The following is a 115,343-nucleotide window of genomic DNA, read 5'->3' on the forward strand; positions in this document are numbered from 1 at the left end:
GCTTGTTCCCTTTTTTAAGAAAACATGCGTGGATGGTTGTCATGACAATGTCGCAGCCTAAAAAATAACTAATTCATAACAAGGGTTATCTTAATTCATAAAAATGGCAGCTTAGGGACGAGTTGTTGTTCGTCGTATCTAAGCTGCCTATTTGACTTATTTACAAGCTCCCGAGCCTACACCGTCAAATGCTCACGGATGAGCTCGTCGCTCAGCTCATCGGCGCCGCCCTCGGCGACACATGCGCCTTTTTCCATTACATAATAGTGGTCGGCGATGCGGCCGACAAACTCGAGGCTCTGCTCAACCAGCAGCACGCCCATTTCCCGCTTATGCTTGATGCCCTCGATTACCGACTCAATCAAGTCGACGACGGACGGCTGGATGCCTTCCATCGGTTCATCGAGCAGCAGAAGCTTCGGCCGGGACACCAGTGCCCGCGCAATCGCGAGCTGCTGCTGTTGTCCGCCGCTGAGGTCGCCGCCTTTGCGCTTTAGAAAGTCCTTGAGGATGGGGAAGAGGTCCAGCACATCCTCAGGGATATCCTTCGATTTGCTCTTGGCCGCCTCAAGGCCGAGCAGCAAGTTTTCCTCGACGGTCATTTGGCCGAACACATCCCGTCCCTGCGGCACATAGCCGATGCCGAGCTGCGCCCGCCGATCCGAGGACAGCCCGGAAATGTCCTGTTCGTTCCACATGATTTTGCCGCCGCGCGTTTTGACAATCCCCATGATCGTACGCATGAGCGTCGTTTTCCCGACTCCGTTGCGGCCCATCAAACAGACAACCTGACCGGGCATGACGGATAAATTCATGCCCTTCAATATCAAACTTTCGCCGTAACCGGCTTCCACTTTTTCTATGGATAGCATCGTGCCGCCCCCTTTCGTCCCCAATTTACGATTCGCTTCGATCGCCGCTGCGGCCCAGATACACCTCGCGCACGCGCTTGTCGCTGCGCACCTCATCCATCGTGCCTTCCTTCAAAATTTTGCCCTCGTGCATAACCGTAACGGTCTGCGCAAAATTCCGCACGAACTCCATATCGTGCTCCACGACAATGATGGTGCGTTCACCGCTCAGCTCCTGCAAAAACCGTCCCATTTTATCCGTCTCATCGTCCGTCATGCCCGCCGCCGGCTCATCGAGCAGCAGCAAATCGGGCTCCTGCATGAGCAGCATGCCGATCTCCAGCCACTGCTTTTCCCCGTGGGAGAGTGAGCCGGCCTTGGTGCCTGCCTGCCCGGCAAGCCCAACACGCTCTAAACCCTCGAAAATTTTCCGGCGATCCGCTTCCGATTTGCGGGCAAGCAATGCATGGAACAAGCCGCGATCCTGCTTCATGGAAAGCTCAAGATTTTCATAAGTCGTTAAGTCGCTGAAAATGGAAGGGGCTTGGAATTTTCGGCCGATGCCCAAACGGGAAATCTCATGCTCCTGCATACGGTTCAGCACCTTGGACTGCTTGAACAGCACCTGGCCTTTGGAAGGCTTGACTTTCCCGCACAAGGTGTCGAGAAGGGTCGTTTTGCCTGCACCGTTCGGGCCGATCAGGAAGCGAAGTTCACCCTGCCGAACGGCAAAATCAACACCGGAAACGGCTTTAAAGCCATCAAAATCAATTTCGAGCCCTTTCGTCTCGATAACCGTCTCAGCTCCGTGTGCTGCTGCCGGCTGCGATGGTGCCTGCCGCTGGTGATTCGCTGTAGCTGTGCTCATTCGATGCCCTCCTTTTTGCCATAGCTTTGTTCCAAACGTCCATAATGGAGCCGACGATGCCCTTCGGCAGGAACAGTACCGTCACGACGAACAGCCCGCCTAAGAAGAATAGCCAGCCGTCCGGGAACATTTCGCTGAAGCCCGACTTGGCTGCGTTCGTTACGACCGCTCCGATGATTGCGCCGATCAATGTTGCGCGTCCGCCGATGGCGACCCACAGCACCATTTCAATGGAAGGAACGATCGACATTTGTGCCGGAGAAATGATGCCTTCCTGCAAAATAAACATCGTTCCGGCAAGTCCGGCCAACGCGGCGGAGAGACAATATACAAAAAGCTTGTAGACGACGGGATTGAAGCCAAGGAAGCGCACGCGGTTTTCGCCGTCGCGGATCGCTGTCAGCACTTTTCCGAGACGCCCTTTTACCAAGGCCCGACTTAAGAAAAATACGATCACGAGAAGCACTGCCGTTGCATAGTACAAAATGATTTTCGATTCAGCCGTGCCAAGCGGCATGCCGAGGAAGGAATCGAAGTTCGTCAGTCCGTTCGTACCCCCGGTGTAGCCCTGCTGGCCGACGAACAAGGTATACATTACGATCACTAAAGCCTGCGATAAGATCGCGAAAAACGTGCCTTTGATCCGGTTGCGGAACGTAAAGTAGCCAAGGATTGCGGCCACAATGACGGGGACGACCATCGACATGAGAATGGCGAAGCCAGCGGATTCGAACGGCTTCCAGAACCACGGCAGGCTTTCCACGCCGCTCCAGGACATAAAGTCCGGCAGACCGCCGCCCGAGGCCACCAGCTTAAGGTGCATTGCCGTGCAATACGCTCCGAGGCCAAAGAAGACGCCGTGCCCAAGGCTCATAATGCCGGTGTAGCCCCAAATTAAGTCGATGCCGATGGCTAAGATGGCATAGGATAAATATTTTCCGAGCAGAGAGAGACGGAATTCCGATAAAAACAGCGGTGCGACCATCATAAGGATGATGAGTCCCGCAGTCAGCAATAGTTTTGTTTTGGTGGAAAAAGCATTTCGCTGCAGCATCTTTTCACACTCCCTTCCTTAATCCAGCGCTCTTGAGCGAATCGTAAAGAGTCCAGCGGGCTTCCATTGTAAAAAGGCGATGATCAGCGCAAACACGATGACCTTGCCAAGTGTTGCCGTCGTTAAAAACTCAAAGGTGGTATTCAGTACACCGATGCCGAGTGCGCCTGCGAGCGATCCAGCGAGCTTTCCGACTCCGCCGAGAACGACAACCATAAAAGCATCGACGATGTAATTCGTGCCGATCGATGGGCCGATCGGACCGATCAGTGTCAGTGCGCAGCCTGCGATTCCAGCGATGCCCGAGCCGAAGGCGAATGCCTGGCCGTCAAGTCTGCGCGTCGAGATGCCAAGACAGGACGCCATTTGACGGTTTTGCATGGCAGCGCGCATTTGACGGCCGCCGCGGCTGCGGTACAGGTACAAGTAAATGACGATCAAGCAAATCGCGACGAGAGCAATAATGAAAAGGCGCTTGTAAGGCAGCGAAAGGTCAGCGGATAAGGCAAGACCGCCTTCGAGCCAGCTCGGCGCTTTCACGGCCACGTTCTGCGCACCGAAAATTTCCCGTGCAAGCTGCTGCAGCATAAGTGACACGCCCCAGGTGGCCAGCAAGCTGTCAAGCGGCCGTCCATATAAGAAACGGATGAGCGAAAGCTCCAACAGCCAGCCGATTGCGAAGGCGATCGCGAAGGCAACCGGAAGCGAGACGATGAAGTAGAGGTCAAAATATTGCTCCGGCACCCATTTGGTGAACGCCTGCTGGCAGACGAAGGCCATGTAGGCGCCGATCATAATAAATTCGCCGTGCGCCATATTGATAATGTTCATGAGACCAAAGGTGATGGCCAGCCCGAGAGCGATCAGAAGTAAGATGGAGCTTACGCTGATCCCGTTAAAAAGCTGCATAAACAGGATGCTCATTCGTCAAATCCCTCCTTTCGGAGACGGGTCAAGCCCCTGCTCCGATTTAAAAATCGGACTGCCCGAACGGGCAGCCCGGCATTGCTGGTGCTGATGGTAGTCTTCGATTGAATGTGTTCGATCCGGTTTTCTAACCTTTTTCTAATGGTCTTATTTGGCGTTGGTTACGTTCGCGCCCCAAGGGTACGTCTTCAGGAATGGATCCGGCTTCACCGGCTTGCCAGTGCTCCATACTTCCTTGATCTGGCCGTCTGCTTGGATTTGGCCGATACGAACCGTTTTGTACACGTGCTGGTTGTCACCGTCGATGGTAACTTTACCGTTCGGTGCGTTGAACTCGATGCCTTTTGCCGCTGCTTTTACCTTTTCTACATCCGTAGATCCGGCTTTTTTCACAGCTTCCGCCCAGAGGTAGACGCCGAAGTAGCCGGCTTCGATCGGGTCATCCGTAACGCGGTCTTTGCCATACTTCGTTTTGAAGGCTTCGACGAACTTTTTGTTTTCAGGCGTTTCTGTCGTTTGATAGTAGTTCCAGGAAGTATAGTGGCCTTCAAGAATGGAAGCGCCGATGCTCTTGATTTCCTCTTCCGCGATACTTACGGATACGACTGGCATATCGCTCGGCGTAATTCCTGCGTCCTTCAGCTGCTTGAAGAAGGCTACGTTGCTGTCGCCGTTCAGGGTGTTGAAGATGGCATCCGGCTTGTTTTGTTTAATCTTATTAATGATTGTGGAGTAGTCCGTGTGGCCAAGCGGTGTGTATTCTTCGGCTACGAGCTCGCCGCCGTCTGCTTTCAGCTGTTCTTTAATGATTTTGTTGGCTGTTCTCGGGAACACGTAGTCGGAGCCAAGGAGGAACAGCTTCTTTTTGTTTTCCTCCAGGAGCCAGGTTACAGCCGGAATGATTTGCTGGTTCGTCGTAGCGCCGGTGTAGAAAATGTTCGGCGAGGACTCCAGGCCTTCGTATTGTACCGGGTAGAAGAGTAGTCCTTTCTCTTTCTCTACAACAGGCAGCATCGCTTTACGACTGGAAGAAGTCCATCCGCCGAAAATGACGGCTGCTTTATCTTTTTGCAGAAGCTTCTTTACTTTCTCGGCGAAGGTCGGCCAATCGGATGCGCCGTCTTCGACAATGGGCTTCAGCTGCTTGCCCAGTACGCCGCCCGCTGCGTTGATTTCTTCAATCGCAAGAAGTGTCGCGTCGCGAACGGAAACTTCACTGATGGACATCGTGCCTGTCAGGGAGTGTACGATCCCGACCGGAATGGTATTGCTGTCTGCTGAAGCTGCTGCGCCGGAGTTTTCTCCGGATGCTTCAGAGCCGCTTGCAGCCGGCTTGGTCGCCGAACCGGCACATGCCGAGAGTACGGCCGATAAAGCCATGAGCAGTGCGAGAATGAGAAGACCGTAATGTTTTCTTGCTTTCATAAAGCTACAACTCCCTTTTACCATTTTTTGTGGGCTCCATAGTGGGTTCCATTGAGAGTATAGTATGTTATTGAACATCATATGTCAATAAATCTAACATAGATTTTTCGGATATTTTTATGAAAACGTGGCCAAAAGGTGGAAAATAGGGGGCTGACACGGGTGGATTGTTCGGTTTTAGGGCAGTTGTAATAGGGGGTTGTGGTCAATTTTTTAAATTCGGTACGGAATGTTTACATTTTGAAGGGTGAATGATTGAGTGATTGTGTAATGAGTTGGACGATATCTGACATTAATATTACACTGGTTAATGGTTGGATTTATGGATTCATTTGAGGGGGCAAGGATAGGCAGATGCATTTACGTTTTTTTAAATTGACAGAATATTTTTGACTGCATATAATAAACTACAATTACCAGCCAATTTAAAATGCAAACGCAAAGAACGGGAATAGTACGAATGCGATTCGGTCAGAGAGCTGCGGGTTGGTGCAACGCAGTGCGAAGCAATTTCGGAAGCTCGCCCGGGAGCGGCCTGATGGAACGGCGTGCAGAAGCAGCGGCCCTACATGAGGACGGAAGCCTCCGTGACAAGGCGCATATTGCAGCCGGCAGCGTACGAGCCGGACAATATGACAAAGTGGATGTGCCGTTAGGTGCATCAACGAGAGTGGTACCGCGTGAGCTAAGCCTTGCGTCTCTTATTGAGATGCAGGGCTTTTATTATTTTTTGAAGAGGAACGCTGATCACGTTTCTTTTCGGGCGGCTGGCTGGTGCAGCTGAGAAACACAGAAAACATCACCTGAGATGACATAGAGGGTATGCTTCTATAAAACACGGATTTAGCTCGTGAATTCAACGAAATTAGTAGTTGTATAAGGAAACGCTGGGAACGGGAGCAGTAGAGCTAGCTTTTTCGCTCAGAGAGCCGCGGGATGGTGCGACGCGGTCGGAAAAAGGCTCGAACTCGCCCGGGAGCGGTTTGCTGGAATCGGAATAGCGGCGGAAAGTTTGTTATAGCTGCTGGTCTCCGACTATAGCAAAACGGCAGCCCCCGTGATCGGGCTTAAAGAGGATGCGTGCTGCCTTATGTTACATGGCGGGCGCATCAAGCGGAGTGGTACCGCGGTAGGTGAAAGCCTGTCGTCTCCTGACAAATGTTCAGGGGTTCGGCAGGCTTTTTTCATTGGTGCTTACCACCCTTTGAATCACGTTCGTTCATCATGGAAGGGACACGATAGAGGTTTTTTCGTTTGCGGGGTTTGCGGGGTATCTGGATCGAATAAATCACTTGAAAAGAGGCTGATTTGCAATGGAAAAGGCGAAAAACATGAGCATGATTCACATTTTTGATACGACTTTGCGAGATGGTGAGCAGTCGCCCGGCGCATCCATTACACCGGAGGATAAAGTCCGCATTGCGCTGCAGCTGGAGAAGCTTGGGGTAGATATTATTGAGCCGGGCTTTCCGGCTTCCAGTCCCGGTGATTTCCGGGCTGTTCAAGAAATTTCGCGGCGTGTACGTGCTGCGGAAATATGCGGCTTTGCCCGTGCCGTCCGATCTGACATTGACGCGGCGGTAAAGGCGACGGAGGAAGCGGCTCGCAGAAGGCTGCACCTGTTTATTTCCTCGTCGCAAATCCACATGGATTTCCAGCTGCGCAAGACGCGCGAAGAGGTGCTGCGCATCGCAAGGGAAATGGTGGCGTACGGCAAGCAGTTTGTCCATGAAATTGAATTTTCTCCGATGGATGCGTCGCGCAGCGGCGAAGACTTTCTGTATGAGATGGTAGAAGCGGTGATTGCCGAAGGAGCGACCGTGATTAATTTGCCGGATACGGTCGGTTACGCGCTGCCGGAGGAATACGGAGCCATGTTTACGCGGGTTCGCTCGAATGTTCGCGGCGGTGATTCGGTACGCTGGAGCGCACATTGTCATAACGACTTGGGCTTGGCGGTAGCGAACAGTCTTGCTGCGATTCAAGCAGGGGCGACACAGGTTGAAGTGACGGTAAACGGCATCGGCGAGCGCGCCGGCAACTGCTCGTTGGAGGAGCTGGTGATGGCGGTCGAAACACGCAAGAACACCCTTCTGGCGGAAACGGCGATTGAAAAATCGGAAATTTACCGGACCAGCCAAATGGTGTCGCGGACGATGCATCTGCCGGTTGCCTACAACAAGCCGGTAGTTGGCCGCAATGCGTTTCAGCATGAGGCGGGCATTCATCAGGATGGCCTGCTGAAAAATCGCAGCACGTATGAAATTATGGACCCGGAGCAGCTGGGTGTGCCGCGGGACATGATTGTGCTTGGCAAGCATTCCGGGCGTCATGCGATAAAGCATCGGGTCAGCCAATTTGGCGTGGAATTGACGGAAGAGCAGCTTGATGATGTATTTAAGCGGTTTAAGCAATTTGCCGATGATCGGAAAATAGTGACAGATGACGAGCTTGCGGTATTGGTGGGCAAAGCTGTAGATCAGGCGATCGTGCCGTTTGAGTTTGTGGATATGCAGATGATGACGGCAGCCGCATCAGGCAGCCGGGTGGCGGCCGTAACCTTGCGAAATACGGCGGATGGCGCAGTGCAGACGTTCACGGCTGCGGGCCAAGGGCCGATTGAGGCGGCGATTATCGCGATGAAGCAGGCGATGCCGGTTCCGGTTGAATTTGAGCATTTGGAGCTGCATTCGATGGCCTCCGGAGAGGCGGCCTATTGCGAAGCGGCAGTACATGTAAGAGCGCGGGGGTGTGGATATCGAGGCAGCGCTATTGACGACGATGTGATTGTAGCTGCGGCAAAGGCTTACTTGGCAGCGGCTAATGAAGCGGTTCGTTCGGGAGCTTCCCGTGCAGCGGCCGTAAGCGCCTCTAGTGCTGTGTCGGAACCTAAGAGGGACGCTTAATACGGCGGTGTATACATGGAAGCTTGTGAAGTGCGGCTGTGGAAGGCGAGTTGATGCAGACTGGTTTTCCACATAGTTATACACAGGTTTTGTGGATGATGTGAATAAAACCTGGGGAAAGCTTACGCCACGCGGGATTGCGACATTTTGTGCACGGTGTATAACTGAAGATCAGGGGTTGTGGATGGCGTGGAAGTTGGGGATAACTTCTGCGCCTTCTTTTTATCGTAATAAGGTTATACACATTATCCACAAGGGGAACGCCTGTTTTCTGAGGATAACCGGGCTTTTACTAACAAGTCATAAAGCCTGGAGTGATACGGGAAAAAAAGAAGAACCGTCCCGATTGTGGGCGGTTCTCCTTATTTATAATCATTTTATCCACAGAAAAATGTGTACAATTTACTCCGCTAATTGTCCCCACTCGTCATAACAAGCTTCGAGTGCCGCTTTCTTTTGATCAAGCAGGGCTTGAATTTCTTGTACGCGCTGAAAATCACCATATACCTCGGGCTTCGTCAGCTCCTGCTCCTGCTCGGAAATTTCCTCTTCCAGCTTGCTGATTTCTTCTTCAAGCTGTGCGAGACGGCGCTGTTTGGCCCGTTCTTCACGCTTGTTCTGCTTATCTGCTTCGTAATTCGACTTTTTGGGCTCGAGGTCTGTCGGTTGAGCTTCATTTTTTGAGGTGCTTAATTGTGCTTCTTCCGACAATTCTGCAAGCTCTTCTTTTTTCTCCAAATAGTCGTCATAATTTCCCAGGAAATGTCGAATGCCATCTGTCGACAGCTCCAGCACTCGATCCGCCAGCTTATTCAGGAAATATCGGTCGTGGGAAATGAAAAGAACGGTTCCCTCGTAATCCATCAGCGCGGATTCCAGCACCTCTTTACTGAACAAGTCAAGGTGGTTGGTCGGCTCGTCCAAAATGAGCACATTGGCCCGCTGCAGCATGAGCTTCGCCAAGGAGACACGTGCCTTTTCGCCGCCGCTTAAGTCGCTGATTCGTTTGGCAACATCGTCGCCGCTGAATAAAAAATTGCCGAGGACTGTACGGATCGCCTTTTCCTCAAGATGACGAAATTCGTTCCACACCTCGTCCAGAACCGTGTTGTGGGGAGTGAGGCCCGTTTGCTCCTGATCGTAATAAGCCACGCGGACGCCCGAGCCCCAACGGATCGAACCGGCCTGCGGCTGGAGCTGACCGACCAGCGTCTTGAGCAAAGTGGATTTGCCGGTACCATTGGGACCGATCAAAGCGGCCATATCACCGCGCTTCAGGCCGAAGTGCACGCCGCGGAGCAGCGGCTTTTCCGGAGAATAGCCAACGCCAAGCTGATCCACGGTCAGCACATCCTGCCCTGTGACGCGGTCGATCTCAAAGCGAAACGACGCCCGCTTTAGCTCGCCGAGCGGACGATCCATGCGGTCCAGTTTGTCGAGTGCTTTGCGTCGGCTTTGGGCTCGCTTGGTTGTGGACGCTCTCGAAATGTTGCGGCGGATAAAATCCTCCATACGCGCGATTTCTTCCTGCTGCTTTTCAAAATGCTTCAATTCGATTTCGTATTCCGCCGCTTTGCGCTCAATATATTGACTGTAGTTGCCAGTGTAGCGCTTGGCTGCGTTGCGTTCGATTTCGTAAATGGAGGTCACCAGCGCATCGAGAAAATAACGGTCGTGGGAAACGACGAGGATGGCACCGGGGTAGTTGCGCAAATAGCCTTCGAGCCAGGTTAAGGTAGGAATATCCAAGTAGTTGGTCGGCTCGTCAAGCATCAACAGATCCGGTTCCATCAGCAGCAGCCTCGCGAGAGCAAGCCGCGTCTTTTGCCCGCCGCTTAAACGGGAAATCGGCGTATCCGGGGCAAATTCGGCAAAGCCCATTCCGTGAAGCACGCTGCGTATTTTACTTTCCGTCTCGTAGCCACCTTTAAGGCGAAACTCATCCGAGAGCGCCGAATAACGGTTCGCCGTCTGCGCAAACAGCTTTTCGTCCTCAATCACTTGCGGCTCGGACATCTGCTTTTCTAGCCGCCGCAGCTGCTGCTCCATTTCATATAAATGGGCGAATACGCTGAGCATTTCGCCGTAAAGCGTCCCTTCCTGATCGAAGGCGCTCGCTTGGGCAAGGTATCCGAGCGTCGATTCCTTGGCAAAAATGACGCCGCCTTCATCCGGCGTCAGCTCGCCTGCGATCAGCTTGAGCAGGGTAGACTTGCCGGCGCCGTTCACGCCGACGAGGCCGACGCGCTCGCGGGCTTCGATTTGAAGCGTTATATTTTGTAAAACGGGGGTAACCCCGTAGCTTTTACTTACGTGGGAAACCTGCAGAAGCATAGAAATGATCCGACTCCTTTCGCCATTTAGTGTACCACCCGAACAGAGATTCGTCCATTTTGGAACGGTATGCTATAATATAGGAAGCATGATTTGCAGCGGAAAGGAAATGAAAGGAATGTCTCACCCGTTTCAAAAATCAAAACAGGATATTCGAAGCGAAGTGGAGCGTCATCGGGATGGCGTTTCAGTGGAAGAGAGGGCGGTGAAATCCGCGGCGATCTGTGAATCTCTCATCGAGCGCTTTCTAGCCCCTCAAACCAATGATTCCTCTCGAATTGTATTTACTTATGTACCGTTTCGATCGGAAGTCGATATTTACGGGCTGCTGGAATGGTGCTGGAGTCATAAGCGCCCCGTTGCAGTGCCAAGGGTAAATCGGGTCACAAGGGAGATGTCGATCCATGTGGTAACGGGACCCGACCAGCTGGTTACCGGTGCCTATGGCATTCGGGAACCGGATGCGTGCGTACCGGAGCTTACCGATTGGCAAAGGCTCGGCTGGATTATTATGCCTGGCGTAGCATTCGACCGAAGGGGAGGAAGGCTCGGTTACGGGGGCGGTTATTACGACCGGTTCGTTGCCAAGCTGGAAGCGGAAGCGGCTCGCACGCCGGCGGCCGCAGCTCCATTGCGGATTGCTCCGGCTTATGAGCTCCAGCTTCTCGCCGAGGTCCCGATGGAGGAGCATGATTTCCGAGTCGATTATCTCGTTACGGAGCTGGCGACCTACTCGCTTTGCTGTACAACAAATCACGATTGAGAGGGGAAGTCGATAATGATGGAGCAGACACAATCTCAATTTACGCATATGAATGAACAAGGACGGGCCAAAATGGTCGATGTGTCCGACAAGTCGGAAACAAAACGTACGGCGGTTGCCCGTACGACCGTGACGATGCAGCCCTCCACGCTTGAAGCGATATTGGCGGGGCGCGTAGCGAAAGGGGATGTGCTTGCGGTAGCGCAGGTGGCCGGCATTATGGGAGCAAAGCAAACCTCGTCGGTGATCCCGATGTGCCATCCGCTGGCGCTGACTGGAGTAGACATTCGTTTTGAGGATGATGGAGATACACACTTATATATAGAAGCAACGGTAAAAACTACAGGTAAAACCGGCGTTGAAATGGAGGCTTTGACCGCAGTTTCGTTAACGGCATTAACGGTTTACGATATGTGTAAGGCGCTGGACAAAGATATGGTGATCGGACCGACGATGCTGCTCGAGAAAACAGGCGGGAAAAGCGGAGTGTACACCCGGGAAGCGGAATAACGTAGAACTATACTGGGAAAAGAGAGATTGGCGGGAGGGTTTCGGATGGTGCGTTGGAAAGTAGGCGTATTGACTGTCAGTGACAAAGGATCGCGTGGAGATCGGGAAGACACAAGTGGACAGGTTATCCGGGAACTCGTGGAAGAGGAGCTCGGCGGCGAGGTTGTGGATTACCGTATTGTGCCGGATGAGCGGGATGAAATTATGGCGGCCTTGATCGAAATGGCGGATTATTATCATGCCGATCTTGTGCTGACGACCGGAGGGACCGGGCTTGCCCCTCGCGATATTACACCGGAAGCAACGCTAGAGGTCATCAACCGCCAGGTGCCGGGCATTCCGGAGGCGATGCGCGCCGCATCGATGGAGAAAACAAGAAGAGCAATGCTGTCGCGGGGCATTGCCGGAATTCGCGGGAGAACGTTAATTATTAACCTCCCCGGCAGCCCGAAAGGGGTCAGCGAAAATTTGCTGTCTATCATTAACCAGCTTCCGCATGCTTTAGCCATTCTCACCATGCGGGAAGGAGATCACGACGTATGAGCGATTCTCCTATGCTGCGTGAGGTGCGTGTGCAGGAAGCGATCGGCATGATGCTGGCGCATGATTTGACGCAAATTATTCCGGGTCAATTTAAGGGCCGCAAATTTAAAAAGGGCCATATCATCCGCGAGGAGGATATTCCCGGATTGCTCGATATCGGCAAAGAGCATATTTATGTGATGGACCTTCAGCAGGGCTGGCTTCACGAGGAGGAAGCGGCGCTTCGCATGGCGAAGGCGGCTGCGGGACAAGGCGTGCTGCTGAGCGAGCCGCATGAAGGGAAGGTATCGCTGAAGGCGTCCGGCTTCGGCTTGGCAAAAATTTCGCGGCCTTTCGTTGAGGCGGCGAATGCGATAGATGGGATCGTGTTTTCCACGATCAAGAATGATACCATCGTTCAAGCGGGGCAGCAGCTGGCTGGAACTAGGGTGGTTCCGCTCGTTATTGAAGCGGAGCGCATTGAAGCGGTGGAGAAGCTGGCCCTCGAGGAAATTGAGCGGCAGGGCGGCGTGGCGCTGGTTGAGGTGAAGCCTTTCCGGAAGCTGCGGGTTGGCCTGATCACCACGGGCAGTGAAGTGTTCAAGGGCCGGATTCAGGATAAATTCGGCCCCGCCGTTCGCAGCAAGGTGGAAGCGCTCGGGTCCGAGGTGGTTGAGCAGCGTTTCGCCCCTGACGAAAGCGATGAGATCGTGAAGCATATCCATGCGTTTCAGCAGGAGGGAGTTGATCTCATCTTGCTTACCGGCGGGATGTCGGTAGACCCGGATGACCGCACGCCGGGGGCAATCCGGAAATCCGGTGCGGAGGTGGTCTCGTACGGCACTCCGATGCTGCCGGGCTCGATGCTGATGATGGCTTATTTAGACGGAATTCCGGTGATGGGGCTTCCGGGGTGTGTGATGCATGATCCGTTTACCTCCTTCGATGTGCTGCTGCCGCGGATTTGCGCGGGGGAAACGATTGTTCGCGAGGACATCACGGCGATGGGGTACGGCGGACTGCTGGGCTGTTAAAGCTTTCAGTGGAAATGACTCGGAATGCACTTTCCCCCAGCATACGATGCTTGATGGACGCCGGCCGCCTTGGTGGTTTTCTAAATGCGGTGAGAACATTCACACATCGTTTTGGCGGCTTGTGCTACAATAACCGTAACACGTTAGGAAGTAGGGAGACGAATATGCAAAATATCGGAATCGGCGGGATCATTATCATCGCCATTGTGGCGCTGCTTGTGTTTGGGCCGAACAAGCTTCCGGAGCTTGGACGTGCGTTTGGACGTACGTTACGAGAATTTAAAAATGCTTCGCAATCCATCTTGGAAGATGAACCGAAGCCGGAGCCTCAGCCTCAGCGCAAAGAGGTTGGACCCGTTGAAGAAGTGAAAAAGCCGGAAACCGTCACTTCAACCGCTTCAAAGGATGACCGCAGGCTGCCCGATTAAGGATCAGATATATTTAGCGATGTAAAGCATCTCCGAGCCGGAGGTGCTTTTTTTATTAACTTGGGGAGCTAGTAAAGCTAGTCTATTCTTGGATTGTATTTCATATATTGAAGCGTCAGTACTTGAAAGAGCGGTTTATTGAATTGAAATGCGGATTGGCTCGGATTGATAATATACGAACTAAATGATTAACGCGGACAAGCTTTTTATGCTATTTTTTGAGGGAATCCTGATCATCGAGCTTCAAAACATTCAGACAGAGACTTGCTAGATTCCTCCGAAAGAAGCCTCAATAATATACAGTTCGCAAGTATGAAAAGGGGGCGTTTAAGCCGAGAATGGGTGTTGTGAGATTTTAACATGGGAGCACTTGAAAAGTAGTTTAGAAAAATGTATGATAATAACTGGATGTTAGCACTACAGGGTATTGAGTGCTAACAAAATCTTTACAACAACTCTAAAGGAGGCAATTTTTCATGATCAGACCGTTGGGAGATCGCGTAGTCATCGAAGCTGTAGCGAAGGAGGAAACGACTGCAAGCGGCATCGTACTGCCGGACACAGCGAAGGAAAAGCCGCAAGAAGGCAAAGTTGTCGCAGTGGGCAGCGGAGCTCTGAAAGACGGAGAGCGTATTCCTCTTGAAGTAAAAGAAGGCGACCGCGTCATTTTCTCCAAGTATGCGGGCACTGAAGTGAAATTCGAAGGCCGCGAGCTGCTTATTATGCGTGAAAGCGACATCCTTGCCGTTCTTCCGTAAGTGCAAAGCAAATAACGAATTGGTGCTTCCTAGTATAACCATTATATAGAGATCTTACTCTACACATACCACCCGGAGGCAGTCCGGGATCGAATACAATTCCTAAATCGGAGGTTGATATCCATGGCAAAAGAAATTAAGTTCAGTGAAGAAGCTCGCCGCGCAATGCTTCGCGGTGTGGACGCACTTGCGAATGCGGTTAAAGTAACCCTTGGACCTAAAGGCCGTAACGTGGTACTGGAGAAGAAGTTCGGTTCCCCGCTCATCACGAACGACGGTGTAACGATTGCGAAAGAAATCGAGCTGGAAGATGCGTTTGAAAACATGGGCGCGCAGCTCGTTAAAGAAGTAGCAACAAAAACAAACGATGTTGCCGGTGACGGTACAACAACTGCAACGGTTCTTGCGCAAGCGATGATCCGTGAAGGTCTGAAGAACGTAACTGCGGGTGCAAACCCAATGGTTATCCGTAAGGGTATCGAAAAAGCGGTTCGTGCGGCAATCGAAGAGCTTCAGCGTATCTCCAAGCCAATCGAAGGCAAGCAGTCGATCGCACAGGTTGCGGCAATTTCTGCAGCGGACGACGAAGTTGGCCAGCTGATCGCAGAAGCGATGGAGAAGGTTGGCAACGACGGCGTTATCACGGTAGAAGAATCCAAAGGCTTCGTAACAGAGCTTGAAGTCGTTGAAGGTATGCAGTTCGACCGTGGATACATCTCGCCTTACATGATTACAGACACAGACAAGATGGAAGCTGTTCTTGAGAACCCGCACATCTTGATTACAGACAAGAAGATCACTAACATCCAAGAGATCCTTCCTGTTCTTGAAAAGGTAGTTCAATCCGGTAAGCCGCTTGTAATCATCGCAGAAGACGTAGAAGGCGAAGCGCTGGCAACTCTGGTTGTGAACAAACTGCGCGGCACATTCACTTGCGTAGCGGTTAAAGCTCCTGGCTTCGGCGACCGCCGCAAAGCAATGCTGCAGGACATCGCTGCCCTTACTGGCGGCCAAGTGATCACAGAAGAGCTCGGCCTTGAGCTGAAATCGACTACTCCGGACCAGCTTGGTTCCGCTCGTCAAATCCGTGTTTCCAAAGAAAACACGATCATCGTTGACGGCGCAGGAAACCCGTCCGACATCTCTGCTCGCGTATCGCAAATCCGTACGCAGCTTGAAGAAACGACTTCCGAGTTCGACAAAGAAAAGCTGCAAGAGCGTCTTGCTAAGCTTTCCGGCGGCGTAGCGGTAATTAAGGTTGGCGCAGCAACAGAAACCGAATTGAAAGAGCGCAAGCTCCGCATCGAAGACGCCCTGAACTCCACTCGCGCAGCAGTGGAAGAAGGTATCGTTTCCGGTGGTGGTACTGCACTCGTGAACGTATACAATGCAGTTGCAGCGGTTGTAGCAGAAGGCGACGAGAAGACAGGCGTAAACATCGTTCTGCGCTCCCTCGAAGAGCCGGTTCGCACGATCGCAGCCAACGCGGGTCTGGAAGGCTCCGTTGTGGTTGACCGCCTGAAGAAAGAAGAAGTTGGCGTAGGCTTCAACGCAGCATCCGGCGAGTGGGTGAACATGTTCCAAGCAGGTATCGTTGACCCTGCGAAGGTAACTCGTTCCGCACTGCAAAACGCAGCATCCGTTGCGGCAATGTTCCTGACTACTGAAGCGGTAATCGCCGACAAGCCTGAGAAGGACAAAGGCGGCGCTGCAGGTATGGGCGGCATGGGTGGAATGGGCGGCATGGACGGCATGGGCATGATGTAATCCGCTAATGCGGATTGCGTTGAGGCCATACGGACGACTCGTCCAGCAAGCCTAGCAATACAATAAGGAAGACGGAAGAACCGTCGATGCGTATGCATCGGCGGTTTTTTTTCGTCGAAATAGAGGGTTTCATTTTGCTGCGGAGCGGAAGCTTTTTAGATCTCAAGGTAACTCATTTTTAAGTGCGGTTGCTGATTATTGAAAGGTTTCGGTAGAAGTGCTACAAACTATTGAAACAAATAGGAAACCGATTCGACAAGAAGTATAAAAAATATTATGAATTATGGAAAAATTATGTTGATTTATGTCAAATGGCTCATTATAATAGGAATCACAACTTAGATAAAAAGTAGCATAAATAACTAAAATTTTGATAGAAAGGAGGTAATTAGTCATAGAACCAAACGCCTCATTTGCGAGGCAGATCGACATAGCGTTCCAAGCATTGGCGGAAGAGCTGTCAGTACTTACATCCGGAATTATATACTTGCGGATTTGCAAAAATGGAGTCAACACGTTCGGCATCCGGCATAATCCATATAGCGCGGACAAGTCTCAAGACGACAACAACCTCGGACTATGCGAGCTGCATCAGTATGTGCTTCGAAGGCAAGCAGTGCAGGCAGTAAAGAAACGTGCTAGTTATGCGTTTGGAGAAATTCAGTTTTCGTTTCGGCTTCAGCAAAGTATTTTGTATTCGGATGTCAGCTTTCCTAACTAAGCAGTTAGGATAAGCCATAACGCTGGTTCGTCGATCAAGGGAATGTAGAAGGGAGGCTAATTTATGTTGTTAGAAGGGGTTTCATTAGCACGGCAATTAGAAAGCGCATTTAAGCAATTGGATGAAGAACTGTCCGGTTTGGAATCAGGTATTATATTCTTTTATATTCGTAATAATGTCATTGGAAAATACGGAATCAAGCATGACCCGATTGAATGCAAATCAGGGGTACTCCGCGGTAAAACGACGGAAGTCATGGAACCAAAGGTGAGATTGGCGTTTCGCAAGCTAGCGATCGATTCGCTTCGTTACAAGAAGGGCTGGACCCACGGAGAAATTCAGTTTGAATTCGCCGTGTCGGACAAAGGGCTGAATATTAGCGTTCAGTTTGAGTCGAATTATAATATGTCAAATTATACGTTTGAGTAAGCAGGAGGAGCGGTACCCTTGGTGGTATCGCTTCTTTTTATTTTCTTAAAAAAGATAAGTTATTGTAAATCCATAGCAAGATACAACAATACTTAAATATAATAATCTTAGAACGAAAGCAATGGGAGTTAACGAGAAAGAGCTACGAAACCCAGGGCATAAATCATTTTGGCAAAGGATGGTTTTGTAATGAGAATAGCTGTTGCTGGGATTGGTTATGTGGGATTATCCAATGCGATACTCTTAGCTCAACATAATGAGGTTATTGCCTTTGACATTACGAAAGATAAGGTGGAACAGGTTAACCGAAAACGATCTCCGATTATAGACAGTGAAATTGAAGATTACTTCAAGAGTAAAAACCTCAATTTATCTGCCACAACAGATCCTAACTTGGCATTTCAAGATGCCGATTTTATCATCATTTCTACTCCTACCAATTATGATCCCGAAACGAATTACTTTAATACAAGTACGGTTGAATCGGTCATTTCAAGTGCCTTATCGATTAATCCAAACGCGGTTATGGTCATCAAATCAACCGTACCCGTGGGATTTACGGAAAGCATGAAACAGAAATTTGAAACTGATAATATTATGTTTTCACCGGAATTTTTGAGGGAAGGAAGAGCGCTGTACGATAATCTATATCCATCCAGAATTATTGTTGGTGAAAAATCACAACGTGCAGAGAGGTTTGCGAAATTGCTATCGGAAGGGGCAGTAAAAGAGGATATAAACATTTTATTGACCCATTCCAATGAGGCGGAAGCAATCAAATTGTTTGCTAATACATATTTGGCCATGAGAGTAGCTTTTTTTAATGAACTTGATTCCTTTGCAGAAATGAAGGGATTAAATACAGAACAATTGATTAAAGGCGTAAGCATGGACCCAAGAATAGGTTCTCACTACAACAATCCATCCTTTGGCTATGGTGGATATTGTTTGCCTAAGGACACGAAGCAACTGTTAGCCAACTTTGGAGATATTCCAAACAAAATGATGTCAGCCATTGTGGAAGCCAATCATATTCGGAAGGATCACATCGCACAGAGGATCCATGATAGAAACCCTCAAGTTGTGGGGATCTATAGACTAACGATGAAGATGGATTCAGATAATTTCAGAGATTCCGCAATACTGGGCGTTATAGAGCGCCTTAAAGCAAAAGGAATGGAAGTCGTAGTGTACGAACCCTCGATTTCAGATGAAACTTTTCTTGAGTCAAGGGTCATTCGCGATTTGAGGCAATTTAAACACAATAGTGATGTGATTGTGGCGAATCGAATAACGGAAGAAATTAAAGACATGAAAGAAAAGGTATATTCAAGAGATTTGTTTAGCAGAGACTAGGGCTTGCGGAAAACCTGATTGAAACATGGAGAATGATACTTTATACGTAGTGAATTTAAGAAAAGGGCTTCATGCAGTTTATGCATAAGCCCTTTTCCATTTCATTGAGTTGTTATCGGTATTTCTGCCGACTGTATTAGTTCATAAGCTTCGTTTTCACCAGCAGGCGCTCCAGCATTGTAGCTGCCTGTGCCCGGGTGGCCAGTTCTGTTGGCGCCAGGGTTTGTGGTGTCATCCCTTCAACGATATCTGCCGTTATTGCTGCAGCAAATTCGTTGTGAGCCCAGACGATCTGCTGATTGTCCGTATAACGGTTCAGAAGTGCGATCTGCTGGGAGGAAGAAACCGTTGGCTTTTTCCCGATATAATCAAGCGCACGAACCGTCATCGCAGCCAGCTCTTCCCGTGTAATATAAGCATCGGGACGGAAGGTGCCATCCGAATAACCGTTAATAATACCTGCTTCCGCTGCGATCGCGACTTCCTGCTGGAACCAATCCCGAGAGTTTACGTCTTTGAAGTCTTCCGAAGCGGATTTCCCGCTAAGTCCAATGGCGCGAACCATCAATGCGGCAAATTGAGCGCGAGTGACCTTTCCTTCCGGCTGGAACGATCTTTCCGTCATCCCTTGAAGCAGCAGCTTGCTGGACAAGCGATTAACCGGATGCTTCGCCCAATGACTCTGTACATCTTGGAACGATTTCTCGTAGGCTAGGATCGCGTAGATGCTGCGACCAGGACGATGGATTTTCGCTATTGGCGTATCCCTATCTTGTGTCAGGAACATGGGTACGAACAAGAAGGATTTCGTGGCCTTATCGTAAATAACTCCCGTTGCAATACGGCCGTTTGCATCCTCTGTAAGCTTAACGGTACGCTCGATATAAATGGAGCCGAGATCAAGGTCAAGAATTTTGTCGCCGGATACAGCTGTCAGCTCAATATCGACGTATGGCGACAGAAGATCTGCCCCGCTAAGCTTTTGGACGGCTTGATCCATCTCTGCCTTAAGCTCGTCAGAAGGCTGCTTGATCGTTATTTGGATGTAGTAGTCCATATTCGAAAGGGAAAGCTTATCAGCGTATTCTTCCAGGTCTAGGTGATCCAGTGGAAGTGTGTAGCTGCCTAACTTGTTGTAAACCTTGATGGAAGAACCGTCCTTCGCTGCGGCTTCAACGAGTGCTGATGCCGGAAGAAGTATTTTATCGCCATCGAACTCAATTTCCAGCGTGGAATCTTCCCGAAGAGCTTTCTCCAGATCGGAGGCTGGAACGGTTCCATCAGGGTTTGCCTCTAGTTGATCATCCGGCGAATACCCGCCTCCGCCGCCACTGCTTCCGCCGCTTCCGCTTCCACCACTGCTGTCATCGTCGTCATCATCATCGTCATTGTAAACCGCGTATGTAACCTGGTACACGGAATGGGATACACTTTCAGTTAATCGTAAATTACCGTATAAACCGGGGAGCGCGGAGAAATCGAAATATTTCTTCGTTAAATCCTCCGAGTAGGTAGCGTAAGTAGCTGACGTTGTTGTAATCAGCGTATTCCCCGGGCCATAAACGCTGATCGTAATGCTGCCGTCCGGATCGTTAAAGACGCTGTCCCCTTGCTCAGCATACACACGCCCGGTAACGGTTTGTCCGTTGTAATGGACGCTTTCAAAGCCTGCTCCTAGTGCCAAGGCCGGCATGGCTGTCGTGGATACTAAGGTGAAGAGCAGAAGTCCGGCTGTTTTGGTTTTCCATTCGTTTTGCTTCAAGCTATTTCTCTCCTCCTTGATCGGTTATGTTGCACGCCTTCAACCAACTGGGGTTGGTTCACCGCCTTTCTTTCCTTGTAGCGCATAAAAGTGGATCATTCTGGAAGGCTTGCACGTGATATTTATTCGGGGGAGGAGGTTGGTTTGAGGGGGTTGGGCGGGGAAATGAGGCTATTTTCCCAGTTAGCGGGACTGGGGAATTATGGTTTGGAAGGAGGTCGTCCTAGTAAAATAAAGTTACCTCTGATAGAATCTTGATATAAACAATTGTCGAAGGAGAACGAACTGTGAGACTTCGTCTAGAGCTTTTTAGTCTCACTTGAAGGAAAAATGAGAATGAGTGTCTAAATGTAATTCGGAAAGCTTCATGCCAAAAAGGCTTGAAGCTTTCGTTATATATAAATGCTCATGCTATAATAATCAAATACAATTACCTGGAGGATATATGCGTTACGCAATTGGGATTGACATTGGTGGAACCAAAATCGCAATGGGTGTTGTGGATGAGCTTGGCAATGTATTAGCCTCCCAAGAATTTAAAAATGAGGTTTCGAAAGATCCGAGGGATGCTGTGAAACAAACATCGGAATCTATATCGTGCATGATCGATAAATCTCGAATAGAGGGAGACTTTCTTGGAATTGGTATCGGAGCTCCCGGACCTCTCAACCCTAATGAAGGAAGTCTAATATGCCCCCCAAATTTGCCTAAATGGTGGGACTTTAACATCGTCGAAGAGTTTAGATGTTATTTCTCTAACCCGATTCGAATGGAAAATGACGCAAGTGTAGCTGCCCTAGCTGAAAAGTGGGTTGGAGCCGGTAAGGACTACGAGCAATTGATTTATTTAACAATAAGTACAGGCATTGGTGCAGGAATCATAATTAATGGAAGACTCTACACGGGATCGACAGGAAACGCCGGGGATGTAGGGCATATGGTCATCGATGCGAGTGCAGGGATTTGCAGTTGTGGTCAAGCAGGCTGCTTCGAATGGGTTGCATCAGGTACAGCTCTAGCACGTCAAGGGACAGAATTATTGGGTAGCCCGGTGACCCCAGAGGAAGTATTACAGTTGGCGAAGAATGGAGACCGACAACTCCAATTATTAATTGATCGTTTATTTCTTTATATCGGATCTGGTTGTGTAAGTCTCATTAATACTTTTGATCCCCAGTTGGTAATAATAGGGGGAGGCATATCACAAATCGGCACACCTTTATTTAAGGCAGTCAATGGCTATGTACAGAAATATGCGTTGAACCCATCAGGAAGAACTATTCAAGTCAAGCCTGCCCAACTTAAACGCAATAGTGGTATTGTGGGTGCAGCAGCTCTATTTCTTCAAAACAACTAACAAGAAGGGACAGATATATATGAAGGTAGAACCTTTATTTCTCGATCCTGTTTTTAAGGAGAGGATTTGGGGAGGAACGAAATTAAGGGATAGCTTCGGTTTTGATATTCCATCGAATACAACGGGAGAAGCGTGGACTGTATCAGCGCATGAGAATGGACAAAGCATTGTCCGAAATGGTCAGTACAAGGGTCAAAAGCTTGGAGACCTTTGGAACAAGCATCCAGAGATTTTTGGAGAGCAGGGGAGTGAATTCCCTTTACTTATCAAGATATTGGATGCATCTAAAGACTTATCTATACAAGTACACCCAAGTGATGATTATGCACGTGTTTATGAAAATGGAGGTCTTGGTAAAACGGAGTGTTGGTATATCTTGGAATGTGATCCAGATGCAGAAATTGTTTTTGGGCATCATGCGGAAACAAAAGAGCAATTAAAGAAACTTATTCAATCGGGTGATTGGGAGAGCTTACTTACTAGGGTTAAAGTGAGTAAAGGTGATTTTTTTTATGTCCCCAGTGGAACTTTACACGCACTAGGTAAAGGAATTGTAGTGTTAGAAACGCAACAAAGCTCAGATATTACTTACCGTGTGTACGATTACGATCGGCGGGATGACCAAGGGAATCTTAGGGAACTACATTTGAGTAAAGCTATTGATGTATTAAATGTGCCAAATAAAATTCAAACGAACAGTTTTACTTTTGAAACGATGGAATTTATAAAAAAAACTACGTTTATATCTAATTCGTATTTCACGGTGCAGAAGTTAGATATTAGCGGGACAGCCGAGTTTGAGCATTCCATATCATTTATAATATATAGCGTTATTGAAGGTAATGGTGTTTTGGAATTTGATAAGTCTCAGTATCCATTGGTGAAAGGGGACACGTTTATCATTCCAGTAAATCAGTGTGGGTACAAAATATCAGGAGATATAGAGCTTATTTTATCTAAATTATAGGGGAAAACTAATCCCCCCGGTTCACCCAGGGGGATTAAAGAAGTTATTAATTAAGGCTGCTATTTAATAAGCTTTCAAGTTTATATTTTTCTGTCGAGTCATTGCTCATAAGCTTTGATGCAAGTTGTTCATCATATTTATTTTGTTTCTTCAAGCTTGCCAAATAAAAACGTGCTATTGCTTTGCTTTGTTCATCAGGAAACTGTTCATTTAAGCCTTGTTTCAAAGTAAGTTCTGCATTTTCGTATTTCCCTTGATAATAGTAAACTTGACCAATAGTTAATGCGATTGTAGGCGTCACTTCAAAAATACGTCCTTGTTGCTGACCTTTAGGAAGTTCTTCAAGCTTTTTTAAACGTGCTGTAAACTCTCCTTCATACAATTCAAGAGCCTTATTCCACTCTTCATTTCGTTTCGTTTCATCAGTTGTATTGCCAAGCTGCAAGTAGATTTTCATAAGGCTCTCATACACATTAATATCCCATGGGAATTTAGCTTGTGCCTCTTTAATAATGGTTGCAGCTTTTTCATGATCTTGTTTGAGTAAGGCTAAATTTAATTCGTTTTGGGATGTAATAGAATTGTATGATTCATTTTTCTTAAGGATTGCAACGAGTGTTTCAAACTCTTCAAGAAATTTCACATTATTCGTTTGATTGTACACAGTTTGCAGTAATTGCAGCTTAAAATGCACATATTCTGGATTTGGATATTTGTTAATTGCTTTATCTAAGGGAATTATGGTTTCATTATAGTTTTTGCTCTGCTCAAGAACTTTTTGTGCTTCTTGGTACTGCTTGTTAGCGTTCAACAATCGATACGATTCAAAGAAGAAGAAAACTGCAAGAAGGCTCAAAAGAATAGGATATACGTTTTTCTGCCAACCGGATGCTAATCTCACCTGGAAAGCGAAAGGAGTAAGCTTTGTACCAGCAGTCATGCCTCCTAAGCATAAAAAGACGATAGAACCAATGTAAACATAAGACATATTAAAATCGATGATGCTGTGAACAAGGATGGCCACTGCAATAATAAAATAAGGGAAATAGTTATCCCTTTCTTCCACAGACTGTTTTCTAAAGCTTTGTATATAGAAAACAAAAATTGTGGCAAGAAATAAAACAAGGAAAACAAACCCAACAGAACCGACTTCAATTATATTCTGGATAAAATAGTTGTGTGCTTCTCGGCTTATATAAGGGTTACTTTGATATTTTTCATAAACGGCTGCCCATCCACCGCCACCAGCCCCTAAGACAGGGAAATCTTTAATTACATTAATCGAGTCTGCATAAAAAGCGCCACGTTCCAGTACGGAATGCTGCTGAAAATTAATGTTTTCTAAACGGGCACGAATTTCTTCGGGCAGCATTTTTGTAGCACCAGTCCCGAATAATACCATGAATCCTAGCAACCCGACTACGATCCCGATGGTAGGGATAATAATATTAGAAAAACGCCGCTGCTGAAAGATGGAGAGCTTTGAAGAAACTATTGGTATTATATAACGCTGAATAATTAAAGCAATTAATGCATACGCTAAGGAGCTTCCAAGTATAATAAGCCAGCCTTTAAGGGCTTCAGCTGGTACAAACAAGTTTTGTAGAGAAATCCCTAGGCTTGTAACTGGCTGGAGAATAGCAATCGTGATACCGACGGCAATAAAAAGATAGATCAAGCTAAACAACTGACGAACAACAGACAGGAAAGGGAGGGTCATAAGCAATAATACAGGGAAAACTACAAGAGCTCCCCGAGATAACGTCAATAGCAGCGATAGTACTGCTGGAATCAAGAATAAAGAATTAATGAACACACTGTACCACTTTTTGGAAGAGGTCATTTGAAAGAGAGAATAAAGGATGTATGCCATTATAAAGGCAGCATACGTATTAGGATATTGAAATACAGAAGTAAGTCGGACACCATCTACGGTTGTTAGGACGGCATCTTTGTATATGTTGGTATTCCCTTGACTGTTTAGTCCGTACAAATAAGACCAATCGAATAGCCCCCAGAAGGAAGCATCTCCAAACCAATTCATGAATCCGAAAAGAATAATGAACACAAATGAAATATTAAGACCGCTGAAAAGCACTTTGTTTCCAATTGCTGTTCTACCTATGTAGGCACCAACTAGGTAGATTGTAACGAACAATAAGTGTATGAATATTCCGTTTCGTGCCATATAGACTGAGGCAGATGAAAAGTATGATAAAGTGTAGGATATAGGGATTAGCCAAACCAATATATGGAAAATGTCACTTCGTTCCGTCCATTTTAATGCTTTAAAAAGATAAATAGATAGTAGGACCATCACGAGCGCAAACCATAAAAGACTAGTATAGATCGGTTCATCAAATGTGTAAGACCGACCATTAAATAATGCTCTGTGGAATGGCGCAATCAACAAATATCCTAGAGTAATTAACAAGATCGGCCAAAGCAGCCAGCTTTGATTTGAAGAGGGCAGGGTATTTTTGGGATTTCGGTATGACATTTTTAAACTCCTTCACTGTTAATGGGTACGGTGACGGATAAAATCCATCATTTGTGATTTGAATCGCTCTTCACTAAATAATTCGGCGTGATTACGAATTTGTTGGCGATCAAAGGTTTTGGTCTCGAAATCTAGTATTGCTTTCTTAACATGATCAGCAGACTGTTCATCAAAAAACAATCCGGTCTCACCCTCTACAATGGTTTCTAAGGAGCCTCCCTTCCTAAAGGCAATGACAGGTCGGCCGCAAGCTTGCGCTTCAAGCGGGGTAATACCGAAATCTTCTTCTCCTGGCATAATGAATGCTTGGCATTTGGCGAAATATTCATTCACTTGTTCATCGGGTAGCTCACCGAGCAACTGTACGGTGGGTCCGGCTAGAGCTTGTAAACGGGGGCGGTCATAACCGTCTCCAATAATAATAAGAGGTTTTTTGAGAGCGTTGAAAGCTTCGATTACGATATCCACACGCTTATAAGGTATTAATCGGGAAACGATAAGATAGTACGGTTCAGTTTCTGCGACTACTTTGAAGCGCCGTATATTTACGGGAGGATGAATGACTTCTGATTCTCTACCGTAATACTTTTTAATACGCTTCGCAACGTTATGAGCGTCGGCAATGAAGTAATCTACTCTTTGGGCGGTTAACTGATCCCACATTCGAATTCGGTGAAGAACAAAGGGGAGGACAGCCCGGAAAATTGGATTTGTAATATCCTCTTTCATGTATTGGTGATAAAGATCCCATACGTACCTCATTGGTGTGTAACAATAGCAAATATGGGTTTGATGGGTATTGGTAATGACGCCTTTCGCAAAAGCACTAGAACTGCTAAGAATAAGATCGTACTTCCGAAGGTCAAATTGCTCAACAGCCAAAGGGAATAGTCCAATCATTTTTTTATAGTGTTTTTTAGCAAGAGGAATATTATGAATAAACGATGTCCGGATGTCCGCTTCGCGAAACCTAGGGCTTACTTTCGAAAGATCGGTAAGAAGAGTATAGATCGGTGCATCTGGAAAAAGGTCCATAAAGAGCTCGAGTACTCTTTCTGCTCCGCCATATTGGTTTAAATAATCATGAACTATAGCAACCTTCATAGAATGAAATGCTCCTTATAATAGCTTTTCATAAACACGCCTTGTTTCGCTTGCCGTTTTTGCCCAGTTAAAATGCCCGGCTCTTTCTAAGGATAGGGTTGAAAGGGAATGTAACAAGGTTGAGCTAGAAAGCACCCTCTCCAATTGATTGGCCCATTCCTGCTGATCATATGGATCTATGAGGACCCCATAATTTTTTATTAACTCTGGTATGGATGAAACATTCGATCCCATGACAGGAATTCCACACCCCATAGCTTCAAGGATAGGAAGGCCGAATCCTTCGTAGATCGAAGGCATAACAAAAAGCGAAGCACCATTATAGACTGCTGGAAGATCATTATCATCAATATAACCGGTGAAAATGATGTCATTACTCAGTTTCTGTTCTCGTGTCCATTCATAAATTGGAGATGACTTCCAGCCCTTAGCCCCTACAATGACTAGCTTATGTGGTAACCCAGATTTCTTTCTAAACATTTTATAAGCTTCCATAAAGCCAAGTAAGTTCTTCCTGGGTTCGACTGTTCCTACGAACAAAATATACTTATCAGGTAGATTATACCTTAACATTACATCCGATATTACATGGCTTTGTAAAGGCTGGAACCGGTCGTCAGCGGCAAGATAAATTACTTCGATTTTCTTGTCAGGAATATTTAATAATTCAACAATATCTTGTTTTGTTTGTATAGAATCAGCGATGATGAAATCACACTGGGCTGCACTGTAAGGCGTCCATTTACTGTGATGCTTGTAAATGATGTCGGACGTTGATTCAGGGTATCTCATATAGGCCAAATCATGAATAGTAATAACAGATTTACCCTTAAGTGTTTTTTGGTACGTATAATTTGTTCCATGATAAAGATCAGATTTTGTTTGTGCAAAAAGGTCATAAGGCAAGCTATATAACATATTTGGCTGAAGGAGCCGCCGTATGACTTTATATGGGTAGGGATTGTTGTAGACTTGTGAATGTTTTACGTCATGGTAAATGGATCTAGGAACAGGCTTGAAAATCCGGTTAAAGGAAAGGACAATCTCGTTATCCTCGGCCAAATGATTTGCTAATTGCTTAACATACCGTGCAATTCCGGACGGCGGACCGAGCAGCGGTTGTGCGTCTAAAAAAACTCTCACCGAAAACTCTCCTTTGGTTTAATAAGCTCCCTCGCCTTTTAATACAACAGGTATGGTCTTAAACAAGATTTTCAGGTCCAATCCAAGAGACCAATTTTCAATATAATACACATCTAAATTAACCCATTGTTGAAAAGAAAGATCACTTCTACCGCTAACTTGCCAAAGGCCAGTAATTCCGGGTAATACCTCGAGTCTTCGCCATTCCCAATCGTCGTACAATTCTACCTCATGGGGAAGAGGGGGACGCGGACCGACGAGGCTCATTTCACCTTTTAGCACATTAAAAAGCTGTGGAAGCTCATCAATAGAAAACTTGCGTATAAATTTACCGATTTTTGTAACGCGAGGATCGCTTTTCATTTTAAAGACAATTCCACCGTCTGCATCGTTTTTTTCGAGAAGACTTTGTAATTGGGTTTCAGCATTCAGCACCATCGAACGGAATTTCAGCATTTGTAATGGCTTTCCGTTCTTTCCAATACGTTTTTGCTTATAGAAAATTGGACCTTTACTGTCTAATTTTATAGCTATTGCAGTAAATAAGAAAACAGGAGAGGAAATTATAATAAATAATGAAGCTAGAATAATGTCAAAAAGACGCTTCAATATTAGACCTGCCCCCTGCATAGGTGTTTTGATTAATGAAACGACTGGCAGAGAATTTATGTTACCGATCTGCACGGTACTCATCATTAGGTTATATAGATCGGGAACGATTTTGATTTGGATGTCGATTTTTCTAAGGTCTGTAATTAATTGGTTTACCAGCTTTCGTTCTGATGGAATCGTTATAATTAACTCGTCAATTAGATGTGATTTTAAAATGCCGTTGATTTCACTTGTTTTTCCGAGATAAGAGAAGGTATGGCCCTCTGAATTTGTAGCCTCACTTTTAAAGTCATCAACGTAACCAATTACACGGTAACCAAGCCAACGATGTCGGTCAAGCTCTTCCATTAAAGAGGTACCCACTTTTCCCGCCCCGACAATCATAACGTTTTTGGAAAGAAGCCCTTGATTTGCCATGTAAAAATAAGCTTGTCTTTTTATAACGCGGACAAAGGCAGACATAAGCATGGCACCCAACCAATACCCTACAATAACTAGTCGAGAGAAGTCTCCATACTTCATAAAAAAACTAATGCCTATTGTAATTAGTACGGCAAAAGTATGGGCCTTGGCCATTTTATACAATTCATCAATAAGCCCGAGGGAAGAGCGGAACTTATGAAGTTGGTAACTATATATGAAGATCAAGTAAAAACATGAGGCAAAGAAAAAGAATAAAATATATCTGCCGAGTCGTTCTCCATCCCAATTGGATAAGTCGACCGGTTGATTAAACTCATAAGCTATACGAACTTGATAAAACAACCAGAAAAGCAAACTGACACAAAGACCTTCAATAATCATGAATAAGGCAGCTGTTACTGTTGAGAGTCGCTTCTTGCGTTCAAGTTTATGGTTTATTTCAATCGTTGGAACAATATCTCTGGCTGTTTTAGTGACGATATTCATTGGAATCGAGCCTCCTCCTTCCAAAAAAAGCAAATAATGATTCAACCAGTTGAGGGAAGATTATCATCTGGAAATGAAGTTGAATATTCTGAGATAATATAAGCAATTGTTTATAATTATAATATAAATTATTCGACAATGTCCGATGCAATATTTGTGAGCGAGACCGAAACTATTATATCATAGGACAGATAGCCCTTCCATTTTCTGTTTGCTTACAAGAATCGTAGAAAGGTATAATAAGACGGTGTTGTTTTTCGTCGAAAAATATGATTTATAACCGGAGGTCAACTATGAATATTACAGCGGTTATTATGGCGGGAGGAAAAGGAGAACGCTTTTGGCCAAAGAGCAGGACTAATTTGCCAAAGCAGTTTTTAAATATTTCAGGGAATAAGTCAATGCTCCAGCAAACGATCACTCGACTTGAGCGTTTAATCGATATTGCCCGTATATTTATCGTCACAAATGAACTGTACGCAGAATTAATTCATGCGCAGATTCCTCATCTTCCATTAGACAATATTATTATCGAACCTATTGGCCGAAATACGGCACCGTGTGTAGGGTTGGCTTCGATATTAATTGAAGAGCGTTTTCCGGATTCTACGATGGTTGTCTTACCATCTGATCATATTATTAAAAACGATAGTGAATTTATTCAAATTTTAAAAACTGCTGTACAAGTAAGCACCCAAGGGGATAATCTTGTGACATTGGGGATCTCCCCGAATTATCCAGAGACGGGATACGGTTATATTGAGAGCACTGGAGAAGTCCAGGAAATTAACTCCATGGAAGTGCATCGTGTAAGCCGATTTGTAGAAAAGCCTGATCTTGCTACAGCCAAGAGATACCTAGACTCTGGAAATTTTTATTGGAACAGCGGCATATTTGTTTGGAGAACGAGCGTAATTCGCCAGTATATTCAACAGCTAATGCCGGAAATGCATGATGTATTGGAAACGATGAAAGCTGCGCTGAATTTTCAAGAGCAGCATGAGGTTATCGCCAATGAGTTTCCGAAGATGCCGGATCAGTCCATCGACTATGGGATTATGGAAAAGGTCGATCAGATTTATGTGATTCCGTGTGTTTTCGGCTGGGATGATGTTGGAAGTTGGACAGCGCTTGATCGGATTGACGAACATGATGAGAATGGAAATGTTATCCGGGGCAATATTTTAAATATGGACACCAAGCGGTGTATAATTGAAAGTAATAATGGCAAGCTTATCGCAACACTAGGAATTGAAGATTTGATTGTTGTTGACACTGATGATGTCACCCTTATTTGTACTAAAGATAAGGCACAGGAAATTAAGAAGCTGTTGAAAGAACTGCGGGTCCAAAAATTGGATCAATATTTATAAATATTTAGATAAAAGGAGATAATGAAAATGGAAAAGAGAGCTTTAATCACAGGGATAACAGGTCAAGATGGATCATACTTAGCTGAATTGCTGCTGGAAAAGGGTTACAAGGTGTTTGGTCTTCGAAGAAGAACGAGTGTACCGATACTAGAGAATATTGAGCATATCAAGAACGACATTGAATTTATTGATGGGGATTTACTGGACATGGGCTCACTGATTAACGCAGTGAACATTTCTCAGCCTGATGAGGTCTACAATCTTGCAGCGCAATCGTTTGTGGGAACTTCTTGGATCCAACCGGTTTTAACCGGTGAAGTAACGGGTGTAGGTGTAACAAACATACTGGAAGCCGTAAGGGTCGTTAAACCAGACGCTCGATTTTATCAAGCATCCAGCAGTGAGATGTTTGGCAAGGTTGTTGAAACTCCTCAAAAAGAAACTACACCTTTTTATCCGAGAAGTCCTTACGGTGTTGCTAAGGTGTATGGACACTGGATCACGGTTAACTACCGAGAAAGCTTCGACATGTTCGCATGCTCCGGTATTCTATTTAATCACGAATCTCCGCGTAGAGGGGTAGAATTCGTTACCCGTAAAGTTACAGACGCTGCTGCACGCATTAAGCTCGGACTCCAAAAGGAATTACGAATGGGCAACCTAGATGCACAGCGTGACTGGGGTTTTGCTGGTGACTATGTGAAGGCTATGTGGTTAATGCTGCAGCAAGAAAAGCCGGATGATTACGTTATTGCTACCGGTGAAACTCACACTGTGCAGGAACTTGTAGAAATTGCATTTGGGCATCTTGATTTAAACTGGCGGGATTATGTTGTCATTGATCCGAAGTTTGTTAGACCGGCGGAAGTTGATCTTTTATTAGGTGACCCTTCCAAAGCAAAGCAAAAGCTGGGATGGAAATTAGATGTTGGCTTTGAACAGTTGGTAACAATGATGGTTGAGAGTGACTTGAAAAGAATGGAAAACAATAGATGAAAATCCTTATAACAGGCATTAATGGGTTTGTGGGATCCTATTTAAGGGAACATTTACTTCAACAGAAACAAAAAGTATTTGGGACTTCAAGAAGTTATTCTGATAAATTTGTTTTTAATACTGATTTAATGGATAAACAAAATTTAAAAGAAATAATTATATCCTTAAAGCCTGACATAATATTTCATTTGGCAGCACAAAGTTCGGTTAAGAAATCGTGGGAAGATAAATATAAAACATTTCAAACTAACTTTTTCGCGACATTAACATTATTAGAAACTATAAAAGAATTAGAATTAAGCACCAGGGTGGTTACAATTGGATCAGCTGAAGAATACGGGATTACGAATGGTTCTCCCGTAACAGAAGACTCCTTCATGAATCCTATTAATCCTTATGGTTTAAGTAAAATGGCTGTTGGGTATTTAGTAAAACAATTCTTTTCTGCCTACCAACTAAATGTAGTTCATATTAGGGCTTTCCCACATATTGGACCTGGTCAGAATTCAACTTTTGTAACTCAGGATTTTTCGAAGCAAATAGCACTTATTGAACGTGGAGAACAAGAAGCTAGAATTAACGTTGGAAATATCGATGTAATAAGGGATTTTACTGATGTTAGGGATGTAGTGAAGGCTTATTGGATTGTTGCTATGAATGGGCGGGCTGGTGAAATTTACAATGTGAGCTCAGGAGAGGGCATCAGTTTAAAGGATATATTAAAAATTCTTGTTGGTTATTCGAAGAAATCTATCACAGTAAATGTTGACCCTCAAAAATTTCGCCCAGCCGATATTCCAATATTAATAGGCAGTAATCATAAACTAAAAGCACTTGGTTGGGAAAAAGAAATACCCATAGAAAAAACGTTGTTAGATATATTAGATCAATATAGATCAAAATTGGAGTGATGAAACATTTTAAAGGCAATTTGGCATTATAGAAATTTTATTGCAGGATTAGCTTTTAGAGATTTCAAAACTCGGTATCTAAATTCTTTTTTAGGTGCTATGTGGGCTGTAATAAATCCAATTGCAACTATAGCAGTCTACACTTTTATATTTTCAGAAGTCATGCAAGCTAAACTCCCTAATCTTGATCAAACATGGGCATATAGTGTTTATTTGTGCTCAGGTTTGCTAACATGGCAGTATTTTGTTGAAACAATACAGCGATTACAGAATGTATTTGTGGAACAGAACAACATTATAAAAAAAGTATCTTTTCCTAAGGTGACTCTACCGATTTATGTTATGTTATCCTCAACCCTAAATTTTTCAATTGTATTTATTGTATTTTTAGTTTTTCTTGCGGGTATCGGTCATTTTCCAGGGCTAGAGATTATATGGGTTCTTCCTTTATTCATCATTCAGCAATCATTGGCGTTGGGTATAGGTTTAATGGTTGGAACTCTCAATGTATTTTTTAGGGACTTTGGTCATTTTTCGAATATATTTATTCAGTTCTGGTTTTGGTTTACTCCAATCGTATATACAATACAGATTGTTCCTGATAAATTTAAATCAATTATTTCAATAAACTTTATCATACCTATTTTTCAAAGTTATCAATCACTTTTTTTATACAATAAAGTACCCAATTGGGAAGAATTAAAACCTGTGGTTTTAATAACTGTTGTTCTCCTTGGTCTAGCTTACATGATTTTTCAAAAGTTAAAAAATGAAATGGTGGATGAACTCTAATGAATATTATGGAGATCACCGATCTTGGTAAGAAGTATAAGATTTATAATAAAAAGTATAGTAGGATAATAGAATGGTTAACAGGCTCAAATATTCATGATGAGAAGTGGGTTTTGAAAGGTATTAATTTTAAAGTTCGTGCAGGTGAGTCAATTGGGATTGTTGGACATAATGGTGCAGGTAAAAGTACTTTACTAAAAATTATCACAGGCACAACAAAAGCTTCAAAAGGAACTGTGAAGATTAATGGTCGTATTACAGCTTTATTAGAATTAGGAATGGGTTTTCATCCTGATTTTACTGGAATCGAAAATGTCTATATGACTGGTCAATTAATGGGTTTAAGTAACCAAGAAATTAGTGAGGTTATTCCTAGTATAATTAATTTTGCTGAAATAGGTGACTATTTTTATCAACCACTTCGAACATATTCAAGTGGTATGAATGTTAGATTAGGATTCTCTATAGCTACAGCGGTTCGCCCTGATATCTTGATTGTTGATGAAGCACTTTCAGTTGGAGACGCATATTTTCAACATAAATGTTTTGAAAAAATTAAAGAGTTTAAAGAATTAGGAACTACAATATTTTTTGTGTCACATGATCCAGGAGCTGTAAAAAATTTGTGTGATAGAGCTATTTTACTGGACTCAGGACAGTTAATAAGAGAAGGAACCCCAGTTGAAATCCTTGATTATTATAATGCAATTATTGCTAAGCGCCAGGCTGATTATGAAATTAAACAAACATCAGGTGAAGGCAAGAAATTTGTAACGAGATCTGGGAATAAGGAGGTTCAAATTAAAAGTGTAAATTTAAACGCGAACGCAATTCAAGTAGGGGATCTACTAGAAATAAAAGTAGATATTGAATGTTTAAAAGGATCTGTTGAAAATCCGACAATAGGATTTGTTATAAAAGACCGTTTGGGAAATGAAATATTTGGAACTAACACATATTATCTAAACTATAATCTTGGCAAAATAGAGGAAAACGTCAGCAAATGTGTTGTATTTAAATTGCCTGCAAATTTTGGAGTCGGAAATTATAGCGTAACAGTTGCTGTTCATGACAGTTTTTCGCATGTGAGTCGAAATTATGACTGGTGGGATCAGGTGGAAACATTCCAAGTTATTCCTGGGGATGAACCACATTTTGTCGGGGTTGCATTCACTCAAACATCAGTAACAACTACTACAACAAATAAGTTTCCTGTTTTAAAGGAGGGATTGGAATGAAGGAACAAAGATCTGTTACTGTAATAATGAAGGAAATTGAGAATCAGTTATTAATTGAATCCGATGATGTGATGTTTTTAGAAACATCAAATATTAACACTATTGGAACTAGTGAGGTAAGTAACCTTAACCAAGTATGGAATGTACCAGGTGATATTCCGATTATTCCGTCAAGTAATAACAGTAAAGGTAAAATCGTTTTTTATATAAAAAAAGTTGTAAATAAATTAATTAATTGGCGCTTGACTTTTATTACTGATAATCAAAGAAATTTTAATGCAACAGCCGTTCGAGTAATTAATCATCTTAATGAAGAACTAAATGAATCGCGAAAACATATTGAAAGGGTAGAAGATGAATTATCTTTCTTAAAGAAAGAAATCGAATTGGAAAGAGCTACTCTATTTAATCAAATAAATAGTATAAAAAAAGAAAAAGAAAAGTCACTACCTATAATAAATTATCTGGAATTCGAAAATAAGTTTAGGGGTAGTAATAAATTCATTAAAGATCATATGAGTAATTATTTGGTGTACTTAGACCAAGGGATGAAAGTATTGGATTTAGGTTGCGGTCGTGGAGAGTTTATGGAGTTACTAAAAGAAAACGAGATCGAAGCATTGGGTGTAGATAGTAATTCTCATATGGTAGAGTTTTGTCACTCAAATTCACTAAACGTAATACAAGATGATATTATTAATTTTCTTGCAAAAACCAAGCAAACATTTGACTGTATTTTTATATCCCAAGTTGTTGAACATCTAAAAGTTAGAGATTTAATAAAATTAATCGAATTAGCACACAACAGATTAAACGTAAACGGTTTGTTAATAATTGAAACTCCAAATCCTGAAACAATATTAGTTTCTTCATATACTTTTAACTTAGATTATTCACATGAAAAGCCATTGCCTCCTAGTCTTCTAGGTTATTTAATAGAATCGCAAAATTTTGATTTATTAGAGACTTTACGCTTTCACCCTTTCCCAACAGAGGAGATGCTACCTGAAAGTGTTAGTGATAATCACCTGATAAATAAGAATTTTCAAAAGTTAAATCAATTGTTGTATGGACCTAGGGATTATGCTGTAATCGCTAGAAAAAAGGAGATTTAGTAATGAAAAATCAAACAACAGCAGGAGTATCATTAATAATATTAACATGGAATGGTTTAAAGTATACCCAAAGATGCTTGGATACAGTAAAGTCCTTTACTAATTTCAAAAACCTTGAGATTATAGTTCTCGATAATGGAAGTACAGATGGAACTGTGGAATACCTTAGATCATTAGATTATATAAAAGTCATAACAAACGATATTAATGAAGGATTTGTTAAAGGCAACAATAAAGCCTTATCAGCTATAAAAGATGGTAATGATGTTATATTCCTTAATAATGATATTTTAATCAAACAACCTGATTGGGTTGAGAGATTGCAAGAGACTGCTTATGCTAACCCTAAAAATGGCATAGTAGGATGCAGATTGATTGGAGTAAGAGGTGAATTACAGCATGCTGGGACCTATATTTATCCTGAAACATGTTGGGGACAACAAATAGGTGGAAATGAAGAGGATATTAACCAATTTGGGACCGTCCGTGAGGTACAAGGAATCATATTTGCCTGTGCTTATGTGAAAAGGGAAGTTTTGGAGAAAATTGGCGGTCTCGATTCTGATTACTTTTCGTATTTTGAAGATACCGATTACTGTCTTAAAGCGAAAGAAAATGGTTATAGAATTATGTACGATGGTAGAGTTACACATATTCACTATCATAACACCTCAACGAGAGTAAACAAAGTGAATTTTAATGAAATGTTTACCAAATCTCAAAGTGTATTTAAGAAAAAATGGCTAGAAAAATTAAAAAATAGATATGATAGTAAAGTTAATTGGCATTCAATTGTTAACTTTCCTTCTGGTTATGCTGTTTCTTCTAAAAACTTAATGCTTGCTATGGATGAATTAAATATTGATGTTCGGTATAAATATGTATATGGTCCAGGGACTCCGTGGCCAGTCATGGAGCCAGGCCATTCTGATGATTATAGAATAAATATTATAAAAAATAGACCATTTGATCAATCAACAGTTCAAGTAGTTTATGGCCAAGGTGACGTATTTAATAAAAATTCAGGCAAATACAAAGTTGGTTACACCATGTTAGAAGTTGATGGTTTACCTGAAGACTGGGTCCGACAAGCTAATAGCATGGATGAAGTATGGGTACCATCCCATTTTAATGTCGAAACATTTATTAACAGTGGTGTCAATGTACCGATAAATGTAATACCATTAGGTGTAGATCCAAACTATTTCAACCCTTTTATTAAAAGTTATAAGCCAAGTAATAAATTTGTTTTTCTATCAGTCTTTGAATGGGGAGAAAGAAAAGCACCTGAAAAATTATTAAAAGCTTTTTCAAATGAATTTAAGAAGAATGAAGATGTATTACTTATTTGTAAAGTTTTTAACAATGATGCAAGTATAGATATACGCCATGAGATAAATAAGTTAGATTTGCCAAATGATAGGTCGAAAATAGTATTTATTTATAATCAAAACATTCCAGGATACCAAATGGGGAGCTTATACCGTTCGGCAGATTGTTTAGTTATACCAACACGTGGTGAAGGCTGGGGAATGCCGATTCTGGAAGGTATGGCTTGTGGATTACCTGTTATTACTACTGATTGGAGTGCACATACAGAATTTTTCAATGAAACAGTAGGATTTCCTATTAGAGTAAATAAATTAGTTGATGCTGAAGCTAAATGTCCATATTACGATGGATTCAAATGGGCCGATCCTGACCTAGAACATTTACAACATCAATTGCGTTTTGTTTTTGAGAATAGAGAATTGGCCGCTGCTAGAGGGAGAGCTGCTGCTAAAGAAGCTTTAGAAAATTGGACTTGGCACCATGCGGCAAAGAAAATAAAAGATCGATTATCGGAGATTTATGAATAACAAAAAAATGAAGATAATAATTATTACTTTATTATCGCTTCTATTAAATGGTTGTAGTATTTCATCTATTGAGAAGGTTGTTACTAGAAATGAAATGGTGGACCTTGAAAAAACACAAAGGTTGCTCTACTTTTCTTCAAGTTTAAATGTTGAATCAGATAATATGATGATGTTAGACATTACCACATATTCACCCTTTTTGATTCAAGAAAATGTAATAGTTTCATTAGATATATATCCTAAGAATAATCCATCTCATCCAGATCGTCATTATGGGTTTTGGAATGTTTCTTTAGATAAACCATCTGATATAAATAAATTACTATTCAAAGTAGAGCCAGTAAGAAAGAACATAACATTGTATTTAGATGGTAAAGAGCTTAACACTACTCATTGGATTGGTGAAATATCTTCTGAGGAAACGTATGTAATGAATCTAGTACTTTTTAGTGAACAAGCACCAAATCAAAGATCTGTACTTACAGTTGGAGAATTCATTATTCAAAATGATTCATGGTCATTAGTAAAAAAAGAAGAGTTAAGGAAAAAAGTTAACTTTTGACCAAGTTAAGTGGGAGATTAAAATGAATTTTAATGTAATTTTCGATTTTTTGATATTAGTGGCCGTTATAATAATGGTTTTATATTTTATCGGTTCAGCGACAACTCATTTTTTATTATTAAAGTTTAATGATTTTAAAAAAATGAATTTTTTCATTTTATCGCCAATAGTTGCAACCTCAATAATTGTGTTATCCATGGAACTTATGTTGTTTATTGGGTTTAATGCAAGAGTAAGTACTTTGTTGATATTGATTGGTGTCTCTATAATAAATGTTTACTACTTCCTTCTAAACAAAAAAATTTATAATAACTTTTCTATTAAAATTAGATATGTATTTGTTTTTATCATGCTCTTGTTTACTCTATCCTTTCCGCTTTTTACCTATAACTCGTTACTCGTGATTGGTACGAATGGTGATGCAGTAAGTTATTCAGTAGTAGCTGATTATCTAATAAATCACAATACGTCTAATCTTAAACTTGAACTTGCTAACAGCCCATACAATCAATTAGTAAGTAATCTTATTCTTAGTAACAATAGACTTGGTTCGATGTATTTACTTTCATTTGTTAGTGTTTTGACGGCTAAAGGTATACATGAGTTATTTACAATAATATCTAATCTTTATTTAGTTTTTTCAATCTTGGCTACTTTATTATTTGCTCGAACCATTTATCGAGTGGGTAAGATCGGTAATATTACACTGATGTTGCTTCTTTCGCTCAACACATTGTTATTATGGGGGTCATACGGAAATTTTCTTGCACAAGTTCATTTGTACCCTTTTATGATACTGGGCATAATGTATTTTTTGATTGCTCTAGAACAGAAGAATAAATTATACATGATATTAGCAGCTATAATGGCTGCTACAATCTTGTCCATATACCCTGAATCTTTTGTGTATATTATTACTTTTCTAGGCATTTATTCAGTATTTAATATAAATAAATTTAAACAATACCTCTTTACTTTAATAGCAGTTGGTTTAGGAAGTGCATTGTTAAATATTGTTGGGTTTATACGGTTTATAAATTATATTATACCCAAAATGAAGAGCGATGAATTTGCTGGAGCACAAAGAAGAGCGGTTTCAGGTGATATTCATCATTTCTTGGATTTGAGAGAATTATTCGGTATAATCCCACATTTTCATTCTGCACCTATAGATTTTCCTGCTGTTTTTGATTTTGTCTCTTATGCAATAATGCTAGTAATACTTTTAGCGATTTTACTTGTTATATTTAGGTTAAACCCACGGTTAAGGAATATTTCCATTTCTCTAATAATAACTTTTGCTTCAATTGCATTGGTTAACAAACTAATAAATTTTCCCTATGGCTATTATAAAACAATATCTTTATTTGTACCTTTTATTATAATTTTGTTTGTTGTCAGTTTAAAAGATCTAGTAAAACAAAAAAGATTCGTATTTCCTTTTTTAATTATAGTTTTTGGTCTGAATTTATTATCTTTTGTTTTGGTAGCAAATAAAGTGAACTCACCAATGAATGAGGGTTTGCTGGAAGTACAATCATTACTAGAAGAAGTAGATAAAAACCAAATCGTTTATACCGAAACATACAATCAATCAGTAAAACAGATGTGGCTTTTTTATTTCATGAAAAATGTAAAAGTGGCTTCTCCAACTGTTTCCCAATATTTTGGTGATCCTTCGATGTATAATAATATTACTAACCCAGATTATTTGCTGTTAAATAAAGCAGAAAAAATGCAAGTAGATGAAGATATATGGGATATAAAGAAAATAAAATCTAAAGGTGATTTTTTATTAATTCCCAGAAGAAGTGAAGTTACCGATATTATCAGACCAAAAAAAGATTTTGCTTTAATAGATAAAGGTGAGACAATAAAAGTGGAACGTTCCCAAAATAAACTACTGCTGGAATTAGACGGAGATCAAATAGTTTATGATTTGAAAAGTAAAGAAGATAAAGTTGAGATTAGATTAAAATTTCTATTTAAAAAACACGAGTTAGAGTTAGAAAAGATAGAGAATGCACATTTCGATTCTCTTAATGATAGTTTGATTCTGGCTCAAAGTGATAGTGTCGTAATATTAAAGAATAACATTGAAGATCCTGCGTTGTTTAAATACCTTGAGGTAATCAGCAATGAATAGGAGATGTAATAATGAAGGTATTAGTAATTATACCTGCTTATAATGAAGAAGAAAATATAGGATTACTGCTCTCAAAAGTAATAGAGTTGCGCGACGTAATTAATATGGAAATACTGGTTATTAATGATAAGTCTACAGATAGAACGTATGAGAAGTGTAAAGAATACAATGAAGTAACAATTATAGACTTGCCTTGTAATCTGGGGATTGGAGGAGCAGTACAAACAGGTTATAAATACGCAAAGAAAAATAATTTCGATATCGCTATACAAGTTGATGGTGACGGACAACATGACCCCCGATATATACCAGATCTTGTGCAACTATTAGAAAATAATGATATGGTAATAGGCTCAAGATTTATTGAGAAAGAAGGGTTTCAATCAACAAAATTAAGAAGAATAGGAATTAAATATTTTAGCTCTTTGATAAAGTTATTTACAGGTTCTGTAATAACTGACCCAACTTCAGGATACAGAGCATGTAACCGTCAAGTAATTGAACTTTTTTCAAATCGATATCCACAGGACTATCCTGAGCCTGAATCAATACTTTACTTGTTAAGAAATAGATATCGAATTAAAGAAACTCCGGTTTTAATGAATGAACGAACAGGAGGAGTTTCCTCAATAAATCCCATAAGATCCGTTTATTATATGATAAAGGTTTCTCTGGCCATATTTATAGATACTCTAAGAAAGAAATTGATATAAAAGGTGGCTTGGGAATGATACCATTGAGATTACAATTAATTCTTTTTTGTCTCGCTCTTATTGGTCTTATTTATATTATTAATATGATTAGAAAATATAAATTAGAATTGAAGTATTCTTTACTTTGGTTATTCTTAGGTATGATTCTTCTTGGGATATCACTCTTTCCAGAAATATTAACGATTATGTCATCAGTAATGAATATAGAACAACCAAGTAACGCACTTTTTTTATTTGGAATACTATCATTATTAAGTATTTGTTTAAACCTAACGATGTCGCTTTCGAAAAATTCACAAAAGATAAAGGAACTAATTCAAGAAGTAGGAATTTTGAAAGATAAGATAGAAAAGATGGATAGATAAGAACCTTATAAAGGGTTGGTTGACTTGGTTTATGAATTGTTACCTTTAGTAAAGGTGAATGATAATTGATGCAGTACTTTACTTTATTTTTATGTATTTTAACTACTGTCGCCAGTCAATTGTGTATGAAAAAAGGTGTAACGATGGTGGGAGAGTTACCGAATGGCCTCTCTCAAGTGATCACTTTTATTCTAAAGACTCTTTTTTTAAATCCCTTTATTTTTATGGGGCTAACATTTTCAGTCATAACAACGATAAGTTGGATCTATACGCTTAGATATATTCCACTGAACTTTGCATATCCTTTCTTTAGTCTAGCATATCCACTTGTTCTAATTTGTTCTTTTTTTATATATGGCGAGGACCTAACCGTGGGGAAAATAGTTGGAACAGTGATTATTTTGATGGGATTGGTTATAATATCTAAATATTGAAAGGTGATGTTAATGAAAGGAATAATCTTAGCGGGGGGTACGGGGTCTAGACTTTTTCCGCTCACTAAAGTTACTAATAAACATTTATTGCCTGTAGGTAAATACCCAATGATTTTTTATTCTATTGCAAAACTAAAAGAATGTAATGTATTTGATATATTGATTGTAACAGGTAAGGAACATATGGGTGATGTTGTAGCTTTACTAGGTAGTGGTCAAGAATTTGGAGTTAATCTCACCTATAAAGTTCAAGATGAAGCTGGGGGCATAGCACAAGCACTTGGGTTAGCTGAACATTTTGTAGGGGATGATCAGTTGATTGTAATTCTTGGTGATAACGTTTTTTCTGATTGCATACGTGAGTATGTTGAGAAATTTATATTACAAAAAAATGGAGCAAAAATATTAATTCAAAAAGTAAATGATCCTCAACGCTTTGGTGTACCGGAAATCAATGGTGAGCATATAATTGGGATTGAAGAAAAACCCGAAAATCCCAAAAGCACTTATGCAGTTACAGGTATATATATGTATGACTCCAATGTATTTGAAATTATTAAAACATTGAAACCCTCTAGACGTGGAGAACTTGAAATAACAGATGTGAATAATGCCTATATTGGACGAAATCAACTGACATATGATGTATTAGATGGTTGGTGGACTGATGCAGGAACGCATTTATCTTTAAACAGAGCTAATGAACTGGCGAAAGAGGTATTCCTAGGAGAGGAGTTCGGATTATTCAAGAGTTAGGATGTGAATAAATCAAGATAGTTCAAACAGGATTTATTGACGCATATTTAATTGAGTCAAAAATTTTTGATGATAGTCGTGGATATTTTATGAGAGCTAACATTCGGATTAGATTTGTTAAGGATATCAATTCTTTATCCAAAAAAGTTGGTGTCATAAGAGGGTTGCACTTCCAAATCCATACAAAAAAATAATATATATTCATGGATAATTTGGGTGCCCCGATTGATAATATACCTTGCGGTATTTTTTATACCAATGAATATCCGAATTGAAAGTTCTCAATTTTTGCCAACAGCATATATTATATTGAAGCAAGTGTTTTCTGTATTGGAAAGGTGCATGGCTTGTAAATCATTTTGTACTGCAAGGTCCCGTAATTAGATTATTACCCTAAAATAAAGAATATTCGCCGGACCATCCTCGCTGAAATGCGAAGAATGGATCCGGCTCTTGGTATTATTCGATTGTATGATTGGTAAATTTCGATAAAGTTCTAAATTATCCGTTGTTATAATCGCGGATATTATGACTAATTGAATGGGCTTACGTTGACGAAACTATTGGTTACCGGCGGAGCAGGACTTATTGACAGTATTTTCGTGTATTATATGTAATTTGGATGCACTAACCTTATGCGGGTAATTATTCGCAGCAGAATCCCATGTAAATCGTAGTATCCAAGATCCCGGTGTTTTGTAAGAACGAATGTTCTGGCTGATCGAGTGCTGTTAGATGCGACTTATAAGTAAGGTGTCTATAAGTACGTGTACCAATATCAGCGGATGAAGTGTACGGTTCTTTAGGTGAAACAGGCCTTTTTAGCGAAACGACATAGCTTGCCCCTAAATAAACGAATGGGCTTGACGGTTAATATATTTGTGGACACGGAAAAAAGAGTACCCCCATAGTAAAATTACAGCTACTGGGATTGGGAATCTTTTTACAGATCGTTTCGAGTCCGAGTACTATAGGAAGTATAGGAAGCTCAAAGTAGCTGTCTAACCTTTTCTTGTGTACACTAAATAGATTTTTTAGATACATATATGTCGTGATCAAAATTTAAGCAAATAAGTGTATGGGAGGGGAAGGAAATGAATATTATTCCTTCGAGGCTGGATGAAGTAATGATAATTGAGCCCAAAGTATTTGAGGATTCTCGCGGATTCTTTATGGAGAGCTATACCCAAAAGAAGTTTTCAGAATTAGGGATAAATATTAACTTCACTCAAGATAATCATTCTTTGTCAAAACAGGCAGGGGTACTAAGGGGGCTTCACTATCAATTAGCACCGAAGGCTCAAACAAAGCTAATTCGTGTGTTAAATGGTGCTATTTACGATGTCGTGCTGGATATCCGTCGTAGTTCACCTACCTTTGGCCAATGGCAAGGGTTTATACTGAGCGAGTATAATAAAAGACAATTGCTCGTACCAAAAGGGTTTGCACACGGTTTCTGTACACTTGTGCCTGATACACAAGTATTCTACAAAGTGGATGAATACTATTCGCCGGAGCATGATCGTGGGATATTATGGAGTGATCCGGCTCTTGGTATTGATTGGCCTTTAAGCCAGGCTGTATTGTCCGAGAAAGATCAGAAACATCCGTTATTTTCAGAAGCGGAATTGTTTGATTAACTGCAATTGGAGGAGTATACAATGAAAATTCTAGTTACCGGCGGTGCGGGGTTCATTGGCAGTAACTTCGTCCACTACATGCTCCGTTCTTATCCGAGCTACCAGATTTTAAACTTGGATGCGTTAACGTATGCAGGAAACTTGGAGACGCTTAAGGAGGCGGAGAAATCACCGCAGTATACCTTTGTAAAAGGAGACATTGCAAATACTCCGTTTATCGAAGAGCTGTATACGAAGCATAATTTTGATGCTGTCATAAATTTTGCTGCAGAATCTCACGTTGACCGCAGTATACATGATCCGGCTGTGTTTGTTCGAACCAATGTGCTTGGCACTCAGGTTCTGTTGGATGCAGCTCGTAAGCATGGTGTTAGTAAATTCGTTCAAATCTCAACTGATGAAGTATACGGTTCCTTAGGCGACACTGGTCTGTTTACCGAGACCACTCCTCTCGCACCAAACAGTCCATATTCGGCGAGTAAAGCGGGAGGAGATTTGCTTGTCCGCGCTTACCACGAAACCTACGGGATGAACGTGAACATAACTCGTTGCTCTAACAATTATGGGCCGTTTCATTTTCCGGAAAAATTAATTCCCCTTATCATTACGAATGCATTGTACGATCAGCCTTTGCCTGTATACGGTGACGGTTTAAACATTCGGGATTGGTTGTACGTTGAAGATCATTGTTCTGCTATAGATCTTGTGCTGCACAAGGGGAAATCCGGTGAAGTCTATAACGTAGGTGGAAATAATGAAAGAACCAATATTGACATTGTAAAACGTATTTTGGCAGAACTTAGAAAACCAGAATCACTTATTAAGTATGTGGAGGACCGGCCTGGGCACGACAAAAGATATGGAATTGACGCCAACAAGATTAAGTCGGAGCTCGGCTGGCAGCCTAAATACGATTTCGAATCTGGCATAAAACAAACGGTTGCTTGGTACTTATCCAATGAGAGCTGGTGGAAAAACATTAAATCCGGAGATTACATGTCCTATTACGATCGTCAATACCGCTCACGATTGGAGGAGTAGACATGAAGGTTCTGGTTACAGGATCAAATGGCCAGCTTGGCAGGGATCTGTTCCCCATTTTAAAGCAAACCTTTGATGCGATTGGATTTAGTCGGGAGCAGCTTGATATTACCAGCCAAGAGCAGGTTCTATCGGTTGTAGACAGTGAAAAGCCTGATGTGATCGTACACGCGGCAGCTTATACGGCGGTGGATGCAGCAGAGTCCGATCAAGACACGGCTTTTACTGTCAATGCATACGGGACGAGAAATATGGCGTTAGCTGCTGAAAAGGTTGGAGCTAAGCTTTGTTATATTAGCACTGATTACGTTTTTGATGGTACGGGTACAAAGCCTTATAACGAATACGATAACACAAATCCAATGGGGGTATATGGTAAATCGAAGCGTGCAGGTGAACAGCTTGTTCAAACGTTATGCTCTCGTTTCTTTATCGTACGAACCTCTTGGGTATACGGGAAGCATGGAGCTAACTTCGTAAAAACGATGCTTAAGCTGGGACAGGAACGCGATAAGTTAAGTGTAGTCCAGGATCAGACCGGCTCTCCAACCTATACCGTAGATTTATCAAATTTCCTTCGGGACTTAATCCAATCGGAGAGCTATGGAATATATCATGCTTCTAATACAGGAGGGTGTTCCTGGTTCGAATTTGCAAGTGAAATTTTCCGTCAAACCGGCCTGCCTGTGAAATTAACTCCTTGTACTACGGAAGACTTTCCTAGACCAGCTCCAAGACCCAGGTATTCCGTCATGGATCACATGTCGATTCGGACAAATGGCTTTAAAGATCTGCCTCAATGGCAAGATGCGCTGGAGCGTTTCTTGGAAGAACTGGGAGATTCTTGGGAAGTAGATGGTTAGTCCTTCTAATTGATTGAGTGGAGCAGTCCGATCAGAGGCTGCTCCATTTTCTTTTACAATTCAATAATGCTATTCTAGAAATTAAATGAATGAGATTCAGGGAGAAATCAATATGCAGGGCAAACATATCACATGGCATCAACCCAAAATCAGCAGACAAGACCGCAACGCGCTGAACGGCCATAAAAGCTGCGTGCTGTGGTTTACCGGGCTGTCCGCATCGGGCAAGTCAACGCTTTCCATCGAAGTGGAAAGGCTGCTGTTCCAGCGCGGGATCCGCACTTATACGCTAGATGGCGACAACGTTCGCCACGGCTTGAACTCGAACCTCGGCTTTTCCCCGGAGGATCGGACCGAAAACATCCGCCGGATCGGCGAAGTATCGAAGCTGTTTGTGGACGCCGGCGTTTTTGTACTGACGGCGTTTATTTCGCCTTACCAGGCGGACAGGCAGATGGTGAGGGAGCTTTTTGCGGAAGGTGACTTCATCGAAATTTATGTGAAGTGCTCGATTGAAGAGTGCGAGATCCGCGACCCGAAAGGGCTGTATTCTAAAGCCCGCAAAGGGGAGCTGAAGGAGTTTACCGGCATTTCAGCTCCATATGAGGCCCCAGAACATTCGGAGCTTGTGATCGAGACGGACAAGCTGTCTATTGAGCAATCTGTTCAGAAGGTCATTCAGTTTTTGGAGGCTCGTTCGTATATCACGAAAATGGTGGATGTGACGTAACAACGGACTACACGTTTCCTGCAGATCGTGTATACTTTTTCGACTTTTGCCGCATACTCTAATCTATAAGGGAAAGATTGGAGGACGGCAGCATGATCGATCAAGACGAGCACTTCGGCAGTGAAGCGATGTCCATGGGAAGAGGTATGGTGTACGGGCTCTTGTTTGGCGGCTTGTTTTGGGCCGGAATTATCGGGGGAGTCCTGTATTTGATTTGGAAGTAAATGCGGCTCGCGGGCTTGCATCAATATAGTGGAAAAGGTGTACCAGGCACCGAGAAAGCATATCCGGATTGAAGCGGGTATGCTTTTTATGTTATATACGGGAGTTGAGAGTCTTTAGAAAGTATGTAGGAAAGCAGGGAGAGGGGAAAAGGAATGAGGCTTTTACAAATGGGCAACAGCAGGCGTTCATCGAAAGCTTCGGTAGGATTCCTTATCGGAATGGGAGTCATTGTCCTCTGCATCTTGGCGGGGGTGCTCTGGCGCCACACACTGCTGCAGCGGGCGGCGGATTATTTAATCGTCGATGAAACGATGCCTTCTTCTACGGACGCAATCATCGTACTCGGAGGCGAGGTGCTGGGTGAACGGACCCGTAAAGGAGCTGAGCTGTACCACAAGGGTATCGCTCCGAATATGATCATCTCTGACGGCACAGATCTTTCCTGGCGCCTGAAAACTGGGGAGGAGATGATGGCCTTGGCGAAGCACCTTGGTATTCCGGATGAGTCCATTCATTGGGAGAATCGATCCCGGAGCACTTACGAGAATGCGCTTTATTCAAAAGAAGTAATGGAAGAGAAAGGCTGGAGGTCAGCCGTAGTTGTGACGACAGAGTGGCATTCTCGCCGTGCGAGCTTTATTTTTGAAAAGGTGTTTCAAGGCACGGAAATAGAGCTGCATTATGACACCGCCATGGATCCGATCCACGGCAGCTTAGACCGCTGGTGGGAGGATTCGGAAAAGCAGCAGACGGTATTAACGGAGTGGGCGAGGCTGTTATATTATTGGGTGAAGTATTAAGCAGGATTCCGCAGCGATCCCCTCAGTTACTTTAAATACTGCCTTAATAACCCGGACGTGATACGAACGTATACATACTGCGATGGTAGAACGTATCATTAATCCGCACATAGCTCGCTGTGATTTGGGTGACAAAGCCGATGTCCACATGCTCCCCGTTTAAATAAATTTGCACCGGCACCTGGTGCTCCTGATGATCGTAAAAATGCTGATTCTCGCTGAGTGCTTGGCCAAAAGAGTACATAGATCCGATCCTCCTTTATTGGTGGGAAAGCAATATGAACGAACATATGGTAAATCCCCCGTAAGGGGAAAACGTTTTCTATTCATTGGATAATACGACAAATAAAACTAAATCCCTTCAAATAACTTATGAAAAATAAGAAAAATTACAATCCGCTATATTTTGGATATTTAAGCTGAATATACAAACCTATCTTAACAACATCGATAATGATTATCAATACCATCCCCTCGTGTTCATAAAAAATATTTTTTACTGATGTGCAGTCAGGCTTTCCCCCATTCAAATCTTGAAAGCCTGTCAATGCTAGTCTGCATAATTGGCCAAGGTCCCTCATAGACATGGTAACAGATTGAACAAGTTGATCTGGAGGGGATGCTGAAATGCGCCGGAGAATTGCATTAATCATGGCCATCGTACTATGCACATCGATGATTTTGGCCGCTTGTGGAAAGAAGGACGCAGCGAGTGTAGTGAAGGATCTCGACAAAACGGTTAGCAAGATGGAGAGCTACCATGGTGTCGGTTCGATGACAATCAACACAGGGGCAGAGCCGCAGGTGTACAATGTTGAGGTTTGTTATCAGGCACCGGATTTTTACCGCATCGCTTTAACGAATGACACGAAGGACGTTACTCAAATCATTTTGCGCAACGATGATGGTGTATTCGTTTTAACACCGCATTTGAAGAAGAGCTTCCGCTTCCAAAGCGACTGGCCGGAAAACCAAGGTCAGGTGTATTTGTATCAGACGCTTGCACAGAGCATTGTGATGGACGACAGCCGCCAGTTTACTGAACTGGATGAAGCATATGTATTTGATGTGGAGGCGAACTACAAGAGCGGCTCGCTTGCTCGTCAGAAGATTTGGTTGAACAAAAAAGACTACAGTCCGAGCAAGGTAGAAGTATCCGATGAAAATGCGAACGTGCTGGTTTCTGTGGATTTCGAGCAGTTTAATTTTGGCCATAAGTTTGAGAAGGACTACTTCGACATGGAGCGCAACATGACGAGCTACGAAATGAAGTCTCTCCCGACGATGGCTCAAGGAAAGCTGCAGGAAACGCCGGCGCATGAGCATGGCTCAAAAGCGACTACAGATGCCGCTTCAAAACAAGAGAAGGCGAACAGCAACGAGGCGCCAAAGCAGGAAAAGGCAGCGAACGAGGAAGCCAATCAGGAAACGACACAGTCGAAAACAGAGGAACAAGGCAAGGCAACGACGGAACAAAGCCAGCAGTCGGAGCCAAATGGAAAAACCGACGCTCCTGAAGCAGTTGATGATTCTGGCGCATCTGAAACCGATGGTGCAGCGGAAGAAAAGGCTGAGCCAACAGCCGCCGCTCCAACAGAAACGGCAGCAGCCGACAAGCAAAACGAAGGCTTCGGCGTAATCGAGCCTTCCTACACCCCGGCTGGTGTGAAGCAGCAAAGCATGTCCGATATGAAGCTGGGCGATCTGAATGCAGTACTGCTTCGTTACTCGGGTGAATATAATTACACATTGATGGAATCCCGTCCAACCGAAAAGACGGTCACAGCGGAAACCGGTTCTCTTGTTGATGTCGTAGAGCTCGGCTTTACCAATGGCATCTTGCTCGGCGACAAGCAAAAGACGCTGCACTGGACGAATGAAGGCGTGGAATTCCGCTTGTCTTCCAGCGACTTAACAAAGGAAGAAATGATTAAGATCGCTCGTTCGACCGCAGGTGAATTAGGCAAATAAGACGGTTGGAAACTGGTGGTAATTTCGTTGACAGATAGCGGCCGAGCGGTTAACATAATGGATATGTTAGAAGAGGGTGGAGAGTCGTGCAGCCGTATTACCGCTATACTCGTGCAGAAATTTCACTTGATGCTCTGAGGCATAACCTTGCGGAATTCCGCCGGGTGCTGCCTCCGGAAATCAAGCTCATGAGCGTGGTGAAGGCGAACGCGTACGGCCACGGCTTAACGGAAATCGCTGAGGAGGCTGCTTCCTGCGGTGTAGATTACATCGCCGTAGCCTTTCTCGATGAAGCGATAGAACTGCGCCGGCGTGGGATAACCGCGCCGGTGCTTGTTCTCGGCTATACGCCGCCCGAAGGAGTTGAACCGGCTTGGGAGCATGATATTGCACTAACCGTGTTCAGTCCGGAGGTGCTGACCAAGCTGGAATCCTTAACCGCGACCGAAGCTTGCCGCCGGAACCGGCCGTTAAAGCTTCATTTGAAGATTGATTCGGGGATGGGCCGCATTGGCCTGACAGAGGAGCGAGAAGCGGTGGAAGCCGCTTTGCGGATCTCGGCACTCCCCGGCGTGCAGCTGGAGGGCCTATACACCCACTATGCTTGCGCGGATGAAACCGATAAGACGTACACAATCGCCCAGCACGAGCGCTTTCAGCGAATTCGCGAGCAGCTCGCGCAGCGGGGCATCGAGCCGCCGATTGTCCATATTGGCAACAGTGCGGCGGGAATTGATACTCCCGAGCTTTCGGGGAATATGCTTCGTCTTGGCATAAGTATGTATGGATTGTATCCTTCGGAAGAGGTTGACGGCACCAAAGTCAATCTTATGCCGGTGATGAGCCTGAAAACCGGGCTGGTGCATGTGAAACGCGTTGCAGCGGGCACAGGCATCTCCTACGGTACTATCTACACGACGGAGCGGGAAGAAACGATAGGCACGCTGCCGATCGGGTACGCGGACGGTTACAGCCGGATGCTCTCAGGCAAAGCGCAGGTGCTGGTGAACGGCAAACGTACGCCGGTCGTCGGACGCATTTGCATGGATCAATGCATGGTGCGAATTGCAGAGGAGGACTGCGATCAAGTCAAAGCAGGCGATGAAGTTGTTCTTCTGGGACAACAGGGCGGGGAGCGTATCTCTGCAGAGGAGATCGCGGGTCATCTGGGAACGATCAATTACGAGGTAACCTGTATGATTTCAAGCCGGGTCCCGCGTGTGTTTATTAAGAACGGACAGGTGAATTCGATCCATAATCCGTTTATGGATTAGCGTTGGCTCGCAGTCGCAAGGATAGGATTGTCTTTACAATATTTTACCTGCAACATTTTCGGAAGCTTCAAAAGGATATTCGCCTCAAAGCGCGAATTAATATGTTCATAACTGCTATACTGCGAGCATATACATCCTTTTGTATAAAATTGCTTCAACTTCGCCATAATGGTAGTAATGATGGGAACGTTTTGGGGGTGCACGATCGGTGTCTACTAACGCGCATAATACGAAAAGGATCATGATCAGCTTGCCTGACCACTTGCTTCGTGAGGTGGACGGTATCGTGGAGAAGGAAAATTCCAATCGCAGCGAATTTATCCGTCAGGCCATGAAGCTGTATTTGGTCGAGCGTAAAAAACGTCATCTTCGCGAATCCATGCAGCGAGGCTATATGGAGATGGCAAAAATCAACTTAGGGATGGCGTCTGAAGCATTTTTAGCTGAAGAAGAGGCTGATGACACGTTAGACCGCTTAGTTAGCGGGGTGTAGCCGTTGATCGTTAAGCGTGGCGATGTGTTTTTTGCAGACCTGTCCCCTGTGGTCGGTTCAGAGCAAGGAGGCGTTCGGCCCGTACTCGTCATCCAGAACGACATCGGTAATCGGTTTAGCCCAACGGTTATTGTAGCGGCCATTACGGCCCAGATTCAGAAAGCGAAGCTGCCAACTCATGTCGAAATCGACGCGGAATCGCATGGCTTCGACCGCGATTCGGTTATCCTGCTGGAGCAGATCCGCACCATAGATAAGCAAAGGCTAACCGATAAAATCACCCATCTCGATGAAGATACGATGCAAAAGGTCGATGACGCGCTGCAAATTAGTGTGGGACTCATTGACTTTTAACTTACATACAAACGCGGCACGGGGCGAGGGCGATCAGTCCTCGTTTTTTTTGCTGTTATGGGAAAAAGGTTAATGGAGGAGAAGAGGGCATGAGCGACGATACACAGCAAAAAGGGAAGACGGGTGCTGCAGACGGAGTGCCGGAAAACAATGAGCAGGTGCAAAAGGAGCGCAATGCCCGAATTTTGAAGCAGCTGACAGAAGAGCTCGGCATCAGCATGAAGCAGGTGACGACGACGGTCGGTCTGCTTGACGAAGGTAATACGATCCCGTTTATCGCACGCTACCGGAAAGAGATGACAGGAGAGCTCGACGAAAATCAGCTTCGCGATTTGGACGAGCGTCTGCGGTATTTGCGAGGGCTTGAAGACCGGAAGGCGGAGGTCATCCGCTTAATTGACGAGCAGGGCAAGCTGACGGACGAGCTTCGTGCTTCGATTACGGCAGCGGGCAAGCTTCAGGATGTGGAGGACTTGTACCGGCCGTACCGCCAAAAGCGGAAAACGCGTGCGAGTGTGGCGAAGGAGAGAGGGCTCGAGCCTTTGGCCGAGTGGCTGCTCTCCCTGCCGAGGAGCGGAGATCCGGTTGAACAGGCCGGACGCTATGTAGATGCCGAGAAGGGCGTCCCTACGGCGGAGGATGCGTTGCAGGGAGCGATGGATATCATTGCGGAGCATGTAGCGGACGACGCAAAAATTCGCGCTTGGGTGCGCCGCTATACATGGGACAATGCGCTGGTGGTTACAGAAGCGAAGGACGCGCAGCAGGAATCGGTCTACGAAATGTACTACGCCTATTCGGAGCCGATGAAGCGCCTTCCGCCGCACCGGACGCTCGCGATCAACCGCGGGGAGCGGGAGGAGGTGCTCAAGGTGACGCTGGAGGTGCAGCAGCCGGAGCGCATCTTGGAGTATATCTCCCGCCAAGTGCTGCGGAATCGCGATACGGTGGCGCAGGAGCCGATTGCAGCGGCGATCGCCGACGGCTACAAGCGGCTGATCGCGCCTTCGATTGAACGCGAGCTGCGCGGCGAGCTGACCGAGAAGGCGGAGGAGCACGCCATCGGCATTTTTGCGGCGAATTTGCGGAATCTGCTGCTGCAGCCGCCGATCAAGGGCAATGTCGTGCTGGGCGTCGATCCGGCCTACCGCACGGGCTGTAAGCTGGCCGTCGTGGACGAGACGGGCAAGGTGCTCGATATTGCGGTGACCTATCCGACACCGCCGAATAATAAGGTTGCGGAAGCCGAAGCAACGATCACACGATTCATTGAAAAGCATAAGATCAGCTTAATCGTGATCGGCAACGGGACGGCTTCGCGGGAAACGGAAGCGTTCATCGCCGGGCTCATCGCGAAGCTGAAGGGCAAGCATGAGCTGCAGTACCTCATTGTGAATGAGGCGGGGGCGAGTGTGTACTCCGCATCGAAGCTGGCGGCGGAGGAGTTTCCTGATTTTGACGTTGCCGAGCGGAGCGCGGTATCCATTGCCCGCCGTCTGCAGGATCCGCTTGCGGAACTGGTGAAGATCGACCCGAAGTCGATCGGGGTCGGTCAATACCAGCATGATGTCGCGTCGAAGCGGCTGGAGGAATCGCTGGGCGGCGTGGTCGAGTCGGCGGTAAACCATGTTGGCGTCGATTTGAACACGGCCTCACCCTCGCTGCTCTCTTATGTGTCCGGCGTGAATGCCACAACGGCGAAAAATATTGTGAAATACCGGGAAGAGAACGGCAAATTCACCGATCGCAGCCAGGTGAAGAAGGTCCCTCGCCTCGGTGCGAAGACGTTTGAACAGTGCGTCGGCTTCCTGCGCATTCGCGAGGCGGCGAATCCGCTGGACAACACGCCGATCCACCCGGAATCCTACGGCGTGGTGGACAAGCTCTTTAAGCAGCTGCGGCTGGAGCTGTCGGCCATCGGTTCGGCAGAGCTGAACGCGAAGCTGCGGTCGCTGGATGCGGAAACGATTGCGCCGCAGCTAGGTGTCGGCGTACCGACGCTGCGCGACATCCTGGACGCGCTGCAGCGTCCAGGGCGTGATCCGCGCGACGAGCTGCCGCCGCCGATCCTGCGCACGGATGTGCTCTCGCTTGAGGATCTCGTGCCGGGTATGGAGCTGCAGGGCACCGTCCGGAACGTGGTCGATTTCGGAGTGTTTGTCGATATCGGCGTAAAGAACGATGGGCTGGTCCATATTTCCCAGCTGGCGGACCGCTTTGTAAAGCACCCGCTTGATGTCGTAGCAGTAGGAGATATCGTCACGGTGCGCGTGCTGGAGGTCGATCACAAGAAGGGACGCGTTTCCTTGACGATGCGAAGTCAGGAGCAGTCCTAGCTTGGATTCCATTAGCTTGGTTAGTGGAAAAGCCGTATGTCCTTCGAGGCATACGGCTTTTTATTGTTAAATAAACTGTGAAAAATGGTCTACGATAATTTCTGTGAATTTTTGAACCAATTGAACTATTTTCATAGACGGATTGATAGGAAGAACTTAGAATAGAAGGTAGATAATTAAATGGGAGTTTAGGGAGGATTGACGTTTGTTGTCGAAGGGGAAAACAAAGAGGCCGTGGATGCTTCGTTCCTTAAAGCTGGCCTCAATTGCTTTGCTGGCCATGGGGGCGGCATGGTCCGTTGCAGCACCGGCCAAAGCGACGGAGACGAATAACTCCATTGTCGAAGTGGCCGGGGGCGAAACGTTTACAACCGCCTTGCATGCGGACGGGACAGTTTGGGCATGGGGATTAAAGGAATATGGACAGCTTGGTATACCCGATACTGGTACAACCCCATATGACAACCGAGTGCCGCATCAAGTGCCGGGGCTGCCAGGTATAAAGCAAATTGCCGCCGGTGAGAGCTTCACTCTTGCTTTGGACACGCAGGGGAAGGTGTGGTTTTGGGGAGCGATGGACCCTGCGACAACGGGGACGTTGGTCTCGGCAACCCCGATGGTGTTCGATACGTTGCCACCGATCGCATCCATTACCGCAGGGAGCACGTTCGGCGTGTTCGTAGAAGATGCCGGAACGAGCGGCGGGCGGGTATATACCGTAGGCACCTCGGCAAGCTTCGCATTAGGGCAAAAGGATGTGTTAGCGTCCGCTGCTCCGGCCGAAGTGATGCTGTCTGCTGGGACTCCGTTGACAGGGATTTTGAAGGCAGCAGCCGGAGACGATTACGTACTGGCGCAAACCGTCGACGGACGGGTCTGGGCCTGGGGCGATAATACCGATGGGCAAGTCGGCAACGATACGGCTGCCGACACGAAGTTTCCTGCTCTGCTTGACGGTCTTACGAACGTGCAGGAGATTGCCGCAGGGAAAGGACTGAACACTTCGTTTGCAATAACGTCTGCCGGAGTGTACGGCTGGGGTTACAATGAAACGAGTGAGCTGGGCTTTTACAAAAACGAGAACGGAGACCATGTCGGCGACGACATTTTAACGCCAACGCTTATCGATAGCCTAGCTGGTAAAACTGTGAAAACGATCGTGGCAACGCCGGAAAGTGCGGCGCCAACGATTGCGCTGCTGCAGGACGGTACGTTGCTGGAGGCGGGCAATCACGCTTTATTCCGTTCCTCCAATTACAGTGATGAATCAGGGATTACAGAGCTGTTTGCTGCACCAAACCGCAAATATGCGCTGAAATCCGACGGAATGTACGGCTGGGGAAGCAATTCCGACGATAGCTCAAGCTACTACGGTTTGGTTATCCCCAAGATGTTTGTAGATGACTATTACTATCCTCCGGCCAAACTGCCGCAGCTGCAAGCAGCCTATGATACAAGTATGAAGAAGCCGCTGCATGCGAGGGCGTCTATATATAATCATACATCGTTCTCTATTTCTGTTACGCAGCCGGATTACACTTACGTGGATTCAGTTCTAGTAGAGGTGTGGCCGCTGGGCAGCAATGACCCGAACGCTGTAGTGGTGAAAAGCTCGGTCGATTATTATCATCGCTCCGGTGAACAATCTGTTGATTTTTACGAAACACTTCAACCCGGCACCTATGAAATTCGGCTTTACAACCGGGATACCAAAGGGACTGTGCCTGTCTTGTCTGAACCTTACATTTTAAACAATGGAGGGAAAGGGTATTCCATCTACGCACCGGTATCCTCCATCTCGATCCCGGTACAAAAGCTGGTTAACGATGCATGGGTGCCCGCGGCTGGCACAACGGTAAGCTTAAGCAGTGCATTGCTTGATGAAACAAGGTACGCAACAGCCGATTCCAATGGGGTTGCGATGTTTTCAGATCTTTATCCCGGTCATTATGATATTGGAATTTACGAGCAGGGATATAGCGAAATAACGAAGTCCATCACACTGCTGGACGGCAGCTTAATGATGAAGAATCAGAAGCTGGCGCCTGCCGAACAACCGCATGAGATTGATTTTTTGGACGACACTGACCTCAGAAGCGGTTACCTACAAGGAACATTGTCATGGATGCCGCCGGAAATGGGGGATGACGCTTATTCCCAATATTTATTTTATTGGGAAGACAGCGCGGGCAATCTAGTCAAGGCAGCGGACGGCAGTGATTTGCCGCCGGTTGCTTCGGCAGCTACCTGCTCAGCAGGGGAAGGCGGACTTTGCTTCTTCATGGATGCAGAAATCCCGCTGGGGACTGAAATCCCGCAAGGAGCTGCTGCGCTGCGCATGTACATGGACGCCGTAAAAACGGCGCGTACCGTTCCCGTCTTTGATGAACCGGTTTCCGTTCCGGGAAAGTTCACTTTTACGGATACGAATCCGGCCGCCGGTGACATTACGGGGACGTTTCAATGGTCGAAGCCGGAAAATGAGGCCGGAATTGCAAACTATGTATTATTGACAGCCGGTTATGGGGATGGACTTATTGTTCATCGAACACCTGCGAACGGATCTGCAGAGTATCGGATTGATTTGTTCGGGATGACAACGAATTACCCGATGAACGAATATGTTCTTGGTATTGAAAATGCTCAAGGGGACATTTATAATACGCATTCTTATGTTCAGTCTGTGGATATCCGCACGGCGGGGCCGCTGCCTACCATTACAACGGACAACAGCCTGCCTATTCCGGATATAATAAATTGGACGAATACGGATCCCGATGAAGGTGAATTCGGCGGACAGCTGCAATGGACATTGTCCTCTTCTGCAACAGAAGAGCCTACGGGATTTGACGTTCTCTTATTGGACGAGGCGGGCCAGCCGGTCAGCTATATTGCAAGTATGACGTTGCCGGTATTCGTTCCTCTGTTCGCAGCAGTCTCCATTGACTCGTTTGATTATGGGGCTCCGGTGTACAGCCTGCAGATCCCGGACAATACGCTTCTGCAAGCGGGGCAGAAGCTCGCGGTATACTCTCGCAATGCGGATGGTCAGTACAGCCTTCCGGCGACGAAACAAGTCGCGACACCATCTGCGCCTAACTTTACGGAGGTCTCGGTGAACGGGAACGACCTTACCCTTGATCCTCATACGATTCAAGAGTTCGATGTTGCACCTGATCAACAATTACTGCCGATCAGCGTTCAACTGAATCGAATGGATGCGCAGTGGAAAATCAATGGTGCCACTGTTACAGGGGCCGTCTACGATGCCCCGCTGCAATATGGTCAAACGGATTTCCAAATCGAGGCCTTTGTGGACGGTGAAGCCGAAGTCAGTACCTATAAGTTTCGTGTGAATCGCTTGACTCGGCCTGGGTTTTCTTCACTGGACCTAACGGTAACAAATATAACCTATAATCATGCAACATTATCGTGGACGTCTGCTTTGGACAGCTACGGCATCGCAGGCTATCTGCTTTCGATCAACGGACAAACGCCAGTACCGATTGAACCCTATGCTTCGGGAAATACCCTTACTTATGATTTAATTGGGTTAATACCGGGTCAAAGCTACAAGGTAGCAGTCAGCGCAGTGAGCACGAAAGGGCAGTACAGCCTTGTGGGACCGAGTAATTCATTCAACACCCCTGCCGATTCGACGGGTGGAGGTCCGATTTCGACAGCTCCTGTTTTTGGCAGTAAGCTGCTGACAGTATCGGGGATTACAACGAGCGGTGCTACCCTTACGTGGGAGGGGGCGAACGATCCGGACGGCATTAGCGGCTATTGGCTTTCCCTGAATGGAGGACAACTGCTTCCTATTGAGCCGACGGTTACGGGTGCAGCCTATACGTATACAGTTACGGGGCTCCAGCCAAATCAAAGCTATAAGGCCATGATTTACGCGACGGACGTGTACGGCTATGTAAGTACGGATAATCCAACAGAGCAGTTCTCTACTTTAAGACCGGAGTATTTGTTCAATGACATCAACCCGCAAGCCGGTCAAATCGGCGGCACGATCCGTTGGACGGTTGTTCAGCCTGAAGGCGGCACCTTCGCAGTGTTTAAAGGTGATCCGAACACTAGCGGCAGCGTTCTGCTCAAACAAGTGAACATCACTGCCGGCACAAAGAGCGGCAAAATTACACTAGATAACGGGACTACCTACGCACCGACTGAAACTTTAGTTGTTGCCCGTTTGACGAATGGAAAATGGGCAGTGGAATTCACGCCACAGTTCGTCGACGCAGCTTCGAAGGAACAGGTGCTTTCTACCTACAAAGCGGCGATTGAACGCAATGGAGAAGTAAATATGGCGTATTTCTTGGAATTCGCTTTATTTAATCCGATGTTTGCCGGTGAACCGTTAACGGTCGAAGAAATGGAAATGTACTTACAGACCATTACTCCGGTGACGTTTACCGCTCCGTAGTCAACAGGAGAAATCTAAACAATAAACCCTGCTTACCACTTGTTGGTTAGCAGGGTTTATTTTAGTGTGAAGTCGTTTTTTTCTCGGCGGTTTTTCCGCCTTGCTTGTCGCGGTAAAAATACCAGCAATCATTAAGTAGGCGAATCTGTCTGCGGTTTTTAGTCAGGAAGGCGCGCATAAGCTGTGTACGCAACCAGTTTGGCATTGAAACCAGCCCCTTTCCTAGGCGACTAACCGTATGGTTACCTTATCATATGGCAGTGCCTCGCTTGGGGTGCAGGTCCGTCAAAGGTTTGTTATAACATTTCTTCCTCGTATTCCTCGTACCACTGCTCCAGCTGTGCTTCAAGGGCTCGAATCTCGGTTAACAAAGAAATAAGCGGATAGTTGTTTTCTTGAAGGGAAGAAAACGATTTTTCCAGTGAACCGACGAAATCCAGGCCTGTAGAAACCGAGTAGGCGGGATCGGAAAGCTCGAGATCGCTGCATTCAGCCACCGGAACAGGGACCTCAGGAACGCCTCCAGCAGTAAGCTTGCCGACTTCTTTATGAAGGCGGTGAAGCAGGGCGGTAAGCTGATAGGCATGGGTTTCCGGCATTTCGACAAACAGAAGGCGTTCGCCTTGCTGCAAAATACATGTTTTTGTTGTAAACATGAATAAAGGGCTCCTTTAACGTATAACATTCTACTTGACAGTTTATCGCAGGCCCGAGTTACAATTCAAGTAAGAAACGGAGGCGGCGCATGAACGACAAGCAGCTACAAGCTTGGGTGGAGAACGTATCCTTACAAAGCTTCGGCTGGCCATTCACCCATGAGGCAAAATTCAACGGCAGATTAAGCTCAACGGGCGGACGTTATTTTACGGGGACCCACCACATTGAAATCAGCAGGAAATATTATGATGCATACGGGGCGGAAGAAACGGAAAAAATTATTAAGCACGAGCTGTGTCATTACCATCTTCATTTGCAGCGCAGAGGGTACAAGCATCGAGACCCGGAATTCCGCGAGCTGCTGGCGAAGGTAGGAGGGACACGTTTTTGTAAATCCCTCCCCGGAGTAACGAGAAAGACACAGTCGTATAAATATAAGCTTCAATGCACAGCCTGTTCAATGGAGTATTTGCGTAAGCGCAAAGTAGACCCGAGGAAATATTTGTGCGGTCGCTGTAGGGGCCCATTACGGCTCCAAACTCTTGACTCCTTGGAGAAAAAGTGATACATTATTACTTGTCTTTCCCCGATAGCTCAGTTGGTAGAGCACTCGACTGTTAATCGAGTTGTCACAGGTTCGAGTCCTGTTCGGGGAGCCATCATATACGGAGAGTTACCCAAGTGGCTATAAGGGGCTCCTTTGCTAAAGGAGTAGTCGCCTAACCGCGTGCGAGGGTTCGAATCCCTCACTCTCCGCCACATTTGATCTCGATAATCGTACGAGAAGTACGATTTTTTTATTGCATAGCTTTTCTCTAGTCTCTGTTCCTCAATCGTTATGTAATAGAAAGATCATTATAGTCTAGCAATTCTACGCCTTAAAAAAAGTTTTAAATTTCCTCTTGCCAGAGGACAAGCATTCGATTATAATAACACTTGTCGCTTCGAAAGATAGCGAAAAATGTTGAAAATGGCCCGTTGGTCAAGGGGTTAAGACACCTCCCTTTCACGGAGGTAACAGGGGTTCGAATCCCCTACGGGTCATCCTTGAGAGCCATTAGCTCAGTTGGTAGAGCACCTGACTTTTAATCAGGGTGTCGTAGGTTCGAGTCCTACATGGCTCACTTTTCATAGTATGCGGTTGTGGTGGAATGGCAGACACGCTATCTTGAGGGGGTAGTGGGCGTACGCTCGTGGAGGTTCGAGTCCTCTCAACCGCATAACAAACTTCGACAAGAACCTTTGATTCGATAATTCGGATCGGAGGTTTTTTTATTATGTAAAAATGTAAAAGGGCACGGCAGCATAAAAAAATCCGGTTCGTCTCCATGTGAGCGGCCGGATTTTCGTTTTGTCGAAATTGGTTTTAATGATTTAACAAGTGCTTGTATGCACTGTAATCGATTTTGTTTTTCTCCAAAAAGGAAACAAGACTCTTGTAATCGCGGCTTGGCGTCGCCATAATGTAGCCCTTCAAGCAGTGGTCACGAGTAACCTCACTTGCGCCTTCCTCCAAAGCAACCTGACCGATTTTAGCTGCAATGGTGTGCCTTGCGATATCGCGGAAAGGGGTCGGTACCGGCTCGACTAACACTTCTAAGAAGGCCTTGCTGTCTTCCGTCCACAAATGACGGCTCGATTCTACATAATGGTTCTGCCAATCCAGCTTTGACTTTCCGTCTTCCATCGGGAGAACCTTTAAAAACTTGCGAAACATAAAGTAACCGCCGATGGACAAAAAACCGATCAGAACAAACACCCAGAAAAAGATAAACCAGCCGAATACGCCGGACATTTTTACTCACCTCAGCAAAATCGTACCATGTTCCGCATGGGGTGGCAAGCATACTTCAAAAGCGGGACAAACTGCGGTACAATAAAAAAGTTATTAGAAAACTAGGCTAGATATTCTCGTTTACAAGGAGTAATTATAGATGACGAAATTAGGTTCTCACGTATCGTTTTCCGATAAGGGTTTGCTGAATGCTGCCAATGAGGCGGTATCCTATGGCTCCAGCACATTTATGATTTACACCGGTGCTCCGCAAAATACGCGCCGGAAGCCGATTGAAGAGCAATATATTGAGCAGGGCAAGGAGCTCATGAAGCAGCACGGCATTGACGAAATTGTGGTTCACGCGCCTTATATCATTAACCTTGGCTCGTACAAGAGCAATACGTATCAGCTGGCCGTCGATTTCCTTCAGGAGGAAATGCGCCGTACGAATTATCTAGGTGTGAAAAACATCGTTCTTCACCCGGGGGCTTACACCGATAAGGATGCGGAATATGGAATTGCGCGCATCGCGGAAGGCCTGAACGAAGTACTGGCCGGCACTTCGGAAATGGAAGTGAACATCGCGCTTGAGACGATGGCGGGCAAAGGGACGGAAATCGGCCGTTCTTTCGAAGAAATTGCTCAAATTATTGAAAAGGTCGAGCACAATAACCGTCTGAAGGTCTGCCTGGATACCTGCCATATTCACGATGCAGGCTACGATATTGTCAACGATTTGGACGGCGTATTGGAGCAGTTTGACCGTACGATCGGCCTTGATCGGATCTCCGTCGTTCACTTAAACGATAGTAAAAACCCACGCGGAGCCGGAAAGGACCGTCATGCGCCCGTCGGAGCAGGTCACATCGGCTTTGCGGCGATTAAAAATATCGTGCACCACGAAAAGCTGAAGCATCTTCCAATGGTGCTGGAGACACCGTGGATCGGGAAGGACGATGCGCTGTCGCGTCCGATGTACGAAGCGGAAATTGCGCTGCTTCGCGGCGATGTAGAAACGCGCTTCGGTGCTGCGTTCCTTGAGGATGTCGAGCGCGCTGCGCATTTCTTTGAGAAGAACGGCGTTCATCCGCGGGATTTTGTCGTACAAACGTGGGAGACGCTGAAGACGGATGCGAAGGCAAAGAAGGCGGATCCGCGTGAGCCGATGGATCGTCTTTACGATATGCTTGTGGAGGGGAATGTTTTCCCCGGTCTGACCGAAGAACAAATTAATCACAGGCTGACCGCCTGGTTTGCGAAAGAGGTGCTATCCGCATGAATACGGTGAACCGCACAGAAGGAAAACATACGCGCAGGGAGCTGCTTAACCGGGACCGGGCAAGAATGCTCATTTCTTGTCCGGATCGTCCGGGCATTGTCGCCTCGGTTTCCCGTTTTCTTGCCGAGCACGGGGCCAATATTGTGCAGTCTGACCAATATACGATGGACCCGAGCGGCGGAATGTTTTTTATCCGCATTGAATTTGATCTCGAGGGACTGGAAGCGAAGCTTCCGCAGCTGAAGCAGGATTTTTCCGGTGTGGCACAGCCGTTCGAGATGAGCTGGGAAATCTACCGCTCCAACCAGAAGAAAAGGGTAGCGATTTTTGTCTCGAAGGAAGATCATTGTCTTCTGGAGCTGCTGTGGCAGTGGCAGGCGGGAGATCTTTATATGGACATCGCAATGGTCATCGGCAATCATCCTGAGATGGCCGAGGTCGTAGAGCCCTTTGGTGTTCCATTCCACTATGTACCGGTTACGCCGGAAACCAAGGCCGAGGCCGAGCGCAGACAAATCGCGCTGGTCCAAAGCGCGGATGTAGATTTAATTGTCCTAGCAAGGTATATGCAAATTGTATCGCCTTATTTTATTGAGAAATATGAAAACCGCATGATTAACATTCATCATTCCTTCCTCCCGGCTTTTGTGGGCGGAAAGCCCTATGCGCAGGCCTATGGACGCGGTGTGAAAATCATCGGGGCAACGGGTCATTATGTGACGGATGAGCTCGACGGCGGGCCTATCATTGAGCAGGACGTGCAGCGGGTATCCCACCGTGACGATGTAGATGACCTGAAACGGATCGGACGCCATATTGAACGGGTCGTACTGGCAAGAGCCGTGTCTTGGCATCTTGAGGACCGCATTCTCGTACACCAGAATAAAACCGTCGTGTTTAATTAATTAACGCATGCTGAAAGATTTTATCATCAACGCTTCTTTCATCACTGCCTATATTTTTGTTGTTTCACAGCTTGTGAATCGAAAAGAATACTTGTTTGCCTGGAGCCCTGAGGAGCTGAACAGACGCAGCGTACAGTGGGGAGCGGGTTTTGTAATGGGCTTACTGGGGGCTGTCCTGATGCTGTTCAGCATTAGGGTCAGCCCTGAAGTTATTTTAGACCTCCGGCATGTGGCGATTTTGCTGGCCGCCGCTTTTTTCGGAGGATGGGCGTCTGTAATCTCATCCCTCATGATCGGTGCTGCAAGGATTGTACTTTTTTGGCAGTGGGATGCTGTTTCCTACCGAGCGGCCGCCTCCATGGTGCTGATCGGTCTGCTGTGCGCTTGGATTCGTCCATGGATAAATAGACGTCTGCCGAGGTATTTGGCGATGAACGTGGGCGCAAGCCTGATCCTGTTTGCGGTGCTTTACATCAATGTGTCCGATCACTCCGAATTTGCCACGCTGTATGTTTATCACTTTAGCTTTTCCGTAATTGGAAGCCTCCTCGGATACGCGGCGATGTCGTATATGATTCGGTCCAATCGGTCGTTTTATGTGTTGTCCCAGCGAACCTCGCAGCTTCGCGCCCTGCTCGGAAATTTAAATTCAGGCGTGCTCGTGGAAGACATTCATCGTAGAATACTTCACTCGAATGCGAAGCTGGCCGAGATGCTGGGAATTCCGTATTCGCCTGCGCAGCTCGAAGGAATGGACGGACGCCGACTGCTGCGCGAAACTAGTGACCTGGTGGAAGACGAAGGCAGATTTACAGCGTCGATTGACAAGCTGGTGCGGGAGAGAGCGAAACGATTGAACGAAGAGGTATTGCTCAAGGATGGAAGAACGTTCGAGACGGATTATATCCCCATCTATGACGGGATCAGCTTGGTCGGCCATCTATGGAATATTCGAGATATCACCATACGGAAGCAGACGATGCGAAAGCTGGAGGAAGCCAATAAACGACTGGAATCGTTATCCCATCGGGACGGGTTGACGGACATTCCAAACCGCAGGGCTTATGATGAAAGGCTTGAGCAGGAATGGGCCAGTTCGCAGCGGAAGAAAGAGCCGCTGTCGCTGCTTTTAATCGATATCGATCAGTTTAAGCTGTACAACGATACGTACGGTCATCAGGCTGGGGACGAATGCCTGCGAGCGGTCGCTCGCGAGCTTCAAGCGCAGTGCAAGCGTCCGGCTGATTTTGCTGCAAGATACGGCGGCGAGGAATTCGCTGTATTGTTGCCGGACACGGACGCAGGGGGAGCGCTGCGTGTGGCGGAGCAGATCCGGCAGGAGGTATATAAGCTGGGCATTCCTCACAGCTTGTCGTCTGCCGGCGGATACGTGTCGGTTAGCATCGGTGCCTGCACGAGGATAGCTTCGCCTGACGAGCGCCCGGCGCTGCTGTTTGAGCTGGCGGACCAGGCGCTGTACGAAGCGAAGAAAAACGGCCGAAACCGCGTGGTACAGGCTATGGGATCATAATGCGCACCGTGTCGCCTGGGGCAACGGTGCCTTCTTTTTCTACGGAGCAGACGATGCCGCGCTTTTGCTTGGCGGCTGGAACGAATTTTTTGGCGAGCTCCGGCCGATCGCAACTGGCGGCAATGACTTTGGCAGGTCCGCTGCAGGGGAGGTTTTCCCCTTCGCAAATCAGGCCGGTGCTGCCTCGCTCGAACAATAGGCGTGCTCCTTGCGGAAGCAGCGTCAAAGGCGCGTAGCCGCGGAGCAGGATGTTCGCGCCGAGCCACTCGGGCAGAATCTCGCCTGTTTCAAGGAGGGTGGCGATCTGCTCCATCTCTTCCGCGCCGACGATGCTGATCTGCCGGCGGTTCGCGATCATCGTGCCGCGCGGGTAGAAGGACTGCCGCACATCGGCCGGCCGCAGAAGACCGTAATGCCGGTCGCCCGGGATTCCGGCGAGCTCGATGCGGATTTCCTGCTCCCTGCGGGTAACGAAGGTTGAAGGATCGGTAGCAGTGAGGACGGCCTCTACTATAGCTGTGAATGTTTTCATGGTTGTATGTTCACCTCGGTAGGTTTCGTGTTTGATACATGCCGAACAAGGCAAGGATGAAGCCGTATGCACCGTGTCCTGCGATCCACCAAGCAAACGCGGCCATATCGGTGATCGCCGGTGTTCGATCGGAAAGCAGCGTTAAAGGGATGAATAGCGGGATGGTGACAAGAGCAGCGGCTGCAGCATAAAGAACGGGTCTCGGCGTCTCGGAACGACGGATGGACCGGCCCAAAAGATAGCTGTACAGCATGCCAATGAAGACGGATACCGCCATATGCAGCATAAATTCGATCCACTCCGGCAGCGGCTGCGGAAGAAACGGCACAAAGTCTACATTGAGGAGCAGCGTATACACCTTCACCTCGAAGAGCCTTTCGACTGCCCGAAACAGGAGGCCAAGGGCAAGCCCGGACACAACGCCGGCTATGATTCCGGTAAGAAGCGAGTTTTGTTGTTTCCTGTGCATAACCTGTGTCATCCTTCCGCATATTTCTTGTAGGGGTACATTCGACCTCTTCGTCTTAAATCCTTTTGCCGTTCAGATGATTTACTGTGGCAAAGCGCAAAAGCAAGTGATACAATAAGGCAAGCGATACGTTTCACGTTAACAATGGATTTGGAGGGAGAGTATTACATTATGTCGATTACACAGAAAACGATCGATCAGCTGTCGATCGATACGATCCGCACGCTTTCCATCGATGCAATCGAGAAAGCGAATTCAGGTCACCCGGGCATGCCGATGGGCGCTGCTCCGATGGCCTATGAGGTTTGGGCACGTTTCTTGAAACACAACCCGGACAACCCGTCCTGGACAAACCGTGACCGTTTTGTTCTGTCTGCTGGACACGGCTCGATGCTGCTTTACTCCATGCTTCACCTTTTTGGCTATGATGTAACGATTGATGATCTGAAGGAGTTCCGTCAATGGGGCAGCAGAACACCGGGACATCCGGAATTCGGACACACTCCTGGCGTTGATGCAACGACTGGACCGCTGGGTCAAGGCTTTGCAATGGCTGTAGGTATGGCAATGGCGGAAGAACACCTTGCTTCCGTATACAACCGCGACAATTTCCCGGTCGTTGACCACACTACATACGTAATTTGCGGCGACGGCGACCTGATGGAAGGGATCTCCGGCGAGGCGGCATCCCTTGCGGGTCATTTGAAGCTGAACAAGCTGACGGTTCTTTACGATTCAAACGATATTTCGCTTGACGGCGAATTAAACCTTTCGTTCTCCGAAGATGTGCGCAAGCGCTTTGAAGGCTACGGCTGGAACGTGCTTCGCGTGGAAGACGGAAACGACCTTGAAGCGCTTCACAAAGCGATTCTCGAATCGCAAACGGACTACCGTCCGACGCTGATCGAAGTGAAGACGGTTATCGGCTTCGGCAGCCCGAACAAAGCAGGCAAAGGCGGCCATGCTGGACCGCACGGCTCCCCGCTTGGCACAGACGAAGCGAAGCTGACGAAAGAAGCATACCAGTGGCCGCATGAAGAGTTCCATGTACCGCAGGAAGTTCGCGACCATATGGCTGCATTGAAGCAGAAGGGCATCGAAGCGGAACAGCAATGGAACGCGATGTTCGCAGAGTACCGCAAGGCGTATCCGGAGCTGGCTGCTCAATTCGAGCAAGCGGTGAAGGGCGAGCTTCCAGAAGGCTGGGATTCCGAGCTTCCGGTTTGGAATGAAGGCGACAAGGCGCTGGCAACCCGCGCAGCTTCCGGTCAAGCTCTGAACGCGCTGGCGAAGCGTGTGCCGACGATTATCGGCGGTTCCGCTGACCTGGAGAGCTCCACGAATACACACCTGAACAACATTGATAACTTTACTGCACGCGATTACAGCGGCCGAAACGTATACTTCGGCGTTCGCGAATTTGCAATGGGCGCGGCGATCAACGGCATGGCGCTGCACGGCGGCGTTCGTCCATACGGCGGTACGTTCTTCGTATTCTCCGATTATCTTCGTCCGGCAATCCGTCTTGCGGCGATTCAGAAGCTGCCTGTCGTGTACGTATTTACGCATGACAGCATCGGCGTTGGCGAAGACGGACCGACGCACCAGCCAATCGAGCAGCTTGCTGCGATCCGTACGATGATCGGCGTAGAAGTGATTCGTCCTGCGGATGCGAACGAAACTGCAGCGGCATGGCGCTATGCAATTGGCCAGAAGGAAGCGCCAGTAGCGCTCATCCTGACTCGCCAGAACCTGCCGATCCTGCCGGGCACTGCGCAAAACGCGAAGGAAGGCGTAGAGAAGGGCGCGTACATCGTTTCCGAAGCGCCGAACGGTAAGCCGCAAGCGATTATCATTGCAACGGGCTCCGAGGTTTCTCTTGCTGTTGACGCACAGAAGAAGCTGGCGGAAGAAGGCGTTCAAGCCCGCGTAGTCAGCATGCCGAGCTGGGAGCGTTTCGAGAAGCAGTCGAAGGAGTACAAAAACTCCATCCTGCCTTCCGATATCAAAGCTCGTTTGGCTGTCGAAATGGCACTGCCTATGGGCTGGGAAAAGTATGTCGGCGATTCCGGCGCAATTCTTGGCATCGAAACCTACGGCGCATCGGGTAAAGGACCAAAGGTTATCGAGGAGTACGGCTTTACAGCTGCTAACGTGGCACAGAAAGTTAAAGAGCTTCTGTAATAATCGGCCACCGGTATCCGCTTATTAAATAAAGGCCCGAGGCGAACCGCCTTGGGCCTTTTCATATACCACAATTTCAAAGGAGCGAAATAAGATGTCTCAGTTTACCAATGTAACCGTAGTAAAAAAAGCAAATGTGTATTTTGACGGCAAGGTGACAAGCCGTACCGTTGTATTCGAAGACGGAACGAAGAAGACGCTGGGCATCATGCTTCCAGGCGACTATGAGTTCGGTACGGATGTGAAGGAAATTATGGAAATCCAAGCAGGCCGCCTTGATGTTTTGCTGCCGGATGCTTCCGACTGGCTGTCGATCGACGGCACTGCTGAATTTACCGTTCCGAAAGGCGCAAAATTTAAGCTTCGCGTTCACACCGTAACCGATTACTGCTGTTCTTACATTAACGAATAGCTTCCTGCTGCTCGTCAATTTTACGCTGGATATACTCCTCCAGCTTGATCCGCACGTAAGGCGGAACGCCGGACATCAGGCAGCCATAATGGTATTCATGCTCCAGCTGCTCGATACGGATAATTTTTCCCGTGATCGGCGGAAGCTCCGCTTCCTGCGGGAAGTGGAAAACGACAAACATATCTTTGGAAAGCGGGAAGCTCGTCGCGATTTGCAGCCCTTGGTTGGAAATATCGACGAGCTTTCCTTTGATTTGCTGACCGGTGAAGGCGCCTTCCTGCTCCCACTGGTGAACAGCAATCATCACGGTAAAGTCCATTGGAACGCGAATGCTGCGGCGGCGCTCCGTCTGCTCCTTCGTTTGGTCAAGCTCAAGCTCCAGTTGAGAGGAGGCTTCCGCTTTCCTCACTTCAACGCCGCTCCACTGCTCATACAATGTAAGAAGCGACGATAAGTCAAGCTCACCGAGGCCCTGAGCTTCGGCGATTTGGAATACGTTCCGAACGGTATCCAAAGCCGGCATCGGCGTGCGCAGCTGCTGTCCGAGCTGAGAGGCCAGGCGCAAATCCTTCGTCATCAGCTTGAGGGAAAACTGGACGCTAAAATCGCGATCCAAGATTTTCGGAGCTTTGAGCTCCAATTGGCGGCTGTTGGCCGCACCGGAGCTGACGATTTCCAGGAACGATTCCGGGTCAATGCCCGCTTTAGCCGCAATGGCAAGACCTTCGCACATTGCTGCAGTATGGATGCCGACCAAGGTATTGTTGGCAAGCTTCATATAGGAGCCGGCGCCGGATGGCCCCATGTATTTAATCTTTCTTCCCATCGCTTCAAATATAGCGCGATTCTTCTCAAGAGCGGCTTCATCTCCGCCGACCATAAACGTCAGCGTTCCACTTTCCGCCGCTGGCTTGCTGCCCGTTACCGGCGCATCAAGGAAGGATACCTCGTGCTGCTGAAGCTCTTGATAAAGCTGCTTGCTAGTTTCTGGAGATACGGTACTGCAATCGATGACGGTCATGCCTGCCTGGATCCCGTCCATAATGCCGCCTGCTCCGTAGAACACTTCAAGCAGCGTATTGTCATCCGACAGCATCGTGACGACGACATCGGCTTCGCGAACCGCTTCGCTCGGTGTCGCAGCTGTCTTCGCACCGAGTGGAACGAGCTCCTCCACCTTCGATGCCGTGCGGTTATAAGCGATCACCGAAAAGCCGTTTTTGCACAAATTGGCCGCCATCGGCAGCCCCATCGTACCGAGTCCGACAAAAGCAACAGTAGTCATAGTTTTATTCATCCTTCCGCCAGTAGTTACCTTTATCTTATCACTCGTCCAGTCCAATGGAAACTTGAAAAAAACCGACTGGAACAGTATGCTTAAAAAAGAAATAATAGCCTGTCTTTATTAGAGATAAGGAGTGAAGAAAACCATGCAACCATCCATTCGTTTTGATTACAGCAATGCACTATCGTTCGTGGGACAGCACGAAATTGATTACCTGGCGGCGCCGATTAAGCTCGCCCACGAACAGCTGCACAGCAAGACAGGTGCGGGCTCGGACTACCTCGGCTGGATCACCCTTCCGACAGACTATGATAAGGAAGAGTTCGCGCGAATTAAGCAGGCCGCTGCCAAAATCCGCAGCGATTCGGAAGTGCTTGTCGTAATCGGCATCGGCGGCTCCTACTTGGGTGCGCGCGCAGCAATCGAAATGCTGAGCCACAACTTCGCTAATATTGTGTCCAAGGAGCAGCGCAACGCTCCGTATATCGTGTATGCAGGAAACAATATCAGCGGTACCTATATGACTCACCTGCTGCAAATGCTCGAAGGCAAGGACTTCTCCCTAAATGTGATCTCCAAATCCGGAACGACGACAGAGCCGGCGATTGCCTTCCGCATTTTGCGTGAAGCGATTGAGAAGAAATACGGCAAGGAAGAAGCGCGCAAGCGTATTTATGCAACGACAGACCGCGAGAAGGGCGCTTTGAAGAAGCTGGCTGACGCCGAAGGATACGAGACCTTCGTAATCCCGGACGACGTAGGCGGCCGTTATTCCGTGCTGACAGCGGTCGGCCTGCTGCCTATTGCAGCTGCGGGAGTCGACATCGACGCCATGATGGCGGGTGCAGCCGATGCAAGCCGTCTGTACGCGAACCCGAACGTTGCTGAAAATCCGAGCTATCAATATGCAGCTGTCCGCAACGCATTGTACCGCAAAGGCAAAACGACGGAAATTCTCGTTAACTACGAGCCGTCGCTCCATTTCGTATCGGAATGGTGGAAGCAGCTGTACGGCGAAAGCGAAGGCAAGGATAACAAAGGCATTTATCCGGCTTCCGTTGATTTCTCGACCGATCTTCACTCGATGGGCCAATTCATCCAAGAAGGAACAAGAAATCTGTTTGAAACCGTCCTTCTCATTGATAAAGTACCAGCCGATTTGGCGATTGAGACGGATGCGGATAACCTGGACGGCTTAAACTTCCTTGCGGGTAAGACGATGGACTTCGTGAACAAGAAGGCATTCCAAGGCACAATGCTGGCGCACACAGACGGAGGCGTGCCAAACCTGGTTGTCACGATTCCCGACCAAACCGCTTACGCGTTCGGAAGCCTCGTTTACTTCTTTGAAAAAGCATGCGGTATCAGCGGTTATCTGCTCGGCGTGAACCCGTTTGATCAGCCGGGTGTAGAAGCATATAAGCGCAACATGTTTGCGCTGCTCGGCAAGCCGGGCTTCGAAGCGGAGAAAGCTCAGCTGGAAGCGCGCCTGAATAAATAAGTGGTAGACGTGTGACACATAAACGGGCAGCTCATCTAGTGATGGGCTGCTTTTTTTAACCATGGCAATCAGGCTTGAAAAATGCATCAACTTAAGTCAGAAGGGGAGGGTACCCGAAATGCTTCCGTACTACAAGACGATTCAAGGATACGGGGAAGCGGAAATCGTCATCAAGCGCTCCCGGTTTATCGGATATGCGAAGCCAGCGGCAACGGAAGAAGAAGCTGTCGCATTTATCGAAGAAATTAAACAGAAGCACAAAATGGCTACTCACAACTGTTCCGCTTACCTAACCGGGGAGAGGGACCAGTTCCAAAAGGCTTCCGATGACGGGGAACCTAGCGGGACTGCAGGCAAGCCGATCCTCGAGGTCATAAAAAATCAAGGGCTCAAATATACCGCAGTCGTTGTCACCCGCTATTTTGGAGGAATCATGCTCGGAGCGGGCGGATTAGTGCGCGCTTATACAGATGGAGCGGTAGCGGGCCTTGAGGCAGCCGGTCCCGTTTACAAGGTGCTGCATCGGGAAATAGAGCTGGAGATCGATTACAACTGGCATGGCAAGCTGGAGAACGAGATGATAAACATTGGCATGCGCAGGGGAGAGACGCTGTTTACCGATAAGGTAACACTCACGACGTTTCCACTGGAAGCGGAGGCGGATCAATGGGTGGCACGAGTAACGGATTTGACGGCGGGACAAGCGAAAATGAACCGAAAAGATGCTTTGTATATGGACCACGATGCTTTACCGTTTTAAAGCAAAAACCTATAAAAGCTTTAACGTAAAAAATCTTTAAAGTTTTAAATGAAAAAACACCCCAATTTACTCGGGATTGTTGTATAATGAGTAAAAAGGAGGGAGTATTTGTGGCAAGGAGAGCGGTTGAACAGGAACTGACAAGAGAGATCATTTTGAATGTAGCACGGGAATTATTTGTTTCCAAAGGGTATCGTTCGGTTTCGATGCGAAACATTGCTAGTGCTTTGGGTTACAGTCATGGTTCGTTGTACTATCACTTCAAGGAAAAGGCGGAGCTGTTTTACGCCTTGGTTCAAGAAGATTTTAATCTCTTAATCGGCAAGCAGCGTATGCTGCTCGCGCAAAAGCAAATTAAAGGCTTTGATTTGCTTGAGCTAATGATGATGGAATTTATCAAATTTGGCTTGGATAACCCACACCATTATGAAACGATGTTCCTCATCCGCGACTGCGAGCTGCAAGGATATTCCCGTTCCGAACAAGCGGCTAGTATGGATTTATTCTCCTCCTTCGTTCGCTCGGTGCTGGAAGGGCATTCTCGCGAGAAGGAACTGAAATTTATGCTGCCATGGAATTTATTTATGGCTCTTCATGGATTTATCACGTTTAGTATTCATCATGGTCAGAAGTTTCATGAGGTGGAGAAGCTGGCCAAGGAGCATGTGTTGCTGCTTTCCCGAAGCATTCAAGCTAGTAATGAAGCCGCTCGAGTGGAAACGCTTCGAATTTTATACGCGTAAAGAGTGTACAAAAAATCGTGCAGGAGCTTACGGTATTGAAGCCGAAGGCTCTTTTTTGCATTTGTGAACAAATTGTAGAATAATTCGAAGGCAATTGGCTTACTTTACTAAAGTGACTATGTTACCCTGTAAGGATTCTGTGTTATAATATAAATAATTTATGTTGTATAGCTAACGGTAAGGAGGGCGGAAAGATGAGCAGCGAATACCAAGGGCACGATTTTCATCTTTGCCCGAAATTTGAACATGCCTTTGAATTGTTGGGAAAACGGTGGACGGGTCTGATTATTCAAGTGCTCCTGCATGGCAGCCGCCGGTTTAAAGAAATATCGGATATGATTCCAGGAATGAGCGACCGAATGCTGTCCGAGCGATTTAAGGAGCTGGAGATCGCCGGGATTGTTACCCGCAAGGTGTATCCCGAAACGCCGGTACGGATTGAGTACGAGCTAACGGAAAAAGGCAGAGCCCTGCAGCCCGCGATGGACGAAATTCAAAAATGGGCGGATCATTTTCAAGGGTAAGAAAGCCGGTACGGCATCCCATGAGGATGAAATAAGATGTGAATATGCATTCATAAAGGCGGTTGCGGGACAGGAGTTCCGCCCGTCTTTTTAAGTTTAAGCATGAAAACGGCCCTGCTCCTTTTTAGGAAGCAGGGCCGTTTCGTCATGATTGATTATTTTACGGTTTTGTTATATGTAGCAATCTTGCTCGTAATTTCTTTTGCTGCATCTTCCAGTGCGGTCTTTGGATCCTTCTTGCCGCCCAAAGCGTCTTCGATCGCAACCTCAACGAGCTGACGCGCCTCTGGGAATACGCCCATGACGGCACCTTGTGTCGCTTTGTTCAGCTTTGTAGAGTGGAGCTGATCGACAGCGGTTTTGAACTGAGGATACTTCGTCATATTGTCCTTAACAATTTGCTCGTCGTAAGCTTTTTTATTGATCGGGAAATAGCCCGTATTAATATGCCATTGTGCCTGAACGGTAGGGGAAGCCAGGTACTGGATAAACTTCCAAGCTGCCTTCTGCTCGTTCTCCGGCTTGTTGTTGAGAATGTAGTTGCTCGCTCCGCCAACGATTACGCCGCCGTCCTTCGCATCGGACATCCGAGGCAGGAATGCTGTACCCACTTCGAATTTGCCGCCTACAGCATCCATAAAGCCTTTCAGGGAAGCGGTGGAATCTAAAGTCATGCCGATTTGGCCAGCAGCAAATGCTGCTTTCGTGTCAGCGGTTTTCCGGCCGAGGTTTTTAGCTACCCCGTCGTCCACCATCTTTTTCCACCAAGTCAGTGTCTTCACACCGGTATCGCTGGCAAGCAGAGACTCTGTAGCAAGACCGGAACGGCCGTTGCCGTTGTTCACATACTCTGCGCCGCTGTTGGCAAAAAGCTGTTCCATGAACCAGCCATAAATCGCAAAGGAAGCGCCGGCTTTTCCGTCCGACGTCAGCTTTTTCGCAGCGTCGGCAATTTCATCATATGTCTTTGGCGGGTTTTCCGGGTCGAGGCCGGCCGCTTTGAACATATCTTTATTGTAATAAAGGATTGGGTTGGACGTGTTAAACGGCATGGAGTACAGCTTGCCGTCAAAAGTATAGTACCCTAGGATGTTTTCCTCCCACTGGGAAACATCGAATTTATCTGCATCAATGAACGTTTGGATCGGTTGAATCGCCTTGGAATCGATCATGAAGCGGCTTCCGATTTCGTACACCTGGATCATGTGCGGTCCATTCTTGGAATCCATCGATGCTTTGAATTTGTTCAAGCTGTCATCGTAAGTTCCTTGATAGATCGCTTCAACCTGCACGTCTTTGTTGGAACCGTTGAAATCGGCAACGATTTTGTCTACAGCCTTGCCGAGTTCGCCGCCCATGGAATGCCACCAAACCACTTTAACCGGACCTTCCGAAGCCGGAGCTGTATTTGTTTCTTTCGCAGCCGGAGTGCTGCTGCCTTCTCCTTTGTCTTTGCCAGTTCCGGAGGATTGCTCGGTGGTGCCGCATGCAGCTGCGAACAGCATAAACAATGCCATCAGCAGAGCCATCATGCTTTGCTTCCTTACGTGTTTCATCCGTTGTTCTCTCCCTTTTCATAGTTTCATAGATTTATCAGAACAAAGCCCGCAGGCTTGAACTGCAAGAGAAATTGAGCCGTCTATCCTTTGAGTGCCCCGGCGGTAATGCCTTGGACAAGCTGCTTAATGCCGAAGCCGAGCAGCAGAAGGGAGGGCAGCAGTACGAGTGTGACGCCCGCAAGCACGATATTCCACGCCGTAAATTCTTCCCTTTGCAGCATGGTTACCCCGATTTGTACGGTTCGCATCGTTTCGCTGTTGGTAACGAGCAGCGGCCATAAATACATATTCCATGCGTGAAGAAAAGAATAAACGCCAAGCGTTGCTAGTGCCGGACGGGCCAATGGCAGTACGAGCCAAGTAAAGATGCGAAGATGGCCGCAGCCGTCGATTTTGGCGGCTTCAAACAGCTCGCGGGGAAGCTGCAGAAAAAACTGTCGAAGTAAAAAGGTGCCGAACGCCGTTGCCACAAACGGAATCGTTAACCCTTGATAAGTGTCCAGCCAGCCCCAGGCTTTTATGGTTAAGTAATTGGGAATGATGGTAACTTCCCATGGAATCATCATCGTTGAAACAAAGACGGCAAACAACGTATTCCGTCCCGGGAATTGCAAGTGAGAGAATGCGTACGCAGCCATGCTTGCGGTAATGAGCTGCCCGAACATAATGAACCCGGAAACGATAAAGCTGTTTTGGATAAAGGCAACGATCGGCACGAAATCCATGACATCTATAAAGTTTTGAATATGAAAGCTCTCCGGCACAAGCGGGGCAGGGAAGCGGTGCGCTTCCTCATTCGTCATGAGCGACGTCGCAAAGGTGAAAAAGAGCGGGTATACAAGCATTGCAGCAATGACGGTCAATAGGGTATAGTGAGGCGCTTTTTTCATCGACTTCATCATTGATAATGCACCTTCTTTTCCAGCACCTTAAATTGGATTAGTGTAATGATTAAAATGATTGCAAACAATACGAGCGCCTGCGCACTGCCTGTACCGAACCGGAAGTTCACGAAGGCTTCCTGGTAAATATGATAAACGAATACATCTGTCGTTCTGGAGGGGCCGCCTTTGGTTAAAATATGAATTTGCCCAAACGACTGGAGCGCGCCAATAACGGACACGATCGCCACAAAAAACAACGTCGGGGAAAGCAAGGGAATCGTAATATTCCAAAAGGTGCGCAGCGGGTTGGAGCCGTCGATTTTTGCGCTTTCGTAGAGCTCCTCGGGAATCCCTTGAATTCCGCTCAGCAGGACGATGTAGTTAAAGCCTAGATTCATCCATATCGTCATGGCGGAAACGGCAAAGATCGCGATCGCCGGGTCGGTCAACCAGTTAACCGGCGGAAGGCCGATCAGGCTGAGCCAATAATTGAAGGAACCGATGCTCGGATGATACAGCAGATTCCAAATGACGGACGCCGTGCTGACCGAAATTGCTAACGGAAGCGAAAATACGAACTGGAACAGCTTCACGCCCTTGAGCTTGTTATGCGTTAGTGCTGCCATGATTAATGCAATAACGATAGCGGTCGGTACCGTATAAAGTGTAAATAAGAATGATGCCTTAAGGCTGGTTAAGAAGTGGCTGTCAGTGAACAGCTCCTTGTAATTGTCCAGCCCGGCGAATGCAGCAACCTTTCCTCGGGGGTCGGTTAACTGAAAGCTTAAATATACGGATTTTAGCATGGGATAAAATAAAAAGATACAAAATAATACAATGGATGGGGCGAGAAATAAATAACCGATCACGGTTTCTTTCCACTTCATCACTCTCATGGATGCTCGGGCTTCTTTCGGCCGAATCGTGGACTGCAGGGGCAAATCTTTTTGCGCGGTATTCATGACGAAACCTCCTGAAACAATCTCGTCCTAAATCATAGTCTTCTAGTATTTGGATAATATTAATTGCATGTAAAGCTTTTGTTGAGAAAATCTTTTTGATTCCCCTCCAAGGAAGGGAAATGAGGTATTTTTGTAGAAGGACTTACAATCGGATCCCTTCCGGGGAGGAAATCATGACAACAGTGTTGCTTGTGGAAGACGATGACAGTATCGCATTAATGATCCGAGAATTTCTGGAAGGAGAAGGGTATCAAACGATACGAGCGGACAGCGGGCTGGAGGGTCTGCGCGTCTTCTGGGAACGGCAGCCGGATCTCGTGGTGCTGGATGTGATGCTTCCAGAGATGGATGGCTTAACGTTATGCCAAAAGCTTAGAGAGCGCTCCCATGTTCCGATACTCATGCTCTCGGCCAAAAATGAAACGAACGATAAGGTGAATGCGCTTCAACAAGGAGCCGATGATTACCTTAGCAAACCGTTCAGTCTAAAGGAGCTGGGAGCAAGAATTATGGCGCTGCACCGCCGAGCTAGCCGGACAGGTGATAAAGCAACGCTTGTCAGCGGCACTGCAGTAAGTGATGGTGAGCTTGGGCTTGACGATTCAAGGCGAATGCTCCTGATCCGCGGCAAAGAAGTGCATGTAACGTATTCGGAGTACGAAATTTTCAAGCAGTTTTGGACCCATCCGGGAAAGGTGTTTTCTCGTGACGAGCTGTTGAATAAGATAAGAGGCATTGATTCCTTTGTGACGGAACGATCTGTCGACGTGCATATTACGAACCTGCGAAAAAAAGTTGAAGTGGATCCGAAGGAACCTGTTTATATTAAAACGGTTTGGGGAGCTGGTTATAAATTCGAACGAAAACTGTAAAGAGCCTTGGCTTTTTGGCCAAGGCTCTTTACATCATAAATTAGAATAAAACGGTACGGCTGATGATAACAAGAAGGATGAAAAGCACCAGGATTGTGCCAGTAGAAGTGTAAAGACCAGCTGCGCCTGCTGCGTATGCCATGGAAGCTCACCCCTTTCTATCACCTTGCATTTCGAATGGGACGAAACTTAAGCGCCGAAAAGAACAGTACGGCTGATGATAACGAGAAGGATGAAAAGCACCAGAATTGCGCCAGTGGAAGTGAAAGCGCCAGTTGCGCCAGCTGCGTATGCCATGCGAGCTCACCCCCTTGCGTTGTATCTATAGCACTATATGGATGGACGGGCTCATCCGTATAGACGGCTGCCGGGGGTGAGCATAAAATGGGCTGTTACTGGGTTTTGAAGGGGCGAAAGAACTCCTTGGGCACATCCGATTCAAAGCGCATCGATTCGCCGGTAGTCGGATGCTGGAAAGCAAGCACCTTTGCGTGTAGGCCAAGGCGGCCTATTGGACGCTTGCGGGAGCCGTATTTCTTATCGCCAACGACAGGGTGTCCAATATCCTGCATATGAACGCGGATTTGATTTTTACGTCCGGTTTCAAGCTCTACCTCAAGCAGAGAAAATTCCGAGCTCGCTTGGAGCGTTTTGAAGCGGGTAACGGCATGCTGCCCGTCCCCGGGGATGCTGCTTGAATACATTAATAACGTCTTGCTTTCCTTAAGCCAGGAGGTAATTACACCTTCCGGCTTTTTGACTTTTCCTTCGACTAAGGCGATGTATGTCCGTTCTGTCACTGCTTCCTGCCAATTTGTTTGCAGCTTTTCCTTGGTCTGCTCGTTCTTGGCGAACACCATAACCCCCGAGGTATCGCGGTCCAGCCGGTGCACGACAAAGATGCGGTTCGCCGGGTCTGTTCGGCGTACATATTCGGTCAACTGGCGATAAGCGGTAATTTCTTTCTCTGTCGCAGAGGCGATGGATAATAAACCCGCATCTTTATGGATAACAAGAAGATCGTCATCCTCATGCAAAATGCGCACCCCAACCCAGACCATCGGCTCGGCTTTTTTTCCGGTATGGATCGTTACGCTTTGTCCTGGGTGCAGCGGGTGATTATGCTTCGTTACAGAGCGGCCGTCAACTTCAATTTGTCCTCTTGCGAGCATCGATTTTAAGGTGTTTCGGCCGAAGCGGTTCGCGTGCTCCAATACAAAGGCGAGCAGCTCGGAGGCTGAAGTCACCTCCCATTGAAGCGTCGTATTCGCTTTGGCCTGCTGCTTAACGGTCGAATCTTGACCTAAACTAGGCTTTCGAGAAGGAACGCGGGTTTTTATATGATTGGAGGCTTTTCCATTGCTTCGAGCAGGGGTACGGCTTTTCGGATTGCGATTTTTTGAGCTTTTATCGTTCATCGGCTCCTAATGGCTCCCTTAATTTTTTTCTACAATATAACATGCGGATGCGTTCATTCCAAATCCCACTCCTTGTATAAGGGAGAAGTCAATCAACGAATACTGTTAGAAGTTCAGTTAAGGGGGATAACAATGAATTTGCGTACCGGTACCTTTTTATGGCCGAATACGTTTCCGAATCATCCGGTTTACCCGAGGCTGGCGGAAGACATCGATTGTGATGTGGTTGTGGTTGGCGCAGGGGAATCGGGCAGCTTGACAGCGTATCGGTTAACCGAGAGCGGCGTTCGCACGGTTCTGATTGACAAAAGGACGGTGGGTGGCGGAAGCAGCGCGGCCAATACCGGACTTCTTCAGCTGCAAAACGACAAGTCGCTCGCTTCCTGCATTCATTCGTTTGGAGAGGCGCAGGGAGTCCGGTTTTACGAGCTGACTGCCGAGGCGGTTCAAGAGATCGGACACATTTCCCGTCAACTTTCTATTGATCCGGAATACATCCCGCGCTCGACCTTATATTTTGCAAGCGGCGCAAATGATGTGACGGCGTTAAAGGATGAGCATAAGCTGTTGATGAAATACGGTTTTCCGGCGGAGTATTGGGATGCAGAAGCCATTTCGCGGCATTTTTCGTTTCGCAAGGACGGAGCGATTTTTGTTCGGGATGCCGACGCAGAAATCAATCCGTTTAAGTTTGTGAACGGCTTGGTTGATAAGGCCCATGAAAAGGGGCTGCGCGTCTTTACCGATACCAAGCTTCAAAGGCATCGTTTCAATCAGGATGGGATCGAGCTGTATACTGATGGAGGATACCGCATCCGAGCAAAAAAGGCGGTATTTGCTTCCGGATACGAGACGCAGGAGATGAAGCGCAATGCGAATGCAGTACTGTTGAGCTGCTACGCTATGGCAACAAAACCGATTTCTGATTTTCCGGGCTGGTACCAAAGGTCCCTCATATGGGAGACGGCCAGGCCGTATCTATATATACGAACGACGAAGGATAACCGCATTGTAATTGGCGGCTTGGACGAGCAGACGAGCAACCCGGAGGAACGAGACCGAATGCTCACCCGCAAGAAAGAGCTGTTGTTGGAGGAGCTGGCAAAGCTGTTTCCCAAAATCGGTGCCCTCGAAGCGGAATACGCGTGGGCAGGAATGTTCGGGACGACGCATGACGGGCTGCCGATGGTCGGGGAGCAGGAGCAGTTTCCTCACTGTTATTTTGCGTTGGGATATGGAGGCAATGGAACGGTTTATAGCACGATCGTCTCCAAGGTAGTTACCGAGCTTATTGTAAAAGGAACGAGCAAAGATAAAGAGCTGCTGCAATTTCATCGCCAAAAACGACCGAGTGCTGTTCAGGTGTAGTGGATATTCCGCTGCGCCTTTTTTGTTGTTAAACATTTACAAATACAAGAACATATGTTCTAATAGGTGAGGAAAGCAAATTCGTAGATAGGGGATATAAAATGGAAAATACAATTGGAATCGCTGCTGTTCATCTTTCTTCCTTTCAGGTCGTGGGCTTTAAAGCCAGAACGACCAACCAAGCGGAAATGGAAGGCAGGGGCGTCATCTCTTCCATGTGGGAGCGTGTGTACCAGGAATCGGTTTTGGAAGAGATTCCCGGGAAAACATCGCCTGTTACTTATGCGATCTATACGGATTACGAGTCGGATGAAAACGGGGAGTATACCTTTGCGATAGGAACTGCGGCCGAGGGCAGGGAGGTTCCGAAGGATCTCGCCATTTTTGCAGTCCCCGAGACCTCTTACGTCGTATTTACATCAAGAAGAGGGCCGATTCGAGAGGTTGTCCTGGAAGCATGGCAGTACATTTGGGAATGGTCTAGGCAAAATAAGCGAGCGTTTGCTGTGGATTTTGAACTATACGATGAACGTTGTCAGGATCCAGACAACAGTCAAGTAGATATTTATATTTCGGTTTAGCATTCCTCGCATAGAACCTTCCTCCATTGGACATACTTGCGGTAATCAATTGAACTTTACGGTGCCGAAACATGTATGCGCTTCATCGTAAGCGTTCCCTTGGAGGGATAACAATGATCTTGTATCATACCGCGATTTGGATGGAACAGCGTTCAAGGCTTATGGAACAAATGGAAGAGGCAGACGGAGACGTCAGCTTCTTCATGTACCGCAAGCAGCGGCTGGATGAAATGATGCGGGAGCGGACTGGACGGTGGATGAAAGGCAGCTGGCAGGAAGAACACTTTCCGGCCTTATTGTTGGAAGCGGGAGGCGAGTCGTTTCCGATCGTGCTGGACGAGCTGTAGGCCAAGCGGTACAATGAGGGCTGGAGGGATAAGCCTTGAACGTTGTTTTAGCAACTTTAAATGCAAAATACATTCACACTTCGTTGGCACTGCGTTATTTGAAGGCCTTCTGCGAACCGGAGTTTCCGATCGAGATGGCGGAGTATACCATTAAGGATCCGACGCTCAACATTGTATCCGACCTGTTTGGCCGCAGCCCGGATGTGGTCGGTTTTTCATGTTATATATGGAACATTGAAGAAACGGTTACGATCGTTCGCATGCTAAAAAAGATTCGTCCCGAGTTAACGATTGTACTCGGCGGGCCGGAGGTTTCTTACGATACGGAATACTGGATGAACCGACTGCCCGAGGTGGATTTTATCGTTGTGGGCGAAGGAGAAGAAACGTTCCGAGATTTTCTAAGAACGTACCAAGGGGATCGAAAGTACCATTTTGTGTACGGTTTAGCCTACCGGAAGGGCGAAGAAGTAATTATTACGCCGCCACGTCCAAAGCTGGGTCTGGATGAAATCCCGAGCCCGCACCGCTTTGCGGAGGATTTGCCGGCGATTGCCAATCGCGTCGTCTATTTCGAGACGAGCCGGGGATGTCCGTTTTCCTGCCAGTTTTGCTTATCGAGTATTGAAGTGGGCGTGCGGTATTTCAGCATGGAACGCACAAAGAGCGATTTGCTCTTTTTGATTCAATCCGGCGCGAAGCTGATTAAATTTGTGGATCGGACGTTTAATATTAAACGGGATTATGCCCTGGAAATCTTCCAGTTTCTGATTGATAACCATGCCGGCTGCGTGTTCCAGTTTGAGATTACAGCGGATATTATGCGGCCGGAGGTGCTCGATTTTCTCGCGGAGCATGCGCCGCCGGGAATTTTCCGCTTTGAGATCGGCGTGCAGTCGACGAACGATACGACGAATGAAATCATTCAGCGGAAGCAAAATTTCGCCAAGCTGTCGCGTACGGTGACGAAGGTCAAGGAAAGCGGCAAAATTGACCAGCATCTCGACTTAATTGCCGGATTGCCGGAAGAGGATTACGGCTCGTTCCGCAAGACGTTTAACGATGTGTTTGCGCTTCGCCCTGAGGAGCTGCAGCTTGGCTTTCTGAAAATGCTTCGGGGCACCGGGGTTCGTCAGCGTGCAGCGGAATACGGGTACGTGTATATGGACCGGGCGCCATATGAAATTTTGGGTAATGATTTGCTGCCGTTCTCCGATCTCGTGCGGATTAAACGTGTAGAGGATGTGCTGGAAAAATACTGGAATGCACATCGAAGCGATTTGACGGTGGAGTTTTTAATCGAGCATGAGTTTGATTCTCCATTTGATTTCTTTCAGCAGTTCGGCGACTACTGGGAAAATCGCGGCTGGTCGAGAATCGGCCACCAGCTGGAGGATTTGTTTATCCGGCTGCGTGAGTTTTTACTGAAGCGCGGGACGGAGCGTATGGAAGTAATCGAAGGGCTGATGAAGCTTGATTATTTCACGCAGCATAAGCATAAGCCTCGCAAGGTATGGTGGGATTCCGTAGCGGCGAAGGAACGCCAGCAGCGGCTCCTGAAGCTTGCAGCAGAACGTCCGGAGCTTGTTTCGCCTGAGCTGGCGGCGTACGGCTGGTCGGAGAAGGAACTGCAGAAGCATGTTGTGTTTGAAATGCTGCCGTTTGATTTTGTTCGCTACCAGCAGGGTGAAGGAATGGATGTAAGCAGGCCGACAGCGGTAATGGCGCTGTACAGACCGGATGACGGTGTCAATGGGCGGCTCTTCCCGTTCTATGTAGAAGCATCGGCACGCGTATAAAGAACGAACAGAAGCACGTTATGCTTGAAATAAAATAACTCCTGTGGATCGAAAGCCGCTGTGCTTTCATCTGCAGGAGTTTTTTTGCTGTCTGTTATTTTTTCTCGACCGCGATCAAGTAGGGGGCCGCCGTTCTTTGATTGGCGAAGCGGTAAATTAGCGTCTGCGCCCGCTGCTGCTCAAGGCTCGAGGCCCAGCCGGCAACTGCGTCGGCTTCTTCCCCGCCGCCGGCGTGACCAGGATAGACCACGGCTGTAATGACGCCGCCGGGACGAAGGAGCGTCAACGCCGCTTCCAAGGCACGCAGAGTGGAGTCCGTGCGGGTAATGACGGACGGGTCTGCACCCGGCAAATATCCAAGATTAAACATGACAGCGGCGCATTTCCCATGCAAACCAGGGGGGATACTATCAAGCATGTCCGCATGATCGCGAAGCAGCAAAGTGATACGATTGCTGTCGAGTCCATGTTGTCCAAGTCTTTCTTGTGTTTGCTGCAGTGCTTCGGCTTGAACGTCGAATCCAAATACATGGCCTGTGTGCCCAACCAGCTTGGCAAGAACGAGAGTATCGTTCCCGTTTCCCATCGTGGCGTCGATGGCTAGGTCGCCCGGCTTAACCCGATCTTTTACAAGCACGTGTGCGAAGCTTAAAACCGATAAAAATCCCATTCGACTCACTCCATATGTTCTAAACTAAGCCGGCGAAAGCCGGAAGAAAGGGGTACCTTCTTACTATGCCGCAGTTTGATGTGCTGCAATGGATTATTTTTAGCGCTATAGTGTTGATTTGTATCGTGAATATGAGAGCGGACAGCGAACCGTTTACGCTCCGTCATACGGCGAATTTTGCTGTGCTCGGCATCCCGGCGGTGCTGTTACTGCTTTACGCGATGAAGGCGGCCCCGGGCTTATGGTGGTCCGTTGCCTCCAACCAGCTTCATCTTGCACATCCGTTCCAATGGAATGATTGGTTTCAATCCATTCCGTTTAACGACGGGTTGTTTGTGCGCGAATGGTTTCACCATCCGGCATGGGACAATATTATGAGGTGGGTTTACAATTATGGCTTCTACTTCCCGCTGTGGCTGCCCCTGATCCGCAGCTTTATGCTAAGGGACACCGTTCGGATTATGCGCTACACCTTTGCTGGGCATTTACTGCAGTATCCGCTCATCATTCTTTTTTATCAAACGATCCTGCTGCAGGAGGTTTGGTATGTACTCGGCATGCCGGACTTGTTGCAGCGCAGCTGGTCCAGTGAAAGTGAGAAGCTCGTCTATGTCATGAACTGCATGCCGAGTATGCATACCTCCATCGCTTTTGCGATGCTGCTGCTCGCCAGACGTGAAAAAGACGCCGTATTCCGCAATTTTATGACGGTTTACGGCGCGTTGATCATCTATTCTACGCTGTACTTGCGTATTCATTGGGTGCTGGATGTTGCGGCAGGCATGGTGTTCGCTTATGCGGTCGTGAAGCTCACCGATTTCCTTATAGATCGCGTCCCGTCCATCGCTTCCCTTGCCATGAGTCGCGTCTTGCGAGTTCGGCGTCAATGGCGTTAAGAACCTCCCACTTTTTAAGACTCCACATCGGCCCGATGAGCAAATTCCGCGGCGCATCGCCGGTTAAGCGGTGGACGACCATTTCCGGAGGAAGCATTTCCAGCGAATCAACGATGAGCTGAATATATTCATCTTGCTCCAGGAAGCGCAGCAGGCCAGCCTCGTACTGCTTGACCATCGGCGTCTTACGCATAAGATGCAGCAGATGAATTTTAATTCCCTGCACATCCATCTGGCTTACCTGCCGGCATGTTTCCATCATCATGTCATGCGTCTCGCCAGGCAGGCCGTAAATGATGTGGGTGCACACACGGATGCCGTGCTTGCGAAGCCTTTCGACTGCGTCCAGGTAGCAGGCGGTATCATGCGCACGGTTAATGAGCTCGGAGGTCGATTCATGCACCGTTTGCAGGCCCATCTCAAGCCATAAATACGTCCGCTGATTCAGCTCCGCCAAATATTCGATGACATCGTCGGGCAGGCAGTCTGGACGGGTGGCAATGGATAAGCCGACGACGCCGGGCTGCGCCAAGATGGTCTCGTAATATTCTTTTAGTTCAGGGAGTGGAGCGTAAGTGTTGGTGTAGGCCTGAAAATAGCCGATATATTTCGCGCTCGGCCATTTTTGATGCTGCAAATCGCGGACGCTGTTGAATTGAGTAACCAAGTCGTCGCGCCGGCTTCCTGCAAAATCGCCTGAGCCTCTAGCGCTGCAGAAGGTACAGCCTCCGGTGGCGATATTGCCGTCACGATTCGGGCAAGTAAACCCGGCATCCAGCATCACCTTGAATACCTTCGTACCGAACTGCTCGCGCATTTCGTAATTCCATGTATGGAAACGTTTATCTCCCCAAAGAAGCGGGGTCGATTGCTGATTAGTTAAGTTCATTATGTTCAAGCTCCATTCTAAGCAAAAATGCTGTAACCATTGTACCTGATTGACGTCCCGAATGCGAATGGCAGGGTGGACAAGCATTCGAAAATTCCGCCATTTTGGAAGCGTTTTCCCCTTGTATCACCTTACATGATGTGTTATATTAAAACCAAGGAAAATCAAGGGTTTTTCCTGAAAGTGCGGGTTCTTGTATAACCTGCCGGCACATCGCGCATCATACTAAAAAGTACCTAATTTTAAGTAAAGAGGTGACCGCTGTGAACACAACTGTCTCGATCCCGAAGGGCGAAGAAAAAGTCATGGTTGAACTCACCGTCAAAGAAGCAATGGCACTAACTGGTTATCGTTTCAATGAAAATCCGGACGTTATTAACAATGCGCGTAAGAAAATCAAGAAGCAGATCGAAAAAGAACAGCTTCACTAAGCTTAGACGAACTCACACCTCTTAAATCCGCTGTGCCGACGCACTGCGGATTTTTTGCTGCCTCAAGCTTTACAAACGCTCCCGCGTTGGGCACAATAGGGAGCATGCAGAGATTTGATAAATGGAGGACGTTATGTCACGGCTGAGACGAAGAAAGACGACAAAGGAATATTTGGAAAAGCTCGAGGAGCTGGTTGTACTGGACCCCTCGCAATATAAAGGCAAGTGGCAGCAAACCTTTGCCTCCTCATCCGACGAAGAGCTGCAGAAGAATCGTCCTCTGCGCATCGAGCTTGGTATGGGCAAGGGGAATTTCATTAGTGAAATGAGCGCCTTGCATCCGGAAGCCGATTTTATCGGAATGGATATGTATGATGAGCTGGTGCGTAAGGCGAGTGAGAAGGCCCAGGTTATTTGGGAGGAGAAGCGTTCCGAGCAGCCCTGGAACCTGAAGTTGGCGCTTGGAAATATTGAGCGGATCGAGCAGTTTTTTGCGCCGGGAGAGCTGGAGCGTATTTATTTGAATTTCAGCGATCCGTGGCCGAAAACGCGCCATGCGCATCGCCGTTTGACCCATCCCAATTTTCTGCGGAAATACATTGAGCTTCTAAACGAGGATGGAGAGATTCATTTTAAAACCGATTCCTTGTCGCTGTTTGAGTTTTCTTTAAATTCGTTTGCGGAGCTGGATCTAAAGCTGCGAAATATTTCGCTAGATCTTCATCGGAACGGCCCGGTGCCGGGAAATGTGATGACGGAATACGAAACGAAGTTTGTCGGCAGGGGCCTGCCGATCTACCGCTGTGAAGTGCTCATTGGAAGCAGAGCCATCGCCAAGCACCGCGAGCAGCAGGAGCAGATTAGCCGCAAAATGCAGGAGATCGCGGCAGACGAAGCGGAGTCCCAGGAGCACGACGAAGAAAATTAGAAAAAAAGCATTGCGCATGGCTGTCCGTCATTTCGGAACGCTGAATGCGTAATGCTTTTTTCGTTAATAAGGATTCATCGTTTTACGCTGCTCGGTCATGAAATACTTTGTAAGAATGGCGTAAAACCGCTGCAGGGAACGCCCATACGCCCATGCCGATGGGAGTGGAGTGAAAAACAGAAAAACCGCCTACATCGTGTAGGCGGCTTCTTCCTGCTGCAGCATCGCCATGATAGCGAGCGAGCTTTCTGCCGGATTGATTCCTTGTATAGTGCGATCCGTTTGAGGACGCTTGGCGCGGAAATCATCCAGATACATGCACAGCTTTTCAAACCACTCATCTACTGTGGACAAAGAACGGATCACATCGCCAAAGCCATTTTCCACAAAGTATTGGCAGTTTTCTTCCTCTTGACCGGGAATCGGCTTGTAGAACAGCATCGGAATTCCTTTCGTGAGAGCTTCCGAGCAGGTCATGCCGCCCGGCTTCGTAACAAGCAGATCCGATACTTCCATCCATTTATAAATTTCCTTTGTAAAGCCAAGCAAATGAATGTTCCGGTGCTGGAAAAGCGGATGTACGGCTAAACGCTGCTTCGCTTTTTCGTTGCTTCCAAGGCAAAATACGAGCTGAACGCGGTCCCGCCATTGGGCCATGCGTTCCAACACTTCCTCCTGGTCAACGAGGCCCCAGCCCCCTCCCATAACCAATACGGTTGGAAGAGGAGTCAGCCCCAGCTCTTTGCGCAGCTCATCGCGGTCCTGCGGCTGCCAAAATTGCGGATGAACCGGGATGCCGGTGACTTTGATTTTGTAGGGCGCAATCCCACGCTCCATGACTTTGCTTTTAACCTCGGGCGTGGACACTAAATATTGATTGGTCTCATGGCTGATCCAAGTGCCGTGGGCATCGTAATCAGTAATGACCGTACAAAGCGGAATGTCCATGCCGGAGCGTTTCATTCTGGAAATGACCGCATTAGGAAAAGGATGAGTGCAGACGACGGCATCCGGACGAAGCTGCCGAAGCACTGCCGCCGTTTGGGTATAGAACAGCCGATGAAGAGCCAGCTGGCTGAATCGGCCGATCCGCTTATTGTATTGCTTCCGGTATACCATTCCATAAAGCTTGGGCTGGGAGGTTACCGTTTTTTTATAAGCTTCAATAATTAATGGAGCGATGGTCGGGTGTAAAAACATACCGAGCTCGATCACCCGGGTTTGGATGTCCGGGGATAGTGCTTTGAGAGAGGCGGCAAGCGCGTGTGCCGCTTGCGTATGACCCGCGCCAAAGCCTTCAGACAAAAGCAATACCCGTTTTTTTCTCACCTGAGAGTCCCTCCTTAAGAGACAAACGCTACACGATAAAATGTGATACCGCCGCTCCGGCCCCAACGCCAATCACACAGCCTGCAGCTACATCGGATGGATAGTGAAGCCCGAGATACATCCGTGAAAAGCCGACAAGCATGGCAAGTGGCAGCAAAATAAGGCTCAGGATCGGTGCGGCAATGAGGAAAGGAGTTACGACGGAAAAAATCGCTGTTGTATGACCGGAAGGAAAGGAATGATCCTTTAGCGGTTTTTTGCATGCATTCGCTTCCGGCAGAACAAGATAAGGACGCAGTCTTGGATATTTTTTCTTTATGATGGCAACTGGAATATGGCTTAGGGCCAATGCGAGAAGCGCCTTGAGCGCCGTGCCGCTCCAGGGAGCAACCGCAAACAAGCCGATGCATAAGGTAGTGACGATCGTAATGGTTGCCCCGCCTAAATGGGTCAGCCTGGATAAAATAGCATAAGTTAGAGAAGTACTAATTTTATGATTGGCCCGCAAAAACATTTTGCGTTCATGGTCTTGAAGCCAAACGATCACACGATTCATGGAAAAGCGCCTCCTCAACGCATTGCGGTTCTACTCCCATTGTAGAAGGGGAATGTTAATACAATATCAACAGCGAATAAAAAAATATTGTTAAGTTTTAACTCAAGCTTACTTGGATTTAACAATTGCATCATATGATAGGACTAGGAACCGTCGAAGGAGGGAATTTCCAGATGCGAGTCGCAATATTTACGGATACCTTTTTGCCGGAAGTTAATGGTGTGGCACGTACACTTGGCCGTTGGACCAACTATCTCGAATCCCAGGGAATTGCCTGCAAAGTATTTGCTCCAAGCAGTGAGGAACGCTCGGAAGTGCGCAGAAGCGAAACCATGGTGGAGAGATTTTACAGTATACCCTTCCTATTGTATCCCGAGTGCAAACTGGCTATTCCAAATCCTCTCAATATTAAAAGAACGTTAAAAGAGTTTAAGCCGACGCTGATTCATGTGGCGACTCCGTTTAATCTAGGTTTGTACGGCGTTCACTATGCGAAAAAGCATCGGATCCCTTTGGTCGCGTCCTATCATACGCATTTCGATCAGTATTTGGCTCACTACAGGCTGGAATGGCTGGAAGCCATGCTGTGGCGTTATATGCTGTGGTTTCACCAAGACTGCCGAAAGGTTTATGTTCCTTCTCATTCGACCCTTACCCATCTCCAATCCAAAGGGTTCAATACGCCATTGGAAATATGGGGAAGAGGGGTTGATTGCTCGCGGTTCCGTCCCGACGTGAACCAGGCCCAGGTGCTTGCGGGCTTCGAGGCAGATCCATCGAAGTTCACCTATTTATATGTGGGAAGGCTCGCACCGGAAAAAAGCGTGTCCGTGCTGCTGGATGCGTTCCGCCAGCTCCCGCCAGAAATCGCGGGCAGATCGCAGCTGCTTATCGCAGGAGACGGTCCCTCGTACGATGAAATTGCCGAAAGCTTAGGTGAGTCTACGCAAATTAAGCTGCTTGGGTTCGTTCAGGGACAGCAGCTTGCCGATTTGTATGCAGCTTCAGATGTATTCGTATTTCCGTCGGCAACGGAGACCTTCGGCAATGTCGTGCTTGAATCGATGGCGGCGGGCACCCCAGTGATCGGCGCAAAGGCCGGCGGCGTGCAGGATAATGTGCTGCACAACCAAACCGGGCTGCTGTGTCCTCCGGGTGACGTGACTGCGTTCCGTGACGCCATGGTACAATTGTACCGCAATGCGGGACAGCGGCTGCTTATGTCGGCGGCCGGGCGGGCCTACGCGATGCAGCAATCGTGGCCCAGCATCTTTGACCGCCTGCTGCTAAGCTTCCGGGCAGCGGCTGAGGCCGACTGGAGCGAAGTTCAGCAGCATCAGCATTTGGTAAAGTGAAAACGGTCAGTTGCGATAGCATTGGTTATACGAGGGGGCTCCGCAGGGAGCGCCCTTTTTTTGCGTGCTGCGGCTAGATGTGTTGATGCGAGAAAAAGCTCGATTTATGGCAGATGGTTTCGCGCAGCAAGCCTTAGTGGATATTACTTACGGACCCAGATTGGATTTGGTTCCTTTGCCCGATGTAAACCGACAACTATTAACGGTAGAATTTTACATAATCTAAGGACAAGCTAGTTCTACCGAATCGATGGAGCTATTATTTTACTAGTAGTAGTATAACAAATCGCAAAGTTGTGAAGGAATGAACAGGGACCCGATTTTAAGAATGGACGTAATATTTGGGAAAAATGTTGCGTTTTGATGGTGCGTTTCCGGTCCTACCTATACCATGTGTGTTCATTTACTAGAGTGGGAGTCAGTTCAGCTTGCAGTTGAACCACGCGATCACGCAAAGAGGATTGCAGTGGGGATGCAACCATTTGGCGGTTGATTTCGTTAGGAAGAGTGAATGGAAATGGATTATCCCAGAAAAATGCAATAACTCGAAGCGCGATTAGATCAAATTTCGTGATCGAAGTAATAGCAAAGAAGCGGGCCCGGCACTAGAGGTGAATTTTGATGCAATTCGGATTCCACTTTGCCTTTGAAATGGCAAATATTCGAATCCGAATTATAAAATCAAAGAGAATCGATGAAAATAGGATGTAAGGCCAAATGTAAGCGTAAAATCGGTTCGCCGTTGATTTTGACAAAGACAAATAAAAAGAGGAAAATCAACAATCAGTGAAGCGGCGCACCAAAAAAAGATAATTCTTACGAAAGCCTTATAGAGAAAAGAATGGGTCATGGTCGTTTTACAAAAAAGGGGGCAATATCATGTTTGACTGGATCGTCATTGCAGCACAGATCCTGTTGGTTTTGGTTGGAGGGTACCAGCTTTTGCTGTCCTTTTTCGGCTGGCGGCTGCCGAAAAAAGAATCCGAGAAGCAATTTGAGCCGCAGAAATCGTTTGCCGTTTTAGTTGCCGCCCATAATGAAGAAGCTGTGGTCGGCGCGCTGATTGAAAATTTAAAGCAATTGAACTATCCGAAAAATCTTTATGACGTATTTGTCATTTGTGACAACTGTACGGACGGCACAGCCGACGTTACCCGCGCTCTGGGAGCACAGGCGATGGAGCGTAATGTTCCGAACCTCAGGGGTAAGGGATACGCGATCGAATGGATGCTGAAGAAGCTTTGGAAAATGCCTAGATCGTACGACGGGGTTGTTATTCTTGATGCAGACAACCTGGTCCATGAAGATTACTTGAGTGAAATGAACAACGATTTGTGCAGAGGATCCCGTGTAATCCAAGCTTATCTGGATACGAAAAATCCCGAGGACTCCTGGATTACTGCTGCCTATGGCGTTACGTATTGGTACTGCAACCGGTTGTGGCAGATGCCGCGCCGTAATTTAAAAATGGCGAACTTCCTTGGCGGTACGGGAATGTGCTTCGAGTCCCAGCTGTTGAAGGAAATGGGCTGGGGTGCGACAAGCCTTGTAGAAGATTTGGAATTTACGATGCGCTGTGTGGAACGCGGGATTTACCCGACGTTTAACTATAATGCAAGGGTATACGATGAAAAGCCGCTTACGTTTAAGGCTTCGGCTCGTCAGCGTTTGCGCTGGATGCAGGGGCATTTTGATGTGGCACGCCGCTATTTCTTCCCGCTGTTATGGAAGGGATTGAAGGAAGGCAGCTGGACAAAGATCGATACTGCCGTCTATTCGGTAAATGTGTACAACGTTCTGCTCGGCTTTATTTTTACGGCGATTCTGTGGGGCGATATTATTATCCACGGTGGAACCCAGACGCTTACTTCGCTGTATGATTTTGTGCCGACATGGATGTCGGGTGTGTTCACTCTAGTCATTTATGCGTTGTTCCCGCTGGCGCTTCTGATTGAAGGCGTCCGTTCGTGGAAGATGTATGCTTCGCTGATCACGTATCCTTTATTTTTATTGTCGTGGTATCCGATCACGCTGTATGCGTTTTTCACGCAAAACAACAAGCAGTGGAGCCATACGCAGCATACGCGTGTAATCCGTCTTGAGGATATTCACAGCAAGCAGGTTAGTTAATTAATTGTTTGACATAACGAATTCGGTATGTTAAAGTGTTCAAGTGATTAATGACAGTTTCATATGTGACGCAAGCAGAGGCGCCCGCTTCTCACCTGCCCGATATTCTCGGCTGGTTCGTCAATACGATGGATTGAACTTGGATGCATTTAGCTACAGCTTCTAATCGTTCCATGTAAACGAAATGTGGGCTCTCTGTGCCCACATTTTTTTGTTTTACCAGTAGATATGGAGGTGGCAGGCTATTTCTAAAGAGCATCAAATCAATGAAGAAATCCGCGCAAAAGAAGTGCGGCTCGTCGGACCGACAGGTGAACAGTTAGGTATTAAACCGTTTCGTGAAGCGCTGCAAATTGCAGCGGACCAAAACTTGGATCTCGTAAACGTGGCACCAACCGCAAAGCCTCCGGTTTGCCGGATCATGGATTACGGCAAGTTCCGTTATGAGCAGCAGAAGAAAGAAAAAGAAGCGCGGAAGAACCAAAAGATCGTCGAGCTTAAAGAAGTGCGCTTCAGCGCTACAATCGATGAACACGACTATCAGACCAAACTGCGTAACGTGCTGAAGTTCCTGAAGGACGGAGATAAAGTGAAATGCTCGGTTCGTTTCCGCGGACGCGAGATTACACATGCCGACGTAGGGCAGCGGGTGCTGGAGCGGGTTGCGAAGGAAGCGGAGGAAGTATCCGTCGCTGAACGCAGACCGAAGCTGGAAGGCCGCAGTATGATTATGATTTTGGCTCCTAAAGCTTGATAAATTAATTTGGAGGTACGTTAGCATGCCGAAAATGAAGACGCACAGCAGCCTTAAAGGCCGCTTCAAAATTACCGGTACAGGAAAAGTAATGCGCCATAAAGCACATAAGAACCACCTGCTTTCGCATAAGAGCAACCGCACTAAGCGCGTTCTTTCCACACAGCCTGTTATGGCACCTGGCGATGTTCGCCGTCTGAAGCAGCTTCTTGGACAAATCAAGTAATTTGATAATCGACCGAAATACTCAGGGAGGTATTTACTATGGCAAGAGTTAAGGGCGGGTTCGTTACCCGTCGTCGTCATAAAAAAATCTTAAAGCTGGCGAAAGGCTACTACGGCGCGAAACACCGCTTGTTTAAGATGGCTAACCAGCAAGTGATGAAGTCCCTTATGTACGCATACCGGGACCGTCGTCAAACAAAGCGTAACTTCCGTCGTCTTTGGATCGTACGGATCAACGCTGCAGCACGCATGAACGGTCTTTCCTACAGCAAGCTGATGCACGGCTTGAAGCTTGCAGGTGTGACTATGAACCGCAAAATGCTTGCTGAGCTTGCTGTAAACGACATCAACGCGTTCAACAGCCTTGCAACTGTAGCAAAAGAAAAAGTAAACGCGTAAACCACGCGTTGTGAAGGCCGCTATTCTTGATGGATAGCGGCCTTTTTTCATGGTACCAGAATTGAACTGTGCCGTGAGTTTTTGTCCATTGGTCAAATTTGATGATTGAAAATTCGTTCCAACGGACAATCTATACGCGGGATGTCAAGCGGATGGATCCGATAAATTTGCGGTGGCAAGCGAACAGAAAACAGCTTGACGAACCGATCTCGGAAACCTATAATAACTTTAAACCAATTGCAACTGTAATCGGCAATGATGAGGACGAAGTGTTAAGGGCTCTTGTGAACAGAGAGCAGGTGGATCAGCTGAAACCACGGCCATAACCCCTTAATAACGAGCTCACCTCGGAGCTGTTTTCCTGAAAGACGGATGGCGAGAAGCCTTCGATCTGTTTATTAGGGAAAATCGTCAGGCACACGTTACCGTGCCGAGGTAATCATAGTCTCTGCGACTATTGTATTACCTCCTAAGGGTTTGCCATCGTGAGGTGGCAGCCAAATGATGGGTGGTACCACGGAAGCTCAACCCCTTTCGTCCCGTACGCAGCTTCGGCTGAAGTGCGGGAGAAAGGGGTTTTTTGTATTCATTTTTATCAATATGGTTTCAAAAACGGTTTCATTATTTTGAGTTACAAGACAACATTAGCATAGACGAATAGGAGGTTTAATCGATGAGTGTTGATTTGAAGTCGGATTCTCTCACGGGCAAGGAACTACGCAAAAAGCTTTTGCAGCCTGATGTAATCTCTGGTTCGGAGATTTTGCTGCGGAGCTTGCTGCTGGAGGGTGTCGAGTGCGTCTTTGGATACCCGGGCGGCGCAGTGCTGTACATCTACGATGCCATGCATGGAAACAAGGAGTTCAACCACCTGCTGACTCGTCACGAACAAGGCGCAATTCACGCTGCCGACGGTTACGCGAGGGCAACAGGTAAAGTCGGGGTATGTATTGCGACATCCGGACCAGGGGCGACGAATCTGGTAACAGGTATCGCAACCGCGTACATGGATTCCGTTCCGCTCGTTGTCATTACCGGCAACGTTGCGCTGACAGCAATCGGTACGGATGCGTTCCAGGAAGCGGATATTACCGGCATTACAATGCCGATTACGAAGCACAGCTTCCTTGTACGTGATGTAAAGGACCTGTCGCGCGTCATCGCCGAAGCCTTCCATATCGCAAATACAGGCCGCAAAGGTCCGGTGCTTATTGATATACCGAAGGACGTATCGGCTCATACCTGCGAGTTCCACTATCCGGACAAGGTTAACATCCGCGGATACAGCCCAACGGCAGCGCCGAACAAGGGGCAGGTTGAAAAGCTCCTGCAGGCTATTCAGCAGGCGGAGCGCCCAGTCATCCTTGCAGGCGGCGGCGTGGTTTACTCCGGCGCTCACGAAGAGCTTCTGGAATTCGTAGAGAAGACACAAATCCCGATCACGACTACCCTCCTTGGTCTCGGCGGTTTCCCAAGCGCACATGAGCTGTGGATGGGGATGCCAGGGATGCACGGTACGTGGACGGCGAACACTGCGCTGCAAAGCTGCGATTTGCTGATCAGCATCGGCGCCCGTTTCGATGACCGCGTGACGATGAAAGTAAGCGAGTTTGCGCCGAAAGCAAAAATCGCCCACATCGACGTCGATCCGGCGGAGATCGGAAAGAACGTTACGGTAGACATTCCGTGCGTCGGGGATGTTAAGATGGTGCTTGAAGCGGCGAACAAAAAGGCGAAGCAGGCGAATTCCAAGGCTTGGATTAAGCAAATTGTTCAGTGGAAAGCGGATAAGCCTTTGAAATATATTGATTCGGATACCGAATTGAAGCCGCAATGGGTTATTGAAATGATTCATGAGGCAACAAACGGCGATGCGATCGTGACAACCGACGTCGGCCAGCATCAGATGTGGGCCGCGCAATATTATAAATTCAACAAGCCGCGCTCTTGGATCACCTCCGGCGGTTTGGGAACGATGGGCTTCGGATTCCCATCCGCAATTGGGGCGCAAATGGCGAACCGGGAGCGGCTGGTCGTTTCCATTAACGGTGACGGCGGCATGCAGATGTGCTCGCAGGAGCTGGCGATCTGTGCGATCAATAACATTCCGGTAAAGATCGTTGTGATCAACAACCAGGTTCTCGGCATGGTTCGTCAGTGGCAGGAAATCATTTACAACAACCGCTACAGCCATATCGATCTCGCAGGCAGCCCTGACTTTGTTAAGCTTGCGGAGGCCTATGGAGTGAAGGGGCTTCGTGCAACGAACAAAGAAGAGGCGCGGACGGCTTGGAAGGAAGCGATGGAAACGCCGGGACCGGTACTCATCGATTTCGTAGTTCGCAAGGAAGAAAACGTCTATCCGATGGTTCAAGCGGGTATGGCGATTCATGAAATGTTAATGGGGGATAGCGAATGAGCGTAACAAAACATACGATCTCCGTCCTCGTCAACAACCAACCCGGCGTCCTGCAAAGGGTCTCCGGATTGTTCGGCCGCCGCGGCTTCAACATTGAGAGCATCACCGTCGGCGCCTCGGAAGAAGAAGGCCTCTCGCGCATGATCATTGTGACGACAGGCGATGACAGGACGCTGGAGCAGGTTCAGAAGCAGTTGTATAAGCTGATTGACGTCATCAAGGTCATTGATTTAAGCGCACATCCGATGGTTGCAAGAGAACTGGCGCTCATTAAGGTGAACGCGGAGCCAGCCGCACGTCCTGAAGTGCTCGGGATTGTTGATACGTTCCGCGCTTCAGTCGTCGACATCAGCCCAGCTTCGTTAATCGTTCAGGTTATTGGCGATAATGAGAAAATCGACGCAATGATCGAGCTTCTGAAGCCGTACGGAATCCGCGAATTGACGCGGACTGGCGCAACGGCTATGATACGGGGGATTGTAAAATAATAGCGTTATGGGGTAAAAAGGCTCCCCCGCCTTTTGCCGCGTTTTGACACTTCGATGCTTTGCCGCTTTTGGCGGTTGAAATGCATAGATTAGATTGATTTTGTCTTACCATTAAAGGAGGAACTATTCATGGCAGTTCAAATGTACTACGAGCAGGATGCAGACATTAACTTACTAAAAGGCAAAACGATCGCGATTATCGGTTACGGCAGCCAAGGCCACGCGCAGGCGCAAAACCTTCGCGACAGCGGACTTAATGTAATTATCGGTCTTCGTCAAGGCCGTTCTTGGGATCAAGCAAAAAACGACGGGTTCGATGTGTACTCCGTTGCAGACGCAGCGCGTAAAGCGGATCTTGTACAAATTTTGATGCCGGACGAAACACAAGCGAAAGTATACAACGAAGAAATCGCTCCGAACCTGAAAAACGGCGCGGCGCTTGTATTCTCCCACGGCTTTAACATTCATTTTGGTCAAATCGTTCCATCCGCGGATAAGGACATCTTCATGGTTGCTCCGAAGTCCCCGGGTCACATGGTTCGCCGTGTATACGTGGAAGGCTTCGGCGTACCGGGCCTGATCGCGGTATACCAAGACGCAACAGGCACTGCGAAGCAGCTTGGCCTTGCATACGCTAAAGGCATCGGCTGTACTCGTGCCGGCGTAATCGAAACGACCTTCCGCGAAGAAACAGAAACCGACTTGTTCGGCGAGCAGGCTGTACTTTGCGGCGGTACTTCCGAGCTTGTAAAAGCAGGCTTCGAAACATTGATCGAAGCAGGCTACCAGCCAGAAGTAGCATACTTCGAGTGCTTGCATGAGCTGAAGCTGATCGTTGACCTGATGTACGAAGGCGGCTTGGCAACGATGCGTCACTCCATCTCCAACACTGCGGAGTACGGCGACTATGTTACCGGACCTCGTATCATCACTGCAGAAACAAAGAAGGAAATGAAGGCGGTATTGTCCGATATCCAGCAGGGCAAATTCGCACGCGATTTCATCCTGGAAAATCAATCGAACCGCGCATTCCTTACTGCAACTCGCCGCATCGAGTCGGAGCATCCGATCGAGCAGGTTGGCGGACGTCTGCGTGAGTTAATGCACTGGATCAAAAAGTAATGGGGTGACCCCATGAGAAAAATTTATATATTTGATACGACACTGCGGGACGGCGAGCAGTCCCCGGGCGTAAACCTGAATACCCAAGAGAAGGTCGAAATCGCACTGCAGCTGGAAAAGCTCGGTGTCGATCGGATCGAGGCCGGGTTTCCGGCTGCTTCGCCGGGCGACCTGGCTGCGGTGAACGCCGTAGCCAGAGCGGTGAAGAACGCATCCGTTATCGGCCTCTCCCGTTCCCGGGAGCAGGACATCGAAGCGGTTCGTGAAGCTTTGAAGGGTGCGCAGGACCCGTGCATCCATTTGTTCCTGGCGACCTCGCCGATTCATCGAAAGCATAAGCTTCGCATGGAAAAGCAGCAGGTGCTGGAAACGGCGGAAGCTGCCATCCGGTATGCGAAGAAATACTTCGATAAAATCGAGTTCTCGCCGGAGGACGCTGGACGGACGGAGCTGGACTTCCTTTGCGAGGTTACGGCGATGGCCATCCGCGCGGGCGCGACGGTTGTGAACATTCCGGACACGGTCGGGTATATGACGCCGAGCGAATTTGGTAATATTTTCAAGGTGCTGCGCGAGCAGGTGCCGGGCTGCGAGAAGATCCAGCTCAGCGCACACTGCCACGACGATCTTGGCATGGCGACGGCGAATGCGCTGGCTGCGATCGAGAACGGAGCCGATCAGGTGGAGGGCACGATCAACGGAATCGGGGAGCGTGCAGGCAACACCGCGATCGAGGAAGTGGCGATGGCGCTGGAAACCCGCCAAGCGTTCTATGGCGCGAAGACGGGGCTCGTTCTGAGCGAAATCGCTCGCACCAGCCGTTTAGTCAGCAAGCTGACCGGCATGGTGGTGCCGGGCAACAAGGCGATTGTCGGGGCGAATGCGTTCGCGCATGAATCCGGCATTCACCAAGACGGTATGCTGAAGGAAAAAACGACGTACGAAATCATTTCGCCGGAAACAATTGGCTTGAAGGACAGCAAGCTGGTGCTCGGCAAGCATTCCGGTCGCCATGCGTTCCGCGAAAAGCTGATTGATCTCGGCTATGAGCTTTCGGACGAAAAAGTGAATGAAGCTTTCGCGAAGTTCAAAGACTTGGCGGACCGCAAAAAATCGGTTACCGATGAGGATCTTCGTGCTCTGATCGAAGAAAAGCTCATTCAAACGCCGGAGCTGTTCGTGGTGGAGGCGATCCGTGTTTCCTACGGCGAGCCGCAAACCGCGACGCAGGCAACCGTGCGCCTGAAGGCGGCGGACGGCTCGATTCACGAGCAGTCGGCGGAAGGCAACGGTTCGGTTGACGCGATTTACAAGGCGATCGACAAGGTGACGGGGGAGCAGGTGGAGCTGGAGGATTACTCCGTGAAATCCGTATCCCACGAAACCGACGCGCTCGGCGAGGCGCATGTTCACCTTCGCCAAGGCGAGCTCTCCGTACACGGCCGCGGCGTCAGCACGGACGTTCTGGAAGCAAGCGCCAAGGCGTACATGGATGCGGTGAACCGCTTAGTCGATAAGCGGAACAACCCGGGCAGCACTCGTGCAGGCAGCATGAAGCTGCTGTAAGACAAGGAAATACTGCATCGATGCAGGCACGAGTAGCCGTGCATGTATAATCGAATATGAACCCTTATCGAGCCAAGCGAACACACAACGCTTGTAAATCGGTAAGGGTTTTTGTTTAGCAAAACTACGGTAGAATGAAGAGTGGGCGGGCTCGTATTCAGATATCGCATTCAAAAGCCGGGATTCGGAATCGAAGGCTGAAAAAGATCTGTATAAGCAAAGAGGCGCATTTTGATCAGAAAATCATAAATCCCTATTGCTAAAACTAATGTACTTAGTTATTATACTAATATAATTAGTTTTAAGTCATGAAAAAGAGGGATGATACTCGTGAGAACGATTCGTAATCAAAACGTAATTCAACTAACCTTTATGCCGCGATGGTTTCCGGTCAACTGTTATTTTGTAGAGGAAGCCAAGGAGCTGACGCTCATTGACGCCGCGCTTCCTTTCAGTGCGGAACCGATTGTTCGTGCTGCCGAGCAGATCGGAAAACCGATTACACGCATTATATTGACGCATGCTCATGACGATCATGTCGGAGCGCTGGATAAACTGAAATCGATGCTGCCGGCAGCGGAAGTTCTTATTTCTGAGCGGGATGCGGGTCTATTGAAGGGTGACCGCAGCTTGCTTCCGGATGAGCCGCAAACCCCGATAAAGGGAGGCGTTCCAAAAGCAGTGAAGACCCGTCCTGACCGGCTTCTGCGCGAAGGGGATCAGATCGGCTCCTTAAGTGCCATTGCTGCGCCGGGCCATACTCCCGGGCACATGGCGTTCCTCGATACCCGTTCAGGGGCGCTTATTGCAGGCGATGCTTTTCAGATTCGCGGGGGAATGGCGGTATCGGGCGTTATGAAGCCGTTGTTCCCGTTTCCGGCGTTAGCTACGTGGAGTTTGTCCAAGGCTTTGGACAGCGCGCGCAAGCTGCGGGATTTGAAGCCGAGTCTGCTTGCGGTTGGACATGGCGAGCTGCTCGAGAACCCGGCAACTGCTATCGACAGAGCCATAGAGGAAGCCGAGCGCAAGCTGCAAAAGCTGCGCATTCATACGGCTGGGTAGGAGGAGAGACTACAATGTCGCCGCGAATTGGATTGAATCAAATTATGATATTGGAAGAAGCCGCTCGTGCGGCGGATGAAGCCGGGCTTGAAAGTGTAACCTTGGCGGAGCTTGCGAAGCGCTTGCAGGTCAAGACGCCTTCGTTATACAACCATATCGGCGGGCTGCCGGATCTGCGAAAGAGCTTGGCCATTCACGGGCTTGAGCAGCTTAGGATCGCATTGCTGAATGGCACCGTCGGGAAGGCGGGTGAAGAGGCTGTGCTTGCCGTAGGCCGTTCCTATGTCGGCTTTGTAAGACAGCGCCCCGGGCTCTATGAAGCAACGCTTTCAGCACCGGACCCGCTGGACCCGGATGTGTCTGCGGCAAGCGATGAGATTCTCACCTTCATGCTGAGAATTATGGACGGCTTCGGGCTAACGGAAGAAAAGGCGCTGCACGCTGTACGTGCTTTCCGCAGCATGGTGCACGGGTTTGCTTCGCTTGAGCTGAAGAACGGCTTTAATATGGCCCTTAATCGGGATCAAAGTCTAGAACTGATGCTCATAACGTATTTACGGGGCTTAGCGCTCTCCACAGCTTAAAAGAAACGAAGGGAAAAGAAGAAGACTAAAAGAACAGGGTATGCCGGAAATAAAAGAGCACATAAGGTAAACATGCATGACCTGGACTTGGAACTGGAACTGGAACTGGACCTGGACTTGGCCTTGGCCCTGGGGCCCTGGGGTCCTGGAACTGGACCACATAAATAATAAACGGCCTGTTTCCCTAACTTCTTAGAGAAACGGGCCGTTCCATTGTTATGCTTCTTCGACAACCGTATTTTTGCCGCGCAGACGAAGCAGCATCGGAATAAGCAGCCACAGCAGAGCGATAACTAAAAATACAGCTGAAATCGGATTTTGCACAAACACTAGAAAATCCCCGTTAGATGAGGTCAGTGCTCTGCGCATATTGTTCTCAATCATCGGACCAAGGACTAGCCCGAGAACGAGAGGGGCAAGCGGGAATTCATGCTTGCTAAGGAAGTAGCCAGCTACTCCGCAGCCAACGAGCAGCAGAAGGTCGAAGAGCTGAACTTGAACGGCGTACACACCGAATACGGAAATTGCTACGATGATCGGCAGCAAATATTTCGAAGGCGTTTGAATCAGCTTTGCAAACACTTTGACCAATGGCATGTTCAGAACAAGCAGCATCAGGTTGCCGACGAACATACTTGCAATGAGCCCCCATGCGACGCCAGGATGCTCTTCAAAGAGCAGCGGACCTGGCTGCACGTTATACATAATGAGCGCGCCCATTAATATTGCAGTGGTGCCTGATCCCGGAATGCCAAGGGTCAGCAGAGGGATCATCGCCCCGCCGGAAGCAGCGTTGTTCGCCGACTCCGGGGCAGCGACGCCTTCGATTGCACCCTTGCCGAATTTTTCCGGGTGTTTACTGAGCTTTTTCTCAAGAATATAGGAAAAGAAGGAAGCAAGGGTAGCGCCTGCTCCCGGCAAAATCCCGATAAAGAAGCCTAAGAAGGAGCCGCGTACAATCGGCACCGCACTATCCTTCATGTCCTGCCGGGTTGGAAGGATGCGGCCGACCTTGGAAACCGTGCCGCCCGTATAATCGCGTTCACGAATCGATTTAAAGACTTCTCCAAGGGCGAACAAACCGACCGCAATCGTTAAAAATTCAAAGCCCGAATACAGGGTCGGCTGATCGTAAGTAAAACGTGCGACACCGGAAACATTGTCGATGCCGACTGTTGCAAGCAGTAGACCGAAAACGGTCATGATGAGCGCTTTCGTCATCGATTTGCCGGCAAGCCCGCTGACGGCTGCGAGACCGAGCAGCATAAGCGAGAAGTATTCCGCCGGCCCGAAGCTGATGGCCACCGCAGACAGAGGCTGCGCGAGCAGGACAAGCGCGATCAGCGTAAGAATCCCGGCGAAAAACGAGCCGATCGCCGAAATGGAAAGTGCCGCCCCGGCACGGCCTTGGCGCGCCATTTGGTAGCCGTCGAGTGTAGTCACGACGGATGAGGACTCGCCCGGCGTATTCAGCAGGATCGACGTCGTCGAGCCGCCGTACATCGCGCCGTAATAGACGCCGGCAAGCAAAATAATGGCGCTGGTCGCCGCTTCTTCAGGCGAAAGACCTCCCGTGAGCGAGGTAGTCACCGGAATAAGCAGCGCCACGCCGCTCATGGGCCCGATGCCGGGGAGAACACCGACTGCGGTGCCGATGAGCACGCCGACGAAAGCAAAAAGCAGGTTATGCCACTGAAGCGCGGTGGCGAAGCCATTCATTAAATATTGCATCACATCCATGGTGTTCCCTCCCTACATTCCGAGCCAAGCTGGCAGCGGGGGCAGTGTGCCCTGAAGTAAATTAACGTACAGCACATAAACAAGAATGGAAAAAGCGGCGGAAATCCCGATCGACTTCAGCAGTCCGCTTCGGGACATGACTTGAAACCCGGTTAATAAAAACAAAAACGTGCTGATGATATAGCCTAAGGGCTCCATCAGAAGCACATAGGCTATTGTCGCACCCAGGATCAGCAGGAATCGGGTATTATCCGGCTTCTCTCCATCAGCGGCATCGGATGCTCCGGTGGAGGCGCGGAGCTGCTTTCTGCTCTCAAAGATCAGCTTGATACTGAGCAGGACGAGCAGGGAGCCTAGGACGAGGGGAAACAGATCCGGGCCTACGCTGCTTCCAAAAGCGGTAGCCGCAAGCTTCCGGCTTTCCCAGACGAATGCTCCGCCAACGAGTAGAAATAGAATGGCCGCCCCGATATCGAAATTTTTGACGTATCGCATGAGGAATCACCTCACCTCTCCAAGTAAAGATATAGAAAAAGGGAAGGGCGCGGGACGCCCCTCCCGTTCAAGCGGTTTCACTTATTTTGCCATTCCGAGGGCGCTAAGCAGTTCTTTGATCAGCTTTTCCTGCTCGCCTAAGAACTTCGTGAAGTCTGCGCTGCCGCGGTATTCACTTTCCCATCCGTTCGCTTGAAGCTCTTTCTTCCATTCTTCTTTTTCACTAAGTGCCTTTAGCGTCTTTTCCCAATATGCGAGCTCGTCCTTGGACATTTCCTTTGGTCCGAAGACACCGCGCCAGATCGTAAAGTCAACGTCGATTCCGGACTCCTTCAATGTAGGCACGTCTTTAAGGTCGCCTTTCAAGCGCTCAGTGGAAGTAACGGCAAGCACTTTAACTTTGCCGGACTTCAAGTATTGGCCAACTGCGGAAGCATCCGTGGCAATCACATCAGCATTGGAGCCAAGCAGTGCCGCAATGGCTTCACCGCCGCCATCGTAGGATACGTATTTTACAGCTTTCGGGTCAACGCCTGATTTATAAGCTGGCAGCACTGCAATAAGGTGGTCCATGGAGCCAGGCGCAGAGCCGCCTGCAACCGTCAGCTTTTTCGGATCAGCCTTCATGTCCTTCATTAAGGACTGGATGTCGTTGTACGGAGAATTCGCAGCGACAACGATGGCGCCAAAATCTTTAGTAAGCTGGGCCAGCGGTGTTGTGTTTTGATAGCCGTAAGGGCTGTTTCCTTGGCTCTTCAGATTATTAATCAAGATCGGCGGAGAGTTAACAAGCAGGATATACGGGTTTTTTACTTCTTTCGTCGCGTATTCGGCCATGTACACGGCACCGCCGCCGCCCGGCTTGTTTTCTACCGTCATGGTTTGGCCGACAAGCTTCGTTTCACCCAAGATTTTTGTAAGGGAACGAGCGGTTTTGTCCCAGCCGCCGCCTGCGCCGGAAGGAGCGACAACGGTAATTGGCTTTTCAGGGTATTTGGAAGCGGGTTCAGCGCTGCCGCTGTTCGAAGCATCTGGCTTCGCACCTCCGCAGGCTGTAAGGCTTATGGCAAGAATCGCGGACAAAGCGGTTGTTTTCCACGGGAAACGGCTCATGTTCATTTTGAAATACCCCTCTCATCTCTTTTATGATAGCGCTTTCTTTTTCTGGACTGATCTTATCACGGGAGTAGCATGGTTGAATAGCTTTCGCTGATAAGATGAATAATGTAAATTAACGTAATTTTGTTCATAAAAATCACGGGTCTTGCATTTCAGTCCCTTCTTGAAATCGATTACAATAGCAATGACAGAGGAGGAGATACCATGACCATAAAGCTTCACACCAAGTTAGCGGTGTTTATATGCTCTCTTCTGGCCATTGTTATTGTCGTGCTGGCACTGCTCTTTCAATCCTTATGGAGTTCCTCGGTGAAGGAGCAAATAGGTATACGGGCGCTGCATTTGGCTAAAACGGTCGCAGCAATGCCGGAAATCAGGCAGGCTTTCGCCGAATCCGATCCTACGCAAAGCATTCAGCCATTGGCTGAAACGATCCGTAAGCAGACGGGCGCGTTATTTGTAGTGGTAGGGAACCGCGAAGGGATCCGTTATTCGCATCCGATACCGGAGAGAATTGGAATGCCGATGATGGGCGGGGATAATGGACCCGTTCTCGAAGGACATGCTATTATTTCCGAGGCTAAAGGCAGTATGGGGGTCTCGCTGCGCGGCAAGGCGCCGATCGTCGATGATCAAGACCAAGTGATCGGTGTCGTATCGGTCGGTTTTTTACTGGAGCATATACAGGAAACCCAGGGAAAGCAAACGAAGTACACTGTCCTTATTGCGGCAGCCTGTCTGTTGTTGGGGATGATCGGGGCTTGGATGATTGCAGGAAAAATAAAGCAGGCTACTCATGGCTTGGAGCCGGAAGAGATCGGGAGACTTTATACGGAAAAGCAGGCGATTTTGCAGTCGCTCCGTGAAGGCATATTAGCGGTCAATGCCAAGGGACAAATCACAGCTGCCAATCTGGCTGCCAAGCGGATGCTCGATGTGCCGCCCGACATGGATGTGACCGGCGTTCCGGTAACCGAGATTTTGCCGAAAACAAGGTTACTCAATGTCATGCGCAGCGGAAAAGCTGAATTTGATGCGGAAACCGTACTAGGCGAGCATATTGTTGTAGCGAACCGCATTCCAATTATCGACGGACAGGACCGGATCATCGGGGCCGTCTCCTCATTTCGCAGCGTCACCGAGCTTAACGAGCTCAAAAGCCAGCTGTCGTTAATGAAAAAATATGCAGACGGGCTGCGAGCGCAAACGCATGAATTCGCCAACAAGCTGCATTTAATATCGGGACTAATTCAGCTGGATTTGTATGATGAAGCACTTGAGGTCATTGTACAAGAGACAGATTCGCAGGAGGATATGATTGAATTTGTTACGGAACAAATTCCGGACCCGATCATCGGAGGATTGCTGATCGGCAAATTTAATCGGGCGAAGGAACTGAAGGTGGAGCTTGCATTGGATCGGGAAAGCTCATTTTGCGATGTGCCAAAGCATATTTCACGCAGCGATATTGTGACGATTTTAGGCAATGTTATTGATAATGCGATGGAAGCGGTGCTTCTGCCTGGGGCAAGGGGCAAGCGGGTGACCATATTTATGACTGATCTCGGCCGTGATCTATTGATTGAGGTTTCGGATGAAGGGCCGGGCATTGCGGACGCGGACCGCGAGCGTATTTTTGAAGCGGGCTTCTCAACGAAGGCTTCGTCGGGCCGCGGGGTCGGACTTTCACTGGTGAGGCAGGCGATCCGTGATTTAGGCGGGTCAATCAGCATTTCCAGTTCACCGTTGGAGGGGACGACCTTGCTTGCAGTGATACCGAAGGGGGAACAGCAATGATTCAAGTATTGATCGCGGAGGATGATTCCCGTATTGGGCTTATCAATCAAAAATTTGTGGAAAAGGTTCCGGGCTACCGGGTCGTAGGGATTGCCGGGGATTGCCAGGATGCAATTCATTTTCTCGAAATCGATCCGAAGCCCGAGCTGGTGCTGCTCGATATTCAATTTCCCGATGGCACCGGCTTTGATATTTTACAATATATTCACGAGCACTGTCCCGATACCGATGTGATCGCGATTACAGCGGCCAAAGAAGTAAGGACAATACGGGAAGCGATGCATAAAGGGGTGTTTGATTATATTGTAAAGCCGGTTATTTTCAGCCGCTTGGAGGAAACACTGGAGCGGTATAAAGAGTACCGGAAACGGCTTAGTCTCATGGAAAGCAGCGGACAGCTCTTAGACCAGCAGGAAATTGATTCTCTTCGCGGGTCGCCGGAGCCGAATCGCAGCCAAGGGTGGCTGCCGAAGGGCATCGACAGGATGACGCTGGATAAGGTTTCGGCTCTCATGGAGCAGCGCAGCGAAATTACCGCTGAGGATCTGGGGCAGTCCATCGGAATCAGCCGCTCTACGGCGAGAAGGTATTTGGAGTATATGGTTTCGGAGGGTCGTCTTCGTGCGGATTTGTCTTATGGCACTGTGGGAAGACCGGAACGGATTTACCGCCGAGCTGCAAGATAGCGCTGACCGTGAACAAAATGAACAATAATCACTTTATGAACGAATACTTCACATCCAACTATGTAAGCGGTACCATATACCCTATCAACAGGGACCTTTGTCCGTCAGGAGTGAAGAAGTTATGGCGACACCGGCGAATGCAAGCACGAACATTGTACTTCGATTAGAAATTGATAAAGGAAAAACTACCTTCGGTAAAATTGCTACGGCAATCGGAGATGCCGGCGGGGATATTGTAGCCGTCGACGTGAACCGTGCCGGGAAGGCGACGACGATCCGTGATATAACGGTAAACATTACCGAAACGCTGCACAGCGAGCTAATCGTTAATGTGTTGAATAAGCTGGACGGAGTGAAGGTGCTGCAGGTATCGGACCAAACCTTCTTGGTGCATTTGGGCGGGAAGATCGAGGTCACTCCGAAAATGATGATCAAAACGCGCGATGATTTATCGAAGGTGTATACCCCGGGTGTAGCCCGTGTTTGCATGGCGATCCATGAGGACCCGTCGAAAGCGCACACGCTGACCATTAAGCGGAACACGGTTGCCGTTATATCGGACGGGACAGCGGTGCTCGGGCTCGGCCATATCGGACCGATGGCGGCGATGCCGGTAATGGAAGGGAAAGCGATGCTGTTTAAGCAGCTCGCAGGCGTCGATGCATTCCCGATTTGCTTGGATACGACGGATACGGAAGAAATTATTCGCACGATCAAGCTGCTTGCGCCCGCGTTCGGCGGCATTAATTTGGAGGACATTTCGTCCCCGCGCTGCTTTGAAATTGAACAGCGGCTGATCGAAGAGCTGGATATTCCGGTGTTCCATGATGATCAGCACGGCACGGCAGTAGTAATGCTTGCGGGCATCTACAATGCGCTGAAGGTTGTGGGCAAGCAGCTTGCCGATTGCAAGATTGTCCTGTGCGGAGTTGGAGCCGCCGGTATCGCCTGCACGAAGATATTGCTCGCGGCGGGAGCGCGCAATATTGTCGGGGTCGACCGCGCAGGCGCTCTGGTGCGAGGGCAGTCTTACGCTCACGATGCGTGGAATTGGTACGCGGAGCATACGAATCCGAACCGGGAGACGGGGGCGCTGTCGGACGTCATTAGCGGAGCCGACATTTTTATCGGTGTGTCCGGTCCAGGCTTGCTGAAGGTAGAGGACGTGAAAAAGATGGCTGAGGATGCCATCGTATTCGCCATGGCCAATCCGACGCCGGAAATCTCGCCGGAGGATGCAGAGGGTCACGTACGCGTGATGGCTACGGGTCGGTCGGATTACCCGAACCAAATTAATAACGTGCTTTGCTTCCCGGGCTTATTCCGCGGCGTGCTGGACTGCCGGGCTTCGCGGATTACGGAAGAGATGAAGCTGGCTGCGGCAAGCGCCATTGCTTCCGTCGTTTCGGATGAAGAACTGAACGAATATTACATTATCCCGAGTGTCTTTAATTCCGCGGTAGCGGACAAGGTGCGCGATGCGGTCATCCAGGCGGCTTATGAGAGCGGCGTGGCGCGGCGCAGATCGAATGGATAGTTAGAGCAGTGAAACGAAAAGGACGTCTCCCATGCTTCGGCGTGAACTGCAGGCACACACAAGTGAAATGGTGTGCCTGCGGTCCTTTGTCGAAAGGGCGGAGACGTCCTTATTTTTGTTTGGGATTAGCGAGGTCTATCGGTTCCTGCACAATTGGGTAGGATTCGTCACACCGTCGTGCCTGATGGCTGGGCACTCACAAATTCATCCATTACCTTGGCGAATCGCTGCATGCCGAGAATCATTCGCTCCCGGTCGGTATGGGTGAAATTCAAGCGGATCGTGTTCCACTTCGGCTGCCCGATATAAAACGGCGCACCCGGCACAAACGCGACGCCTTCCTCCACGCAGCGCTTCAGCAGCGGCTCGCAGTGGATCGACTCCGGCAGCTCCAGCCACAGGAACATGCCGCCCTTCGGCTCGTTCCACGTGACGCCCGGCCAGCTGTGCTCCTTCAGGATGCTGACCATCAGCTGCATCCGCTCGCGGTACTGCTCGCGAATGAGGCCGATGTGGGCATCCAGATCAAATTCGTTAAGCAGGTGATACAGCGCCTGCTGATCGAGCGAGCTGGAGTGCAGGTCGGACGCCTGCTTCGCCCGCGCCATCATTTGAATAACCGGCGTACAGCCAATGACCCAGCCGGTGCGCAGCGCCGGGACGACCGTCTTCGAGAAGGTGCTCGTGTACACGACATTGGACTGGTCCAGCGGTCCGGCCAAGGTTACGATCGGCGGGAACGACTCTGCCGGGTCAAACTGGATATCGCCGTACGGATCGTCTTCGAGCACGAGCGCTTGGTGCTGCTGTGTCAACCGCACAAGCGCCAGCCTCCGCTCCTTGCTCCACACTTTCCCTGTCGGGTTGGAGAAGGTCGGCGTCGTATAAACGAGCTTCGGGCGGTGCTCCTTCAGCTTTGCTTCCAAATCGTCCGGCAGCATGCCATCCGCATCGCTGGCTACAGGAACTACATTGGCCTGGTAGGAGTGCAGCACCTGAAGCGCCGCCAAATAGGTGGGGTTGTCCACAAGCACGGTGTCGCCAGGATCTAAAATAACCCGGCAGAGCAAATCAATCGCCTGCTGCGAGCCGGTTGTGACGAGCATCTGGGCCGGTGTGGCTGCGATTCCCTTGCGGGTGATCCGCTCGCACATCTTTTCGCGGAAGCCCATATGGCCTTCCGTCAAATTATATTGAAGCGCCGCGGGTCCCTGTTCAAAAACGCGGTTATACGCCTGCTTCGCCGCTTCAATGGGAAATAGCTCTTCCGCTGGCAGTCCGCCGGCAAAGGAGATGACCGACTTCCCCTGAGTCAGCTTTAAAATTTCTCTTACGGCTGACGATGTCAGACCTTCTGTTGCTTTCGAAAATGGTATATTCATCGGGCGGATGCCTCCTTGGCTGTTACACCGTTTTGCAAATATTGTTACCCATTTTATCCTAAATTTCGTCCGGTTCCAATCTTTGTTTACGGCTTTGTTGATAGAGACATCCTATAAAGGTAATAGTTTTTATATCTTTGTAAAATGGCAAGCTTTATGATAAAAATAAAGCTAGTGTGTACAAAGCTGCGGAAGGAGTTTTTACAATATGTCAGACGTGAAAAAAATTGCAGTACTCCCGGGCGACGGGATCGGACCTGAGGTAGTCGCTGAAGCGGAAAAGGTATTGAAGCGTACGGAGGAGCTGTTTGGCTACCGTTTTGAAACGGCTCACGCCCTGTTCGGCGGGATCGCTATTGACGAGAAAGGTACTCCGCTGCCGCAGGATACGCTGGAGCTTTGCAAAGGCGCAGACGCAGTTCTTCTCGGTGCGGTTGGCGGACCGAAGTGGGATAACAATTCGAAGGAGCTTCGTCCGGAAACCGGTCTTCTCGGCATCCGTAAAGAGCTCGGCTTGTTCTCGAACATCCGTCCTGCAGTAATCTTCGACTGCTTGAAGGATGCATCGACATTGAAGCCAGAAGTTTTGGAAGGTACAGATCTGATTGTCGTACGTGAATTGACAGGCGGCATTTATTTCGGCGAGAAATTCCGCCGCGAGGGTGCGAACGGTCAAGAAGCGGTCGACACTTGTGTATATAATGTAAACGAAGTGGAGCGCATTGTGCGCCAAGCGTTTGAAATTGCGCAGAAGCGCAGCAAGAGACTAGCTTCCGTCGACAAGGCAAACGTTCTCGAAACGTCCCGCCTGTGGCGCGAAACGGTAAACCGCATTGCACCGGATTATCCGGATGTTGAGCTGGAGCACATCCTTGTCGACAACTGCGCAATGCAGCTGCTGCGCCGTCCAAGCAGCTTCGACGTTATCGTCACCGAGAATATGTTCGGCGACATCCTCAGCGATGAAGCGGCGATGCTGACCGGCTCGATCGGTATGCTTTCCTCCGCGTCGCTGGGCGAAGGCAGCTTCGGCTTGTACGAGCCGGTACACGGCTCCGCACCGGATATTGCCGGACAAGGCATCGCGAACCCGATCGCGACGATCCTGTCTGTTGCTCTGATGTTCCGCTTGACGTTCGGATATTCCGATGCGGCCGACTCGATCGAGCGCGCAGTGAAGAACGTTCTGGATGCGGGACACCGCACAGGCGACATCGCTACAGACAAGAGCAAGGCGATCGGCACAACGGCAATGGGCGATCTGATCGTTGCCGCAGTGAGCAAATAAAGTAACAAAGCGTAAAGCTGCTCCAGGCCTATCATGGCTGGGCAGCTTTTTTTGCGTTTTCCATAGGGGCTGCTTAAATACAGGTTGAATTGACTTTGATTTTACGGAATGATACGATTTGTATGGAAAAAACTACATACGAACTCTCACGTCCTACAACAAGAACCATTTTGATAGGAGGAGAATGAAATGGCTGATCGTTTGGTTGGAAAGAAAGCGCCGGACTTTACGATGGAAACCGCACTCGGCAATGGCAAGGATTTTGGCAGGGTGTCTCTTTCCGATTACCGGGGCAAGTGGCTGGTCTTATTTTTTTATCCGCTCGACTTTACGTTTGTATGCCCGACGGAAATTATCGCGTTCAGCGACCAGATGGAGCTTTTTGACGACCTAGATTGTGAAATTCTCGGCGTTTCGACGGACAGCAAATTCTCCCACCGCGCATGGATCAACACTCCGCGCGACCAGAATGGACTTGGTACGCTGAATTACCCGCTTGCTTCCGATATTCACAAGACGGCGGCCCGCGACTACGGCGTATTGATTGAAGAAGAAGGCATTTCGCTGCGCGGTCTGTTTATTATCGACCCGGAAGGCGAGCTGAAATATCAGGTAGTTACTCATAATGATATCGGACGCAGCGTGGATGAAACGATCCGTGTTCTTCAAGCGCTGCAATCCGGCGGACTTTGTGCGGCGAATTGGAAGCCGGGCCAGCAATTTGTGACCGCAAGGTAATTGGAATGTCGACGACCCTCCTTTGTCCTGCAAGCTCGTAAGGGCGTGCGGGGGAACGGGGGTTTTTTGATAACCTACAGCGAAAGGGGAATTCGCCATGCCAATGGGCTTACGGGCAAAGCTGCCGGGCTTTGAAGGAGCTTCGGAGTGGATCAACGGTCAGGTCAACAAAGAGGAGCTGAAAGGAAAACCGGTGCTTGTCCATTTTTGGGCGGTCAGCTGTTATATGTGCAAAGAGGGCATGCCGCAGCTGAAGGAATGGCCGCAAAAATACGGCGAGCTCTACGGTCTGCAGGTCGTCGGCGTTCATATGCCAAGGTCCGAAAAGGATACCGATGTTGAAGCGGTTAAAGCCGTTATCGCGCAATATGGGCTGGAGTACCCTGTGCTGGTTGATAATGCGCACAGCGTAACGGATGCTTTTGAAAACGAGTATGTACCGGCTTTTTATTTGTTTGACGGAGAGCATCAGCTTCGTTTCTTTGGAGCAGGAGAGAAAGCAATTGGCATGGTTGAACAGCGGATACACAAAGTTTTAGGCCCGAAGAGAGCCTAAGCGCAGCCGCATTGATTATAAACGTATAATGGTGGAGGGAAAATTCATGAACGTACCAGCTGAACTGAAATACACCGAAGAGCATGAGTGGGCGAAGGTTGAGGGCAATACCGTAACGATCGGCATCACAGAGTTTGCACAAAATGAGCTGGGAGACATCGTGTTCGTTGAGCTTCCGCAACTCGGAGATACGCTGCAGGTTGGCGAGCCTTTCGGCAGTGTGGAATCCGTAAAAACCGTATCCGAGCTGTATTCCCCGGTCTCGGGCAAGGTAATCAAGATCAACGAAGGCTTAAGCGGTTCTCCAGAAAAGGTAAATGAAGCTCCATACGGCGAAGGCTGGATGATTCAAGTAGAGCTGTCCGATCCGTCTGAGGTTGAAAAGCTTTGGTCGGCGGACAAATACAAAGAAACGTACAGCGAATAGTCGCTCTACTTTTTTTGAATAACACCAGCGCATAACGAATACGATAAAAACGCCGGAGAAAGAGCACAAACTCGGACCCGGCGTTTTACATTATAAAGGGGATGAGTGCGATCGAACATTCAACTTCACTAACTTCTCTCATGATCGTTGTCATCATCGCATTTTTGGTGCCGATCCTGCTTCACCGCTTTAATATGCGGTTTATACCTGTCGTCGTGGCCGAGATTGTCGTTGGTCTCATCATCGGAAAAAGCGGCTTCCATCTCGTGAGCGAGGACCCATACCTCGAGCTTTTGTCCTTGTTCGGGTTTATTTATTTGATGTTTTTGAGCGGGGTGGAAATTGACTTTTCGCGGTTCCGCCCGAGTCCGGGAAAGGCTGACGTAAACAGCTATAACCCGCTTGCGGTTTCGTTGGTTATATTCAGTGGCGTCGTCATACTTTCTCTGCTGTTTGGCTTCATCTTAATGTGGATCGGCGTTGTGAAGGAGCCTTATTTAACGGCACTTATTATTTCCACCGTTTCGCTTGGCGTCGTACTTCCTGTATTAAAAGAACGACGTTTAACGGAAACGCCGATCGGGCAAACGATACTGCTCGTTACCGTACTGCTTGATTTCGTGACGATGATTTTTCTTGCGGTGTACATAAGCTTTCAATCGCAAAACCTGCACAATGTGCTTTTTATCGGAGCGCTGTTTGTCGTCGCCTTCGCGGTGTACATGATTATGCGCAGGTATCAGGGATTTCCTGTGTTTAAGGTGCTGCGTACGGGGACCGTACAGATCGGGACCAGAGCGGTGTTCGCCCTGATTCTGCTCTTTGTAGTTCTCGCCCAGTCCTTCGGTGTAGAAATGATTCTTGGGGCGTTTCTGGCGGGGCTGCTGGTTTCGCTGGCAGCGCCCAATAAAGAATTCGTCCATAAGCTCGATAGCTTTGGCTACGGCTTTCTCATTCCGATCTTCTTTGTGATGGTCGGCGTGAATATGGAGCTGCAAAAGCTGTTTACGGCGGAAAGCATTATTGTCATTCCGCTGCTTCTTTTCTTCATATATATATCCAAACTCGTCCCGATTTTAGTACTGAAAAAATGGCACACCTGGCGAGAAACGCTTGGCTCCGGAGTGCTGGTCGCTTCCACATTAAGCTTGGTGATCGCGGCCACCACAGTAGCTAAGGAATTTGGGTTTATTACGGAGCAGCTGAGCGGCGCATTTATTTTGGTGGCGGTAATGACCTGCCTGATTTCTCCGATCCTGTTCGCAAAATTGTTTCCTAAAGAGGAGCACCGCCGCACCCGTGTAGGGATTGTAGGCGCAAATCATATGACGATGCCGGTTTCTCTCGACCTGCAGAAGGAAGGCTATGAGGTCTGTTTGTTTACGAGCCAGCCGGAAAATGATCATGCTGAAGGGGAAGAAATTCGTGCCTCCCGTTATCCCATGAAACAGGTGCCAAATTTGGAAGTGGGCACATTAGAAGAGTATGGACTTTTCCAAAGCGATGTCATTGTGCTTGGTTCGACAAACGATAAGCTGAACATTATGCTTGCGGAATATGCCGAGAGTCTTGGCAAGGAGCGTATCGTCGTACGCGTAGAGGATCCGGATCTATTTGACTTTATGGATAAAGAGAAGTTCAGTGTCATTTCAACGCTGTACGCCTCTCGGGCGCTGATGAAGGGCATTATTGAAGCGCCGAGCGCCGTGCGGTTAATTGTGGATGAAGGGGAAAGCCTGCATGAGGTTCTCATCGGCAATCCGCGATATGACGACGAGTCGCTGCGCAAGCTGCCGTTCCTCGGCGACGCGCTCATCATGCGGATTTATCGCGGCGAATCGTTTCTTATCCCCCATGGGAATACACAGCTTCGCCTTGGCGACCGGCTGTTAGTGAGCGGTCAGCCGGAGCAGATCGCAAGAATGAAGCAAGAGCTGGAGTAGCGGTTGCCCTCGTAAGCCGTATAATCCCGTCGTGCTTTGAGACAATAGGTACGGTAAGGATTCGCATTCTTACTGGAGGTGAAGGAAGCATGACAAAGCCAAAAGCAAAAGGGCATGTCGAATTTCACCAGCCTGTCGTGCAACTAGCGGCAGACTTGCCTCAGGATGAAGAGATGCGTGAGCACCTCGATGAAATGAAGGCAAACGACGGGTATCCCGGATCCTGCGGCATTATCGGGAAAAACACCTCGAAGTAACCGTGGCAAAGCAAGCTTGCTTCCCGATGGTCTAGCTAGCGCAAGAACAAAACAGCAAAGCCCCTGCATCTCCTTAGGGAGACCTGCAGGGGCTTTGCTGTTTTGCTGTATGGTTTGCGTTAGGAACGACGAACGAGCTTTTTATATTTTTCCATATATTTAACGGCTGTAAGTACATAAGTGGCGTGCGACCAAGTAAGCGGAGCAACGGAGACCGGGCTTCCGTCGAACGGGTCGACCTGCTCCGACAGAACGCCGCTTTCCATCGTATGGTTCACGACCCACTGCAGCGTTGCATAAGGCTTTTGCAAATCTTCAACTGTTTTTGCAATTTCAATGTCATGCTCCGCCATCCACAGCGTACAAATGATCCACGGGTTCCCCGGAATATTATCAACGTCCGAAGAACGCTGGAAGTAGTAGTCGTGGAAGTAGCGGGCAATGCCGCCGACGTCCGTTTTGATGCGCAGCCCTTCCTTAATCGCGTTCATCGTGCTGATGACACGCGGATCATCGGCAGGCAGCACGCCAAATTCGAACAGCCCGTAGATGCTCGCTTCCAGCGTCATATCCTTGACCCAGACGCCGTCCTTCTTATATAAGCCCCTTGCGAAGCGGCCGGATTCTTCGTCCCACAGATGGCGCAGGATGCCTTCCTTAATCCGCTCCGCATGCCCCGCATAACGGCGGCACCGCTCGTCATCGCCGAACAGCTTGGCGAAATTGGAAGCAGCCATCATCCCGCCATACACAGCTGATGCCGTAAAGGTATAGATCCCGTAGCGCTCCTCCCACAA

111 protein-coding genes, 5 tRNA genes, 1 pseudogene and 2 other annotated features (1 of these 119 running past the window's edge) are annotated in these 115,343 nt (G+C 47.8%); of the genes and pseudogenes, 84 read left to right on the forward strand and 33 right to left on the reverse strand.

What is annotated here, in order from left to right; translation table 11 throughout:
- Positions 1-176: 176 nt before the first annotated feature.
- The 5 genes from urtE to urtA form a co-directional block, all read right to left on the reverse strand.
- Positions 177-872, reverse strand: coding sequence for an urea ABC transporter ATP-binding subunit UrtE (gene urtE / locus GQS10_RS08725; RefSeq protein WP_166241129.1), 696 nt, complete (start codon positions 870-872; stop codon positions 177-179).
- Between the two features lie 25 nt (positions 873-897).
- Positions 898-1,719 carry an urea ABC transporter ATP-binding protein UrtD gene (urtD, locus tag GQS10_RS08730; protein WP_166241131.1) on the reverse strand — a complete coding sequence of 274 codons (822 nt, stop codon included), beginning with the start codon at positions 1,717-1,719 and terminating at the stop codon, positions 898-900.
- Positions 1,652-2,773, reverse strand: coding sequence for an urea ABC transporter permease subunit UrtC (gene urtC / locus GQS10_RS08735; protein WP_166241133.1), 1,122 nt, complete (start codon positions 2,771-2,773; stop codon positions 1,652-1,654). Before urtC ends, urtD begins: the two co-directional genes overlap by 68 nt.
- A gap of 18 nt (positions 2,774-2,791) precedes the next feature.
- The gene (urtB, locus tag GQS10_RS08740; RefSeq protein ID WP_166241135.1) at positions 2,792-3,697 is read right to left on the reverse strand and encodes an urea ABC transporter permease subunit UrtB; all 906 of its coding nucleotides are present in this window, start codon (positions 3,695-3,697) and stop codon (positions 2,792-2,794) included.
- Positions 3,698-3,847: 150 nt separating this feature from the next.
- Positions 3,848-5,125: an urea ABC transporter substrate-binding protein gene (gene urtA, locus GQS10_RS08745; RefSeq protein ID WP_207952199.1), complete on the reverse strand. Its 1,278-nt coding sequence runs from the start codon at positions 5,123-5,125 to the stop codon at positions 3,848-3,850.
- 432 nt (positions 5,126-5,557) lie between these two features.
- Positions 5,558-5,830 (forward strand) — a binding site (T-box leader).
- Between the two features lie 175 nt (positions 5,831-6,005).
- Positions 6,006-6,280: a binding site (T-box leader), on the forward strand.
- 176 nt (positions 6,281-6,456) lie between these two features.
- On the opposite strand from urtA, the gene GQS10_RS08750 reads away from it, so the two are divergent.
- On the forward strand, positions 6,457-8,031 hold the full coding sequence (locus GQS10_RS08750; RefSeq protein WP_166241433.1) for a 2-isopropylmalate synthase: 1,575 nt from the start codon (positions 6,457-6,459) through the stop codon (positions 8,029-8,031).
- A gap of 402 nt (positions 8,032-8,433) precedes the next feature.
- Here GQS10_RS08750 and GQS10_RS08755 read toward each other — a convergent pair whose 3' ends face one another.
- Positions 8,434-10,365 carry an ABC-F family ATP-binding cassette domain-containing protein gene (locus GQS10_RS08755; protein ID WP_166241137.1) on the reverse strand — a complete coding sequence of 644 codons (1,932 nt, stop codon included), beginning with the start codon at positions 10,363-10,365 and terminating at the stop codon, positions 8,434-8,436.
- A gap of 88 nt (positions 10,366-10,453) precedes the next feature.
- Between GQS10_RS08755 and GQS10_RS08760 the strand changes: the two genes are divergently transcribed.
- From GQS10_RS08760 to GQS10_RS08805, 10 genes are all read left to right on the forward strand, one after another.
- Complete coding sequence (locus tag GQS10_RS08760; protein WP_166241138.1) at positions 10,454-11,128, forward strand: 5-formyltetrahydrofolate cyclo-ligase; 675 nt, start codon at positions 10,454-10,456, stop codon at positions 11,126-11,128.
- A 15-nt stretch (positions 11,129-11,143) separates the two neighbouring features.
- The gene (gene moaC, locus GQS10_RS08765; RefSeq protein ID WP_424991777.1) at positions 11,144-11,638 is read left to right on the forward strand and encodes a cyclic pyranopterin monophosphate synthase MoaC; all 495 of its coding nucleotides are present in this window, start codon (positions 11,144-11,146) and stop codon (positions 11,636-11,638) included.
- Positions 11,639-11,686: 48 nt separating this feature from the next.
- Complete coding sequence (locus GQS10_RS08770) at positions 11,687-12,181, forward strand: molybdenum cofactor synthesis domain-containing protein (protein WP_166241437.1); 495 nt, start codon at positions 11,687-11,689, stop codon at positions 12,179-12,181.
- Positions 12,178-13,194, forward strand: a complete 1,017-nt coding sequence (locus GQS10_RS08775; protein ID WP_166241140.1) for a molybdopterin-binding protein — start codon at positions 12,178-12,180, stop codon at positions 13,192-13,194. The genes GQS10_RS08770 and GQS10_RS08775 overlap by 4 nt, the downstream gene beginning before the upstream one ends.
- Positions 13,195-13,358: 164 nt before the next feature.
- On the forward strand, positions 13,359-13,622 hold the full coding sequence (gene tatA, locus GQS10_RS08780; RefSeq protein ID WP_166241439.1) for a twin-arginine translocase TatA/TatE family subunit: 264 nt from the start codon (positions 13,359-13,361) through the stop codon (positions 13,620-13,622).
- A gap of 476 nt (positions 13,623-14,098) precedes the next feature.
- Positions 14,099-14,380 (forward strand): co-chaperone GroES, encoded by a 282-nt coding sequence (gene groES, locus GQS10_RS08785; protein WP_166241142.1) that lies wholly within the window; start codon positions 14,099-14,101, stop codon positions 14,378-14,380.
- 123 nt (positions 14,381-14,503) lie between these two features.
- A complete protein-coding gene (gene groL, locus GQS10_RS08790) occupies positions 14,504-16,147 on the forward strand; it encodes a chaperonin GroEL (RefSeq protein WP_166241144.1) in 1,644 nt (547 codons plus the stop codon).
- Between the two features lie 487 nt (positions 16,148-16,634).
- Positions 16,635-16,868, forward strand: coding sequence for a hypothetical protein (locus tag GQS10_RS08795; protein ID WP_166241146.1), 234 nt, complete (start codon positions 16,635-16,637; stop codon positions 16,866-16,868).
- Between the two features lie 63 nt (positions 16,869-16,931).
- The gene (locus GQS10_RS08800) at positions 16,932-17,297 is read left to right on the forward strand and encodes an O-methyltransferase (RefSeq protein ID WP_166241148.1); all 366 of its coding nucleotides are present in this window, start codon (positions 16,932-16,934) and stop codon (positions 17,295-17,297) included.
- 189 nt (positions 17,298-17,486) lie between these two features.
- Positions 17,487-18,653, forward strand: coding sequence for a nucleotide sugar dehydrogenase (locus GQS10_RS08805; RefSeq protein ID WP_166241150.1), 1,167 nt, complete (start codon positions 17,487-17,489; stop codon positions 18,651-18,653).
- A gap of 136 nt (positions 18,654-18,789) precedes the next feature.
- On the opposite strand, the gene GQS10_RS08810 is transcribed toward GQS10_RS08805, so the two are convergent.
- Positions 18,790-20,415, reverse strand: coding sequence for an S-layer homology domain-containing protein (locus GQS10_RS08810; RefSeq protein ID WP_166241152.1), 1,626 nt, complete (start codon positions 20,413-20,415; stop codon positions 18,790-18,792).
- Between the two features lie 367 nt (positions 20,416-20,782).
- Here GQS10_RS08810 and GQS10_RS08815 point away from each other — a divergent pair, with 367 nt between their 5' ends.
- Positions 20,783-21,772, forward strand: a complete 990-nt coding sequence (locus GQS10_RS08815) for an ROK family protein (protein ID WP_243735060.1) — start codon at positions 20,783-20,785, stop codon at positions 21,770-21,772.
- A gap of 19 nt (positions 21,773-21,791) precedes the next feature.
- A complete protein-coding gene (gene manA, locus GQS10_RS08820; protein WP_166241154.1) occupies positions 21,792-22,739 on the forward strand; it encodes a mannose-6-phosphate isomerase, class I in 948 nt (315 codons plus the stop codon).
- Positions 22,740-22,785: 46 nt separating this feature from the next.
- Here manA and GQS10_RS08825 read toward each other — a convergent pair whose 3' ends face one another.
- From GQS10_RS08825 to GQS10_RS08840, 4 genes are all read right to left on the reverse strand, one after another.
- On the reverse strand, positions 22,786-24,783 hold the full coding sequence (locus GQS10_RS08825) for an O-antigen ligase family protein (protein ID WP_166241156.1): 1,998 nt from the start codon (positions 24,781-24,783) through the stop codon (positions 22,786-22,788).
- Between the two features lie 474 nt (positions 24,784-25,257).
- On the reverse strand, positions 25,258-26,343 hold the full coding sequence (locus GQS10_RS08830) for a glycosyltransferase (protein ID WP_166241158.1): 1,086 nt from the start codon (positions 26,341-26,343) through the stop codon (positions 25,258-25,260).
- 15 nt (positions 26,344-26,358) lie between these two features.
- Positions 26,359-27,486 (reverse strand): glycosyltransferase, encoded by a 1,128-nt coding sequence (locus GQS10_RS08835; protein ID WP_166241160.1) that lies wholly within the window; start codon positions 27,484-27,486, stop codon positions 26,359-26,361.
- 18 nt (positions 27,487-27,504) lie between these two features.
- A complete protein-coding gene (locus GQS10_RS08840; protein WP_166241162.1) occupies positions 27,505-29,007 on the reverse strand; it encodes a sugar transferase in 1,503 nt (500 codons plus the stop codon).
- 293 nt (positions 29,008-29,300) lie between these two features.
- Between GQS10_RS08840 and GQS10_RS08845 the strand changes: the two genes are divergently transcribed.
- From GQS10_RS08845 to GQS10_RS08935, 21 genes and pseudogenes are all read left to right on the forward strand, one after another.
- Positions 29,301-30,380 carry a mannose-1-phosphate guanylyltransferase gene (locus GQS10_RS08845; protein WP_166241164.1) on the forward strand — a complete coding sequence of 360 codons (1,080 nt, stop codon included), beginning with the start codon at positions 29,301-29,303 and terminating at the stop codon, positions 30,378-30,380.
- Positions 30,381-30,407: 27 nt separating this feature from the next.
- Complete coding sequence (gene gmd, locus GQS10_RS08850) at positions 30,408-31,376, forward strand: GDP-mannose 4,6-dehydratase (protein WP_166241166.1); 969 nt, start codon at positions 30,408-30,410, stop codon at positions 31,374-31,376.
- Complete coding sequence (locus tag GQS10_RS08855; RefSeq protein WP_166241168.1) at positions 31,373-32,287, forward strand: GDP-mannose 4,6-dehydratase; 915 nt, start codon at positions 31,373-31,375, stop codon at positions 32,285-32,287. The genes gmd and GQS10_RS08855 overlap by 4 nt, the downstream gene beginning before the upstream one ends.
- Before the next feature lie 39 nt (positions 32,288-32,326).
- On the forward strand, positions 32,327-33,079 hold the full coding sequence (locus GQS10_RS08860) for an ABC transporter permease (RefSeq protein WP_341805038.1): 753 nt from the start codon (positions 32,327-32,329) through the stop codon (positions 33,077-33,079).
- Positions 33,079-34,317 carry an ABC transporter ATP-binding protein gene (locus tag GQS10_RS08865; RefSeq protein WP_166241170.1) on the forward strand — a complete coding sequence of 413 codons (1,239 nt, stop codon included), beginning with the start codon at positions 33,079-33,081 and terminating at the stop codon, positions 34,315-34,317. The genes GQS10_RS08860 and GQS10_RS08865 overlap by 1 nt, the downstream gene beginning before the upstream one ends.
- Entirely contained in the window at positions 34,314-35,432 is a 1,119-nt protein-coding gene (locus GQS10_RS08870; RefSeq protein ID WP_166241172.1) for a class I SAM-dependent methyltransferase, read from the forward strand. The genes GQS10_RS08865 and GQS10_RS08870 overlap by 4 nt, the downstream gene beginning before the upstream one ends.
- 2 nt (positions 35,433-35,434) lie before the next feature.
- A complete protein-coding gene (locus tag GQS10_RS08875) occupies positions 35,435-37,291 on the forward strand; it encodes a glycosyltransferase (protein ID WP_166241174.1) in 1,857 nt (618 codons plus the stop codon).
- Positions 37,284-37,853, forward strand: a complete 570-nt coding sequence (locus GQS10_RS08880) for a hypothetical protein (RefSeq protein ID WP_166241175.1) — start codon at positions 37,284-37,286, stop codon at positions 37,851-37,853. The genes GQS10_RS08875 and GQS10_RS08880 overlap by 8 nt, the downstream gene beginning before the upstream one ends.
- 22 nt (positions 37,854-37,875) lie before the next feature.
- On the forward strand, positions 37,876-39,999 hold the full coding sequence (locus tag GQS10_RS08885; RefSeq protein WP_166241177.1) for a hypothetical protein: 2,124 nt from the start codon (positions 37,876-37,878) through the stop codon (positions 39,997-39,999).
- 11 nt (positions 40,000-40,010) lie between these two features.
- A complete protein-coding gene (locus GQS10_RS08890) occupies positions 40,011-40,712 on the forward strand; it encodes a glycosyltransferase family 2 protein (RefSeq protein WP_166241179.1) in 702 nt (233 codons plus the stop codon).
- A gap of 14 nt (positions 40,713-40,726) precedes the next feature.
- Positions 40,727-41,077 carry a DUF2304 domain-containing protein gene (locus GQS10_RS08895; RefSeq protein ID WP_166241181.1) on the forward strand — a complete coding sequence of 117 codons (351 nt, stop codon included), beginning with the start codon at positions 40,727-40,729 and terminating at the stop codon, positions 41,075-41,077.
- A gap of 224 nt (positions 41,078-41,301) precedes the next feature.
- On the forward strand, positions 41,302-41,511 hold the full coding sequence (locus GQS10_RS23780) for an EamA family transporter (protein ID WP_424991780.1): 210 nt from the start codon (positions 41,302-41,304) through the stop codon (positions 41,509-41,511).
- Between the two features lie 12 nt (positions 41,512-41,523).
- Entirely contained in the window at positions 41,524-42,267 is a 744-nt protein-coding gene (locus GQS10_RS08905; protein WP_166241184.1) for a sugar phosphate nucleotidyltransferase, read from the forward strand.
- A gap of 35 nt (positions 42,268-42,302) precedes the next feature.
- Entirely contained in the window at positions 42,303-42,461 is a 159-nt protein-coding gene (locus tag GQS10_RS23785; RefSeq protein ID WP_424991781.1) for a dTDP-4-dehydrorhamnose 3,5-epimerase family protein, read from the forward strand.
- A 454-nt stretch (positions 42,462-42,915) separates the two neighbouring features.
- Positions 42,916-43,102: pseudogene (locus GQS10_RS23110) on the forward strand (GDP-mannose 4,6-dehydratase); the annotation flags it as partial.
- A 259-nt stretch (positions 43,103-43,361) separates the two neighbouring features.
- Complete coding sequence (rfbC, locus tag GQS10_RS08915; RefSeq protein ID WP_166241186.1) at positions 43,362-43,907, forward strand: dTDP-4-dehydrorhamnose 3,5-epimerase; 546 nt, start codon at positions 43,362-43,364, stop codon at positions 43,905-43,907.
- A 21-nt stretch (positions 43,908-43,928) separates the two neighbouring features.
- Positions 43,929-44,948, forward strand: coding sequence for a dTDP-glucose 4,6-dehydratase (rfbB, locus tag GQS10_RS08920; protein ID WP_166241188.1), 1,020 nt, complete (start codon positions 43,929-43,931; stop codon positions 44,946-44,948).
- Positions 44,949-44,950: 2 nt separating this feature from the next.
- Positions 44,951-45,811, forward strand: coding sequence for a dTDP-4-dehydrorhamnose reductase (gene rfbD / locus GQS10_RS08925; RefSeq protein WP_166241190.1), 861 nt, complete (start codon positions 44,951-44,953; stop codon positions 45,809-45,811).
- Positions 45,812-45,896: 85 nt separating this feature from the next.
- Entirely contained in the window at positions 45,897-46,541 is a 645-nt protein-coding gene (cysC, locus tag GQS10_RS08930; protein ID WP_243735062.1) for an adenylyl-sulfate kinase, read from the forward strand.
- A gap of 92 nt (positions 46,542-46,633) precedes the next feature.
- A complete protein-coding gene (locus GQS10_RS23470; RefSeq protein WP_279537956.1) occupies positions 46,634-46,765 on the forward strand; it encodes a hypothetical protein in 132 nt (43 codons plus the stop codon).
- A 153-nt stretch (positions 46,766-46,918) separates the two neighbouring features.
- Entirely contained in the window at positions 46,919-47,566 is a 648-nt protein-coding gene (locus tag GQS10_RS08935) for a YdcF family protein (protein WP_243735064.1), read from the forward strand.
- A gap of 43 nt (positions 47,567-47,609) precedes the next feature.
- On the opposite strand, the gene GQS10_RS08940 is transcribed toward GQS10_RS08935, so the two are convergent.
- On the reverse strand, positions 47,610-47,810 hold the full coding sequence (locus tag GQS10_RS08940) for a hypothetical protein (protein WP_166241192.1): 201 nt from the start codon (positions 47,808-47,810) through the stop codon (positions 47,610-47,612).
- A 383-nt stretch (positions 47,811-48,193) separates the two neighbouring features.
- Here GQS10_RS08940 and GQS10_RS08945 point away from each other — a divergent pair, with 383 nt between their 5' ends.
- The 6 genes from GQS10_RS08945 (at position 48,194) to GQS10_RS08970 (ending at position 58,429) form a co-directional block, all read left to right on the forward strand.
- Positions 48,194-49,537, forward strand: coding sequence for an outer membrane lipoprotein-sorting protein (locus GQS10_RS08945; RefSeq protein WP_166241194.1), 1,344 nt, complete (start codon positions 48,194-48,196; stop codon positions 49,535-49,537).
- An 86-nt stretch (positions 49,538-49,623) separates the two neighbouring features.
- Positions 49,624-50,811: an alanine racemase gene (gene alr / locus GQS10_RS08950; protein WP_166241196.1), complete on the forward strand. Its 1,188-nt coding sequence runs from the start codon at positions 49,624-49,626 to the stop codon at positions 50,809-50,811.
- Between the two features lie 241 nt (positions 50,812-51,052).
- Positions 51,053-51,304 (forward strand): CopG family ribbon-helix-helix protein, encoded by a 252-nt coding sequence (locus tag GQS10_RS08955; protein WP_166241451.1) that lies wholly within the window; start codon positions 51,053-51,055, stop codon positions 51,302-51,304.
- 3 nt (positions 51,305-51,307) lie between these two features.
- Positions 51,308-51,658, forward strand: a complete 351-nt coding sequence (locus GQS10_RS08960) for a type II toxin-antitoxin system PemK/MazF family toxin (protein ID WP_166241198.1) — start codon at positions 51,308-51,310, stop codon at positions 51,656-51,658.
- 89 nt (positions 51,659-51,747) lie between these two features.
- Entirely contained in the window at positions 51,748-53,994 is a 2,247-nt protein-coding gene (locus tag GQS10_RS08965; protein WP_166241200.1) for a Tex family protein, read from the forward strand.
- Between the two features lie 208 nt (positions 53,995-54,202).
- Positions 54,203-58,429, forward strand: a complete 4,227-nt coding sequence (locus GQS10_RS08970; RefSeq protein ID WP_166241202.1) for a fibronectin type III domain-containing protein — start codon at positions 54,203-54,205, stop codon at positions 58,427-58,429.
- 61 nt (positions 58,430-58,490) lie between these two features.
- On the opposite strand, the gene cmpA is transcribed toward GQS10_RS08970, so the two are convergent.
- Together cmpA and GQS10_RS08980 are read right to left on the reverse strand one after the other, a co-directional pair.
- Positions 58,491-58,634, reverse strand: coding sequence for a cortex morphogenetic protein CmpA (gene cmpA, locus GQS10_RS08975; protein WP_166241204.1), 144 nt, complete (start codon positions 58,632-58,634; stop codon positions 58,491-58,493).
- Positions 58,635-58,725: 91 nt separating this feature from the next.
- Positions 58,726-59,085 (reverse strand): hydrolase/acyltransferase, encoded by a 360-nt coding sequence (locus GQS10_RS08980; protein WP_166241206.1) that lies wholly within the window; start codon positions 59,083-59,085, stop codon positions 58,726-58,728.
- An 89-nt stretch (positions 59,086-59,174) separates the two neighbouring features.
- Here GQS10_RS08980 and GQS10_RS08985 point away from each other — a divergent pair, with 89 nt between their 5' ends.
- From GQS10_RS08985 to GQS10_RS09010, 6 genes are all read left to right on the forward strand, one after another.
- Positions 59,175-59,651 (forward strand): SprT family protein, encoded by a 477-nt coding sequence (locus tag GQS10_RS08985; protein ID WP_166241208.1) that lies wholly within the window; start codon positions 59,175-59,177, stop codon positions 59,649-59,651.
- 18 nt (positions 59,652-59,669) lie between these two features.
- Positions 59,670-59,745: transfer RNA gene (locus GQS10_RS08990), tRNA-Asn, on the forward strand.
- Between the two features lie 8 nt (positions 59,746-59,753).
- Positions 59,754-59,845: transfer RNA gene (locus GQS10_RS08995), tRNA-Ser, on the forward strand.
- A gap of 213 nt (positions 59,846-60,058) precedes the next feature.
- Positions 60,059-60,130, forward strand: a tRNA-Glu gene (locus tag GQS10_RS09000).
- A gap of 7 nt (positions 60,131-60,137) precedes the next feature.
- Positions 60,138-60,210, forward strand: a tRNA-Lys gene (locus GQS10_RS09005).
- Positions 60,211-60,223: 13 nt separating this feature from the next.
- Positions 60,224-60,306: transfer RNA gene (locus tag GQS10_RS09010), tRNA-Leu, on the forward strand.
- A 146-nt stretch (positions 60,307-60,452) separates the two neighbouring features.
- Here the strand turns inward: GQS10_RS09010 and GQS10_RS09015 are convergent.
- Positions 60,453-60,881: a DUF2621 domain-containing protein gene (locus GQS10_RS09015; RefSeq protein WP_166241210.1), complete on the reverse strand. Its 429-nt coding sequence runs from the start codon at positions 60,879-60,881 to the stop codon at positions 60,453-60,455.
- Positions 60,882-61,020: 139 nt separating this feature from the next.
- Here GQS10_RS09015 and GQS10_RS09020 point away from each other — a divergent pair, with 139 nt between their 5' ends.
- The 3 genes from GQS10_RS09020 to GQS10_RS09030 all read left to right on the forward strand — a co-directional run bounded on the left by GQS10_RS09020 (position 61,021) and on the right by GQS10_RS09030 (position 64,578).
- A complete protein-coding gene (locus GQS10_RS09020) occupies positions 61,021-62,142 on the forward strand; it encodes a deoxyribonuclease IV (RefSeq protein ID WP_166241212.1) in 1,122 nt (373 codons plus the stop codon).
- Positions 62,139-63,047 carry a formyltetrahydrofolate deformylase gene (purU, locus tag GQS10_RS09025; protein WP_166241214.1) on the forward strand — a complete coding sequence of 303 codons (909 nt, stop codon included), beginning with the start codon at positions 62,139-62,141 and terminating at the stop codon, positions 63,045-63,047. Before GQS10_RS09020 ends, purU begins: the two co-directional genes overlap by 4 nt.
- Before the next feature lie 73 nt (positions 63,048-63,120).
- Positions 63,121-64,578 carry a diguanylate cyclase domain-containing protein gene (locus GQS10_RS09030; protein ID WP_166241216.1) on the forward strand — a complete coding sequence of 486 codons (1,458 nt, stop codon included), beginning with the start codon at positions 63,121-63,123 and terminating at the stop codon, positions 64,576-64,578.
- On the opposite strand, the gene GQS10_RS09035 is transcribed toward GQS10_RS09030, so the two are convergent.
- Positions 64,565-65,110, reverse strand: coding sequence for an MOSC domain-containing protein (locus GQS10_RS09035; RefSeq protein ID WP_166241217.1), 546 nt, complete (start codon positions 65,108-65,110; stop codon positions 64,565-64,567). The two genes, GQS10_RS09030 and GQS10_RS09035, sit on opposite strands and share 14 nt — an antisense overlap.
- A 10-nt stretch (positions 65,111-65,120) precedes the next feature.
- Entirely contained in the window at positions 65,121-65,579 is a 459-nt protein-coding gene (locus GQS10_RS09040) for a hypothetical protein (protein WP_243735065.1), read from the reverse strand.
- A 171-nt stretch (positions 65,580-65,750) separates the two neighbouring features.
- Here GQS10_RS09040 and tkt point away from each other — a divergent pair, with 171 nt between their 5' ends.
- Together tkt and ppnP are read left to right on the forward strand one after the other, a co-directional pair.
- The gene (tkt, locus tag GQS10_RS09045; protein WP_166241221.1) at positions 65,751-67,763 is read left to right on the forward strand and encodes a transketolase; all 2,013 of its coding nucleotides are present in this window, start codon (positions 65,751-65,753) and stop codon (positions 67,761-67,763) included.
- Positions 67,764-67,857: 94 nt separating this feature from the next.
- Positions 67,858-68,175 (forward strand): pyrimidine/purine nucleoside phosphorylase, encoded by a 318-nt coding sequence (ppnP, locus tag GQS10_RS09050; RefSeq protein ID WP_166241223.1) that lies wholly within the window; start codon positions 67,858-67,860, stop codon positions 68,173-68,175.
- Here the strand turns inward: ppnP and GQS10_RS09055 are convergent.
- A complete protein-coding gene (locus GQS10_RS09055) occupies positions 68,165-69,460 on the reverse strand; it encodes an NAD(P)-binding domain-containing protein (RefSeq protein WP_166241225.1) in 1,296 nt (431 codons plus the stop codon). The genes ppnP and GQS10_RS09055 overlap by 11 nt on opposite strands.
- 145 nt (positions 69,461-69,605) lie before the next feature.
- Here GQS10_RS09055 and GQS10_RS09060 point away from each other — a divergent pair, with 145 nt between their 5' ends.
- The 4 genes from GQS10_RS09060 to GQS10_RS09075 all read left to right on the forward strand — a co-directional run bounded on the left by GQS10_RS09060 (position 69,606) and on the right by GQS10_RS09075 (position 72,988).
- Positions 69,606-70,961: a glucose-6-phosphate isomerase gene (locus GQS10_RS09060; RefSeq protein ID WP_166241227.1), complete on the forward strand. Its 1,356-nt coding sequence runs from the start codon at positions 69,606-69,608 to the stop codon at positions 70,959-70,961.
- 118 nt (positions 70,962-71,079) lie between these two features.
- On the forward strand, positions 71,080-71,721 hold the full coding sequence (locus GQS10_RS09065; protein ID WP_166241229.1) for a YigZ family protein: 642 nt from the start codon (positions 71,080-71,082) through the stop codon (positions 71,719-71,721).
- A 110-nt stretch (positions 71,722-71,831) separates the two neighbouring features.
- Entirely contained in the window at positions 71,832-72,464 is a 633-nt protein-coding gene (locus GQS10_RS09070; protein ID WP_166241231.1) for a TetR family transcriptional regulator, read from the forward strand.
- Positions 72,465-72,658: 194 nt separating this feature from the next.
- Complete coding sequence (locus tag GQS10_RS09075) at positions 72,659-72,988, forward strand: winged helix-turn-helix transcriptional regulator (RefSeq protein ID WP_166241232.1); 330 nt, start codon at positions 72,659-72,661, stop codon at positions 72,986-72,988.
- A 155-nt stretch (positions 72,989-73,143) separates the two neighbouring features.
- Here GQS10_RS09075 and GQS10_RS09080 read toward each other — a convergent pair whose 3' ends face one another.
- The 3 genes from GQS10_RS09080 to GQS10_RS09090 form a co-directional block, all read right to left on the reverse strand.
- On the reverse strand, positions 73,144-74,544 hold the full coding sequence (locus GQS10_RS09080; RefSeq protein WP_166241233.1) for an ABC transporter substrate-binding protein: 1,401 nt from the start codon (positions 74,542-74,544) through the stop codon (positions 73,144-73,146).
- An 83-nt stretch (positions 74,545-74,627) separates the two neighbouring features.
- Positions 74,628-75,449, reverse strand: a complete 822-nt coding sequence (locus tag GQS10_RS09085) for a carbohydrate ABC transporter permease (protein WP_424991778.1) — start codon at positions 75,447-75,449, stop codon at positions 74,628-74,630.
- Positions 75,446-76,393, reverse strand: a complete 948-nt coding sequence (locus tag GQS10_RS09090) for a carbohydrate ABC transporter permease (RefSeq protein ID WP_166241235.1) — start codon at positions 76,391-76,393, stop codon at positions 75,446-75,448. Before GQS10_RS09090 ends, GQS10_RS09085 begins: the two co-directional genes overlap by 4 nt.
- 173 nt (positions 76,394-76,566) lie before the next feature.
- On the opposite strand from GQS10_RS09090, the gene GQS10_RS09095 reads away from it, so the two are divergent.
- Positions 76,567-77,265 carry a response regulator transcription factor gene (locus tag GQS10_RS09095; protein ID WP_166241237.1) on the forward strand — a complete coding sequence of 233 codons (699 nt, stop codon included), beginning with the start codon at positions 76,567-76,569 and terminating at the stop codon, positions 77,263-77,265.
- Between the two features lie 40 nt (positions 77,266-77,305).
- Here GQS10_RS09095 and GQS10_RS23120 read toward each other — a convergent pair whose 3' ends face one another.
- From GQS10_RS23120 to GQS10_RS09105, 3 genes are all read right to left on the reverse strand, one after another.
- A complete protein-coding gene (locus tag GQS10_RS23120; RefSeq protein ID WP_243735066.1) occupies positions 77,306-77,407 on the reverse strand; it encodes a YjcZ family sporulation protein in 102 nt (33 codons plus the stop codon).
- 47 nt (positions 77,408-77,454) lie between these two features.
- Positions 77,455-77,562 carry a sporulation protein YjcZ gene (locus GQS10_RS09100; RefSeq protein WP_166241239.1) on the reverse strand — a complete coding sequence of 36 codons (108 nt, stop codon included), beginning with the start codon at positions 77,560-77,562 and terminating at the stop codon, positions 77,455-77,457.
- Positions 77,563-77,657: 95 nt separating this feature from the next.
- Positions 77,658-78,683, reverse strand: a complete 1,026-nt coding sequence (locus GQS10_RS09105; RefSeq protein ID WP_166241241.1) for an RluA family pseudouridine synthase — start codon at positions 78,681-78,683, stop codon at positions 77,658-77,660.
- A 132-nt stretch (positions 78,684-78,815) separates the two neighbouring features.
- Here GQS10_RS09105 and GQS10_RS09110 point away from each other — a divergent pair, with 132 nt between their 5' ends.
- The 4 genes from GQS10_RS09110 to GQS10_RS09125 all read left to right on the forward strand — a co-directional run bounded on the left by GQS10_RS09110 (position 78,816) and on the right by GQS10_RS09125 (position 82,778).
- Complete coding sequence (locus GQS10_RS09110) at positions 78,816-80,051, forward strand: NAD(P)/FAD-dependent oxidoreductase (protein ID WP_166241243.1); 1,236 nt, start codon at positions 78,816-78,818, stop codon at positions 80,049-80,051.
- A 101-nt stretch (positions 80,052-80,152) separates the two neighbouring features.
- Positions 80,153-80,632 carry a GyrI-like domain-containing protein gene (locus GQS10_RS09115; protein WP_166241245.1) on the forward strand — a complete coding sequence of 160 codons (480 nt, stop codon included), beginning with the start codon at positions 80,153-80,155 and terminating at the stop codon, positions 80,630-80,632.
- Positions 80,633-80,745: 113 nt separating this feature from the next.
- Positions 80,746-80,979, forward strand: a complete 234-nt coding sequence (locus tag GQS10_RS09120) for a hypothetical protein (protein ID WP_166241247.1) — start codon at positions 80,746-80,748, stop codon at positions 80,977-80,979.
- A 35-nt stretch (positions 80,980-81,014) separates the two neighbouring features.
- Positions 81,015-82,778 (forward strand): B12-binding domain-containing radical SAM protein, encoded by a 1,764-nt coding sequence (locus tag GQS10_RS09125; protein WP_166241249.1) that lies wholly within the window; start codon positions 81,015-81,017, stop codon positions 82,776-82,778.
- A gap of 94 nt (positions 82,779-82,872) precedes the next feature.
- On the opposite strand, the gene mnmM is transcribed toward GQS10_RS09125, so the two are convergent.
- The gene (gene mnmM / locus GQS10_RS09130; protein WP_166241251.1) at positions 82,873-83,448 is read right to left on the reverse strand and encodes a tRNA 5-(aminomethyl)-2-thiouridylate-methyltransferase MnmM; all 576 of its coding nucleotides are present in this window, start codon (positions 83,446-83,448) and stop codon (positions 82,873-82,875) included.
- Positions 83,449-83,513: 65 nt separating this feature from the next.
- Between mnmM and GQS10_RS09135 the strand changes: the two genes are divergently transcribed.
- Positions 83,514-84,344 (forward strand): phosphatase PAP2 family protein, encoded by an 831-nt coding sequence (locus GQS10_RS09135; protein ID WP_166241253.1) that lies wholly within the window; start codon positions 83,514-83,516, stop codon positions 84,342-84,344.
- Here the strand turns inward: GQS10_RS09135 and mnmL are convergent.
- The gene (mnmL, locus tag GQS10_RS09140) at positions 84,271-85,233 is read right to left on the reverse strand and encodes a tRNA modification radical SAM protein MnmL/YtqA (protein ID WP_166241255.1); all 963 of its coding nucleotides are present in this window, start codon (positions 85,231-85,233) and stop codon (positions 84,271-84,273) included. The genes GQS10_RS09135 and mnmL overlap by 74 nt on opposite strands.
- A 263-nt stretch (positions 85,234-85,496) precedes the next feature.
- Between mnmL and GQS10_RS09145 the strand changes: the two genes are divergently transcribed.
- Both GQS10_RS09145 and trmB read left to right on the forward strand, forming a co-directional pair.
- On the forward strand, positions 85,497-85,664 hold the full coding sequence (locus GQS10_RS09145) for a hypothetical protein (RefSeq protein ID WP_166241127.1): 168 nt from the start codon (positions 85,497-85,499) through the stop codon (positions 85,662-85,664).
- 133 nt (positions 85,665-85,797) lie between these two features.
- On the forward strand, positions 85,798-86,592 hold the full coding sequence (trmB, locus tag GQS10_RS09150) for a tRNA (guanosine(46)-N7)-methyltransferase TrmB (protein WP_166241257.1): 795 nt from the start codon (positions 85,798-85,800) through the stop codon (positions 86,590-86,592).
- Positions 86,593-86,781: 189 nt separating this feature from the next.
- Here the strand turns inward: trmB and GQS10_RS09155 are convergent, their stop codons facing one another.
- Together GQS10_RS09155 and GQS10_RS09160 are read right to left on the reverse strand one after the other, a co-directional pair.
- Positions 86,782-87,921: an MGDG synthase family glycosyltransferase gene (locus GQS10_RS09155; RefSeq protein ID WP_166241259.1), complete on the reverse strand. Its 1,140-nt coding sequence runs from the start codon at positions 87,919-87,921 to the stop codon at positions 86,782-86,784.
- Between the two features lie 28 nt (positions 87,922-87,949).
- Complete coding sequence (locus GQS10_RS09160; protein ID WP_166241261.1) at positions 87,950-88,477, reverse strand: phosphatase PAP2 family protein; 528 nt, start codon at positions 88,475-88,477, stop codon at positions 87,950-87,952.
- A gap of 173 nt (positions 88,478-88,650) precedes the next feature.
- Here GQS10_RS09160 and GQS10_RS09165 point away from each other — a divergent pair, with 173 nt between their 5' ends.
- From GQS10_RS09165 to GQS10_RS09220, 12 genes are all read left to right on the forward strand, one after another.
- Positions 88,651-89,832 (forward strand): glycosyltransferase family 4 protein, encoded by a 1,182-nt coding sequence (locus GQS10_RS09165; protein ID WP_166241263.1) that lies wholly within the window; start codon positions 88,651-88,653, stop codon positions 89,830-89,832.
- Between the two features lie 879 nt (positions 89,833-90,711).
- Complete coding sequence (locus GQS10_RS09170) at positions 90,712-91,962, forward strand: glycosyltransferase family 2 protein (protein WP_166241265.1); 1,251 nt, start codon at positions 90,712-90,714, stop codon at positions 91,960-91,962.
- A gap of 289 nt (positions 91,963-92,251) precedes the next feature.
- Positions 92,252-92,716, forward strand: a complete 465-nt coding sequence (infC, locus tag GQS10_RS09175) for a translation initiation factor IF-3 (protein WP_341805033.1) — start codon at positions 92,252-92,254, stop codon at positions 92,714-92,716.
- A gap of 25 nt (positions 92,717-92,741) precedes the next feature.
- Complete coding sequence (gene rpmI, locus GQS10_RS09180; protein WP_166241267.1) at positions 92,742-92,942, forward strand: 50S ribosomal protein L35; 201 nt, start codon at positions 92,742-92,744, stop codon at positions 92,940-92,942.
- A gap of 38 nt (positions 92,943-92,980) precedes the next feature.
- Positions 92,981-93,340 (forward strand): 50S ribosomal protein L20, encoded by a 360-nt coding sequence (rplT, locus tag GQS10_RS09185; RefSeq protein ID WP_166241269.1) that lies wholly within the window; start codon positions 92,981-92,983, stop codon positions 93,338-93,340.
- 101 nt (positions 93,341-93,441) lie between these two features.
- The gene (locus GQS10_RS09190; RefSeq protein ID WP_166241271.1) at positions 93,442-93,666 is read left to right on the forward strand and encodes a hypothetical protein; all 225 of its coding nucleotides are present in this window, start codon (positions 93,442-93,444) and stop codon (positions 93,664-93,666) included.
- A 347-nt stretch (positions 93,667-94,013) separates the two neighbouring features.
- Positions 94,014-95,759 carry a biosynthetic-type acetolactate synthase large subunit gene (gene ilvB, locus GQS10_RS09195; protein ID WP_166241272.1) on the forward strand — a complete coding sequence of 582 codons (1,746 nt, stop codon included), beginning with the start codon at positions 94,014-94,016 and terminating at the stop codon, positions 95,757-95,759.
- Entirely contained in the window at positions 95,756-96,247 is a 492-nt protein-coding gene (gene ilvN, locus GQS10_RS09200; protein WP_166241274.1) for an acetolactate synthase small subunit, read from the forward strand. Before ilvB ends, ilvN begins: the two co-directional genes overlap by 4 nt.
- 129 nt (positions 96,248-96,376) lie before the next feature.
- Positions 96,377-97,369: a ketol-acid reductoisomerase gene (gene ilvC / locus GQS10_RS09205; protein ID WP_166241276.1), complete on the forward strand. Its 993-nt coding sequence runs from the start codon at positions 96,377-96,379 to the stop codon at positions 97,367-97,369.
- Positions 97,370-97,381: 12 nt separating this feature from the next.
- On the forward strand, positions 97,382-98,935 hold the full coding sequence (locus GQS10_RS09210) for a 2-isopropylmalate synthase (RefSeq protein ID WP_166241278.1): 1,554 nt from the start codon (positions 97,382-97,384) through the stop codon (positions 98,933-98,935).
- A 372-nt stretch (positions 98,936-99,307) separates the two neighbouring features.
- Complete coding sequence (locus GQS10_RS09215) at positions 99,308-99,997, forward strand: MBL fold metallo-hydrolase (RefSeq protein WP_243735078.1); 690 nt, start codon at positions 99,308-99,310, stop codon at positions 99,995-99,997.
- A gap of 14 nt (positions 99,998-100,011) precedes the next feature.
- Positions 100,012-100,581, forward strand: a complete 570-nt coding sequence (locus tag GQS10_RS09220) for a TetR-like C-terminal domain-containing protein (protein ID WP_166241282.1) — start codon at positions 100,012-100,014, stop codon at positions 100,579-100,581.
- Between the two features lie 216 nt (positions 100,582-100,797).
- On the opposite strand, the gene GQS10_RS09225 is transcribed toward GQS10_RS09220, so the two are convergent.
- The 3 genes from GQS10_RS09225 to GQS10_RS09235 form a co-directional block, all read right to left on the reverse strand.
- Positions 100,798-102,321: a tripartite tricarboxylate transporter permease gene (locus GQS10_RS09225; protein WP_166241284.1), complete on the reverse strand. Its 1,524-nt coding sequence runs from the start codon at positions 102,319-102,321 to the stop codon at positions 100,798-100,800.
- Between the two features lie 12 nt (positions 102,322-102,333).
- On the reverse strand, positions 102,334-102,816 hold the full coding sequence (locus GQS10_RS09230) for a tripartite tricarboxylate transporter TctB family protein (protein WP_166241286.1): 483 nt from the start codon (positions 102,814-102,816) through the stop codon (positions 102,334-102,336).
- Positions 102,817-102,897: 81 nt separating this feature from the next.
- Positions 102,898-103,929: a Bug family tripartite tricarboxylate transporter substrate binding protein gene (locus tag GQS10_RS09235; RefSeq protein ID WP_166241457.1), complete on the reverse strand. Its 1,032-nt coding sequence runs from the start codon at positions 103,927-103,929 to the stop codon at positions 102,898-102,900.
- A 210-nt stretch (positions 103,930-104,139) separates the two neighbouring features.
- On the opposite strand from GQS10_RS09235, the gene GQS10_RS09240 reads away from it, so the two are divergent.
- The 3 genes from GQS10_RS09240 (at position 104,140) to GQS10_RS09250 (ending at position 107,955) form a co-directional block, all read left to right on the forward strand.
- On the forward strand, positions 104,140-105,732 hold the full coding sequence (locus GQS10_RS09240) for an ATP-binding protein (RefSeq protein ID WP_166241288.1): 1,593 nt from the start codon (positions 104,140-104,142) through the stop codon (positions 105,730-105,732).
- On the forward strand, positions 105,729-106,418 hold the full coding sequence (locus GQS10_RS09245) for a response regulator (protein ID WP_166241290.1): 690 nt from the start codon (positions 105,729-105,731) through the stop codon (positions 106,416-106,418). Before GQS10_RS09240 ends, GQS10_RS09245 begins: the two co-directional genes overlap by 4 nt.
- A 121-nt stretch (positions 106,419-106,539) precedes the next feature.
- Positions 106,540-107,955 (forward strand): NAD-dependent malic enzyme, encoded by a 1,416-nt coding sequence (locus tag GQS10_RS09250; protein ID WP_166241292.1) that lies wholly within the window; start codon positions 106,540-106,542, stop codon positions 107,953-107,955.
- 167 nt (positions 107,956-108,122) lie between these two features.
- Here GQS10_RS09250 and GQS10_RS09255 read toward each other — a convergent pair whose 3' ends face one another.
- On the reverse strand, positions 108,123-109,337 hold the full coding sequence (locus GQS10_RS09255) for an aminotransferase-like domain-containing protein (RefSeq protein ID WP_166241294.1): 1,215 nt from the start codon (positions 109,335-109,337) through the stop codon (positions 108,123-108,125).
- A gap of 208 nt (positions 109,338-109,545) precedes the next feature.
- Here GQS10_RS09255 and leuB point away from each other — a divergent pair, with 208 nt between their 5' ends.
- The 6 genes from leuB (at position 109,546) to GQS10_RS09285 (ending at position 114,546) form a co-directional block, all read left to right on the forward strand.
- Complete coding sequence (leuB, locus tag GQS10_RS09260) at positions 109,546-110,625, forward strand: 3-isopropylmalate dehydrogenase (protein ID WP_166241296.1); 1,080 nt, start codon at positions 109,546-109,548, stop codon at positions 110,623-110,625.
- Between the two features lie 189 nt (positions 110,626-110,814).
- Entirely contained in the window at positions 110,815-111,363 is a 549-nt protein-coding gene (locus tag GQS10_RS09265; protein ID WP_166241298.1) for a peroxiredoxin, read from the forward strand.
- A gap of 103 nt (positions 111,364-111,466) precedes the next feature.
- Positions 111,467-111,919, forward strand: a complete 453-nt coding sequence (locus tag GQS10_RS09270) for a redoxin domain-containing protein (RefSeq protein WP_166241459.1) — start codon at positions 111,467-111,469, stop codon at positions 111,917-111,919.
- Positions 111,920-111,965: 46 nt separating this feature from the next.
- Positions 111,966-112,346, forward strand: a complete 381-nt coding sequence (gene gcvH, locus GQS10_RS09275; protein WP_166241300.1) for a glycine cleavage system protein GcvH — start codon at positions 111,966-111,968, stop codon at positions 112,344-112,346.
- Positions 112,347-112,447: 101 nt separating this feature from the next.
- Positions 112,448-114,289 (forward strand): monovalent cation:proton antiporter family protein, encoded by a 1,842-nt coding sequence (locus tag GQS10_RS09280; protein ID WP_166241302.1) that lies wholly within the window; start codon positions 112,448-112,450, stop codon positions 114,287-114,289.
- 89 nt (positions 114,290-114,378) lie between these two features.
- A complete protein-coding gene (locus GQS10_RS09285) occupies positions 114,379-114,546 on the forward strand; it encodes a hypothetical protein (RefSeq protein WP_166241304.1) in 168 nt (55 codons plus the stop codon).
- A 119-nt stretch (positions 114,547-114,665) separates the two neighbouring features.
- Here GQS10_RS09285 and GQS10_RS09290 read toward each other — a convergent pair whose 3' ends face one another.
- A protein-coding gene (locus GQS10_RS09290) for a glycoside hydrolase family 15 protein (RefSeq protein ID WP_166241306.1) crosses the window boundary here: on the reverse strand, positions 114,666-115,343 show its final stretch. 1,290 nt of this gene lie beyond the right edge of the window; the window shows 678 of its 1,968 coding nt (coding positions 1,291-1,968); the start codon falls outside the window, past its right edge; it ends in the stop codon at positions 114,666-114,668.

This window comes from Paenibacillus turpanensis (assembly GCF_011421635.1).
GTDB classification, from domain to species: domain Bacteria; phylum Bacillota; class Bacilli; order Paenibacillales; family YIM-B00363; genus Paenibacillus_AK; species Paenibacillus_AK turpanensis.

Coding starts and splice junctions, on each gene's coding strand:
- urtE (WP_166241129.1), bottom strand. CDS start 872: ATGCTATCCATAGAAAAAGTGGAAGCCGGTTACGGCGAAAGTTTGATA.
- urtD (WP_166241131.1), bottom strand. CDS start 1,719: ATGAGCACAGCTACAGCGAATCACCAGCGGCAGGCACCATCGCAGCCG.
- urtC (WP_166241133.1), bottom strand. CDS start 2,773: ATGCTGCAGCGAAATGCTTTTTCCACCAAAACAAAACTATTGCTGACT.
- urtB (WP_166241135.1), bottom strand. CDS start 3,697: ATGAGCATCCTGTTTATGCAGCTTTTTAACGGGATCAGCGTAAGCTCC.
- urtA (WP_207952199.1), bottom strand. CDS start 5,125: ATGAAAGCAAGAAAACATTACGGTCTTCTCATTCTCGCACTGCTCATG.
- GQS10_RS08750 (WP_166241433.1), top strand. CDS start 6,457: ATGAGCATGATTCACATTTTTGATACGACTTTGCGAGATGGTGAGCAG.
- GQS10_RS08755 (WP_166241137.1), bottom strand. CDS start 10,365: ATGCTTCTGCAGGTTTCCCACGTAAGTAAAAGCTACGGGGTTACCCCC.
- GQS10_RS08760 (WP_166241138.1), top strand. CDS start 10,454: ATGATTTGCAGCGGAAAGGAAATGAAAGGAATGTCTCACCCGTTTCAA.
- moaC (WP_424991777.1), top strand. CDS start 11,144: ATGATGGAGCAGACACAATCTCAATTTACGCATATGAATGAACAAGGA.
- GQS10_RS08775 (WP_166241140.1), top strand. CDS start 12,178: ATGAGCGATTCTCCTATGCTGCGTGAGGTGCGTGTGCAGGAAGCGATC.
- tatA (WP_166241439.1), top strand. CDS start 13,359: ATGCAAAATATCGGAATCGGCGGGATCATTATCATCGCCATTGTGGCG.
- groES (WP_166241142.1), top strand. CDS start 14,099: ATGATCAGACCGTTGGGAGATCGCGTAGTCATCGAAGCTGTAGCGAAG.
- groL (WP_166241144.1), top strand. CDS start 14,504: ATGGCAAAAGAAATTAAGTTCAGTGAAGAAGCTCGCCGCGCAATGCTT.
- GQS10_RS08800 (WP_166241148.1), top strand. CDS start 16,932: ATGTTGTTAGAAGGGGTTTCATTAGCACGGCAATTAGAAAGCGCATTT.
- GQS10_RS08805 (WP_166241150.1), top strand. CDS start 17,487: ATGAGAATAGCTGTTGCTGGGATTGGTTATGTGGGATTATCCAATGCG.
- GQS10_RS08815 (WP_243735060.1), top strand. CDS start 20,783: ATGCCAAAAAGGCTTGAAGCTTTCGTTATATATAAATGCTCATGCTAT.
- manA (WP_166241154.1), top strand. CDS start 21,792: ATGAAGGTAGAACCTTTATTTCTCGATCCTGTTTTTAAGGAGAGGATT.
- GQS10_RS08825 (WP_166241156.1), bottom strand. CDS start 24,783: ATGAATTGGTTTGGAGATGCTTCCTTCTGGGGGCTATTCGATTGGTCT.
- GQS10_RS08830 (WP_166241158.1), bottom strand. CDS start 26,343: ATGAAGGTTGCTATAGTTCATGATTATTTAAACCAATATGGCGGAGCA.
- GQS10_RS08840 (WP_166241162.1), bottom strand. CDS start 29,007: ATGAATATCGTCACTAAAACAGCCAGAGATATTGTTCCAACGATTGAA.
- GQS10_RS08845 (WP_166241164.1), top strand. CDS start 29,301: ATGAATATTACAGCGGTTATTATGGCGGGAGGAAAAGGAGAACGCTTT.
- gmd (WP_166241166.1), top strand. CDS start 30,408: ATGGAAAAGAGAGCTTTAATCACAGGGATAACAGGTCAAGATGGATCA.
- GQS10_RS08855 (WP_166241168.1), top strand. CDS start 31,373: ATGAAAATCCTTATAACAGGCATTAATGGGTTTGTGGGATCCTATTTA.
- GQS10_RS08865 (WP_166241170.1), top strand. CDS start 33,079: ATGAATATTATGGAGATCACCGATCTTGGTAAGAAGTATAAGATTTAT.
- GQS10_RS08870 (WP_166241172.1), top strand. CDS start 34,314: ATGAAGGAACAAAGATCTGTTACTGTAATAATGAAGGAAATTGAGAAT.
- GQS10_RS08875 (WP_166241174.1), top strand. CDS start 35,435: ATGAAAAATCAAACAACAGCAGGAGTATCATTAATAATATTAACATGG.
- GQS10_RS08880 (WP_166241175.1), top strand. CDS start 37,284: ATGAATAACAAAAAAATGAAGATAATAATTATTACTTTATTATCGCTT.
- GQS10_RS08885 (WP_166241177.1), top strand. CDS start 37,876: ATGAATTTTAATGTAATTTTCGATTTTTTGATATTAGTGGCCGTTATA.
- GQS10_RS08890 (WP_166241179.1), top strand. CDS start 40,011: ATGAAGGTATTAGTAATTATACCTGCTTATAATGAAGAAGAAAATATA.
- GQS10_RS08895 (WP_166241181.1), top strand. CDS start 40,727: ATGATACCATTGAGATTACAATTAATTCTTTTTTGTCTCGCTCTTATT.
- GQS10_RS23780 (WP_424991780.1), top strand. CDS start 41,302: ATGGGGCTAACATTTTCAGTCATAACAACGATAAGTTGGATCTATACG.
- GQS10_RS08905 (WP_166241184.1), top strand. CDS start 41,524: ATGAAAGGAATAATCTTAGCGGGGGGTACGGGGTCTAGACTTTTTCCG.
- rfbC (WP_166241186.1), top strand. CDS start 43,362: ATGAATATTATTCCTTCGAGGCTGGATGAAGTAATGATAATTGAGCCC.
- rfbB (WP_166241188.1), top strand. CDS start 43,929: ATGAAAATTCTAGTTACCGGCGGTGCGGGGTTCATTGGCAGTAACTTC.
- rfbD (WP_166241190.1), top strand. CDS start 44,951: ATGAAGGTTCTGGTTACAGGATCAAATGGCCAGCTTGGCAGGGATCTG.
- cysC (WP_243735062.1), top strand. CDS start 45,897: ATGAATGAGATTCAGGGAGAAATCAATATGCAGGGCAAACATATCACA.
- GQS10_RS23470 (WP_279537956.1), top strand. CDS start 46,634: ATGATCGATCAAGACGAGCACTTCGGCAGTGAAGCGATGTCCATGGGA.
- GQS10_RS08935 (WP_243735064.1), top strand. CDS start 46,919: ATGAGGCTTTTACAAATGGGCAACAGCAGGCGTTCATCGAAAGCTTCG.
- GQS10_RS08940 (WP_166241192.1), bottom strand. CDS start 47,810: ATGTACTCTTTTGGCCAAGCACTCAGCGAGAATCAGCATTTTTACGAT.
- GQS10_RS08945 (WP_166241194.1), top strand. CDS start 48,194: ATGCGCCGGAGAATTGCATTAATCATGGCCATCGTACTATGCACATCG.
- GQS10_RS08955 (WP_166241451.1), top strand. CDS start 51,053: ATGATCAGCTTGCCTGACCACTTGCTTCGTGAGGTGGACGGTATCGTG.
- GQS10_RS08965 (WP_166241200.1), top strand. CDS start 51,748: ATGAGCGACGATACACAGCAAAAAGGGAAGACGGGTGCTGCAGACGGA.
- cmpA (WP_166241204.1), bottom strand. CDS start 58,634: ATGCCAAACTGGTTGCGTACACAGCTTATGCGCGCCTTCCTGACTAAA.
- GQS10_RS08980 (WP_166241206.1), bottom strand. CDS start 59,085: ATGTTTACAACAAAAACATGTATTTTGCAGCAAGGCGAACGCCTTCTG.
- GQS10_RS08985 (WP_166241208.1), top strand. CDS start 59,175: ATGAACGACAAGCAGCTACAAGCTTGGGTGGAGAACGTATCCTTACAA.
- GQS10_RS09015 (WP_166241210.1), bottom strand. CDS start 60,881: ATGTCCGGCGTATTCGGCTGGTTTATCTTTTTCTGGGTGTTTGTTCTG.
- GQS10_RS09020 (WP_166241212.1), top strand. CDS start 61,021: ATGACGAAATTAGGTTCTCACGTATCGTTTTCCGATAAGGGTTTGCTG.
- purU (WP_166241214.1), top strand. CDS start 62,139: ATGAATACGGTGAACCGCACAGAAGGAAAACATACGCGCAGGGAGCTG.
- GQS10_RS09035 (WP_166241217.1), bottom strand. CDS start 65,110: ATGAAAACATTCACAGCTATAGTAGAGGCCGTCCTCACTGCTACCGAT.
- GQS10_RS09040 (WP_243735065.1), bottom strand. CDS start 65,579: ATGCACAGGAAACAACAAAACTCGCTTCTTACCGGAATCATAGCCGGC.
- tkt (WP_166241221.1), top strand. CDS start 65,751: ATGTCGATTACACAGAAAACGATCGATCAGCTGTCGATCGATACGATC.
- ppnP (WP_166241223.1), top strand. CDS start 67,858: ATGTCTCAGTTTACCAATGTAACCGTAGTAAAAAAAGCAAATGTGTAT.
- GQS10_RS09055 (WP_166241225.1), bottom strand. CDS start 69,460: ATGACTACTGTTGCTTTTGTCGGACTCGGTACGATGGGGCTGCCGATG.
- GQS10_RS09060 (WP_166241227.1), top strand. CDS start 69,606: ATGCAACCATCCATTCGTTTTGATTACAGCAATGCACTATCGTTCGTG.
- GQS10_RS09065 (WP_166241229.1), top strand. CDS start 71,080: ATGCTTCCGTACTACAAGACGATTCAAGGATACGGGGAAGCGGAAATC.
- GQS10_RS09075 (WP_166241232.1), top strand. CDS start 72,659: ATGAGCAGCGAATACCAAGGGCACGATTTTCATCTTTGCCCGAAATTT.
- GQS10_RS09080 (WP_166241233.1), bottom strand. CDS start 74,544: ATGAAACACGTAAGGAAGCAAAGCATGATGGCTCTGCTGATGGCATTG.
- GQS10_RS09085 (WP_424991778.1), bottom strand. CDS start 75,449: ATGATGAAGTCGATGAAAAAAGCGCCTCACTATACCCTATTGACCGTC.
- GQS10_RS09090 (WP_166241235.1), bottom strand. CDS start 76,393: ATGAATACCGCGCAAAAAGATTTGCCCCTGCAGTCCACGATTCGGCCG.
- GQS10_RS09095 (WP_166241237.1), top strand. CDS start 76,567: ATGACAACAGTGTTGCTTGTGGAAGACGATGACAGTATCGCATTAATG.
- GQS10_RS23120 (WP_243735066.1), bottom strand. CDS start 77,407: ATGGCATACGCAGCAGGCGCAGCTGGTCTTTACACTTCTACTGGCACA.
- GQS10_RS09100 (WP_166241239.1), bottom strand. CDS start 77,562: ATGGCATACGCAGCTGGCGCAACTGGCGCTTTCACTTCCACTGGCGCA.
- GQS10_RS09105 (WP_166241241.1), bottom strand. CDS start 78,683: ATGAACGATAAAAGCTCAAAAAATCGCAATCCGAAAAGCCGTACCCCT.
- GQS10_RS09110 (WP_166241243.1), top strand. CDS start 78,816: ATGAATTTGCGTACCGGTACCTTTTTATGGCCGAATACGTTTCCGAAT.
- GQS10_RS09115 (WP_166241245.1), top strand. CDS start 80,153: ATGGAAAATACAATTGGAATCGCTGCTGTTCATCTTTCTTCCTTTCAG.
- GQS10_RS09120 (WP_166241247.1), top strand. CDS start 80,746: ATGATCTTGTATCATACCGCGATTTGGATGGAACAGCGTTCAAGGCTT.
- mnmM (WP_166241251.1), bottom strand. CDS start 83,448: ATGGGATTTTTATCGGTTTTAAGCTTCGCACACGTGCTTGTAAAAGAT.
- GQS10_RS09135 (WP_166241253.1), top strand. CDS start 83,514: ATGCCGCAGTTTGATGTGCTGCAATGGATTATTTTTAGCGCTATAGTG.
- mnmL (WP_166241255.1), bottom strand. CDS start 85,233: ATGAACTTAACTAATCAGCAATCGACCCCGCTTCTTTGGGGAGATAAA.
- trmB (WP_166241257.1), top strand. CDS start 85,798: ATGTCACGGCTGAGACGAAGAAAGACGACAAAGGAATATTTGGAAAAG.
- GQS10_RS09160 (WP_166241261.1), bottom strand. CDS start 88,477: ATGAATCGTGTGATCGTTTGGCTTCAAGACCATGAACGCAAAATGTTT.
- GQS10_RS09165 (WP_166241263.1), top strand. CDS start 88,651: ATGCGAGTCGCAATATTTACGGATACCTTTTTGCCGGAAGTTAATGGT.
- GQS10_RS09170 (WP_166241265.1), top strand. CDS start 90,712: ATGTTTGACTGGATCGTCATTGCAGCACAGATCCTGTTGGTTTTGGTT.
- rpmI (WP_166241267.1), top strand. CDS start 92,742: ATGCCGAAAATGAAGACGCACAGCAGCCTTAAAGGCCGCTTCAAAATT.
- rplT (WP_166241269.1), top strand. CDS start 92,981: ATGGCAAGAGTTAAGGGCGGGTTCGTTACCCGTCGTCGTCATAAAAAA.
- GQS10_RS09190 (WP_166241271.1), top strand. CDS start 93,442: ATGATTGAAAATTCGTTCCAACGGACAATCTATACGCGGGATGTCAAG.
- ilvB (WP_166241272.1), top strand. CDS start 94,014: ATGAGTGTTGATTTGAAGTCGGATTCTCTCACGGGCAAGGAACTACGC.
- ilvN (WP_166241274.1), top strand. CDS start 95,756: ATGAGCGTAACAAAACATACGATCTCCGTCCTCGTCAACAACCAACCC.
- ilvC (WP_166241276.1), top strand. CDS start 96,377: ATGGCAGTTCAAATGTACTACGAGCAGGATGCAGACATTAACTTACTA.
- GQS10_RS09210 (WP_166241278.1), top strand. CDS start 97,382: ATGAGAAAAATTTATATATTTGATACGACACTGCGGGACGGCGAGCAG.
- GQS10_RS09215 (WP_243735078.1), top strand. CDS start 99,308: ATGCCGCGATGGTTTCCGGTCAACTGTTATTTTGTAGAGGAAGCCAAG.
- GQS10_RS09220 (WP_166241282.1), top strand. CDS start 100,012: ATGTCGCCGCGAATTGGATTGAATCAAATTATGATATTGGAAGAAGCC.
- GQS10_RS09225 (WP_166241284.1), bottom strand. CDS start 102,321: ATGGATGTGATGCAATATTTAATGAATGGCTTCGCCACCGCGCTTCAG.
- GQS10_RS09230 (WP_166241286.1), bottom strand. CDS start 102,816: ATGCGATACGTCAAAAATTTCGATATCGGGGCGGCCATTCTATTTCTA.
- GQS10_RS09235 (WP_166241457.1), bottom strand. CDS start 103,929: ATGAGCCGTTTCCCGTGGAAAACAACCGCTTTGTCCGCGATTCTTGCC.
- GQS10_RS09240 (WP_166241288.1), top strand. CDS start 104,140: ATGACCATAAAGCTTCACACCAAGTTAGCGGTGTTTATATGCTCTCTT.
- GQS10_RS09245 (WP_166241290.1), top strand. CDS start 105,729: ATGATTCAAGTATTGATCGCGGAGGATGATTCCCGTATTGGGCTTATC.
- GQS10_RS09250 (WP_166241292.1), top strand. CDS start 106,540: ATGGCGACACCGGCGAATGCAAGCACGAACATTGTACTTCGATTAGAA.
- GQS10_RS09255 (WP_166241294.1), bottom strand. CDS start 109,337: ATGAATATACCATTTTCGAAAGCAACAGAAGGTCTGACATCGTCAGCC.
- leuB (WP_166241296.1), top strand. CDS start 109,546: ATGTCAGACGTGAAAAAAATTGCAGTACTCCCGGGCGACGGGATCGGA.
- GQS10_RS09265 (WP_166241298.1), top strand. CDS start 110,815: ATGGCTGATCGTTTGGTTGGAAAGAAAGCGCCGGACTTTACGATGGAA.
- GQS10_RS09270 (WP_166241459.1), top strand. CDS start 111,467: ATGGGCTTACGGGCAAAGCTGCCGGGCTTTGAAGGAGCTTCGGAGTGG.
- gcvH (WP_166241300.1), top strand. CDS start 111,966: ATGAACGTACCAGCTGAACTGAAATACACCGAAGAGCATGAGTGGGCG.
- GQS10_RS09280 (WP_166241302.1), top strand. CDS start 112,448: ATGAGTGCGATCGAACATTCAACTTCACTAACTTCTCTCATGATCGTT.
- GQS10_RS09285 (WP_166241304.1), top strand. CDS start 114,379: ATGACAAAGCCAAAAGCAAAAGGGCATGTCGAATTTCACCAGCCTGTC.